Raw genomic sequence first — 115,343 nt, 5'->3', positions numbered from 1 at the left:
GGTCGTTGATGCTCAGCTGGATCTTGCCGGCGTTGTCGACGCCGTACAGTTTGCTCAGGTCGAACTGCGCACCGAGCTTGATGTTCTGCGAATAACGCGCCGAGCGATGCAGGCCGCCGTCGGCGTTGTAGGCGGTTTCGCCGGTGTAGTCGCCGGTGAACTTGATGCCATCTTCATCGAGCTGATGACGCAGGCCGCCCCAGTCGCCGGTCAGGGTGTTGCGGGTGAACACGTTCGAATCGGTATCGGCGAGGGCGGGCAGGGCAGCGCCGCAGGTGAGACCGAACAGCATGCCGGTGAATACGCCGGCGTGAGAAAAGCGAACAGCCAATGACATTGCGCAAATCCAGAGCGAAGGACATGAAACAACGCGGCACCCGAAGGTGCCGCGCACAAGTGAAGTGAAGGAGGGCGCTGCGGTTTACGGCAGGGCGTACGCCATCACGTAGTCGCCACGGTCGGTCGACTGGCGAGCACCACCGGCGGTGATGACCACGTATTGCTTGCCGGTTTTCGGCGATACATACGTCATCGGGCCGCCCTGGCTGCCGACTGGCAGACGCGCTTTCCAGATTTCTTCACCGTTGCCGCTGTTGAACGCGCGCAGGTAGAAGTCCTGGGTGCCGGCGATGAAGATCAGGCCGCCCTGGGTCGACAGGGTGCCGCCGAGGGTTGGCAGACCGATCTTGATCGGCAGGTGCATGCGGATGCCCAGCGGGCCGGTGTCTTCAACAGTGCCGACCGGAACTTGCCAGGCGACTTTCTGGGTTTTCATGTCGATGGCGGTCAGCGTACCGAACGGTGGGGCCTGGCACGGAATGCCGGCAACCGACAGGAAGCGGTTCTTGTTCACCGCGTAAGGCGTACCTTTCAGGGGCACTGCACCCATACCGGTGTTCAACGCTTCACCGCCGGAGGTTGCCTGGCCTTTGTTCTGCGACGGGATCATCTGAATCCACAGGCCCAGACGCATGTCGTTGACGAAGATGAAACCGTGCACCGGGTCAGTGGAAATGCTGCCCCAGTTCATGCCGCCCAGCGAACCCGGGAAACTCAGGGATTTGTCAGTGCCCGGCGCGGTGTACAAGCCGTCGTAACGCATCGACTTGAAATCGATCCGGCACAGCAACTGGTCGTACGGCGTGGCGCCCCACATGTCCGATTCGGTCAGGTGTTGAGCACCGATCTGCGGCATGCCGACCGATTTCGGCTGGGTTGGCGAGTAGGGTTCGTTCGGAATGTTGGCCGCCTTGACCGGTACTTCTTTAACGTCGGTCAACGGTTTGCCGGTGGCGCGGTCGAGCACGTAAATCTGCCCGGCCTTGGTGCCGATCACCACCGCCGGCACGGTTTTACCGTCCTTGGTGAAGTCGATCAGGCTTGGCTGCATCGGCAGGTCGAAGTCCCAGAGGTCGTTGTGTACGGTCTGGTAGACCCACTTTTCTTCGCCGCTGTTGGCGTCCAGCGCCAGGATCGAGGCGCCGTAGGTGTAATCCAGTTTGCTGCGCTCGACACCATAGATATCGGTGGACGAGCTGCCCATCGGCAGGAAGATCGTGTTGGTCGCCGGGTCATAGGACATCGGCGCCCAGCTGTTCGGCGTGCTGCGCACGTAGGTGCTGCCGTCTGCCGGTGCGTTTTTATCCTGCGGGTTGCCCGGGTCGAACGCCCAGCGCATGGCACCGGTCATCACGTCGAAACCACGGATCACGCCGCCCGGCATGTCGGTCTGCACGTTGTCGGCAACGCGACCGCCAACCACCACGGTGGTGCCGGCCATCAGCGGCGCGGAGGACAGTTGATAGTAGCTGTCCGGGACATCACCCAGACCGGCCTTCAGATCGACCTGGCCGTTGGTGCCGAAACCCTGGCAGAACTCGCCGGTGTCGGCATCGACCGCGATCAGGCGGGCGTCGATGGTGTTGGTCAGCAGACGGCGCGTGCAGTTGGCTGCGGGTGCGACCGGGGTTTCGCTCACTGGCGAGCTGGCCGGTTTGGCGACGGCGGCGCTGGCGTCGAAATAGGCCATGCCACGGCAACGCTGCCAGACTTTGGATTGAGCATTGATCGCGTTTTTCCAGATTTCTTTACCGGTGTCGGCATCGAGTGCGATCAGGTTGTTGTGCGGGGTGCAGATGAAGACTTTGTTGCCGATCTGCAGCGGAGTCAGCTGGTCTTCGGCGCCGTTGCCGTCGCTCTCGGCGATGTCGCCGGTGTGGTAGGTCCACGCGACTTTCAACTTGTCGACGTTGCTGCGGTTGATCTGGTCCAGCGCGGCGAAGCGGCTGCCACCTTCAGTATTACCGTAGTGTGCCCAGTCTTTCTGCGCTTTTTCCGGCTCGACCGGCGTCAGGCCCGGACCGGTGCCGGTAGGGGCGACGGTCGGGTGCGCGACGAACATGTTGCCGGCAGCCACGGCCAGTCCAACCGCCAGAACAGCGGCAACACCGTAGGCACCACGACCCGCAACGCCGCCATTGGCGCGCTTGAGCAGCGGATAGACCAGCGCAACTACCAGACCCACGGCGCTGAACATGAACAGACGCGAGAACACCGGCCAGAACACCAACCCTGCGTCGATGACTGCCCAGATCGCCGTCCCCAGCAGGAACGCTGCGAACAGCCAGGCGCCGGAAGGCTTGCGGCGTGCGATCAGCAGACCGGAAATGGCCATCGCCAGACCACCCACCAGGAAGTACCAGGAGCCTCCCAGGCTGACCAATTTCACACCGCCAGCGGCCAGTGCCAGGCCGAGCAGGGCGATGATCACGCCCAGCCCGACCAGAATGAATGTTGATATGCCCGAGAGGCGTTGACTCTGCTTCACGTTGAATGTCCCGTTGAAATGAGGAGGGCATTATATAGTTAGGTAACTACCTAGTTAAATCACTAATTCAGAATGAAAGGGGTTTTGGCGCTCAATGGTGCGACGGATCGACGCTGGCCTTGTCTTCGCGGCACCTCAGGTGCTATTGAAACGGTAGAAAAGTCCTCTATTTGCCAGCAGATATGGAATTTATGACAGGTTGATCACGGCCTGGTGGTTCCCGCCAGACAGGATCTGCGGGAACAGTATTGGCTGCGGCCGAGATGAAAGCTTAGCTAACCATCAGCTCATCCAGTGCCCGCTCGAGGGTGCTGACCGTCCGCTCGATGTTGTGCAGCTTTTCGAGTCCGAACAGACCGATACGAAAGGTCTGGAAGTCGGCCGGTTCATCGCATTGCAGCGGCACCCCAGCGGCGATCTGCAGGCCGTGGCTGGCAAATTTCTTACCGTTTTTGATATCGGCATCATCGGTGTAGCTCACCACGACGCTTGGCGCCTGAAAGCCGACTGCGGCCACGCTTTTGAAGCCTTTGCCGGTCAACATGGCGCGCACCCGATCGCCCAGAGCCTGCTGGTCGTCGCGGATCCTGTCGAAACCATAGGCTTGCGTCTCTTTCATCACGTCGTTGAACCGCGCGAGGGAATCACTGGGCATCGTCGCGTGGTAGGCATGTCCGCCCTGTTCGTAGGCCTGCATGATCTGCAGCCACTTTTTCAGGTCGCAGGCGAAGCTGCTGCTTTGAGTTTGCTCGATGCGTTCGAGGGCCAGAGCACTGAACATCACCAGAGCGCAGCAAGGGGAGGCGCTCCAGCCTTTTTGCGGTGCGCTGATCAGCAGGTCGACGGCGCATTTGTGCATATCAACCCAAAGCGTGCCGGAAGCGATGCAGTCCAGCACGAACAGCCCACCCACCGCATGCACGGCGTCGCCGACGGCCCGCAGATACTCGTCGGGCAGGATAATCCCTGATGAGGTTTCAACGTGGGGGGCGAAGACAATCTGCGGCCTCGAAGCCGCAATGGCTGCCAGCACTTCGTCCAGAGGTGGCGGGGCGTAGGCAGCCTGGCGCCCGGTTTCGACCGGTCGGGCTTTCAGCACCGTCGTGGCTGCCGGGATGTTGCCGGTGTCAAGGATCTGGCTCCAGCGATAACTGAACCAGCCGTTGCGTATCACCAGACATTGCTGGCCGGTGGCGAACTGGCGTGCCACCGCTTCCATGCCGAATGTGCCGCTGCCCGGAACCACCGCAACGGCCTCGGCGTTGTAGACCTGTTTCAGGGTCTGGGAAATGTTCTTCATCACGGCCTGAAACGACTGCGACATGTGGTTCAGCGAGCGGTCGGTGTAAACCACTGAGTACTCGATAAGCCCTTCAGGATCGATTCCGGGATATAGCTTTGACATGGGGTGGCTCCTTATGTGATTCCCTGGCAGTCAAAAGGTCTGGCGAACATCATTGGGAAGCAAGTCTAGGCAAAGGGCAGGGATGAGCTGATTCAATTTCAGTAAATGAGGATAGAGTGCTCATCAATGCCTCAATCGTTGTGTGAAAAATGAATCGTCCGCTGTTTATTTCTCTGGATGGGCCAAAAGGAACCGGCAAGACCACATTATTGGAAGCGGTTACGGCAGTACTGAGGGCCGACAACAAGAAAGTCATCCGGCTTTGCGAGAGAAAAAGCGATCCGTACCGGGGTGCCACGATGGCCCTCGTTAACGAACTTGCCAGAAATCCCTCCCGGGATCTGGAGTGGGCTGTGTGTCAGCGCTTTGCTGATAGCCGCAGCTGGATCTCCCGGCACGTGCTGACTAAGCAGCCGCTGGGCAGCATTGTCTTGATCGATCGCTGGTATCCGTCTGACGCCGCGTTTCGCCATACCGTCCCGTTTGCAGAGATTCTCCAGTTGAATATCGAGCAAAACGTGCAGGTGCCTGACCTGCATGTCGGCGTCGTCACCACGCCGGATATTTCATGGGCCAGGGCAACGGCACGATCCAGAGGACTGGGCGGTACTGTGATTCAAAAGCACGCAGAGCATGTCGCGTGTACGGAGATGTTCGAGCAAGCAGCTGCCGATCATGGTTGGGTTTTGTGCCGTAATGAAGGAACGGTCGAGGATGCGACGATGCAGGTGGTTTCTGAGATCTATGAATTGTTCAACTGATTGCCGAGGTGGATCAGATGGTTTTAGGCGGGAGTTCATAAAGTTCCGCCCAGACACATCATTTAACATAATATACATTACACGTAACAAAGTATTACGGAGTCAGTACGGTTGCGCACACCATTTCAATCTCTGGCATCTCTCTCAAAGGACCTGATCCTTGATGCCCGCAGATCTCTCTATTTGAAATGTGCCGCTCTCAATCCTCGTCACGCGTCAGCTTTTCAATCAGCGCTCGATGATGTGGATACTGCGCTGTGAGTTTCCGCCGATTCCCCATTTCCATATCCGCGAAATCAAACCCTGGTGAAACCGCTTCGCTGATCAAACCAAATCCGTTCTCGCCATTCAGCAACCTGGAGGCTTTCCAGATTCCGCCCGGTACGTGCAATTGCAGTTGTTGTCCGGCTAGAACATCGCTGCCCATCACCAACGTCTGCAGTGAACCGTCTTCAAGGATCAAGCTGTACTCAATGGCATCGCCCAGATGGAAATAATGCAGGATGTCCGAATGGTTGAAATGAAACTGGCCGACCGGTGAATCTTCGGTAAGCAGGTAGTAAATCGACGTCATCAGATAACGCGGCCCACCGGCGGTTTCGAGCATGTCCCGATGATCGGCCTGGTAGGTTCTGCGAAAGAAACCACCTTCGACGTGAGGCTCAAGGTCCAGTGACGCAATCAGGTTCGATGCAGTAATCGGGCGTGGATTCATGACCTGCTCCATCGTTTCAATACGATCTGTAATAACTCGACTAAACATCTATTTAGCGTAGTTAACTATATTTCGACGATTTTAATCACTTTTATACACCCTTTCCTGCCCGTATTCCTGTGGATTCACTCTTGCGTCAATTTCGGCTTGCCCCACTCGCCGACCCGAGCAATTGCAACGCCCCGGCCGTGACGGCAAAGCGGCGCATTCGATCAGGGTGGCGTCACCCAAGTCTGACCGCGCGAACCCGACGCGGGTGTCGAGCACACCCGGCAATGCCCGGAATGAAGCTTCCGCTCCCCAGAAACAGCCGGCACCGAATGTCGCCTGCTCTGACAGAACGTCGCCTGAAAATCACTCCTGCGCGGCCTCCTCACCCTTTAGATACTGCAGGTGCAAATGCAACTGGGCGATATGCTCCGGACCGATTCCACAGCATCCGCCGACAATGCTGGCCCCTGCGGCAACCCATGACTTCGACCAGTCCAGGTAGGACTCGGGGCCCAGGTCACGACGAATGTCCAGCAAATCGCTATTGGCCTCGGCTTTGGCACTGACAGGGGGGAAAGCATTGGCATAAACCCCCAGTTCGACAGGATGATCCAGGTTTTCAATCACAGCGCGTGCCTCAATCAAAGCCGCGGCCATCACTTCCGGCTGGCTGCAATTGAAGAGCACCGCCTTGGCCCCCAGCTCGGCCGCCACGCGAACCGCATCGGCAACGGCCTCGTTTGAGCGTAATCGCGGCTCCCGGCCCTCTTCGTCCAACAGCGTGAATGATACCCAAAGTGGCGCGGGATCCGTTCCGAGGGCTTCGGCCACCGCCCGCACTTCAGCAATGGAGCTTTGCGTTTCGGCCAGCCAAACATCGACGTGCGTTCGCAATCCGGCAATCAGTTCGCGGTGGATCGCTACTGAACGCTGATGATCGAACAGATCCGGCCGGTAGGACCCCAACGCCGGCGGCAACGAACCGGCCACGGTGACCGCATCGGTACTTTCGCCGGCGGCCTGCCGCGCCAGCCGTCCGGCGCGCTCAGCCAGCGCTCTTCCCTGCTCGGCAAATCGCTCGTCGCCAATATGAAAAGGCACCACCGCATAGCTGTTGGTGGTGATGATCCGCGCGCCCGCTTTCACGAACGCCTGATGCGCCTGCAGCACATACTCGGGCGCTTCGATCAGCGCGAGGGCCGACCATTCCGGTTGACGGAACGGCGCGCCGATTCGCTTCAACTCCCGCCCCATGCCGCCATCGAGCACACGTACGTTCGCTCTGGTCATTGGGCTGAACTCACTTGCTGCGCCTTCCCTGCAAACCACTGGTCAACAGTAGAAGGGTTGGCTTGAACCCAGGCCTTGGCGGCGACGTCTGCTGGCTGTTTTTCCTTTTCGATCTTCTGGATCAGTCCGTTCAACTGTGCCGGGTCGATGGCGAAATTGTGCAGAAACTCGGCAATTTTCGGTGCGCGCTTTTGCAGTGCTGTGGAAGCCAGGACGTACACCTTGGCATCCGGGAAGGCGCAGGTGATGTGGCTCTTGTTCAGCCAGTCGGGATCGACGGTCGGGCTGACGAATTTCCAGCAGCCATCCGCCTTGTAAAGTGGATCTTCTTTTCTGTTGTCCTGGGCGTAGCCATCGAACGCGGGCTCTTCCAGACGACGCAGATCATAGGCCGAGAAAATCCAGTCAGGGGTGTAGGCGTAGAACACCACGCCGCGTTGCGCTTTGTAAGCCGAGGCCAGTTTGGCGTAAGTCACCGAGGCTTCCGTCGAGACGGATTCGAATTTATCGGCGAAGCCGTAATCCTTGGCCTTGATCTGGCCGATATACGTCGACTCCCAGCCCGCCGGCCCCACCAGCAGTTCGGCCTTGCCGCCGCCCACTGGCTCGAAGAGTTTGGCCACTTCCGGTTTTTTCAGGTCGTAGATCGATTTGACGCCGTACTTGTCTTGCAGATAACCGGGAATGTAGAAGCCTTGTTCGCCGGCATAAGGGTGAGCATTGGGCACCAGTGAGCGGGTGCCGCCGGTGACGTACTTGGCCCACGCCGCCGACTGATTGGGCAGCCAGATGTCCGTCAGCACATCCACAGAACCGTCGCCCTTGGCCGCCGCACTGAAAAGCACCGGCACGTCCCCGGCCAGATACGACACATCACCGTCCAGACGGGTTTTGATCACCTCACCCAAAATGTGTTGAATGGCGATAGCCCCCGTCCAGTTCTGCTCGCCAATGACAATTTTGTCCTTGGCCATCACGCTGGCCGGCACGATCAGGGAGGCCAGCACTGCAGCCGCACTCAAGTTACGCAATAGATGTTTTGCCACGATAAGTCTCACTGTTCAGTTATGCAGATGGTCTTGCTTGCGCAAGCTCGATTGAATGATTCGATCGGGGATCAATGCACACAGCACGATCGCCACGCCGGCCAGCATGCCCTCGCCGCCCTTGATATTGCGCAACGCCGTCATGACGTCGTAACCCAGTCCTCCAGCGCCGATCAGGGCAGCAACCACCACCATCGACAAGCTCATGACAATGGTCTGATTGATCCCGAGTAACAGAGATCGTCGCGCCAGCGGCAGTTGCACCTTCACCAGGGTTTGCCAAGGGTTCGCTCCATGGGCGATTGCCGCTTCCACGGCATCCTTCGGGACTTCCTGAATGCCCAGGGACGTCAGACGAATCATCGGTGCGAGGGCAAAAATCACCGTCGCAATGACTGCCGGAGTCTTGCCCACCGAGAAGAACGCCACAGCGGGAATCAGGTAGACAAAGGTCGGCAGGGTCTGCATGACATCCAGCAAGGGCGTGAGCAGCCTGCGGGCAATCGGCCGCTTCGCCAGCAAAATGCCGGTGGGTACGCCGATGACCAGTGCGATCAGCACCGACGAACCAACCAGCGCCAGCGTGGCAATTGTCCGCTCCCAAAACCCGAACAGGCCGATATACAACAACGCTGCGCTGCTGGTGAGCGCCAGGGCCAGGCCCGCCGAGCGCCAGGCCAGCAATACCAGCGCCAGCGCGCAAACCGGCCAGGGCAGCCAACCAAGCAGGGATTCGATGCCTTCAATGACCGTGCGAACCGCAACGATCACGCCGACAAAAGCGCTCTCGAACGTCACCTGTGACCAACCGATAAAGTCATCCACGCTCTGGGCGGTCAGTAACAGCGCCTGGCGGCTGGCCGGGAACTGCAAAAGCGCCTGGGTGGTATCGGGCGTCAACACGCGCCAGATTACCAATGCCTGACTGACCAGCAGCACCGCCAGCGGCAACGCCCAACTCGAAACGGCGCGCCGCACCGGTTGACGGCTCAGCGAATACGCGGTGAAACGACTGGCCGCCAGCACGGCCAATCCCACCACGACCGATATCCAGGATGCGCTCGTAATGCCCTGCACCGCAGTCGCCAGAGCCGCGAGTTCTGCGGCGAACCCGAGCCAGAACAACCCGCCTCGGCCCCGCGCCGCCAGCGCTGCCGGCCCGAGCAACAAGGCTTGCCAGCCGCGCAAGCCCGGCTGAACCGGTTGCTCCTTCGGTGCCGTTTCGGGAATCTGACGTACCGCGCCACCGGCATCGTGCAATACCGGTGCGGCTGGAAGGCAATCGCGGAAAAAATCCGCGACCTCAGCATCGGCCGGCGTCTCGAGCAGCTGTCTCGGGGTGCCCGACTGCACCAGACGTCCCTGGCGCAATACCGCTATCCGATCAGCGAGACGGACCGCTTCGGCAGGATCGTGGGTGACCAGCAACGTGGTGATCCCGCGCTCGCGTACCAAGGCCAGAAAATGCCTTTGCAGGTCTCGCCGGATGGTCGGATCCAGTGCGCTGAAAGGCTCGTCCATCAGGAGAATATCCGGATCAGTCACCAATGCCCGCGCAAGACCGACCCTTTGCTGCATACCGCCGGACAACTCGTGGGGATAATGCTCGCCCCATCCCTCAAGGCCCATCGCCTGTAACTGTCGGGTGGCCGCTGCGTGCCGGACGGCCTCGGATTCGCCGCGCAACTCCAGAGGCAGCGCAACGTTGTCCAGCACCGTGCGATGGGGCAAAAGACCAAAATGCTGGAACACCATGCCGATTCGCCGCGAGCGCAAATCCCGCAACGCTTTGTGGCTCAGGCCGCTGATAGCCTGACCTTCAATCAAGACCTCACCGCTGGTGGGTTCGATCAAACGATTGATATGGCGAAGCAAGGTCGATTTGCCGCTGCCGGAGGTGCCCATCAGGCACAGCACTTCGCCGCGCCGGACCTTCAAGCTGACGTGGTTGACAGCCGGCAACGGCGATCCGCCCTTGCGCAGATAAGCTTTAGTGACGCCTCGCAGTTCGAGGACAACATCGCCCTCCTCGGCGCTATCGTCGATGGGTGGGGCCAATCGTTCAGGCAAGTCGATCTGTACCGTTGCCAAAGAGGTTTGAATAAGTGTCACGAGGGCTCCCGGCAACGAACCGCTGACGGCCAGATATATGGCCGTTCAGGGTAGAAAAAATGGACAGGAGCCTCAGGCAATAACCGCGGACAGGGTTGGCCTGAGGCAAAAAACGCCGCAAGCGAGGCGCTGCACGTTTTCTTTGCTAAAAGCTAAACGATCTTAAAAAGATTAAATAAATATCTTTTTGGAATGAGCTTAGGCTTTCCCGCCCGGTTTCCGGAGGTGCTTTTCAAAGCGATGTGGTTTGTTGCGTGCCGACCGCCGGACGTGCTGCACAGCGACAACGATCCTGTATCGCAGGTCCCGCGTGGTTCATCTGCGGTTCAATCGGGATACGAGGATTTTTCTCGCAAGCATTGGCCATTCGGATGGCCGGGCTTCGCAGATTGACTGACGGTTGGCTGCTTCAGGGAACTGCCGGTGCCAGGCATCGTCCGAGCTTAAGCGTTTAAGCAAACTGCTCGCCACGAGGTTTCCGTTTGAAAGCTGCCATCGTCAAAAAATACCGCCTGATCATCAAGACCCTGGGCTACGTGGGCTGGTCTCTGTTCTGGTTGCTGCTGTGGGACATCGCCGTCACCGTCGACTTCATGCTGTTCCTCAACGCCAAGCTGAACCTGCCGCTGATGCCGCTGACCTTGCTGGGTTCGGCGTTGATCGTATTGATCAGTTTTCGCAACAGCAGCGCCTACAACCGCTGGTGGGAAGCTCGGACGTTGTGGGGGGCGATGATCAACAACTCCCGCAGCTTCGCCCGGCAGGTGCTGACGCTGCTGGACGACGCCGGCGGCGAGGTGAATCCGGTCAAATCCACTCTGCTGCGTCGCCACGTCGCGTATGTGAACTGCCTCGCCGCGCATCTGCAAGGCCAGCCTTGTCCTGACGAGGTGCGGGCGTTTATTCCCGCCGAAGAGTTCGCCCGCAGTGGCACGACCAATAACTTTGCCAACGATATTCTCACCGGCTCCGCGACTTTGCTCGCCAAGGAATACAAGGCCGGGCATCTGGACAGTATTCGCCTGGCGCGGCTTGAGTCGACGCTGGTCGACCTGTCCAACAGTCAGGGCGGCATGGAGCGGATCGCCAATACCCCGCTGCCCTACCCTTACGTCTATTTTCCGCGGCTGTTTATTTCGCTGTTCTGCCTGATCGTGCCGGTGGGACTGGTCGAATCCCTGGGCTGGTTCACGCCGCTGGCGTCGACCGTGGTGGGATTCATGCTGCTGGCCATCGAACGCATCGGCACCGATCTGCAAAGCCCGTTTCGCCACAGCGAACACCAGATTCAAATGGAAGCACTGTGCGAAACCATTGAAAAGAACTTGCAGTCGATGCAACGTGATTCGTTGGGTGATGTGCGCAGGCTTGAAGAGCACGCGTGAGGCGCTGCTTTAGCAGCAGCGCGATAGCGGGTCTCCCCTTTTCTTTATCAGGTGCAGAACGACTATTGATGAGACGAGCGGATTAACTGACCAGTGTGCGCTCCAGGCCAGCCTTGGTGTTTCAGTTCGCGATCCTCGGCGCCTTCTCTTCATCGTCATAATGGCGGCGAAGAAATTCGCGGACCAGGACGGCAGTTCGTCCAGCGCTGGTCACCACAAAGAAATGTCCCTCGCCCTCCAGAAGGCGAAGTTCTGAATGTCGGATTGTGCGGCGCAGGATATGGCCGTTGTACGCCTGTATTAACGGATCGCGGTCGCCGGCAAGAATCAGCGTGCGTTGAAGCATCCGGGACAAGCGAAGCAGGCTTGTCCATCCGATCAAGGCTGCGAGCTGGAAATAGTAGGTTTGCGGATTAACAGAGAGCATGCCTTTCATCACACCGAACCGCAGCAGCGTCTGAACTGAATGGCCGGATCTTTCTTGCTTGTGCGGGATGGGAGGTAAGGGGTCAACCCAAAGCCGTGTCGAGAAACATCATGACCCCGAAACCGAGCATCAACCCCAAGGTTGCAGGTGTCTCATGACCGTTGCGATGGGTCTCGGGAATGACCTCATGGGACACCACAAAAATCATCGCGCCCGCCGCCAGACCGAGCGCTATGGGATATCCCAATGCGAAGCTGCTCGAAATCCCCAAGCCGACGATCGCGCCTATGGGCTCCATCAACCCTGAGCCCACCGCAATAAGCGCAGCGCGAAGCGCTGAAATCCCGGTCACGCGTAACGCAAGGGCCACAGCCAGGCCTTCGGGAATGTCTTGAATGGCGATGGCAGTGGTTAGCGGCAATCCCACCTTCATGTCGCCATTGGCAAAGCTCACTCCAATGGCCATCCCCTCCGGCAGGTTATGCAGCGTGATTGCCAGAACAAACAGCCATACGCGATTGATGCGCTGCACCTCGGGCCCACGGCGACCGCTTTTCTCATGTTCGTGAGGCACGAAGCGATCCAGACCGATCATCAGCGCTACCCCCAATCCCAATCCTGCAACGACGACACAGGCTGCGAGCAGCTGGTTACCGCAGAGCTCCTGGGCGGCTTCGATACCCGGAAGAATGAGCGAAAACGAACTGGCGGCCAGCATCATTCCGGCAGCGAAGCCCAGCATGATGTCCTGCGTTCTGGCGGCGATATCACGTAACGCGATCGCTGCCACCGCACCTATGGCCGTCGCAGCGAAGCCTGACATGCCGCCGAGAAATGCAAAGTGCAGATTTTGTTTGTTGGCGCCGACGAAGGCGCCGTACCCGCTGATCAGCAAGCAAAGCGTCACGCCAATCAGAATTGACCAGAAGGCTAGCCCGCCCCATCCGGATTTTGAGAGCCGAACAAACCGTGAGCGAAGTGTTGCGCCAGATGAGGTCAACGGCTCGGACATCGCACCCTCCTGTTGTCTTGAGATGAAAAAACCGCACGCCCTTTGGCGTGCGGTCACGTCGTTAAGGTTGTGGTTCGCCTTTCACACCCGCCCCCAGGTCCGCACCCGTGATCGGATTGCTGTCTGGGTCGGACATCGCCCTGGCTTCGTCGGCAATAGACATGAGCTGAATGACCTCAGTGATAATCCTCACCGGCGACCGCACGCAGATAGGCCGCATCTGCCTCCCTTCTCAGGTCACGCCATTCGGAATCGGTCAACCTACCCAACCGATGCATCTCATCAGACTGGCGCAATAGTTCCTCGTGATAGGCATCGGGACACTCCATGCGTAACGCTCGGTGCTCCAACGCACGATGCCAGGCATCCAGGGCTTTCAATTTGGATTCCTGCTCAAGCGTCAGTTGATTCTTGAAAGCATTCATTTCACCCACCCCGTACATTTCCCGGTTGAGCAACAGTTTTCGAATTAGGTTCAAAAGGTCTGACGAAGCACAGCCTTTCGGTAATCTCGATGGAACGTTGCGCCAGGCCCCGTCCTCTATCGCAACACCAGCGAATCTGAGGATTTCATCATGATCGACCCAGCAACCGGTATGAAGGCAGGCGAGCGCTACACCATAGACAGTCTCGAACGCACGCGACATTTCCCGGGTTTCTTCCTCGACGGAAAATATTATCTTGGCCCGGAATTGATGACGGCCATAGGTTGGCTGGAAGGAAAGCAGTTTTATTACGATGAACTTGATCCCACGGGTGAGCCGGTGTTTCCCGATCGACTCGCCGGGACTGTCGAGGACCTCACCCTGACTCTCGCGGACGGTGCGCGTTTGCCCTTGAACGAAATGCCGTACAGGGCAGATGTCGACTCCCCTGCCAGTCCAAGCAGTCTTAATCCATCGCCATCACGGAATCGACCTGCTCCGGCAAGCGATCAACTCGGAGTCGAGGGCGTCCGGATGTCAGGTAAACATCCGTATCCAATCCTCCTGGCGGCAGGCGCTGCGTTAATGCTGGGAATACTGCTTGGAGTCAAACAAGCCAATCGCCTTCCTGCCCGAAAACGTAGATAGCCGTCCTTGCTGAATTTTTGGAGAAGTGCTCTTTGAACGGTCGGAGACAGGAATGCATCCAGTGACACCAGACGGTCGCTACTTTGTTGTCAAAGGCCGGCTATGGCGATGTTCCAACCCGTCTTTGGATGAAGATGTGCGCCAGCGTCTTGTCGATGCGCTTATGGCCGCTCGACGAGAGGTCAAGAACGCTAAGAGTGCGCAGGACGGGTCGCAACTGAAGCGCGCTCGGGAAAAGGTACAAATGGCCAAAGTGGCCCTCGGGGAACGGGGGCCTGTCTGGTGGGCTGATGGAAGCGCTGACTTCAACCGGCGGCTGGTCGTCAACTCCCCTTATGCCGAATGGTTCAGCTCGCTCCAAGAGCCTGATTAACTCTCGGCGTAAGGTGCGATTCGGATGACGTTCCAGTGTTGCTCATAATCGACGAACCGAGGCAATGGATGCACCCAATACAACCGCTGGCCCTCTGGCATTTGTACGACGTAGCCAAGTTAACGCTGCGGTGGCTTGGCATAAGGTGCCCAGCCCTTGACTCAACGCATGCTTAGAGAATTCTCGTTATCAGCGACGTGCAGTCCTTCCGCGAGTTACAACTGACCAGCATCGCGCGCAGCAACGGCAACGGTGGTCGGTGAATCGGAAAGCTTGACGAAGCGCCGAGTTGCACCATCCAGCGCATCGATGCAGCCCGCCTCGATGTCATAGACCCAGCCATGCAAATTCAAGCGTCCTTGCTCAAGCGCAAGCGCCACCGATGGATGGGTGCGCAGGTTCGCCAGTTGTGCGATCACGTTTTCACGAACGAGGCCATCGAGCTTGTCGCGTGGCGTATCGAACTCATGCGCCGCGTTGATCGCTTTCGCGGCGTCCGAGTGCCGAAGCCAGTTGGCAACTGCCGGAAGATGATCCAGACACGTGCAGCGTGAAATCGCGCCCATCGCTCCGCAATCCGAGTGGCCGCAGATCACAATGTCCCGTACCCCGAGCACTGCAACCGCATATTCGACGGTAGCCGAAACACCACCCGGTTCAGGACCATATGACGGCACAATGTTGCCGGCGTTGCGGATCACGAACAGCTCACCCGGCTCACGCTGTGTGAGCAGTTCTGGCACTACACGACTGTCCGAGCATGTGACAAACAACGCCTTTGGGTTTTGCTCTGTCGCGAGCTGCCTGAAAAGCTCGACGCGTTGTGGATACACCTCGCGCTGAAACCGCAGAAAGCCATCAATAATGTCACGCATAAAGTCCTCCAAAGCCTGATTCCGGATGCCGAGACGAGCACTCGATGCCTTCGCGCCTCAGTGGGGCGTCATTATCGCAGACGTTGCAGGCGAGTGCGCGACCTCACACCGCTCAAGCTTCGTTTCAAACCTGTCAGGACCAAAACCCTCTGTGCGGTTCAGCGGCCTCCCCCTCCAACATCGGCCCCAGCACGCTGACCTTGCGTTGCCCCTTGGCGAACACTTCGCGGCACGGCAGCGAGAAAGTCGGGTTCTCAGGGTGGTCCCCCGTCAAACCCAGCAAGGCATGCTCCGACAAGGCATAGACCACCCGCCCGATCCCCGTCCAATACACGGCGCCGGCGCACATGCAGCAAGGTTCGGCGCTGGTGTAGAGCGTGCACAGTTCCAACTCCTGCGGCGACAGCAGTTTTGCCGCTGCCGCCGCTGCCACCAACTCGGCGTGCTGCGTCGGATCACCTTCCGGGGGCATAGAGTTGTTCCCCGCTTCGACAATCACCTTGCCGTTGCGGTCGGCCACCAATGCCGCGAACGGATGGCGACCGCGTTGCTTCGATGCCTCGGACAAGGCGATGGTCTGGCGCAGTAATTTCAGATCAAGCGCGCTGATGCCAGCCGGGATGAGTTCAGTCAATTGATTCATGGGTAACTCCAGGGCAGTGGAAAACAAAAGTCAGTCGGCCAGTTCAGCCGATGTAGCGCCGATGGTTTCGGTCGATTTTTTTTCATCGTTGAGCAGGACGTTGAGGACGATGGCGGTGATCGCTCCGAGGAAAATTCCACTGTCGAGCACCAGTTTCAGGGTCGGGCCGACGTGTTCGAACAGCGCCGGAAAGGACATCGGCAGCACCCCGACACTCACTGACACGGCGACGATAATGCCGTTGCGCGTACCCTCGAATTGCACCCGTGACAGTTCCTGAATCCCCGCCACCGTGGTCATGCCGAACATCACAATCGCGCAGCCACCGAGCACCGGCGTCGGCACCGCGGCGATCAACGCGCCGAGTTTCGGGAACAGGCCCATCAGCACCATGATTGCCCCGGCAGCGGCCACGACGAAGCGGCTTTTCACGTTGGAAAGCGCAATCAAACCGGTGTTCTGGGTGAAGGCGTTGTAAGGAAAGCTGTTGAACAAGCCACCGAGCATGGTCGACAAGCCGTCGGCGCGAAATGCGTTGCCGAGGGTTTGTTGCGTGATCGGTTTTCCGGTCAATTTGCCGATCGCCAGGCAGTTGCCGGTGGTCTCGGCCATGATGACCAGCATCGCCAGGGTCATGATCAGAATCGGCACCGGCGCGAATTCCGGCGCGCCGAACGCCATCGGCGCACTCAGCTCAAACCACGCCGCTTCGCTGACCCGATTGAAGTGAGTCATGCCGCAAGCCGCTGCGATCAGGCTGCCGACAAACAGGCCAATCAGCACGCTGAGGTTGCCGATGAAGCCTTTGAATTTGGCGTAGATCACCAGCGTCACACTGACCGTGGCCAAACCGAGTAACAGGTTGGCGGGATTGCCAAAATCTGCCGCATCGGGATTGCCGCCGCCCAGCCAGATCGCCGCCGCCGGCATCAGCGAGATGCCGATAATGGTGATCAGGCTGCCAATTACCACCGGCGGAAAAAACCGCAGCAAGCGGCTGAACACCGGTGCCAGCGCAATGGTGAGAAAACCCGCCGCGATCACCGCGCCGAAAATCTGACTGAGGCCAAACTCCTTCCCGATCATGATCATCGGCGCCAGGGCAATGAACGAACAGCCCTGAATCAGCGGCAGGCGGGCGCCGAACTTCCAGAAACCGAGGGTTTGAATCAGCGTCGCCACACCAGAGGTCAACAGGTTCGCGTTGATCAGCAACACCACCTGTGCCGAGGTCAGCCCCATCGCACTGCCAAGAATCAGCGGCACCGCCACCGCTCCCGCGTACATCACCAGAACATGCTGCAAGCCAAACGTGAACAACTGGCGCAGTGGCAAAACCTCGTCCACCGGATGAATGCGTTGTGTGGTCATTTCACACGCTCCTGAAAGTGCGGCATCTGTTGAGATAGCGGGCATGCTCGGGGCGTTTGAAAGGAGGATCCGCCCCGGAGATCGTTTTGACGCGGGGCCATATTTGAACGTTTATTGCGATGAAACAAATTAGCAACCATCGCTTTTTCCGATGGCACGAATCTGGCATCTGCTAGCCACTCCAAACCTTCATTTCGAACCGGGAGTTCAACGCTTGCGCTTCTCACTCGATCAACTGCAAATGTTCGTCCAAGTGGTCAAAAGCGGATCGTTTTCCGCCGCCGGGCGCAAACTGGGCAAGACCCAATCGACCATCAGCGCAGCGATTGCCAACCTCGAAACCGACCTTGGCGTCGACCTGTTCGATCGCAGCAACCGCAGCCCTGCTCTCACCGCCAGCGGCCACAAATTACTGGTGCAGGCCGAAGCCGTGCTCGAACGCTGCATGACCTTCGAAGCCCACGCCGACTGCCTCTCGGACAACGTAGAACCCAGCCTGACATTGGCCATTGAAACGCCGTACGGCCCGATCATGCCGGTGCTCAAAGCTTTCGAAGCAGCGTTCCCCTTTGTCGACCTGATCATTCGTCATCCGGTCCATGGCGACGTCAGTGAACTGGTCAGCAGCGGCGAAGCGGTGCTCGGTGTGGCGTTCTCACAGCCCGGCTACCCCAAGGAGCTGGCGTTCCAGCAACTGGGCAAACTGATCATGCTGCACGTCTGCCATCCTCGGCACCCATTGGCGCAACTTGAAAACGTCACGTTCGAGGACCTGCACGTCCATCGCCGCCTGGCCTTCAGCGCCCACGCGAGCAAACTGCCGAGCAGCGAATACCTGCGTTCGACCCAGTTGTGGCAGGCGGAAAGCTATCTGGCGTTATTGGAAATGGTCCGCGCCGGACTCGGCTGGGCCACCCTGCCCCGCCAGCTCATTCAGCGTGAACTGGCCAAGGGTGAGCTGGTGGAACTGCAGCTCTCGGCGTATCCGCACACGGACTGGCAGATTGGTGTGGATTTGCTCTGGGCGCGGCAGCGGCCGCTGGGTAAGGCGGAGCGGTGGCTGAAGGAGAAGTTGCGGGGCAACAAGGTGTATGAACTGGATCGCAACGGGCAGACCACCACGCTTTGAGGTTTGCACATGACGCCCAATACCTCGCCGATCGCGCCAGCATCAGTAACTGAAGTCATGCCCCAACTCACGCTGCATCCATTCCAGAAAACGCCTCACCCGGGGAAACCCCGCATGCGCCCTCGGGAAAACCAGGTGGTGCGCGGTAATCGGGGCACTCAGCCCGGGAATGACTTCAACCAACTCGCCGCGCGCCAGATAGTCCTGCGCCAGCAGCGTGCTTTCCAGTGCAAAACCAAGACCGTGACTGGCGGCCTCGAGGGTCATGTAGGAGCGGTCAAAGCTCAAGGTATAGGGGCTTTCAGGGCGCGACAGCCCGTGTTGAGCAAACAGTTGCGGCCACTTGATCAGCGTCGCTTCCGACAGGATCAGGTTGCAGTCCAGCAAGTCGGCGACGGCGCGGATGGGGCGTTTTTCCAGAAGCTTGGGTGATGCGAGGACTGCGATTTTTTCGTTGCGCAACGTGCGCACTTCGAAACTTGGCCAGTTCGGCATGCCGTGGCGGATGTCCACGTCGATCTTGTCCCGACTGAAGTGCAGCGATTCATAGGAGCATGAGAGATTGAGCTGAATGTCGGGATGGCTCTCGCGAAACTGTTCCAGGCGCGGCATCAGCCACAACAGGCCGAAGCTGGGTGACGAATGCAATCGCAGGCAGTCGAGGCTGACATCACTGGTCGCACGCTCTGTTGCCACCGCCAGGCTGTGCAGGATGCCGGATATCTCGGACAGGTATTGCTCGCCCACGGGCGTCAACGTCACTCCCCTCGCCGTTCTGAGGAACAGCTGTCGCCCGATCATCGCCTCGAGTTTGGCCAGTTGGTGACTGACTGCCGAGGGCGTCAGGTCCAGCACTTCGGCCGCACGCGCGACGTTGCCAAAGAGCGCAGTTTGCTCAAAGGCCTGAATGGCTTTCAGCGGTGGCAGGATCGGCGGTGCTTCGCCAGATGAACTCATGATGATGGTTATTCCGCTGCAAGTGGCTGAGGCCGGGCGTTCGGCTATTCAAACACCGCAATCGCATGTTGGCGAGTGCTGAATTTTTTTCAGCATCCAGTGAAGTTTGCGTTATTGCTCAGGGTCGTTACGGGAGACAAGCTGAGTCATCGGTTCTGCACGGACCGACTCAATAACAACAATCAGAGGATTTCTCCCATGCTTCTTCAAGGCAAAGTCGCGATCATCACAGGTGCTGCCTCCGCACGTGGTATCGGCCGCGCGACAGCTACGACCTTCGCTCAACATGGCGCCCGGGTGGTGATTCTGGATCTGGACGCATCCGCTGCCCGCGATGCCGCTGCCTCTTTGGGCGAGGGTCATCTCGGCCTGGCTGCCAACGTCGCCGACGAGTCCCAGGTACAGCAGGCTGTCGCCACCATCATCGAACACTTCGGCCGGATCGATATACTGGTCAACAATGCCGGCATCACCCAACCCCTCAAGACCCTCGATATCCGCCCCGGTGATTACGACAAGGTGCTGGACGTCAGCCTGCGCGGTACGTTGCTGATGTCCCAGGCGGTGATTCCGCTCATGCGCCAGCAAGCCAGCGGCAGCATCGTGTGCATGTCTTCGGTTTCCGCGCAGCGCGGCGGCGGCATTTTTGGCGGGCCTCATTACAGCGCCGCCAAGGCCGGTGTGCTGGGCCTGGCCAAGGCCATGGCGCGTGAGCTGGGGCCGGACAACGTACGCGTCAACTCCATTGCTCCCGGCCTGATTCACACTGACATTACGGGAGGCCTGATGCAGGACGAGCGCCGCCACGCGATCATCGACGGCATTCCGTTGGGTCGCCTGGGCGAGGCCCAGGATGTGGCCAATGCGGCGCTGTTCCTGGCCAGCGACTTGTCCTCCTATCTGACCGGCATCACCCTGGATGTGAACGGCGGCATGCTGATTCACTGACACACGTGGCGGGCCTCGCGGCCCGTGCGGTTCTGGATCGATGATACGGCCGGGCATTCTTGCCCGGCGGTCAATAAAAACAAGAGATCAGACCATCATGACTACCCTGTCGCTCGAAGCCGTTTCGGCGGTGCGTTCCAACGCCTACCGTAAAACCGCATGGCGCCTGATGCCGTTCCTGATGCTGTGCTACCTGTGCGCCTACCTCGATCGCGTCAACGTCGGCTTTGCCAAACTGCAAATGATGAACGATCTGGCGCTCAGCGAAACAGTCTACGGACTGGGCGCCGGCATGTTCTTCATCGGCTACTTTCTCTGCGAAGTGCCCAGCAACATCATCCTGCACAAGGTCGGCGCGCGAGTGTGGATCGCGCGCATCATGATCACCTGGGGCATTGTCTCCGCCCTCTTCGCCTTCGTCGAAACCGCCTGGCAGTTCTACGCCCTGCGCTTTCTGCTGGGCATTGCCGAAGCCGGCCTGGCGCCGGGTCTGCTGCTGTACCTCACCTACTGGTTTCCGTCCTACCGGCGTGCGCGCATGACGGTGTTGTGGTTCATCGCCATCCCGTTGTCGGGCATGGTCGGCGGTCCGCTCTCCGGATGGATCATGAACCACTTCGCCGGTATGCACGGCTGGGCCGGCTGGCAATGGATGTTTGTGCTGGAGGCTGTGCCTACGGTGGTTGTCGGACTGTTGGTGCTCAGCTACCTCAAGGATGGCGTGCATCAGGCCAGTTGGCTCAACGACGACGAAAAAGCCTTGATCGCTCGTGAGCTGGCGGAGGATGACCAGCAGAAAGTGACGCATGCGTCCGTGGGCGAATTCATTCGTGACCGTCGCCTCTGGCTGCTCGCGGGGATCTATTTCTGTGTGGTGATGGGGCAGTACGCAATCACCTTCTGGCTGCCGACCCTTGTGCGTAATGCCGGGGTCTCCGATCCGATGAAGATCGGCTTGCTGACCAGCCTGCCGTACCTCTGTGCCATCGCCGCCATGTTGCTGGTCGGACGCAGTGGCGACAAACATCGCGAACGCCGCTGGCACCTGATCGTGCCGATGATTGCCGGGGCCATCGGCCTGACCCTCGCGGCGCTGATGGGAGGCAATGTGATGCTGTCCATTCTCAGTCTGTGCCTGGCGGCTTCCGGCATCCTGTCCGCGACCTCGCTGTTCTGGATGCTCCCGACCACGCTGCTCGGCGGTGTCTCCGCTGCGGCCGGCATCGCCGCCGTCAACAGCTTCGCCAACCTTGCCGGCTTCTGCTCGCCCTACTTGATTGGCTGGATAACCACACTCACTGGCTCCAGCGCTATCGGCATGTATCTGATCACCGGCGTATTGCTGGTCGGCGCCTCGCTGGTTCTGCGCATTCCCGCTGCCTTGGTCAATCGTTGATTCACAGGAGAATTCACCATGACTGCCAACCTTTCATTCACAACAACCCAGACGCTGGCCGAGCGCGCCCACAACATTCGCCGCCATGCCTTGCGCATGGGCCAGGTGCAAGGCCAGGGCTACGTCGGCCAGGCCCTCGGTGCCGCCGACCTGCTCGCGGTCGCCTACTTCCATGCGCTGAGCTATCGCCCTGAAGACCCGGCGTGGGAGCCGCGTGATCGTTTCTATCTGTCGATCGGTCACTACGCGATTGCGCTGTACGCGGCGCTGATCGAAGCCGAGATCATTCCGCTCGATGAGCTTGAAACCTACGGCTCGGATGACAGCCGATTGCCGATGTCGGGCATGGCCGCCTACACGCCAGGCATGGAAATCACCGGTGGTTCGTTGGGTCAGGGGCTGGGCATCGCCGTCGGGGCCTGCCTGGGTCTCAAGCGCAAGGGCTCGACATCGTTCGTCTACAACCTGCTGTCGGACGGCGAGCTGAACGAAGGTTCGACCTGGGAGGCCGTGATGTCGGCCTCGCACTGGAAGCTCGATAACCTGATCGCCATCGTCGACGTCAACAACCAGCAAGCAGACGGCCACTCCAGCGAGATCCTGTCGTTCGAACCCATCGTGGATCGCTGGAAAGCGTTCGGATGGTTCACCCAGCGCGTCGACGGCAATGATCTGGACGCACTGGTCGAAGCCTTCGATGCCGCCCGCCACCACCCCGGCGCTCAGCCACGGGTGATCATCTGCGACACCACCATGGGCAAAGGTGTGCCCTTCCTCGAAAACCGCGAAAAGACCCATTTCATCCGTGTGGACGAACACGAATGGGATCTGGCACTGACCACGCTTGAAGAAGGAAAAAACCAATGAGCAACGCCGCCAACACACCGACCTCGACTGGCGAACCGATCAAGAAGCGCCTGACCACCTCGGCGATGATTGCCTCGATTGCCTCCGAAGGCCAAGCCACCCGCTCAGCACCTTTTGGCCATGCATTGACCGCACTGGCGGATCAGCGTCCGGACATCGTCGGCCTCTCCGCTGACCTGTCCAAGTACACCGACCTGCACATTTTCGCCAAGGCCCATCCCGAGCGCTTCTATCAGATGGGCATGGCCGAACAGTTGCTCATGAGTGCGGCCGCAGGCATGGCCCGCGAAGGTTTCGTACCGTTCGCCACCACGTATGCGGTGTTCGCCTCGCGCCGCGCCTATGACTTCATCTGCATGGCCATTGCCGAGGAAAACCTCAACGTCAAAATCGTTTGCGGATTGCCCGGCCTCACCACCGGTTACGGCCCCAGCCACCAGGCCACCGATGACCTGGCGATCTTCCGGGCGATGCCCAACCTGATGATCGTCGACCCTTGTGACGCATTGGAAATCGAACAGGCCGTGCCTGCCATTGCCGCGCATCAGGGGCCGGTCTACATGCGGCTGCTGCGCGGCAACGTGCCGCTGGTGCTGGATGAGTACGGGTATCAATTCGAGATCGGCAAGGCCAAGACCCTGCGCACCGGTAACGATGTCCTGATCATCTCGACCGGTTTGATGACCATGCGCGCATTGGAGGCCGCCAAGGCGCTGCAGACTGATGGCGTCGATGTCGCCGTGCTACATGTGCCGACGATCAAACCGCTGGATGAACAGACCATTCTCGCCGAGGCCCGCAAGTCTGGCCGGCTGGTGGTTACCGCAGAAAACAGCTCGATTATTGGCGGGCTGGGTGAAGCGGTTGCCGGGGTACTGCTGCGCAACGGAGTGACGCCGACGTTCAGGCAGATCGCGTTGCCCGACGCCTTCCTCGACGCCGGCGCACTGCCGACACTGCATGATCGCTATGGCATTTCCACCGACGCCGTCTGCGCGCAAATCAAGTCCTGGCTTTGACTGCTGCTGATCGGGGCGCTTACGGATGAGGGCCCCGATCAGATGGATTCTCCTGGCCGATTCGCCTGGCATCCCGTCGAACTGCCTGCGGCGGAACTCCAAACCCTCGCATGAATACTTCGCGCATGTGGCGACGGTCTCGAAACCCCGTTTCCTTCGCCACGCGATCCAGGCTGTGACGACTTCGCTCGATCATCACGCGAGCGGCCTCCAGACGCAGGCTTTCAACAGCCTTGGCCGGTGACTGGCCTGTCTCGGCAGTAAATACCCGGGTGAATTGTCTGGGACTCAAGTGCACGACGTCGGCAAGTTCCTCCACGCTGAGCGGGCGGTCCAGGTGCGTGCGCGCATACTCCAGCGCGCTTTGAATACGGTCCGACTTTGGAGCAAGCGCAAGCAGTTCCGAATGCTGGGACTGCCCACCCGAACGCCGTTGATGCATGACCAGTTTGTGCGCCACCGACCGGGCCATGTCCGTGCCCAGATCCTTTTCCACCATGCCCAACGCCATGTCCAGCGCGGCTGTCATGCCTGCCGACGTCCAGACGGGACCGTCGACGATAAGGCTTCCGGCATTGGCCGCGCTTTGGCCGAGGCATTTCACCAGCGCGGCAATCAGGTCATCATCGCGGGCCGTCGCCAGGCCCTGCTGGATGAGATTGCTCGGGCCAATCCGGGAATCGACACCGTCCAGCTGGACATCAATGACCCGCAGCAAATCAAGGCCGTCGCCCAGGAAGTCATAGAGGAGGACATCTGAAGGCGATGGACGACGAGCGCGCTGAGGACCAAATCAGCAGCAACGCGTCGTGCATTGCCGTCCGCCGTAACGGGCTTTTTGCCGCTCCTCGAAAAACTCTTTGTAGGTCATTACCGGCTCGCCTGGATGACTGGCGGTTCGGAGTGCCACATAGTTATCGTAATCAGGCATGCCCACCATCAAGCGTGCCATCTGGCGTACCCAATTGTTGAAGAGATTCAGCTTGAACTTCATTTGCGCGTTTCCTTCTGGACTGGCGTTGCAGATGTGCCGTCCCATTCTGCAAGGCATTTGTATCTGGCATGTGTCTGAGTGCCAGATCGACACCCCTCTATTCTCGTTCGTGGGTAACGTCCACCAAGGGAATGGGCTCAATCGCCCAAGCGCGAACATGACGACGTTCGGGGCTGGGAACTGCGCACGCCATACGCCCCGTAAACGTGCGCGCGAGACGTTCTTCATCGATTCGCCAGCCACGCAGTTCCAGTGCCTGCACGCCTCTGCGAAAGGCAATTTGCAGCGCATCGGATTTCAATGAAACCTCCTGCTGAAACGAGTCCGGCACGCGCTCGGGCCGAACGTTTTTCAGCACCGCGTGATCTTGCTCGAAAATACGGATATTGCTGGCAATGAACCTGCGATCAAGCAGTCGGGAACGCAGGAATGTTCTGCCCATCATCCACCAGGTTCGCGTGCGATTGGCGTCAATCGGGACATGCGCCGAGACGATGTAGATCCGCCATCCATTGGGTAATTCAAGCTCCAGCGTCGTGCACGGGCCAGAAAAATGAAAGCCCGGCACAGTGACCACACTGACAAATTCGGTGGATGATTTTCGCCGTAACAACCCTTTGCGCGCGGGCCTGCGCATGAGCATCTGTGCGCTGCCGCTCCACGCATCGCTTTCGACTTCAAACGATTCAATCTCGGGATGATCCGGATCGCCGAAGGTAGAGCCATGGACAAACGGTGCATGCGCAAAATCGAGGCCGTTTTCAATAATCCGGTCCCAACTGGCCTCCCAGTCAAAATGGCCTGATACCACCCGCACGGCAGGATCATCGATCCAGTCGAGTGCGGGTAGCGGCGGACGCTCAGGCTCAGGCAGGTCCCCTAGAAATGCCCAGATCCAGCCGTAACGCTCCAGCGTCGGATAGGCGTCGACGCGGGCCTTGGCAGGAATTCGCAGGTCCGGCTGCGCAGGTATATGTGTGCAAACTCCATCCGCACCAAATCGCCAGCCGTGATAGGGGCATTGCACACTGTTGCCCACCCTTCTGCCGCCCGACAACGATCCGCCGCGATGCACGCAAACATCCGAAAGCACGTGAGCGACGCCAGCGTCATCACGGAACGCAACAAAAGGCTGTCCGAGCAAACGAACCGGCATCAGTCCGTCAGTCAACTGCGACGATGGAAGAACGACGTACCAGAGGTTGGTGAGCATGAGTGCGTGCGACCTGTCAGGTTGGAAAGATAAAACAGAGACAATGTCCGCCCCTGAGATACAGCAGATTATCCCTTGCCGACTTCAAGAACGGCATATTTCGACTGAGCCCTTTTGTTAGCTTATTCAAACCACAGGGCACCGCATGTACCGGTGCCCTGGCGCCGCTCTTCCCTCCCTTCCCCTGCTGTTAACAGCCCCCATCAGTCCTTTAAGGAGCTAGTTGGATGACAACACAATCTTCGAATACCTACGCCGTGGATTCGCATACGTCTCAACAGTTTTATATCAATGGAGGCTGGTGTTCGCCGGCAACGCCTGGCAGTTTGCCCGTGGTCAATCCGGCGACTGAAAGCGTAGTTGCAGAGGTCGCCAGCGGGTCGGCCGCAGACGTTGATCGGGCCGTCGCTGCAGCGCGTGCGGCGTTTCCTCACTGGTCTGCGATTTCCGCCGAAGCGCGTGCGGGTTTTCTTGGCAAGATTTACGACCTGATCCTTGAGCGAAAAGAGCCGCTTGCGCAGGCCCTTTCTCTGGAAATGGGTGCTGCCATCGGTTTTGCCCGAGCGATGCAAGTGCCCTTGGCGGCCGAACACGTTCGGATTGCCCGTGACCTGCTGTCCACCTATCGCTTCCAGACGGTTGAAGGCGGCACCGCGATTGAACGCGAACCCATCGGTGTTTGCGGTCTCATCACCCCTTGGAATTGGCCGCTGTATCAAATCACCGCCAAGGTGGCTCCAGCGATTGCGGCCGGATGCACTGTGGTGCTGAAACCCAGCGAACTGTCACCGTTGAGCGCCCTTCTTTTCGCCCAACTCGTGCATGACGCCGGCCTGCCACCGGGTGTCTTCAATCTGGTCAATGGCACGGGCCCCGAGGTCGGCGGCGCCATGGCTGCGCACCCGGATATCGATATGATTTCGATCACCGGATCAAACCGCGCAGGCGCGCTGGTCGCACAGGCGGCCGCCCCTACAGTGAAACGCGTCACCCAGGAACTGGGCGGCAAGTCACCCAACGTGCTGCTGCCCGATGCCGACTTCGCCAACGTCGTGCCACTGGGCGTGATGACGGCGTTTCGCAACGTCGGGCAATCCTGCAGCGCCCCGACCAGAATGATCGTACCCAAGGACCGGCTCGCGGAAGTCGAGGCGCTGGCCGCTGCAACCGCCAACGCGATCATTGTGGGGGATCCGCAATCGGAAGAAACGGTACTCGGTCCGATAGCCAATGAGGCCCAGTTCAAGCGAGTGCAATCCATGATCGAATCGGGCCTGAATGAAGGGGCCAAACTCCTCTGCGGCGGACCAGGCCGCGTGCCTGGTCATGAAACAGGCTTCTATGCCCGACCGACTGTCTTTTCCGAGGTTGACTCGAGCATGCGCATTGCCCAGGAGGAAATCTTCGGGCCAGTGCTGTGCATCATTGCCTATGAAACGCTCGATGAGGCTGTCGCGATCGCCAACGACACGGTGTATGGACTGAGCGCTCACGTTCAATCCCGCGACCTTGATCATGCACGCGCCGTTGCCTCACGCATCCGCGCAGGACAAGTACTGCTGAACCACCCGGCCTGGAATCCCATGGCCCCGTTCGGTGGCTACAAACGGTCCGGCAATGGTCGTGAATTTGGTGTCTACGGCTTTGAGGAATATCTGGAAACCAAAGCCATTGTCGGCTTTGGTGGCTAGCACACAGTGGGGGACATTCAGCTGTCCCCTATTGGTTCGCACCTGATGGATGTAGGGAGCTTCAGTGCCGCAACAACTTGCGCAACGGCACGCCGTCCTTGAGCACCGGGGATTTGATGACGATGTAGCTGAAGTACTTGGAAATGCCGATGTTTTTATCCAGCAGGCTTTCAATCACTTCCTGATAGTGCTGAATACTGCGCGTCATGAAGCGCACCAGATAATCGTAGCCACCACTGATCAAATGGCACTCGAGCACTTCATCCACCAACCGAATGTTCGACTCGAACTTGGCGAAGTCTTCGCGCTTGTGGTCACTCAGGGTGATTTCGGTGAAGACCGTTACCGATTCGGTGATCTTCGCCAGGTTCAGGTGTGCCTTGTAGCTGGAAATGTACCCGGCCGATTCCAGCCGTTTGACCCTTTGCAGACAGGGGCTGGCCGACAATCCCACGGCATCGGCCAGGCTGACATTGGTCATGCGCCCGTCCCTCTGCAACTCAACCAGGATACTGATGTCGATGCGGTCCAGTTTGACTAAACCTTCCATTGCGAACCTCTTGACTGCCATTTGTAGGACAATCTACTAGCAAAATCAGCGCCGTAAAGACAGCTGATGCTGTGCGACCAGGTCAGCCATGCTGTTGATGCAATAATCCGCAGCACACGGGGTCGGCTGTTGGCCCCGTTCGCGCCCGATCAGACACACATCGGTCAGCGCCGAGCCACGGGCGGCGGGTCGGGTCACCCGCAGAATGTGCTCCGGCTTCAGCTCGTTGGCATTCAACCAGTCCTCGTCCCGCAGCGGATCGTTGGCCAGCGAAATAAAGTCATCGGCCACAATCCCCAGATGCTCGCACAACACGGCGCGATCCTCGGCATCCCGGTCGCCCACCACCAACAGGCGATAAAACTTGCGCAAGTACAGCATCGCTCCCGGCGCGTCTTCGAACAATGACCAGTTGGCAGCAGAGCGCGCGAAACTCATGCCCTCCTCCCAACTGGCTTTCAGGCTCCAGCGCTCGGCCAATTGGCGATGGGCGAAACACAGCAATCCACTGAAGCCCAGTTCGGCAAAGCGCGGATAGAGCCCCTGCACCACCTCGCGAAACTCGCCCAGCACCTGTTCCTTGTCCGGGCGCCCGCCCCGGCTGTCGAGCAACGGCTGCAGCGCTGCCCAGACACCCGAATCACGGTCAACCAGGACTTCGTCGCAATCGATGAGCAGTGCTCGATATTCAGTCAGCCCCATGGTGTACACAGCCTCCGATGATGCGTTTCATCAATCCGTGCGCCAAAAAGGTTCAGCGACGCTGGCCAGCGACCGCGCGGCTGAACCCGGCGGACATCAGTTCAATACCCGTGCCAATGCAGCCTGCAGAATCTGCAACGCTTCATCGATCTGCGCTTCGGTCGTCACCAGTGGCGCGAGGAAGCGCAGGACGTTGCGATAGACGCCGCACTTGATCACCAGTAAACCACCTTTGCGCGCTTCATCGATCACACGCTGGTTCAGATCTGCATCCGGGGAGCGCGCTTCATCATTCTTGACCAGCTCGATGGCCAGCATGAAACCGGTGCCGCGTACGTCACCGATCTGCGGGTGACGGCGCTGCAACTGCAGCAAACCTTCACGCAAGCGCTTGCCCAATGCATCGCCACGTTCGAGCAGTTTTTCTTCTTCGTAAGCGTCGATCACCGCCAGGGCCGCGGCGCAGGAAAGCGCATTGCCGCCGTAGGTGCCGCCGAGGCCTCCGGGCAACGGCGAATCCATGATTTCAGCTCTGCCGACCACGCCCGATAACGGCAGCCCCCCGGCCAGACTCTTGGCGACGGTGACCAGGTCAGGCTGGATGCCGGCGTGCTGGAAACCGAACCACTTGCCGGTGCGGCCGAATCCGGTCTGGATTTCATCGAGGATCAGCACGATGCCGTGCTTGTGGGTCAACTCGCGCAATGCCTGAAGGAACTGTGCCGGCGCCGCAAGGAAACCACCGTCGCCCTGCACCGGTTCAATGATGATCGCCGCAACCCGCTCCGGCGCAACCTGAGTGGCGAGCAACTCGTCCAGCGCCTTGAGGGCCATTTCGCTGGTAACGCCGCGATAGGCATTGGGATATGGGGTGTGAAACACCTCCGGCGCGAATGGCCCGAAGTTCTGTTTGTAGGGCTGGCTCATGCCGGTCAGCGTGGTGCCGAGCAAGGTGCGTCCATGGAAACCGCCGCGGAAGGAGATCACCGCAGAGCGGTTGGTGTGAGCGCGGGCGATTTTGACCGCGTTCTCCACGGCTTCGGCGCCGGAGGTGAAGAACGCCGCTTTGTAATGTTCCTCGCCACCTATCATTTCGCACAAGCGCTGGGCCAGATCCAGATAAGGCTTGTAGGCCACCACCTGAAAGCAGGCGTGCGAGACCTTATGCAATTGGGCCTGCACCGCTGCAACCACTTTGGGGTGGTTATGGCCAATGTTCAGCACGCCGATGCCGCCGACGAAGTCCAGGTAACGCTGGCCGTCCACGTCCCACAATTCAGCCCCTTGGGCGCGATCAATCACCAGTGGATGAGCGGTGACCAGTCCGCGTGGCACGAACTGATCACGCTGACGGAGTAAATGAGGCGTTTGGTCGACTTGGCTGTTCATGGCATTTCCCTTCGTGAGTCCGGCAGCCCGGAGTGAATGCAGGAGGTGGTTACACAGGGTCTTAAGATTAAGACTTGTGCGGAACGAACTACGCCGAACTTGGCCCCTGAGAAATCCGGATCGACTGTTTTCACCCTGCCAAACGGCAGATTCCTTCAGGCCGCCGAATCTGCCGGCCGCGTGCGTATATGACGTGGCGCGCAGTGTTCGCAGCGCTGCTTTCGACAGATCCTGCTCTGGCGTTGGGCGATGATGGGAGCACCTTCAACCTCCTCAGGAATTGACCATGGCCCTGCTCTACAAAGCTGACCCCGTGCGCGGCGAACGGTGGAAAGCACTGTTCGCCGAACATGCCCCGGACATCGAATGGCGCGCCTGGCCGGACATCGGCGATCCCGCAGACATCAAATACCTGGCGGCGTGGCAGGCGCCGGAGGATCTGCAGACGGTGCTGCCGAATCTGCAGGTGTTGTTTGCGTTGTCGGCCGGCGTCGATCAACTGGATTTGAGCCGTGTCCCGCCAAGTCTTCCGGTGGTGCGCCTGCTCGATCCCGGGATCACCCAAGGCATGTGCGAGTACGCCAGTTTTGCCGTGCTCGCTTTGCACCGGGACATGTTGCGCTATCGCCAGCAGCAGATGGCGCGGTGTTGGCAGGCGCACCTGTTGCAGCCGGCGCATCAACGTCGGGTGGGGGTGATGGGCCTCGGTACTCAGGCGCAGCAGATTCTCGCCACCTTGCAGCCACTGGGCTTTGCCCTCAAGGGCTGGGCGCGTAGCGCGCATCGGATTGCCGGCGTCGAGTGCTTTGCCGGTCGCGAGCAACTGCCGGCGTTTCTGAGCCAGTGCGACATTGTGATGTGCGTATTGCCGCTGACCGAGCAGACCCGTGGCATTCTCAATCGTGAGTTGTTTCGGCAATTACCGCGTGGCGCGGCCCTGATCAACATGGGGCGCGGTGGGCATCTGGTGGAAGAAGACTTGCTCCAAGCGCTGGACAGCGGGCAACTGAGCGGCGCGGTGCTGGATGTGGTGCAGAACGAACCGGCGCCGGCGGATCATCCCTTCTGGGGCCATCCGCAGATTCTGCTGACGCCGCATATCGCGGCGATGACCCAGCCGGAAAGCGCATTTGCTGTCCTGCTGGAAAACATCCGCCGCTTCGAGCGCGGCGAGTCCATGAGCGGTCAGATCGACCGCAGCAAAGGTTACTGATTCAGACCCTCTGCACGAGCGAGCAGGCTCACTCGTGCAGAGGATGACGATGCTTCAGAGGAACTCGGCGATGGCCCTGCCGACATCCTGGGTCGAGCCCTTCCCGCCCAGGTCCGGGGTGATCGGGCCCTCGGCGATCACCCGCTCGATCGCCTGCAGGATCCCGTCGTGTGCTGCGCGATAACGCTCGTCACCGTTGCCCAGGAAATCGAGCATCAGCGCCCCGGACCAAATCATCGCAATCGGGTTGGCGATGTTCTGCCCATAGATGTCCGGCGCCGAACCATGCACCGGCTCGAACAGCGACGGAAAACGTCGCTGCGGATCAAGGTTGGCCGACGGCGCAATGCCGATGGTTCCGGCACACGCCGGCCCGAGGTCGGAGAGGATGTCGCCGAACAGGTTCGACGCCACCACCACATCGAACCGATCCGGTTGCAGAACGAAGCGCGCGCACAAGATATCGATGTGCTGCTTGTCCCACGTCACCTGCGGGTACTGCGCGGCCATCAGTGCGGTGCGCTCATCCCAATAAGGCATGCTGATCGAAATGCCGTTGGACTTGGTCGCTGCGGTCAGGCGCTTGCGTGGCCGGGTCTGGGCCAGGTCGAAGGCGAACTTGAGAATCCGGTCGACACCCCGGCGGGTGAAGACCGATTCCTGCAGCACGAACTCATGCTCGGTGCCTTCGAACATCTTACCGCCGACCGATGAATATTCACCTTCGGTGTTCTCGCGAATCACCACGAAATCGATGTCCCCCGGTTCGCGTCCGGCCAACGGGCATGGCACCCCGGGGAACAAGCGCACCGGGCGGATATTCACGTACTGGTCGAAGTCGCGACGGAATTTCAGCAGCGACCCCCACAGGGAAATATGGTCCGGCACTTTCTCAGGCCAGCCCACGGCGCCGAAGTAAATCGCGTCGAAGCCCTTGAGCTGTTCGAACCAGTCCTCGGGCATCATCTGCCCGTGTTCCAGGTAATAATCGCAATGCGCCCAGTCGAGCACTTCAATGCTCAAGTCCAGCTGCCATTTTTTCGCGGCCTGCTCCAGCACCCGCAGCCCCTCGGGCAGCACTTCCTTGCCAATCCCGTCGCCGGCAATCGCGGCGATCTTGAAGACCTTGCTCATCAGTTGTGGCTCCCCGTTGTTGTGAAGTTACAAGCCGCCGATGTGGAAGGCTTTGACTTCAAGGTATTCGTCGAGACCGTATTTGCTGCCTTCACGGCCCAGCCCCGATTGCTTGATGCCGCCGAACGGCGCGACTTCCATGGAGATGATTCCGGTGTTGAGGCCGACCATGCCGAATTCCAGCGCTTCGCCGAAACGCCATGAGCGACGCAAATCTTGAGTGAAGTAATACGCGCCGAGGCCAAACGGCGTGGCGTTGGCCAGCGCCAAGGCTTCGGCTTCGTCGGTGAACCGCATCAGCGGCGCGACCGGGCCGAAGGTTTCTTCGTTGGCCAGGAGCATGCCGGCGTGGGCATCGCCAAGCACCGTCGGTTGCACAAATTGACTGTCACCCTCGGGAACGCCGCCGCAAAGCAGCTGCGCGCCCTGACTCAAGGCATCATCGATGTGGCGGGCCACCTTGCTCACGGCCGCCTTGTTGATCAGCGGGCCGATGGTCACGTTGTCTTGCAGGCCATTGCCGACCTTGAGCTTGCCGACTTCCTCGATCAGACGCTGGGCAAAACGCGGGTAAATGCCGTCCTGCACCAGAATCCGGTTGGCGCAGACGCAGGTCTGCCCGGCGTTGCGAAACTTGCTCAGCATGATCCCGGTAATCGCCTGCTCAAGATCAGCATCGTCAAACACAATGAACGGTGCGTTGCCGCCGAGTTCCAGGCTCAATCGCTTGATGTGTTCGGCACTCTGACGCATCAGCAAACGGCCCACCGCTGTGGAACCGGTGAAAGAAATCTTGCGCACCGTCGGGTTGCCGGTCAGCTCTTCGCCAATCCCGGCGGGCATGCCGGTCAGCACATTGAACACCCCGGCCGGAATGCCGACGCGCTCAGCCAACACCGCCAACGCCAGCGCCGACAGCGGCGTCAGATCCGACGGCTTGACGATAATCGGGCACCCCGCCGCCAGGGCCGGTGCACACTTGCGGGTAATCATCGCGTTGGGGAAATTCCACGGTGTGATCGCCGCGCAGACCCCCACCGGTTGCTTGAGGGTCAACAGTCGGCGGTCGCCGCTGGGGGCCGGCATGGTTTCGCCGTAAATCCGCCGCGCCTCTTCGGCAAACCATTTGACGAAACCCGCGCCGTAGCGGATTTCACCTTTGGCTTCGTTCAGCGGCTTGCCTTGTTCGCAGGTCATGATCAGCGCCAGATCGTCGAGGTTGTCGATCATCGCCTGATACCAACGTTCCAGCAGCGCCGCACGTTCGGCGGCCGGTCGTGCCCGCCAGGCAGGCCACGCCCGTTCGGCGGCATCGATGGCGCGTCGGGTTTCCACACCTTGCATGGCGGGCACGCGGCCGATCAATTCGCCGCTGGCCGGGTCGACGACATCCAGGGTCGCGCGGTCATCGGCGCCGATCCACTGGCCGTTCACATAAGCGAGTTCTGCGAGAAGACCGGGGTCTTTCAAACGATTCTTGAGCATGGTCGAGTCCTGATCCGAGACAGATTCCAGTCTAGGGAGACTCGACGGATGAGGATGCTGAAAGCGCGTAGCGGACAGTGTCGGCTGCTGAAATTGGCGGTGTAACAGCAGAACTGCTGTTTTCTATCGCTTCAGCGAACCGAGCACCCCCCCCAGAAAGCGCTCCCCCGCTTCCATCTGGCTGATCTCGATAAACTCGTCGGGCTTGTGCGCCTGCTCGATCGAACCTGGCCCGCAGACAACTACTGGCACATCCAGACGCTGCTTGAACAACCCGCCTTCCGTGCCGAACGAAACCTTGGACGTCGCGGTATCCGGCGCCGCGAAATTTTTCAGGAACCGTACCGCTTCGACGCTCGGGTGGGTGTCCAGTCCGGGGTAGACGTTGACCGTTTCAATCTCGATGGCCGCCACGCTCGAGAGCTTCTTCGCCTCGCGCACGATCACCTCGGCACGCTCCTGCATCTGCGCGAGAATCTGTTCCAGATCATCGGCCGGCAAATTGCGCACTTCAAAATCTACCGTGCACAGATTCGGCACGATATTCAGCGCCCGGCCACCGCCGATCTGGCCCACGTGCACGGTGGTGTAAGGCACGTCGTAATCGGCATCCCGGGCGCCCTGCTCCTGCAGTTGACGCTGGGATTCACGCAACGCTGCAATGAAATCGCAGGCCACGTGGATTGCGTTGACCGAGCGCGGCGCCAGCGAAGAATGCGCCTCCAGCCCCCGACAATAGGTACGGTACGAGCCCTTGCCCTTGTGCCCCAGCACAAACTGCATGTTGGTCGGTTCGCCGATCAGGCACAGAAACGGCCGCACCGGCGCCAGATGCAGCACATCGAGCAAACGCCGCACGCCAACGCAGCCGATTTCCTCGTCGTGTGACAGCGCCAGTTGCAGCGGACGGCTGAGGGAATGTTCAGCAGCGTCAAGCATCGCGTCGATGGCCAGCGCGATAAAGCCTTTCATGTCGCAACTGCCGCGCCCGTAAACCCGCCCGTTCTGCTCCGTCATCTGGAACGGTGGAACCGTCCACGCCTGCCCCGCTGCTGGCACCACGTCGGTGTGTCCGGACAGCAGAATGCCCGGTTGGTCTTTCGGACCGGTACTGGCAAACAGATTGGCCTTCTTGCCGCTTTCGTCCTTGACGATCAGCGACTCGATGCCCTTGCTCAGCAGCAACTCGCGAACGTACTCGATCAACGCCATGTTCGATTCCGACGACACGGTATCGAACGCAATCAATCGTTTGAGAATCTCCAGTACACGGGGTTTCATGAGGCTTTGCTCCGTTGTTCGGCCAAGGGGGCGAACCGGCGTATGGAAAAGGGTTCGATCAACGTGGAAGTGCTGCCGGTGCTGATCAGCTCAGCCATGACGTCACCGACGCCCGGCCCCAACTGGAAGCCATGGCCACAGAAGCCGAACGCGTAATACAGGCCATCGACCGTACCGCTTGGCCCCATGATCGGCAGCGAGTCCGGCAGATAGCTTTCGATGCCGCTCCAGACCCGGATGATGTTCAGATTGCCGACACCCGGCAGCAGTCGGCGCATTTGCCGGATCTGGTTGAGGATGCTGCGTGGCTCGACATAGGCGCGGCGATTGACCATGTCCGGTTTGCTGCGATAGCCGCCGCCAATGATGATGTTGCCGCGCGGAATCTGCCGGAAATAAATGACTTCCTCAGGTATTTTGGTGAACACCCCAATCACCGTCGGCAAGGCGTATGGCACCGGTTCCGTCACCGCCATCTGCGGGCCATGGGTGTCCAGCGGAACCGGTTCGCCGAACTGCGCGGACAGTTTCTCGCCCCAGGCGCCGGCAGTGATCAGCAGTTGTGCGGCGCGATATTGCCGGCCATCGGTGGTGGTGACGCTGAACTCGCTTCCGATTTTCTGCACTTCGGCCACTTCGGTCTGTTCTTCGATACGCGCACCGATCCGCCGCGCCGCCCGGGCAAATGCCGGCGCCGCCAGACGCGGGTTGGCGTGACCGTCGTGCGGCGCGTAGGAGCCCCCCTTCACGTCCGGCCCAAGAAACGGAAAGCGCCGATGCAGTTCAGCGCCGCGATAGACCTGCAGATCCAGTTGGGCCGCCTCCGGTGCAGCGGCATACGCCTCGAGCTCGGCAATTTCGTCTTCGCGGTAACACACGCGCATGTGGCCGCTGGCGATGAACTCCAGATCGTCGTCAATCAGCTCCGGCAAGCGCTTCCACAGCGCAAACGAACGGTTGGCCAACTCCAGTTGCCCCAGATAACGACCCTGACGCCGCACGTTGCCGAAGTTGACGCCGCTGGCGTATTGGCCAATCTGGTCGCGCTCGAGCAGCGTCACGGAGTGCCCGCGCTGACGCAGGAAAAACGCTGACGCCGCACCCATGATGCCGCCGCCGATAATCAATACATCACTTTTCTGCGGGTTCATGTCGGTTCCTCGATGATCACCATCGGCAACGGTTTGACGGGGGCCTGACCGCGTTGGCGGCCGACTTGCTGAACACTGACGCCGGCCGCGGCGGCAATCACTTCGGCGCCGGCCTGCGAGCAGTAGCGGCCCTGGCAACGGCCCATGCCGACCCGACTGAAGGCCTTGGCCCGATTGACTTCGCACGCGCCCTTTTCGCTGACCGTACGGCGCAGTTCGCCCGCGCTGATCATCTCGCAGCGACAGACGATCGCCGAATCCGGCAACGCCCCGGCCTGTTCGGCGGGCCATGGAAATGCCTGTGCCAGACCGAGGCGGAACTGATCCATCACCGCCAGTGCACGCCGTTGCTCTGCGCGCAACCCGGCATCCACCGGTTGTTGCTGATCCTCCAGCAGCGCCATCGCCACCAGACGTCCGGCATGTTCAGCCGCATCGGCACCGCGAATCTTGGCCCCGTCGCCGGCGGCATACACACCGCTGACCGAAGTACGGCCCTCTTCATCAAGCGCCAGCCACCATTGGCCGGACGCTTCATCAAAACGCATGCGACACCCGGCCAGATCGGCCAGCTGGGTTTCCGGACGCAAGTGATACCCCAGGGCCACGGCATCGCAATCGATGTCCAGGGTTTCGCCTTTGGCTGAGCGCACGCGTACGCCACTGACGCCGCTAGTGGCATCTCCCGATATGAGCTCCGGCTTGATCCCCAGATGCACCGGTATTTTCGCCTGATACAACTGCGCCAACAGTTTCATCCCGGTAAACAACACCCCGGGCCGCGCGAGCATCTTCGGCAGCGCGACAATGCGTTTGCTCATCGGCGATGTATCAAGCACCGCAGCGACGTTGGCGCCGGCCTTCACGTACTGGCTGGCCACCAGATACAGCAGCGGACCACTGCCCATGAACACCACGCGATGGCCGATGGAAACCGCCTGCGACTTGAGCGCGATCTGCGCCCCGCCGAGGCTGTAGGTGCCCGCCAGCTGCCAGCCTTCAATGGGCATCAAACGGTCCGTGGCGCCGGTGCACAGGATCAACGCGTCGAAGTCCAACGTCGTATGGTGACCCTGACTGACGCAGCACAACTGCCTGGGCACCAGATTCCACACCAGCGTGTCAGGGCGGTAATCGATGTGTGGGCGCAAGCGCTCGAAACTCTCGTGCAGGTCGCGCGCCTTGGCCGCTTCAGTGCCGTACAGCGCGCGGTAGTCGCGGGTAAAACCTTCGGGTTGGCGCCGATAGATCTGGCCGCCGTCGCGGCGATTTTCATCGATCAGGACCGGTTTGATGCCGGCCTTCACCAACGTCTCGGCGCAGCGAATCCCCGCAGGGCCGGCGCCGACGATAACTACCCGTGCAGTGGCCATGTCGCCTCCGGTTGTGTGGTGAGGAGATCCAGCCCTTCACGGACTTCACTGGAGCACGCACGCAGACGTTCGCCGCTGCGCGTCCAAACCCAGCAATCCTGGCAGGCACCCATCAGACAGAACCCGGCACGTCGACCGGCATCGAATTCCGACTGACGTAGCGCATTGCCCTGAGTGAGCAATGCGACCATCAATGTGTCGCCCTGCAACGCCTTGATGGGCACGCCATCCACGGTCAACCCGACGGTCACCCGGCCCTGCTCGGCCAGTCTCACAAAACGAGCGCTCATGCATAGGCTCCCTGATTGAAGGTGGTCACGTCCCGCTGGGTTTTCAGCAGTTCGACGCTGTCGTGATGGCAAAGAATTTCACTGCCACCGTCGATGATTCGGCGGTTGGGTGCCGTACGGTTGCACAGGCCATCGACGCGCACCGGGCAGCGATTGAGGAAGGTGCACAGCTCGGCGACATTGGCTTTGGGCCCGATGGGCGGCAGTTCGCCGCAAGTCGTCCCGCAGGTTTCCAGCCAGCCCTGGCGCAGCTCCGGCACCGAGTGAATCAACAGATCGGTGTAGGGATGGAACGGCGCCTGCGCAAACGACTGGCGGCTGCCGGCCTGAACTTTATGGCCGCTGTACATCACCACTACGTCATCACACAGCGCGCGCACGGTGGAGATGTCATGACTGATGAACAGGTAGGACACACCGAGCTGCTCACGCAAATCGCGGAGCAATTCAAGAATCGCGGCACCGACCACGGTGTCCAGCGCCGAGGTCACTTCATCGCAAAGGATCAGATCGGGTTTGGCCGCCAGTGCCCGCGCCAGGTTCACCCGCTGTTTCTGCCCGCCGGACAACTCGCTCGGACGACGCTCGGCCAAGGCTCGCGGCAGGCGCACCAGATCCAGCAATTCGCCGATACGCTCGCGCAACGCCGCGCCTTTGAGGTTGAAATACATCTTCAGCGGCCGACTCAGAATCGTGCTGATGCTGTGCATCGGATTGAGCGCCGTGTCGGCGTTCTGGAACACCATCTGGATTCGCCGGAATTGCTCGTCGCTGCGTTCGGCCAGACAACCGCCCAGCGGTTGCCCGTCAAAGGTCAGCCCGCCCAATGCCGGCGTGAGCAGGCCGGCCACCACGCGGGCCAGCGTTGACTTGCCCGAACCCGACTCGCCGATCACGCCAATCGCCTGGCCCCGGCGCACGGTCAGATCAATGTCTTCCAGTACACGAATGGCCGGCATGCCCTGGGTGTTCTTGTTGCCGTAACCAGCGGTCAGGCCGCGAATGGTCAGCAGCGGAGTTTCTTCGGCAATTCCGCAAGGTGGGCGGATCGTCGTGTCCGGCCGCGCGGCCGCCAGCAGACTGCGGGTGTATTCATGACTCGGGCCTTTGAGCAGCGCCGCCGTAGCGCTTTGTTCGTATATCTGACCGCCATTGAGCACGACGATCTGATCGGCCATTTGCGCCACCACGGCCAGGTCATGGGACACATACACCGCTGTCGCACCACGGTCACGCACCACGCGCTTGAACGCACGCAACACGTCGATCTGGGTCGTCACATCGAGCGCCGTGGTCGGCTCGTCGAGGATGACCAGCAACGGATCACTGATCAGCGCCATTGCCGCCATCACCCGCTGCAGTTGCCCGCCGGACACCTGGTGCGGGTAACGCTGGCCGATGTGATCCGGATCCGGCAGGGCCAGATCGCGGAACAGCTCAATGGCCTTGGCCTCAAGGGTGGCGCGGGTGCCGAGGCCGTGAATCAAGGCGCCCTCCACCACTTGGTCGATCAGCTTCTTCGCCGGGTTGAATGCCGCCGCAGCGCTCTGCGCGATATACGACACCCGATTACCGCGCAGCCCCTGCAATTGCTGCTCGCTGAGCGCAAGCATGTCGTGCTCGCCGACCTGTACCACGCCGCCGGACAACCGACAGCCCCGTCGGGCATACCCCAACAGAGCGAGGGCAATGGTGGTCTTGCCCGAGCCCGATTCGCCGATCAACGCCAGCACTTCACCTTGTTCCAGGGCAAAGCTCACGCCTTTGACAATTTCGGTTTCCCCGTGCTCGCCGCAAGCGACCACGCGCAGGTCTTCAACTCGAATCAATTGGGTCATTTCAATGGCCTCCCGTGCGGCGACTACGTCGCGACGACAATCTGTCGATAAACAGATTCACGCCGATGGTCAGGGTGCCGATGGCCAGCGCCGGGATGACGATGGCCGGGGCGCCCTGATTGAGGCCGCCGATGTTTTCCCGCACCAGCGAGCCGAGGTCGGCATCCGGCGGTTGCACGCCCAGCCCGAGAAAACTCATGCCGCTGAGCAGCAGCACGATGAAACCGAACCGCAAGCCCAGGTCAGTCAGCACCGGGTTGAGCATGTTCGGCAGGATCTCCACGCAAGCAATGTACAAACGCCGCTCGCCACGGGTTCGGGCGACCTGCACGTACTCCAGCGCTTCGATGTTCACCGCCATGCTGCGCGCGATACGGAACGCGCCCGGGGCGAAGCTCAACACTGCCGTGCTGATCAGCAGGGTCACTGAAGAGCCGAACGCCGAAACCATGATCAACGCGAGCATCTTGCTCGGGATCGAGATAAAGGCGTCCATCAAGCGGCTGATCACTTCGTCCAGCCATTTCGGCGACACCACCGACAGCAGCGCGCAACCGGTGCCCAGAGCACTGGCCAGCACCGCCGCAATCAACGCCAGGCCCACGGTGAAGCGTGCGCCGACGAGCACCCGGCTGAGCATGTCGCGGCCCAGATAATCAGTGCCGAACGGGTACACCGCGCTGATGTTGTCGAACACGTTGCCCGAGACCACCTCGCCGACCGGATGCGGCGCCAGCCACGGGCCGAATAATGCAACCAGCAACCAGATAACGCAGATGGCCGCGCCGATGAGTCCCAGCCATACGGGCCCGTGAGACACCTTGCCGGCTGACAGATCGGGGGCTGCGGGCGTCGATTTCACAATGAGATTGTTCATTGGTTTCTCAGCCTCGGATTGGACAGAATCGCGCACAGGTCGGCAATCAGCACCAGACCCAGATAAGCCGTACAGAACAACATGGTGCAGGCCTGCACCAGTGCCATGTCACGGTTGGTCACGGCATCGACCATCAGGCTGGCGATGCCGGGATAGTTGAAGATGGTTTCAACAATCACCACCCCGCCGAGCAGATACGACAGGCTCAGCGCAATCGCATTGGCAATCGGCCCGATGGCATTGGGCAAAGCGTGGCGCAGTACGATGCGCATCGGACTGACGCCTTTGAGCCGGGCCATTTCCACGTAGGGGCTGTCGAGCTGGTCGATCACTGCCGCGCGTGTCATCCGCGCCATTTGCGCAACGATCACGCAGCACAGCGTCATCACCGGCAAGGCGTAGGTGCGCATGAATTGCCACGGTGAAGTGATGTCACTGGCATAGGACAGCGCCGACAACCAGCCCAGGTTTACCGCAAAGATCAGCACCGCAAGGGTCGCCACCAGAAACTCCGGCACCGCGACCATGGCCAGGGTGGTGAAACTCAGGACACTGTCGATCCGCCCGCCCCGGCCCATCGCCGAGCCGATGCCGAGAACCAGCGCCACCGGCACCGACACCAGCGCCGTGGCGGCCGCCAGCATCAGGGTGTTGGGCACACGCCCGGCCATCAGCTCGACAACCGGCATCGCGTTCGATACCGACACGCCCATATCGCCACTGAGCAGGCTCATCAACCAGTGCAGGTAACGCACCACACCGGGTTGATCGAGTCCCAGTTTCAGGCGCAGCGCCGCCACCTGTTCCGGGGTGGCAAACTGGCCAAGGGATTGTTGTGCCGCGTCTCCAGGCAGTACCGCCGTGATCGCGAACACGACCATCGATACGATCAACAAAGTCACGATCGCGGCGCCCAGCCGTCGACCGATCAACCACAGTGTGTTGCTATTCATCGCCTACCCTCCTGCACCTGGCTTGCCGTTCATTTCGACGGCTCTGTTCAAGCGTCCAGCCAGACCTGCTCGGCGAACATGTAACCCATGAAGCCGCCGAGCGGGTTGCTGCCGTAGCCCTTGATCCGTTGATCGACGCCGTCGATGTTGCTGATGAACACCGGTATGCCGATGCCACAGTGGTCGTGCACCAGAGTCTGCATGTCCGCGTACATCTTGCCGCGCTTGGCATCGTCGGTTTCGCCGCGGGCGAGCATCAGCAACTGGTCGAACTGCTCGTTCTTCCATCCGGACTCGTTCCACGGCGCCTTCGACTGGAAGAACTGCGAGAACATCACGTCGGCGTTCGGACGTGGGTTGATGTTGCCGAAGCTGATCGGGTGCTTCATCCAGTGGTTGGACCAGTAGCCGTCGCTCGGCAGGCGCTTGACGTCGAGTTTGAGCCCGGCCTGTTTGGCCGACTGCTGCAACAGCACTGCGATATCGACGGAACCCGTTGCGGCAGGCGACGCAAACAGCTCCATGCTGATGTTTTCCATGCCCGCTTTTTTCAGCAGGAATTTGGCTTTTTCCGGGTCGTAGACCGTTTGCGGCAGGTCGCTGTTGTAGTAGCGCGAGCCGGGCGCGATCGGATGATCGTTGCCGACCACGGCAAAGCCGCGGAACACCGCCGACTTGATCTGTTCGCGATCGAGCAGGTACTTCATCGCCTGGGTGAAATCGGCGTTCTGACCCGGCAACTGATCCTGACGGATGATCAAATCAGTGTAGTTGCCCGACGGCGCATCAACGACCCGGTGTCTGGCGCTGGCCTTGATCCGGTCGGTGGAGCGTGGGTTGACCTCGTTGATCATGTGCACGTCGCCGGACAGCAGCGCGTTGACCCGCGACGGCTCGTCGCCAATGGCGATGAATTCGATTTCGTCGAGGTACGGCAGGCCAGGCTTCCAGTAGCCGGTGTTGCGTGCGGCAACCGAACGCACACCTGGTTTGAACTCCTTGACCTTGAACGGTCCGGTACCAATGCCCTGGTTGAAGTCGGTGCTGCCTTCGGGAACGATCAGCAGATGCGAGACGGCCAGAATCGACGGCAATTCGGCGTTCGGTGCAGTCAGGCGAATCTGTACTTCGTTGGCCCCCGTGGCCTTGATTTCGGCGAATTGCTCCATCAGTGGCATGACTTTGGAGCCGGTCAGCGGATCCTTGTGTCGTGACAGCGAGAACACCACATCGGCCGCGCTGAGGGTTTTGCCGTTGTGGAACGTCACGTCCTTGCGCAGGGTGATCGTCCACAGGGTCGCGTCGGTGTTGTCGATGCGTTCGGCCAGCTCCAGTTGCGGCACCAGGTGCGCGTCGAAACGGGTCAGGCCGTTGTAGAACATGTAGTGCCGCACATAGTCGGTGGACAGCGCACCTTTGGCCGGGTCGAGGGTGTCGGCGGTGGAGCTGGACATGCCAGCGACACGTATCCGCCCACCCTGCTTGCCTTTGCCCGGCGTCGCCGTGTCATCGGCCAACAGCTTGCCCGCGGCACCGAACAGGCTGCCGGCGCCGGCAGCCGCTACGCCGGCCACACCGAGCATTTGCAACGCGTGACGGCGTGACATGCCGCGATTGAGGCCTTCGAACACCCGCAGGCTTGCTTCGCCCGAGATCAGAGGTGAGTCGTTCTTGTGATCAGTCATTTCAGTGCTACCTGTCGAAATTAAGAAGGCTCAAGTGTTCCGGTTGGCCGGAACGTCCTGGAAACGCAAACGACGGTAAAGCCACAGCATCAGCTCAATGCAAATAGTCCTGAAAGCGGTAATAGGCGCCCACGAAAGGCAGGAACCACGGCTTGCCGAAATGCCCGGGGATCGCCGGCCAGTCGAGTTCACGCCAGGGGTTGGCCTCGGCATTGCCGGCCATCACATCGGCCATCACCTGCCCCATGTGCACCGACATCTGCACGCCGTGGCCGCTGTAACCCATCGAGTGGAACACGCCGCCGTGCTGGCCGGCTCGCGGCAAACGGTCGGAGGTCATGTCTACCAGGCCGCCCCAGCAGTAATCGATCCTGACGCCGGCCAGTTGCGGGAACATCTGGACCATCGCCGCCTGCAGCACCTTGCCGCTCTTGGCATCGTTGACACTGTCGGACATGGCAAACCGCGCGCGCCCGCCAAACAGCAAACGGTTATCCGGGGTCAGGCGGAAGTAGTTACCGATCATTCGACTGGTGACATAAGCGCGGCGCCCCGGCAGCAACTGATCGATCAACGCCCGCGGCAGGACCTCGGTGGCAATCACGAAACTGCCCACCGGTACGATTCGCCGCCGATACCAGCCCAGACCACCGTGCTGACAGGCACCGGTCGCCAGCAGAACCTGCCCGGCGTGCAGCGATCCCTTGCTGGTGTTGACCTGATAACCATCAGCCCGGGCTTTCCAGTCGAGCACCGAGGTGCCCTCATGGATCAGCGCGCCGTGACGCACCGCCGCTTCTGCCAGACCGATGCCGAAACGCCCGACGTGCATCTGCACGCCATTGCGCTGCAACAGGCCGCCATGGAACTGCGCAGAGTTGACTTCGGTGCGGGTCTGTTCGGCAGACAGCAATTCAACATCGGCATCGACTTCGTTGCGGATCAGCTCGCAGGTGCGGGCCAGGCCTTCGTAGTGCAACGGTTTTGCCGCCAGTTTCAGCTTGCCGTTGCGCAGCAGGTCACAGGCGATCTGCTCCTGCTCGACCAGCGACACAACGCTTTGCACGGCACTTTCGTAAGCCTGGTAATAGGCTTTCGCCCGGTCGGCACCGAGGCTGGCGCTGAGGCTGGCGTAATCCTGCGCCACCCCCGTGTTGCACTGCCCGCCATTGCGTCCCGAAGCCTCGCCGATCACCCGCCCGGCTTCCAGCACCACCACACTGGCGCCCTTGAGCGCCAGGGCCCGGGCCGCCGCCAGCCCGGTGAAACCGCCACCGACGATGGCCACATCGACTTGCCCGGGCAAACCGCCGAGCTGTGCGCCGGTGAAGGCCGGTGCGCTGTCGAGCCAGTAGGATTCACTGCCCATGTTCAATCCCGCCTTTGCCAATGAGGATGTCGTTACAGGCCGACCAGTGCGGCCAGACCGCCGATGTCCGGGATCTGGTGGTAGCTGTAGAAGGCGTTGCCCGGTACTTCGTGACCACGGGCGACGAAGGCCTTGTTCTTGATCTTCATGTCGTGGGCCGGCATCAGGTCGTAACGGAAGCTGGAGGACACATGCAAGATGTCTTCCGGGCCGCAGTTGAGGTTGTCGAGCATGTACTCGAACGCCGCCAGACGAGGTTTGTAGGCTTGTGCCTGTTCGGCCGTGAAGACTTTGTGAAAAGGTGCGCCGAGTTTTTCGACGTTGGACATGATCTGGCTGTTGCTGGCGTTGGAGAAAATCACCAAGGGAATCTTGTCGGCGATTTTCGACAGGCCGGCCGGTACGTCCGGGTGCGGGCCCCAGGTCGGAACAGCGTCGTAATACAGCTGGCCTTCGTCGCGGTATTCGATTCCCCAACGCTTGCAGGTACGCGCCAGAGCGGTCTTGAGAATCTCGTCATACGGCATCCAGTCGCCCATGACCTGGTCCAGGCGATAGGCCGAGAAATCCTTTACGAACTGATCCATCTGCTCAGCGGGAACGCGATCGGCGAAGAGTTCGCGGGTCATTGTGCCCATGTGGAAATTGGTCAGCGTTCCGTAGCAGTCGAAGGTAATGAATTTGGGGCGAAGAAAGCTCATTGAGTGCGTTCCTGAAGTTCGTTGAGGTCAATGGCGCTACAAGCATTTGCCTGGTTTGCGCAGTAGCGATGCAACGCTGCAGCACACCGTCATTACAACACCGTGAAATCAGCAGATGGCGTTAAAAGCGACCTCCGTTCGATACAAATCACCGTTTTGGTCATTCCACTCAGCAGACTTTGCGGTGCGCTCCAGCCTTGGGCAAAGCCCCTGTTTATGCGCACTTATGGGCCTTTATCTGGCGCTTTTGATTTCCGACAGCGACTTTGCCCGCAGAAACTGCGCCCCATCGCAGCCTTGGCATCAGTTGCTGCGGCGCCTGTCAGCCCGGTTCTGAATCGAGGCGATTGAACCTACATCCTGCGCCTGAGCGACGAGACTGGGTACAAGCCTTTTATAGGGTAAAAAGGCCCAAGCATTTGCTGCCGACACAAGGCCCGGATTAAGTAGTAAGTGTGGTCTTCGGGACCGTGCTTCGCGGAATCTGCCGAATATTCCCTGCCCCCTTGTCAGGCTTTCATCCAGATGGGATACAGGCTTCACCTCGGCGCAAAACCCGGCGCCAGCGCACACTCTTGATCGGAGAATCGCCATGTCCACCCCGCTCCCTTCCTACGTCTATCGGCCGATGACTGCCGACGACCTGCCCAAGGCTCATGCACTGTCCGTGCAATTGAAGTGGCCCCATCGACTTGACGACTGGGCCATGCTGCAACGGGTCAGCAAGGGCTTTGTCGTACTCGATGGCGAGCGTTTGATCGGCACCGCGTTTGCCTGCCCGCAAGGTGATTTCACGACCATTGGCCTGGTCATTGTCAGTGACGAATACCAGGGCCAGGGCATCGGGCGAAAGCTCATGGAACACGCGCTGCAGGCTTGCCAGTCAAGCACGGCGATATTGAATGCAACCGTGGCCGGCGCACCGCTGTACGCCAGTCAGGGTTTTGTCGAGTTTGGCCGGATTCAGCAGCACCAGGGCCAGGCGCAAGCCCCTTTGCCCGGGCCATTGGCAGACGGTGAAGAATGCCGCCCATTGCGCGAGTCGGATCATGCGCGGGCGCTGGAACTGGCCAATGCCGGGAGCGGACTGGATCGGCGAGCGGTGCTCAGCGATCTGTTCTCTGTCGTCGAGCATTCGGTGGGCATTGTGCGTGACGGTCAATTGCACGCCTTCGCCCTGCTGCGCCCATTCGGTCGCGGCCGTTGCATCGGCCCGCTGATCGCCGAAAACCTTGAGCAAGCCCAACACCTGATCGCGACATTGCTGGCCGGGATACCGGATGCCTTTGTGCGCATCGATATTCCAGCAGATTGTGGCCTGGCCGATTGGCTGGAAGCCGCCGGCCTGAAAAAGGTCGACACCGTGGCCCAAATGTCCCGCGGTGCAGCACCGCAAGCAAACAATGGCGTTCGGCAGTTTGCCCTGGTCACTCAAGCCATCGGCTGACTATCGCGCTGGCGCTGGTCGCCCCCCAAGAAATCCCCTCAAGACTTGGAGCTTCACCCGTATGTCCGAACCTTGCATCATGCTGTTGGCTCGTGCCGATGGCAGTCGCGTCGACACCGCTTTCAAACAGCAACCCTTGAACGCCGCAGACCCTTTCTCGACCGGACGTCAGGTCGCCTGGTCAGGGAGCGACGGCATATCTGCAGGCATCGTCGAAGCAGGCGCAAGCCTTGATATCGACGACTTCCCGCACACCGAGGTGATCGTGGTTCACGCGGGGCATGTGACGTTGAAAACCCGGGAGCGGACGCTGGAACTGGCCGTCGGCGCCAGCGCGGTTATCGGCCGGGGTACGGCCCTGCGGATCGAAGCAAAGACCGGCACCCGGTGGGCGTTTTGCGCGATGGCCACCGCAGCCGCGAAACCCGGCCTGACGCTGCTTGATCCGCTGGCACACCTGTCTCCCTCCGCCGCGCCGGAGCAACAGATTCTGATCGGTGCAACACCGCAATGCCGGTCAGGTAATGCCTTCGAAGATGCCACGACCGATCTGCGTGTCGGCGTGTGGGACTCGACGCCCTACGAACGTCACGGTCGCCCGCACAAGCTCAATGAGCTGATGTACCTGATCGAAGGCAGCGTAACGTTGCAGACGCCTGAGGGTTTGAGCGTGACCGTCAATACCGGCGACAGCGTGTTTGTTGCGCGCGGGGCACCGTGCGCCTGGAAAAGCACGCGCTATGTACGCAAAGTGTATGCGGTCAAATAGCGTCAGTCATAAAGCGCCTTGTCGAAGCGGAACGAAGCCCCATAGGCCGAGGCAGGCAGGTGATTGGAGTGATCTGCCCGTAACCGCGAGCGGAAAGTGCCACTCTGCGGTTGAGTACGATACAGCCCACGCTTTTGCAGTTCGGGAATAACCAGTTCGACAAAGTCCTCAAGGCTGCCCGGGCTGATCAACGGGTTGAGCATGTAGCCGCTGGTGCCGGAAATTCGCGCGTGTTCTTCAATGCGATCGGCGACTTGCTGCGGTGTACCGACGAGAATCAGGTCGCTGCCACGGGTAACGCTGGCGAAGCGCTTTTTCACATCACCCGCCGTCAGCGGCTTTCCACTGCCATCGGGGCGCATCACGTAAGAGGTCAGGCCTTCGGTGTGCGTCGATAGCGCATCGCTGTCGGCGTAGCGGCTGATGTCGATGCCGGTGTCGCCGGCGTAACTGACCAGTTGTGCCTGCAAGTGATAGTTGCTTTGCAACTCGTCGTATTTGCGCTGGGCTTCGATTTCGGTTTTGGCCGTGACGATGCGCAGTACAGTCAACGATTTCACGTCTTCACGTTGACGCCCAAGCGCCTCAGCCTGGGCCCAGATGTCTTCCAGGCCCTGACGGATTTCCTGCGGGTTGGATTTGGCGATGAAGATCAGTTCCGCGTGCTTGGCGGCGAACTCTCGACCGCGTCCCGACCAGCCCGCCTGAATCAGCAACGGGGTGCGCTGCGGAGACGGAGCGGTCAGGTGCGGCCCGGCCACGCGATAGTGCGCCCCCTCGTGATTGATCGGTCGCACCCGGTCGCCTCTGGCATACAGCTGGCGGGCCTTGTCGGCAACCACGGCGTCATCGGCCCAACTGCCTTCCCACAGTTTGTACACCACATCGAGAAACTCTTCGGCGCGCTCATAGCGATCGTCATGCTTGATCATTTGCTCCAGCCCGAAATTGCGGGCGGCGCTGGACAGGTAAGAGGTGACGATGTTCCAGCCCACTCGCCCATTGGTGAGGTGATCAAGCGTGCTGAAGCGCCGGGCGTGGGTAAACGGGTGCTCATAACTGGTGGTCACCGTGACACCAAACGCCAGGTTTTCCGTCACGGCCGCCAACGCCGGAATGATCATCAACGGATCGTTGGCCGGTGCTTCCACCGCCCATTTCACTGCCGCATCGGCATTGCCACCCAGCACATCGTAGAAGCCCAGCACATCACCAAAGAACAACATATCGAGGTGCGCCTGATCGGCAATCCGCGCCAGGTTTGACCAGTAGCCCAGCGAGTTGATCGCCAGGCGTTCGTCAGCCGGGTGCGTCCACAGACTCGGCGCACCGCCGCACCCGACGCTGGCTTGTTCATAGAGTGCAAACAGCAGAGGTTTAGGATCGGACATCTTGGTTCCTGCTAGAAATCATTCAACGGAATGGCTCAGCGCTGATGCTTGAAGCCTCTGCCGTAATGGCGTTCGAGGCGATGCTGGATCAGTTCGAGACCGATGGATAACAGCCAATAGATGGCGGCTGCGGTGGTCAGCATTTCGATGTAACGGTAGGACGAACGCCCGTACGACTGCGCCAGAAACATCACTTCCCAGACACCCATGACCGAAATCAGGGACGAGTCCTTGAGCATCGAAATGAACTGGCTGGTGGTCGGCGGAATGATCGTGCGCATGGCTTGCGGCAGGATGATATGGATGAATGTTGCGGCGGGTCTCAGGCCCAGTGCGGCGGCTGCTTCGCGCTGACCCGGGGCAACCGCGAGGATGCCGGCACGAAAAATCTCACTGAGATAAGCCCCGTAGTTGAGCGACAGCGCGATGATCCCGGCGCTGATTGCGCCTGGCACCACACCCAGCTGCGGCAGCCCCAGATAGATCAACAGGATCTGGATCAACAGCGGCGTGCCGCGAAAGAACGAGGCGTAGAAGCTGGCGATACCAAACGCCACGGCGCTGCTCGACAGCCTGGCCAACGCGGTGACAAAGCCCAGCAATAACGAAAACCAGATCGAGCAGAAACACAGGAATATCGTCAGCGCGGCGCCCTGCAAGAACCCGTTCGGCCCCAGATGCAGGCCGACCAGGTTCGGCCACTTTTCCAGAATGATCGAAAACTTCAGATCGAAGCGCATGAAAAACCACACGCCCAGACCCGACAGCGCCGCCCACGTCAGATACAGACGCGTGCGAAAACCGAACAGCTGACGTGTCAGTGGCGGCTGCTTTTGCGGGGTAACAGCCGCTTTGGCCGGATGCGGATTGATTGCTGTCATTGGCTGATATCAGAACCGATCCACTTGCGGGATATTTTGCTTAGCGTGCCGTCAGTCTTGAGTTGTGCGATGACTTCGGTGACTTTCGCATTCCATTGCGCATCGCCTTTTTCGACCGCCACGACGTTCGGTTCGGCATACAGTGGATCTCCGGCAATCTTGAAGCGCGGATCCTGAGCGATGCGTTCACGCGCGGTGATCAGGTTGGTGACCATAGCGTCCAGGCGCACGCCGGTACCGAGTGCGAGATCCTGGAAGGCAACGGTTTCATTGTCGTAAGGCGCGATCTGGACATTGTCGAACGGATAGCTCAACGGTTTGTCCTCGGCGCCTTCAATGACCAGATCCTTGTTCAGATAGGCCTCATAAGTCGACGCACTGATCACACCGACTTTTTTGCCGGACAAATCTTTGCCAGTGGCAATCTCCTTGTCCTTCGCATTGACCACGATCACCGCCGGTGACTGGTAATACTCCACGGGAAAGTCGAACACTTCGGCCCGCGCCTTGCTCGGTGTCATCGAGCACACGCAGATGTCGTATCGACCGTTCCAGTGCCCTGCGGCAATCACGTCCCAGGAAGGCGTTTCAAGTTTCAGCTTGACCCCAAGGCGCTCGGCCACAGCTTTAGCGACATCCACATCGAAGCCGTCGAGCTGATTCTGGTCATTGAGAAAAGAGAACGGCGGGTAGCTCTCCATCAGGACACCGGTGAGTTCACCTTTTTGCGTCACGCGATCAAGGGTGGGCCCCGCGAATGCTGCAGCGCAACTGACGGCGAGCGCCAGGCCAAGTGTCAAATGTGTCGAAATCTTCAAGAGCGAATGCTCCAATCAGGAAAAACCTGATTAGATTAAAACGCACTATAAAATTAACATGAACTTCGTTTGGGAATATAAGGCTGCGCTTGGGCTATATGGATTCCAGACTTCACCCTTAAGCAAAGCGCACTTCACTCCAAGATCTGTAGGGGCAAGCAAACGATTAACTTGTACGATGTCCTATCACAGGTTATTAGTACGCCTCCCAACAAAAATAAAACCACGGAGATCGCTACATGGACTCATCCCTGGCCGCCAAGCCTGAAAGCCTCGAACAGGTAAAGGGCAATACCCGCCGCAGCTTCCTGAAAAAATCCCTCGCCGTTTCTGCCACTCTCGCCACCGGCAGCACCTTGCTGCCCAGTCTCGCTGAAGCCGCCGAACCGTTGAGTCAACGCTACCCGGATCCACTGATTCACATCCTCGACGACAGCTTCCTCGACCTGCGCATTTTCAACGCCAGTGTGGAAAAACTTGCCACCGGCATGCGCTGGGCCGAAGGACCGGTCTGGATCGGCGATGGCCGCTATTTGCTGGTCAGCGACATCCCCAATAATCGCATCATGCGCTGGGATGAAATCACCGAGACCTTCACCGTCTACCGTGAGCACTCGAACTTCTCCAACGGGATGTGCCGGGATCGCCAAGGGCGGCTTATCGTCTGCGAAGGCTCTACCACCACTAGCGAAGGCCGCCGCGTCACGCGCACCGAATACAACGGCACGATCACCGTGCTGGCCGACAGCTTCGAGGGCAAGCCCTTCAACTCGCCCAACGACATCGTCTGCAAAAGTGACGGATCGATCTGGTTTACCGACCCGCCATTCCAGACCGGCAACAACTACGAAGGCCACAAAATCACCCCGAGCCAACCCCACGCCGTTTACCGCATCGACGGTGAGAGCAGAAAGGTCACTCGGGTCATCGACGACCTGAACGGCCCCAATGGTCTGTGCTTTTCTCCCGACGAGAAAACCCTGTATGTCGTCGAAGGTCGCGCCAAACCCAATCGCTTGATCTGGGCCATTGCCGTGAAGGAAGACGGCACACTGGGCGAGCGCCGCAAGCACATCGAGGGGCTGGACTACGCGGCAATCGACGGTATCAAGTGCGACGAAGCGGGCAACCTCTGGTGCGGCTGGGGCGGCAATGGCGATCCCAGGGCTGACCTGGAAAAACTCGACGGCGTGCGGGTTTTCAATCCACAGGGCAAGGCCATCGGCCATATTTCGCTGCCAGAGCGCTGCCCGAACCTGTGCTTCGGGGGGCGCGAAGGGAACAGGCTGTTCATGGCAAGCAGTCACTCGATCTACTCGCTTTTTGTGAATACTCGCGGGACTGCGTTTGCTGTGTAAAAACGCCGTTCATCTCGCGGTCGCTTCGTGAGTATCGAAACAATATCTCGCCGCGCAGCCAGGGATGCGCGGCATTCAATCCCGCTCGCCATCCCTGAATCAACGAGGCTGCCTGCGGTCTTTCAACCGATAAGTTCCTGAGCCGTTGCTGCCAGCTGACTACCGACGCGGTCTTTCAGGCTATCGATAAAGCGAGTGATTTTTGCATCGACGAACTGTCGTGACGTGTAGACGGCATAAACGTTGCGCTCGTACGTATGGTAGTCAGGCAGAACCCGCACCAGTTTTCCGCAGCGCAAATCATCGATGGCAGTAAATCCGGCCAACAAGCCGATTCCGGCCCCTTCCCGAATGGCAATAGCCATCGCGTCCATGTCATTCACGCTGAAGCTCGGTCCGGTGGGAACGAAGGTCGCGTCACCTGCTTTGCTCTTGAGCTGCCACTCATCCCGCACATAGTCCACCGTTCCGAGCAGCAAGCATTGATGACCGCTGAGTTCGTCAGGCGTGGTCGGGGTTCCGTGTCGATCCAGATATTCGGGCGACGCTGCCAGTACGCAATGACTGACGCCGATCTTCTGACTGACATACGCTGAATCCGGCAGCGTACGAGCAATCAGGATCGAGACATCCAGCTGGTCCTCGAGCAGGTTGGGCATGCGTTGCGAGAGCATCAAATCCACGGTGACGTCCGGAAATTCATCGCGGTACGCCAGCACTGCGCCGGTCACCAGGTGCCGAGCGAGTCCAGGTACGCAGTGCACGCGCAAGGTTCCTCTGGGCTTCAAGGCTGCATTGCTCGCTTCGGCTTCTGCACTTTCCAGGTCGGCCAGAATCTTGATGCATCGCTCGTAGAACCGACGACCCGCGTCGGTCACCGAAAGACGTCGGGTAGATCGTTGCAACAGACGCGCATCGAGCACATTTTCAAGTGCCGAGACGGCGCGTGAGACATTGCCGACAGTGGAGTCCAGATGGTTCGCAACGGCCGTGAAACTGCCCATCTCGACCACTTTTATGTACACCGACATATTTGAAAGTTTATCCATCCTGATCGTTCTTCAGACCTGCAATCCGCTCGAGACAAGTGCGGATGCTACACCCTCCCCCCCGGCCCCCGATATTACCTCTGGGGACAACAATGATTCCCTCGTGGCCGGCTAAATCAAGCGACTCACCTTCCATAGACTTGGTTTCACGGAGCGCTTGCCCGTCCCTGACAACCAACCAAAGGCCATACCATGAACAACTCCTACGATCAGCTTTATCTTTTCATCGGTGGTGAATGGATTGATGCGCAAGGTCGCTCTACGGCAGCCGTCGTCAACCCTGCGACCGGGCGTGAAATCGGACGTGTTCCCCTCGCCACTGCCGGCGACCTTGACCGCGCCCTGGAAGTGTCCCGAGTGGGCTTCGAACAATGGCGGCAGACGGTGCCGGACCAGCGCGCGAAAATCCTCAAGCGCGCCGCCGATCTGATCCTGGAACGAGCCCCGCACATTGCAGCGCAGATGACCCTGGAAGAAGGCAAGCCACTGAGCGAAAGCATGGATGAAGTGGTGCGAGCCGCAGAGTATTTCGAATGGTTCGCCGAAAGCGCTCGGCGCATCGACGGCCGTGTTGTACCTGCCAACCGCCCCGGTGTACTGCAACTGGTCAAACGCCAGGCCATTGGCCCGGTCGCAGCTTTCACGCCGTGGAATTTTCCGGCCATCACGCCTGCCCGCAAACTGTCGGCGGCCCTGGCGGCGGGTTGCAGCGTGATTCTCAAACCCGGAGAAGAAAGTCCCTCCACCGCGCTGGCCCTGGCACGGGCGCTGGACGACGCAGGCCTGCCCAAAGGCGTGCTGCAAGTGGTCTTCGGCGTACCGGATCAGGTGTCCAGCCAGCTCATTGCTTCTCCGATCATTCGAAAAGTGACATTCACAGGCTCCGTGCCCATTGGAAGGTTGCTCTCGGCCCGTGCCGCCGAGGGCGTGAAGCCCATTACCCTTGAGCTGGGAGGTCATGGCCCGGTGTTGGTATTCGCCGACGCTGATGTCGAGAAAGCCGCAGTAGAGGGGGTCGCAAACCGCTTTCGCGGTACCGGCCAGGTGTGCATCTCGTCGACCCGGTTCATCGTTCAGCGTGGCGCCTATCAAGCGTTTGTCGATCACTTTGTCGCGGCCACCAAAGCCCTGAAAATCGGCGACGGCTTCGATCCACAGACTCAGGTCGGACCGCTCGCCAACCCAAGGCAGTTGGTCAAGATGGAGCAATTGATAGCCGATGCCGTCGAGAAAGGCGCACGGGTATTGGTCGGTGGCGAGGCGCTTTCCGGAGACGGCTTTTTCTTCCAGCCCACCGTTTTGGCAGACGTGCCCATGAACGCCCGCATCATGCACGAAGAACCTTTCGGCCCCATCGCCGTGTTGATGCCTTTCGACGAACTGGCCGACGGCCTGCAAGAAGCGAATCGATTGCCGTATGGCCTTTCGGCCTATGCGTTCACCTCCAGCGCACGAACAGCCATCGACGTGGCCGACGGACTGGAAGCCGGAATGATCGGGATAAACCAGTACCGCATCGTCGCCACCGAGCTTCCGTTCGGCGGCTTGAAAGAAAGTGGTCACGGCTCCGAAGGCGGCGTTGAAGGCATCGAGCACTACCTCACCCACAAATTCATCAGCCAGGTTTAACGGAGCTCCCATGTCCACGATCAATTTCAGCAGTCCTCGCGAAGCGGCCCGGGCGTTCACACCCAAGCTGTCGGATTTCGTCGACGCAACGCTTTATCCGCAGATCTGGGCCGATCCTGGATTGTCACTCCGCGACCGCAGCCTGATTACCGTCGCTGCATTGATTGCCGGTGGTCATTCAGAAGAATTGCCCGCTCACTTGCGCCGGGCAATCACTAACGGCGTCAGCCTTGACGAAATTGCCGCAGCGATTACCCACCTGGCGTTTTATGTGGGTTTTCCCGGCGCCATCACTGCATCGGCCATCGCCAATGCCACGTTTTCCGACTCGGAGAAGAACCCGCTATGAAAGCGATCAACATCAGAGAATTCGGCGCCGCAGATGTCCTGGAACTCGTCGATGCGCCCAACCCCGAAGTCCGCCCAACCGACCTTCTGGTGCGGGTTTACGCCGCTGGCGTGAACCGTGCCGACCTGACCCATCGCACCGGTGGTTATGGGCATCCGAATTTCGGTGACTCGCTGATCATCGGACTGGAGATCGCTGGCGAGGTGATCCAGACAGGCTGCGAAGTGACCGGCTACGCCGCAGGAGACCGAGTGATGGGCGTCGTTGGCGGTGGCGCCTATGCCGAACTGGCGCGCATCGACTACCGCATGGCCATGCCGATCCCCGCGCAACTGGATTATGTACACGCAGCGGCTATCCCGGAGGTGTTCGTCACCGCCCATGAAGCGATGATGCACCTGGCTCGCCTCAAGTCCGGCGACTCGGTGTTGATTCATGCGGCGGCCGGCGGTGTCGGCTCCGCAGCCGTGCAACTGGCCTACGCCACCGGCGCCACGGTGTATGCCACCACAGAGGGCAGCAAGTTATCGCGTGTCGAACATCTGGGGGCTGACGTTGCGATTGACTACAAGACCCAGGACTTCGCCCAAGTCATTGCCGACAAGACCGAGGGTCGAGGGGTCGATGTGGTCATCGATTTCATCGGCGAACCCTACTTCGCACGCAACATTGCCTCGCTTGCTCACGGTGGCCGACTGGTGCAGGTCGGGATTCTGGGCGGTGGCGGCCAGGTAAGCGTGGAGCTCGAACACATCCTCTATCGGCATCTGCAAATCATCGGCACGGTGATGAAATCCCGCACCCAACCGGAAAAGCACGCCATGATCCAACGCTTCCGTGAGCATTGGCTCGATCGCTTCGACGGCGCAGGGAGCCTGGAACCGGTGGTGGACAGCACATTTGCGCTCGCGCGGGCTGCCGATGCTCACCGGCGAATGGAGTCTTCAGGGAATGTCGGAAAAATTATCCTGACCATGCGTCCGGAGGATTTGCCGTAACACACCCGAAGCGTTCAAGGATGAACATTCATTCATCAAAAACAGGATTCGATGCGTCTAGTCTGCGGGTTACGACATAGTGACTACAGGAGTAACCCACCATGTTCTCGCACGAAAGCATCCCGCTGATCATCCTTTTCACCATCCTGCTGCTCGGCGTACTCACCGCCGTCCTTCATCCCGTGCATGCGTTCTACAGTTGGCTCCAGAGGCGCAGGGAAAGATCCGCTGCCGAGGCTGCGAGCGAGGCGGATTCGCACTGATGAGCATGACTGGCCCGGAGGAATCCGGGCCTTTTTCCGCCTACTGGCAACAGCACCGCAAACCACAGTGAACACTATTCGCGCCCTCTCCCCGCTACCCAGGCAAGCCTTCAGCTTGTGATGTCGGTTCTGCGCATTTGCGCAAAAAAAATGCGGCTTGATTGTCAGGTGGCTTTTTTCCGCCTATCGTGAACAAAACCTATACAGAATTACCACCTTCGTACAATTATTTTGGGTGCTGATCCGCCATGCCGCGCAACACTGCCGCGGGAAAGCGAAATTAGACGGCCGCAACCCTGTACGCGCGCTTCATGGCGTACAAGAAAGCATCTCCAGCGCGGTCCCTCGACCCCCTCTGCCATCAGGGAGTAAAGCAATGACTCGATTAGTGCTGTTATTGACACTGCTACTCAGCATCGCAAGCTGCACCAGCGTGGATGTCAGCCGTTATGCCGATCAACAACCAGCCCTCGATCTGCAGCGTTTTTTCAGCCAGCCCGTCAAGGCCTGGGGAATGTTTCAGAAGCGCGGCGGCGAAGTGACCAAGCGCTTTGAAGTCAACATCGTCAGCCGTCGCGAAGGCAACAACCTGATTCTCGACGAGCGTTTTCTGTATAGCGACGGTACTCGCCAACACCGCGTATGGACATTGACGCCCGAGGGCCAGGGACGGTGGAGTGGTCGCGCCGGTGATGTCGTAGGGGTTGCCCAAGGCCAGGTGGCCGGCAACACATTTCACTGGCGTTATCGGCTGAACGTACCGGTCGACGACTCGACCTATGAAATGAGCATGGACGACTGGATGTACCTGATGGACGAGGACACGTTGATCAACCGCACCAGCATGTCCAAGTTCGGGGTGGAAGTCGGTCAGGTGACTTTGTTCTTCCGCCGCCAGGGCGCCGAAGCAAGCCAATGAACCGTAAAATGAACACTACCCGCCGCTTGTGCCTGGTACTGGGCGACCAGTTATCGTTCGACCTGGCTTCCTTACAGGGACTCGATGCCGAGCGCGACACGGTGTTGCTGGTTGAGGTCATGGAAGAAGCCAGCCACGTGCCCCACCACCCACAGAAGATTGCCCTGATCTTCAGCGCCATGCGCCATTTCGCCCAGGCGTTGCAAGATCAGGGTGTACGCGTTGAATACATCAGGCTGGATGATCCGGAAAACAGCGGTTCGGTGCCGGGTGAATTGCATCGCTGGCAAGCGCTGTTGCAGGCCGAAGAAGTGCACGTCACCGAGTGTGGCGACTGGCGGCTGGAGCAATCGATGAAGGAATGCGGTTTGCCAATTCACTGGCACGCCGATACGCGTTTTCTGTGCGGTCGCGAAGAGTTCGCCGCCTGGGCCAAGGGCAAGAAACAACTGCGAATGGAGTTTTTCTACCGGGAGATGCGTCGCAAGAGCCGGTTGTTGCTCAATGGCGACGGCTCGCCGGTGGGTGGCGCATGGAACTTCGATGCCGAGAATCGCAAGGCCCTGCCCAAAAGCGTGAAGGCACCCTACCCGGCGCGCTTCAGCAACGACGCAATCACCAGCGAAGTACTGGCACTGGTCAAGGCGCGTTTCAGCCAGCACTACGGTGCGCTCGATGACTTCAACTATCCCGTCACCCATGCCGATGCGCAGGCTCTTTGGGCGTACTTTCTCGATTACGGTCTGGCCGGGTTTGGCGATTACCAGGACGCCATGGCCAGTGATGAGCCGTTCCTGTTCCACGCACGCGTCAGCGCAGCACTCAACATCGGCCTGCTGGATCTGCGCCAATTGTGCAGCGACGTGGAGTCGGCGTACTGGTCCGGCAGCGTTGCGCTCAATGCCGCCGAAGGCTTCATTCGGCAACTGATTGGCTGGCGTGAATACGTGCGCGGCGTGTACTGGCTGAAGATGCCTGATTACGCGCAGGGCAACTCGTTAGGCAACACCCGGGCATTGCCCGAGTTCTACTGGACCGGCGACACGCAAATGAACTGCATGCGCCACGCCATCGGGCAAAGCTTGCAGCACGCCTACGCGCATCACATTCAGCGGCTGATGGTCACCGGCAACTTCGCCCTGCTCGCCGGCATCGCGCCGAGCCAGATCTGCGAGTGGTATCTGGCGATCTACATGGACGCCTTTGATTGGGTCGAGCTGCCCAACACGCTGGGCATGGTCATGCACGCCGATGGCGGTTATCTCGGTTCCAAACCCTATTGCGCCAGCGGCCAGTACATCAATCGCATGTCGGATTACTGCCGCGGTTGCGCGTACAAGGTCAGCGAAAGCACGGCGGACAATGCCTGCCCGTTCAACTCGCTGTATTGGCATTTCCTGATGCGCCACGGCGAACTGCTGCGCGGCAATCAGCGCATGGCCATGATGTACAGGAACCTCGACCGCATGCCGCAGGCCAAGCAAGAGGCACTGTGGCAACGCGGCCAGTCGTTGCTGGCCCGCCTGGATGACAGCGAATCGATTTGAAATCAGCATTCACCCAAAACGACCTTGCTCCATCAGTGAAACTTAACGACGAAGCAACCTGTCAACGGATCAGCAGCCACAACGCTTCCCGATATTGACGGCACCTGTCGGTCATGCCCGACACTCTGAATCGGCCCCTGAAAAATTCAACCAAGAAGGCGAGATGGACACCCTCAAACACCTTAGTCGCGAAGCGCTCGAGTCCGAGGTCAAGCGATTACGCGCCGCCTTGCAGAGCACTGAAGCCGACGATGAGCGCGACATCACGGCGCGACTGCAAGCCAGTCAGGCCGCGCTCGCTCGTAGTGAGGCGCGGCAGCGGGCGGTTTTCGAGAGTGCAGTGGATTTCGCGATGGTCGTCACTGACCTTGGCGGATACATCACGGAATGGAACTGCGGCGCGACCAACGTGCTGGGCTGGTCCGCCGAAGAGGTTCGCGGTCAGAGCGCATCCTGCTTTTTCACCCCTGAAGATCGCGCCGCCGGCCGCGTCGAACAGGAAATGCAGCGCGCCCTTGTCGAAGGCCGTGCCTACGATGAGCGATGGCATTTGCGTAAGGACGGCGAGCGATTCTGGGCCTCTGGCGAGCTGATGCCGCTCTACGATGAAGACCAGACTCATTTGGGCTTCGTGAAAATTCTCCGCGACCGTACTCAGGAACATCTATTCGGGCGCGCCATAATCGAAACCAAGGAACGCTATCGACTGGCCGTCATGGCCACCAGTGATGCGGTGTGGGACTGGGACCTGCAAACCAACCAGATCATCTGGAACCAGGCGTTGCAACAGGCGTACGGTTTCGCGCTGGAGAACGTTGATCCCAGTGGCGACTGGCGGTTCGCGCGGATCCATCCTCAAGATCAGACGCGGGTGCTGACATCGATCCGCGCCGCCATCGATGGCGACGGCACGACATGGAGCGCGGAGTATCGATTCTGCTGTCAGGATGGTTCCTATGCCGAGGTGCTCGATCGAGGTCACTTGATCCGCAATCAATCCGGCAAGGCCGAACGCATGATCGGCGCGATGCTTGACCTCACGCGCTCGCGCAGTGCCGAAACGGCGTTGCGCGAGAGTGAAGAGCGTTTCAGCACCATTCTGGAAACCATCGAATCGGCGTTTGCCATCGTCAAAGTCAAATTCGACGCCAACGACGAGCCTGTCGACTACTACTTCGTTGAAGCCAACCCGGCGTTCGAGCGCCAGTGCGGGGTCAACCTGCGCGGTAAATGGGTGACCGAATTCGCGCCCAATCTTGAGCGCTTCTGGTTCGAAACCTACGGCCATGTGGCCAAGACCGGGGAGCCGGCGAACTTCGAGAATTACGCCAATACCTTCGAACGCTGGTTCGATGTGCGTGCCGTGCGGGTCGGCGATCCGGCCGACCGGCAGATCGCGATCCTGTTCAACGACGTCACCGAACGGCGCGACGCCGAGGAGCGCTTGCGCGCCAGTGAGGCGATCGCCCGGGAGAACGTCGAGCGCGTGCAACTGGCGCTCGCGGCCGGCGCCATTATCGGCACCTGGCACTGGGATCTGCTGACCGACCGTTTTGCCATCGACGAAGGCTTCGCCCAGGTGTTCAACCTCGACCCGAGTCTGGGGCGCGAAGGCCTCAGCCTCGAACAGGTGATCACCAGCGTGCACCCCGACGATCGGGATGGACTGACCACGGCGATCGACCAAGCCATTGGCCGCGGTGGCGCCTATTCCCATCAGTACCGTGTGCGCCGCGCGGACGGCAGATACCAGTGGATCGAAGCCAACGGTCGCGTTGAGTGTGCCGATGACAACAAACCACTGCGCTTCCCCGGCGTACTGATCGACGTCGAGGAACGCCGCACCGTCGAGGCAGAGCGCGACCGGGCTATCGCCGCCTTGCGTGCGCTCAACGACACACTCGAACAACGGGTGTCAGCGCGCACCGCCGAGTTGATGCAAGCGGAGGAAAAACTGCGTCAGTCGCAAAAGATGGAAGCGGTCGGCCAACTGACCGGAGGCCTGGCTCATGACTTCAACAATTTGCTGGCCGGCGTTTCCGGTGCACTGGAATTGATGAGTACGCGGATCAGTCAGGGCCGGTTGAGCGAAGTCGACAAATACATGGTCACCGCACAGGGCGCGGTCAAGCGTGCCGCCGCCCTCACCCACCGCCTGCTGGCGTTCTCCAGACGCCAGACCCTCGATCCGCGACCCACCGACGTCAACATGCTGATGACCGGCATGACCGAACTGATCCAGCGCACCGTGGGCCCGAGCATTCTTCTGGAAACCATTGGCTCGCCGGTGCTCTGGCCGACACTGGTGGATGCCAGTCAGCTGGAAAACGCATTGCTCAACCTGTGCATCAATGCCCGCGATGCGATGCCCGACGGCGGACGCATTACCATCGAAACGGCCAATCGCATCATGGACGCCGAGACCGCCGGCGCGCTGGATATGCCCGAGGGTGAATATGTGTGCCTGTGCGTCAGCGATACCGGCACCGGCATGTCGGCGGATGTGATCGCCAAGGCCTTTGACCCGTTCTTTACCACCAAGCCGCTGGGCCAGGGCACGGGGCTGGGCTTGTCGATGATCTACGGGTTTGCCAAACAGTCCGGCGGTCAGGTGCGCGTGCACTCGCAGGTCGATCGGGGCACCACGATGTGCATCTACCTGCCTCGTCACCGTGGCGATCCCGTGCAGAATCACGATGACAAGCATATCGCGCCGGCGGTAGTACCCAAGGCCAGCGAGACTATTCTGGTGGTGGACGATGAACCGACCGTGCGCGCCTTGTTGACCGAAGTGCTTGGCGATCTCGGCTACAACTTGCTCGAAGCAGGCGACAGCGTTGCCGGGCTGAAGGTGCTGCAATCGAATGTGCATATCGACTTGCTGATCACCGACGTCGGCCTGCCGGGTGGCATGAACGGCCGACAACTGGCAGACGCCGGGAGAGAGATCCGGCCGAATCTGACGACACTTTTCATTACCGGATACGCAGAAAACGCAGTGATCGGCGCCGGCCAGTTGGGACCCGGCATGCAGGTGCTGACCAAGCCTTTCGCGGTCGACACGCTGGTGGCGCGGGTCAGTGAACTGATGTGCTCAAGATCCGAATGAACGACCGCTGCGGCGGAATAAACCAGGCAGACTGGCTGCGGCCAAGGAGTGATAAATGGTGAATTTCCTGATTTTTCTGATCGCCTGCGGTGCAGCGGCCACCACCGGCATGGTTTTCAAGCCCGGCCAATGGTACGCGCAGCTCAACAAACCGAAGTTCACCCCACCCAACTGGGTGTTTCCGGTGGCGTGGACGACGATCTATCTACTGCTGGCCTGGGTCGGTTACCGTTTGACGATGATTCCCGGCAGCGAAATGGTCCTGGCGTTGTGGGCGGCGCAGATTGCCCTGAACACGCTGTGGACGCCGGTGTTTTTCGGTGCGCAGCGGATCGTTGCCGCGATGATCATTCTCGTACTGCTGTGGCTGGTCGTCGCCGTGATGGTGGTCCTGGCCCTGCGCCTGGATGTGATCACCGGCTTGATCCTGTTTCCATATCTGGCCTGGCTGTGTGTCGCTGCGGCACTGAATTTTTCGATCATGCGCAACAACCGGGTGGGTCTCGGCTCATGACCGTACTACAGGCGCATGAAGCGCCGCTCAAATCCGATAGTACTGGCGATACCAACTCACAAACTGCGCCACACCCTCTGCAACTTCCACTCGTGGAGAAAACCCGATCCATTGTTCCAATGCCGAAACATCAGCCCAGGTCTTGATGACATCGCCTGCCTGCATCGGCAACAGATTGCGCTGGGCTTTTATGCCCAGTGCCTGTTCGAGGCAGTCGACGAAATCCAGTAACGCGACCGGTTTGCCGCGCCCCAGGTTGAAAATCCGGTTCACGCCACTTGCCTCCTTCTCCGGCGTTGGCGGTTTCGGACACAGGCGGACGATGCTTTCGACAACGTCATCGACGTAAGTAAAGTCCCGCGCCATCTGACCCTGGTTGTAGATGTCGATCGGTCGTCCCTGAAGAATGGCTTCGGTAAATTTGAACAGCGCCATATCCGGCCTGCCCCAGGGCCCGTAAACCGTGAAAAAGCGCAGGCCGCTGGCCTTCAAGCCGTAAAGATGGCAGTAGCTGTCGGCGAGAAGCTCATTGGCTCGCTTGGTGGCGGCATAAAGCGAGACAGGGTGCTCGACCGCATCATCGACGCTGTATGGCAACTTGCTGTTGGCCCCATATACCGAGCTGCTCGACGCGTAGACCAGATGCGCGGGCGGATAATGTCGGCAAGCTTCCAGCACATTCAGAAACCCCACCAGGTTCGATTGCGCATAGGCATCCGGGTTGTCGAGCGAATAGCGCACACCCGCCTGAGCGGCCAAATGCACCACCTCGGTGAAATCGTGCGCTTTGAATAACGCCATCAAGGCAGGCTTGTCGACAATATCCAGTGTTTCAAAACTGAAACTTTGCAGACCGCTCAACTGTTCAAGCCGCGCCTGTTTGAGATCCACACTGTAGTAATCGTTAAGGTTGTCGATACCGACAACTTCCTGGCCTTGCTGCACCAATCGTTTGACCGCGTGATACCCGATAAAGCCCGCAGCGCCTGTAACAAGAACGGTCATAATCCCTGCTCCACACAAGCCGACAGGCGATAAGTTATAGCGCTGGATGACTTATTCAGTCCAGGCTTTATAACAGCACCCAATAGTGGGGAAAGCTTTCGATCTAAACAATAGTCGCGACCATAACAGGCAGAAAAAGTTTCTACCGTTCAGCCAAAAGAATAAGTCATTAAAAAACAGTTGGTTATCCATCGGTAGAACCATTACTGGATGGATGGCGTGTTTTTTGACTGCTAACGTTTGACAGACCGTAAAGTCTGGCCGATAACTACCAAGGTTGATTTTTTACAGGGCGCGAGCAATCACTTACTCGCGCCCTGTCGCTTCAGGGACAACTACTTAGTTACCTAACCTTAAGCCTGCATGGACAGACCGTGCGGTAGCTTTGCCTTCTAAAAAGTTGAACCGATGATTCCTCCAGAGGTGCCGCATAACAGAGCGAAACTTCACTGCTCGATGCACACCAATGAAACACTTTGTGATTCAACATTGAAACACTTCACAAACCCATAATAAAAAAAATACTTTCGCTGACTGCCCTTACTTAGCCCTCAATAGAGCTTCTGCCTGCCATAAACTTTCGATCATCAAAGAGTTTACAAGCATGCCAGTCATCAGCTCGGACCAACCTAATTGGTACCTTTTACAATGCAAGCCACGTCAGGATGAGCGTGCCCACCTCAACCTGCTGCAACAGAATTACGTGGTCTTTCACCCCCAACTCGTCAGTGAACGCGTCATTCGCGGGAAACGACAGCGAGTCCAGGAATCCCTCTTTCCCGGATACTTGTTCATCCAACTCAGTCGTGACGACAACTGGGCACCCTTGCGCTCTACTCGGGGAGTCAGTCGTTTCGTCGAATTCAACCATGGTCCCGCAACAGTGGCCGAGCACGTCATCGAACACTTGCGTGCACGTTGCCTCGAATCAACGTTGTCGGAGCCGGATGAAGCGCTGAAACCCGGAGAGAATCTGCAGATCGTCAGCGGCCCGCTCGCGCCACTGGAGGGCGTGTTCCTCGGATTGCACGGAACCGACCGCGTGATGATCCTCCTGCAGTTTCTCAACCGTGAGCAGCCGGTCTGCCTGCCACTCAGCGTGATTGAACGACAACAAGCCGGTTTTCACCCCTACAACTAACGACTTGCCTTATATGCCCTTGCTCAGGAGCTATAACATGGCTTTGAAGTCACGATGCCCCGTCGCACTGATGATGGCCTGTCTCTATCCCGAAATGGCCTGGAGCATCAATCCGCAAGCCATTGATGTGTATGGATTCGACTTCACGCCATCGTTCCTGTTTTCGGAAAGTTATGACGACAACTTTCGCGAACTGGAAAACAGTAAACAGTCCTCCATGGTCACCAAGCTGGCGCCTTCTTTCGAGCTCAAGGCCGAGGATCGCAACAGCGCCACCCGGCTCATCTGGCAACCTACTCGCTACATTTATCACGACGAGTCGGATGCTTCGAACACGGCCCAACGCGTGCGTGCCGACAGCATCATGGAGTTCACTGACCGGCATCGTCTGAAGCTCGACGCTGAATACCGCAAATGGGAGCGCACGGAATCGACGGCAGTCGAAGGCATCAACGACAAGCTCAACAACAAACGGGTGGGCGGTCTCTACACGTTCGGGGCGAAAAGCGCTGACAACCAAATCGATCTCGGGGCCAGTTACGCACAACTGCGCTACGACAACGCCGATGGCATCAACGACGACAAGGAACGCAATACCACTGCCCTGACGAGCACCTGGTATCACCGCATCGGCAGCAACACCCGGGGTCTGGTGGAATATAACCACACCGACTTTGATTACCAGCAGGCCAACAGCCCGCGCAGCAGTAAATCCGACGCCGTCATGGCCGGTGCCGTATGGGATTTCACGGCACGCACGACGGGTAAAGTCCGCGTCGGTTACGAGAAAAAGAACTTCGACAACAGTGAATCCAAAGACCTCGACAACCCGACATGGCAAGTCGATCTGCAATGGAAACCGCGGACCTATTCGACATTCACCTTCGTCGCTCGCCAGGCCCTCGCCGAGGGTGACGACGGCGCGGATGCCGTGAAATCGACGTTTACCCAGGTCGGCTGGCGTCACGGCTGGACTGAACGGATTACTACCGTGGCCCAGGCCGGTTACGGGCGTTATGTCTACGAAGGCCAAAGCCGTACCGACAATCTTCAGGACTACAACCTGGCCGTGGTGTACGCCATGCGCCGTTGGCTGGATATCGAACTGGGCTATCGGTACCGCGACAACGATTCCGATGCCGACAATGAAAGCTTCACCCGCAACGTGTTCCAGATCAGCTTCAACGTCAGCCTTTAAGAGGGTCTCGACATGAACACTCGCACACTTGTCCTTTTGTTCGCGTTGTTTCTCTTGCCCCACACCTATGCGGCAGATCCCGATACGCAATACAAACTCGCTGCCGGCGACGTGTTGCGAATCATCGTTTTCGGTGAGCCGGAATTGAGCATGAAAAAGATCCGGCTCAGTGATGCCGGCACCTTTTCCTACCCGTTCCTCGGCGAAATATCCGCCAAGGGACTGACCCCCGGTCAGGTCGAGAAAATCATCGTCGACGGGCTCAAGCAGGGTTATCTGATAGACCCGAAAGTCAGTCTCAGCCAGATCGAATACCGCTCGTTCTACATCAATGGCGAAGTGAAAAAGCCCGGCAGCTATCCGTTCGTGCCCGGACTGACACTGGAAAAGGCCATCGCGCTGGGCGGTGGCCTGACCGAACGAGCCTCGATGAAGCGAGTGACCATCTTGCGCGGCGATGGTGGCTCCACCGTGACCGACAACATCACGCGAAGCACCACGATCGCCCCCGGCGATACCATTTCCATTGCACAAGGCTTTTTCTGATCATGGACAACAGCCCAAGCAACTACGTCGAACGTCCTCTTCAAGCGCATCTGCATCCGCAGCACGGCGAAGACAAGGACACCCTGGATCTGCTCAATCTGTGGAGGGTCATCTGGCGCGCCAAATGGAGCATCGGCTGGCTGGTTCTGCTGAGCTGCGCACTGGCGGCCGCCGTAGTTTCCAGCATCACGCCGCAATACATCGGCAGCACCACCCTGCTGTTCAACGACAAAACGCCTCCGCTGATGTCCTTCCAGCAAGTCAAAGATACAGGCAGCAGCGGCACTGACTACCTGCAGACCCAGCAGGCGCTCCTGCAATCGCGGGACCTTGCCGAACGCGCGGTGAAAAAACTCGGTCTCACCACCCACCCGGTCACCGACCCGCGCCAGCAGCCAAAGCCCTGGTTTGCTCCGCGCCAATGGCTGGCCGATCTGGACCTTGATCAATGGATCCCGGGGCTAGGTCGATATCTACCGCAAAAGAAAGAGCCACTCACTGAAGCAGACGTTTTCAACCAGGTCACGCAGAACCTCATGCTGCACACCAGCGTCAAGTTCGTTGGCAAAAGCCAGTTGCTCGAAATCGAAGTCGAGTTGCCAGACCCTGTTCTCGCAGCGGCGGCGGCCAACGCGCTGGCTCAGGGCTTTACCGACAGCCAGCTCGATACCAGCGAGAAATCGTCGCAAACCACCACGGCCTGGATGAACACACGTCTGATCAAGCTGCGCGACAACCTGCGGGCGGCCGAGAAAAAACTCCAGGGTTACCGCGAAGAACAAGGTCTGGTGGATGTTGGCGGCGTTGCCACCATCAGCGCCAACGAACTGGAAATGACCGGCAATCGCATGGTCGATGCCCGACGCAACCGCGCTGAAGCCGAGAGCGAGTACCGGCAGGCGAAGGCGCTGGGCAACGGCGATCTGAGCCGACTCTCCAGCGTACCGGCGGTCTTGAGCAACCCTCTGGTGCAGAAATTCCAGGCCGATCGCGCGGTGGCCCAAGCCAAGGTTGATGAACTGGCCGGGCGCTATGGTCCGAAGCACCCGAGCCTGATTTCCGCACAAACCGAGCTGCGTACCGCCACCACCAGTCTGCAATTGCAGGTGCAGCAAGTGGTGGCCGGTATCGAGCGGCAATACCAGCTCGCCACCGCGAGTGAAGCGTCGCTGCGTCAATCCTTCAACAGCAACAAGGCGCAGATCCAGGATATCGCGCGCAAAGAGTTTCAGTTGCGCGAATTCCAGCGTGAAGTCGACAGCACGCGCGCGCTGTATGAAACCTTTGTCACCCGCCTGAAAGAAACCACGGCCACCGCCGACATGGATTCGACGAAAGTGCGCATCGTCGACCCGGCCATCGTTCCTGTCGACGCGAGCAAACCGCGCAAGACTTTGATTGTCGCTATCGTCGGGCTGATCGCTGCGGTCATCGGCGTCGGGCTGGCACTGCTTTTCGACAGCCTGAGCAATACCTTCAAAACCGACGAATCGATCGAGAGCGTGTTGAATGTTCCACTGCTCAGCGTCGTGCCGTTGGTGATAAAGAAAAGTCGCCGGCAACTGGCGCGCCTGTTCGAGGACAACGACAACCCGCGCTTTTCCGAGACCATTCGCAACCTGCGTACCTGGCTGATGCTGCAAAGCAGCGAAAAGCCCTCGCAGGTGGTGCTCGTGACCTCCACGGTTGCCGGCGAGGGCAAAAGCACCATCGCCACCAACCTCGCAAGTTCGCTGACACCGCTGGAACGCGTGTTGCTGATCGATGCCGACATGCGTCAGCCAACCCTGTCGCTGAACTTCGATTTCCCACCGGACAGCCCCGGACTGGCGAATGTCATTGCCGGCACGGCCAGGCTTGAAGACTGCATTGTTTCAGTGGGCAATCTGGACATGCTGCCGGCCGGGAAGGTCTTGCCACCGTCGCTGGATATGTTCGTTGCGCCACGCCTGCCGTCCCCTGGCGATCCGCTCAACCCGGTTCAGCCGCCGCCACAGGATTTGCTCAGCTCGCCGCGCATGGCGCGCATGCTCGAGGCGCTCAGATCAAGGTATCGCCACATCATTATCGACTCACCCCCTGCGGAGATGATCAGTGACGCGCTGTTGCTGGCCAGACATTCCGATGCGGTGATCTATGTCGTCAAGGCTGACAGCACCTCGATCAGCCAGGTTCAGCGAGGGATTGCCATGTTGCAACAAAGCCATGTGCCGGTCTTTGGCACGGTGCTCAATCAGGTCGACCTGCGCAAGGCGCGCAAGTACGGCTACCACCATTCCCGGGCGTTCTATAACTACGATTTCGCGCCCAGGTAACCATCGGGCGCATACGCCCGCCGCTACGCCCTCTTCTGCCAACGCACTACTCGCTTCACCTCCGCCGAGCTACGGAAAAGCCATCGGGAGGCACGCCGTGCCTGCTCGATTCGCGCTGATGCATGAATGCTGCCTTGAGGTTAAGCCCATGACTTCGCTCTATACCGCTCACATGACACACCGCCGAGGCCTGACGTTCTGGGGCCAGTGGCTGTGCGCGCTGTCGCTGGTGACGGCGCTGTTGATGTTGCTCGTGCAGTGGCGCGTCGGCAGTCTGACCAGTGAATACCGCATCCTGATCATTCTGACGGTGCTCGGCTCGGTGCCGATCTACAGCGTGATGCAGGTCTACCACAAACGCCATGGCCTGCTGGTCGGGCTTGGCAGGTTGCTGGCCGGGTGGTTGACCCTGCTGGCCGTACTGGCGGCGATTGCGTTCTTCACCCAGACCAGCGCCATTTATTCACGCCAGGTGATCATGGTCTGGGCGGTGCTGGGTTTCATGGTTCAGGCCTTGAGCTTTCTGCCCCTGCATTACCTGGCCCGCCTGTACTCGCGCAAGGTCTGCAAGGGGCGCCGTTCGGTGATCATCGGTACCTGCCCGACGGCCCATGAACTGGCGAAAAAACTGTCCCGACCGAACCGCGCGCTGGTGCTGGGCTTCATTGCCGCCGAGGACAGCTGCGGCCCTGCCCCCAGCATTCTGCCGTTGCTCGGCCACGTTTCCGCCATCCGCGAGATCATCACGGGCCAGGAAGTGCGCCGCGTCTATATCGTGCTGCCGATGGCCCATGCCGCCACCATCGAAGCCCTCTACATCGACCTGCTGGACATGAACGTCGACGTGGTGTGGATCCCGGATTTCGGCAGCATGGTGTTGCTCAACCATTCGATCTCGGAAATCGAGCGGATGCCGGCCATCTACCTCAACGAGAGCCTGATCAGCTCGCACCCTGCCAGCCTGTTTTGCAAGGATCTGTTTGAGCGAAGCCTCGCCGCCCTGGCGATTATTCTGCTCAGCCCGGTGCTGTTGGTGGTGGCCTTAGCCGTCAAGCTGACCTCCGCCGGCCCGGTGCTGTTCAAGCAGAACCGTCACGGTTGCAACGGCGAAGTGATCAAGGTCTGGAAGTTTCGCTCGATGCACGTCCACGACGACCAGCAGGTACGACAGGCCACCCGCAACGATGATCGCCTCACGCCGATCGGCGGTTTTCTGCGCCGCAGTTCCATCGACGAATTGCCACAGCTGTTCAACGTGCTATCCGGCCGCATGGCCCTGGTCGGGCCCCGCCCGCATGCCGTCACCCACAACCTTTATTACACCGGCAAGGTGCGCGCCTACATGGCCCGGCATCGCCTCAAGCCGGGCATCACCGGACTGGCCCAGATCACCGGCCATCGTGGCGAAACCGAGACCGTGGAAAAAATGCAGCTGCGCGTCGCCCAGGACCTCAACTACATCAACCAGTGGTCGCTGTGGCTCGACATCAAAATCCTTATCAAGACCCCCTTCACGCTGTTCTCGAAAAACATCTACTGAGCCCCTTTCCCGCGTCTGCCGCTCCCCTGCCCGACCGTTGATAACCGTCACGACGACCTGAGGTTCGACCATGAATGTGAGCGTATTCGGAATTGGTTACGTAGGCCTTGTCCAGGGTGCTGCATTGGCCGAGGTCGGGCATAACGTGCTCTGCGTCGACGTCGACGCCGGCAGGGTCGAGGCATTGAAAGAGGGCACGCTGCCGCTGTACGAACCCGGCCTGAAAAGCCTGGTGCGCGACAACTACCAAAGCGGCCGGCTGCGATTCGGCACAGACCTGGTGGACGCCGTTCACCATGGCGATGTGCTGTTGATCGCCGTCGGCACACCGCCCGACGAAGACGGTTCGGCGGATCTCCAATACGTGCTGAGCGTGGCGCAGACCATCGCGCTGAACATGGATCGGCACCAGATCATCGTCGACAAATCCACCGTGCCCGTCGGTACGGGGGACCGAGTTCGAGCGTGTATCGAGCAGGTGCTGGCCGACAACGGTCGCGGCGATCTGACGTTCGACGTGGTTTCAAACCCGGAATTTCTCAAGGAAGGCTGTGCGGTCGAAGACTGCATGCGCCCGGACCGGATCATCATCGGCACCGACAGCCCGCGTGCCGAAGAAGTCATGCGCGAACTGTATGAGCCGTTCAATCGCAGCCGCGAAAAAATCATCGTCATGGATGTTCGCAGCGCCGAGCTGACCAAATACGCCGCCAACTGCATGCTGGCGACCAAGATCAGCTTCATGAACGAAATGGCCTGCCTCGCCGAAAAGCTCGGCGCCGACATCGAAAAGGTGCGCCACGGCATCGGCGCCGACCCGCGCATCGGTTACCAGTTTATCTACCCAGGTCTGGGCTACGGCGGCTCGTGTTTTCCCAAGGACGTGAAGGCGCTGATACAGGCGGCCGACGGTGTCGACATCGACGCCCGGGTGCTCAAGGCCGTGGAAGCGCGCAATCAGGAGCAGAAAGCCAGCCTCTATCGCAAAGTATTCGATCACTTCGACGGTCACCTTCGCGGCAAGACGTTTGCCCTGTGGGGGCTGAGTTTCAAACCCAATACCGACGACATGCGCGAGGCCCCCAGCCGGGTACTGATGGAGGCCTTGTGGCAAGCGGGCGCCAGCGTGCAGGCGTTTGATCCCAAAGCGATGGAAGAAGCCCAGCGCCTTTACGGCTCGCGCGATGACCTGACCCTGACAGGCACCAAAGAGGCGGCGCTGAAAAATGCCGACGCCCTGATCATCGTCACCGAGTGGCAATCGTTCCGGGCGCCGGATTTCGACCGGCTCAGCCAGTTGCTCAAACAGCCGTTGATCTTCGACGGACGCAATCTGTTCGATCCGCAGCGTTTGAGCAAACGTGGTTTCACCTACGTCTCCGTGGGTCGGCAGACCCCTTCAGTCCTCTGAAAGGAGCTGCGCCATGTTCAAACTGGAGATAGTCGGCCACTACTCGGCGAAATTGCTGGAGGCCAACCAGGCCTATTCCTTCATCAACTTTGCCTCGATCGGCAGTTTTTTCGAGCAAAACCCGAGCAGCGTTGCCTATTTTTGCGACGGCATGCTGATGTCAACCTTCATGTCTCGCGTCACCGGCAGACCGATTGGCCGGGTCAGCTTCGACTTCACCTCGATAGCCGACGTTGTGCTGCGCAGCGCCGAGCAACAGGGCAAACGGGTTTATTTCGTCGGCGCCCGACAAGCCGAACTCGACCTGTTCATCAGCAAGATCAAAAGCCTTTATCCGCAACTGAGCATCGCCGGCTGCCACGACGGCTATTTCGACGCTGCCCAGGCCGAAGGCATTCGGAACGACATCTGTCGCAGTGCAGCGGACATTCTGATCGTCGGCCTGGGCGCCGGACGGCAAGAGCAGTTCGAGCAGGATGCCCTGCGCGCCGGCTTTCGCGGGGTCGCCTTCAGCTGTGGCGGGTTCATCCGCCAGGAAGCTTTGGCCACGCGGCAGTACTACCCGGCGCTGATCAATCGCCTGCACTTGCGCGCGTTCTATCGCATGTACCGCGAGCCCCACACGATCAAACGCTACCTCATCGATTACCCGAGCAACTTCTTGCACCTGCTGAACATGATCGTTCGACACAAAGTCGCCATCAGCGTTGGGGAATGACCATGCACATCCTGTTTACCCTCAAGGATTTCAAGCCCGGCGGTGGCGTCGAGCGCGTTCAGCAACGGTTGTCCGAGCAGTTTCTCAAGGACGGCCGGCGCGTGAGCTTTTTCGTCATGAACGCGGACATGCCCGACACCCGGGACATTCAATGCTTCAGCGGTGGCGGCAGCGGCCTCGTCGGCCTGTTCAAGTCCATCGTTTTGCTGCGCCGGCTCATACGGCGTGAAGGTGTCACCCACCTCATTTCCGCCAAGGAGCAGGCCAACCTCTGCACGTGGTTCGCCACCCTGGGCAGTGCCTGCAAGGTCATCTACAGCCGCCATGCGACCCTCGACTGCAGCGAACAGAAAACCGGCCCCTCAAGCCTGCGTCTGCTCTACGCCTTGTACCTGTGTGGCAGTGGCAAGGTGGTGACGGTTTCGTCGGCTTTGCGCCAGACCCTCGCCGATGCCGTGCCTTGGGGGCGGCAGCGCATCAGCTATTGCCCCAACGCCGTCGTCACCGATCAACTGTTTCAAGCCGCCCGGGCGCCCCGGCCCGCCGACTTGCCCCGCAACTACTGGCTGAGTCTGGGGCGTCTGGTCGAACCCAAAGGGTTTCATCTGCTGCTCGATGCCTACGCGTTGGCGCTGCGCAGCGCGGCGCTGCCGGATCTGGTGATCGTCGGCGATGGCCCATTGCGCGAAGCCTTGGTCACCCAGGCCAGGCAATTGGGTATCGCACAACGGGTGCACTTCAGTGGTTTTCTGAGCAATCCCTATCCCGTGCTCAGGCAGGCCCGACTGTTCATTCTGAGCTCCCTGCAAGAAGGCATGCCGACCGTGCTGATCGAGGCCTTGGCGCTGGGCACGCCGGTGCTGGCCTGCGATTGCGAGACCGGGCCCAGAGAACTGCTGGACCATGGCCGACTCGGTCAACTGGTGATCGTCAACGACGTACAGGCACTGGCCGACGGCATGCTGCGCAACCTGACCTCAGGTCACATCGCTCCCGGCGAAAAGACGCTCACTGCCACCCTGCGCCCGTACACCAGTCAGTACGCGGCGCAGGCGTATTACCAGGTCTGGAATCAATGAAAAAGTTACTGATCATCCTCCATGACCTCAGCGCCGGCGGTGCTGAAAAAATGATGGCGCGTCTCGCCAAGGCACTGGTGGATGCGGGCAATGACGTGACATTGCTGATGCTCACCGGCGGCGGAATTCACGCAGCGCATCTCGACCCGCGCGTGAAAAAGGTTGAATTGCACAGCCCGCGCAGCGTCCGTGCGGTGCCGGCACTCACGCGATTCTTGCGTGACAATCGCTTTGACGCCCAGTTGGCGGCCCTGACCCACGTCAACGTGGTGGCGATCATCGCGGCGGCACTGTCCGGCACGCTGGCCCGACTGCACGTCAGCGAGCGCAATGCCTTTTCCCATGACCGGCACGTGAACCCCGATTTCATGGTGCGCATGGCATATCGGGTGGCACCGCTGCTGTATCGGCTGATTCCCAATCCGGTGATCTGCGTTTCGCGCGGCGTCGCTCAGGATCTGGTCGATACCACCCTCGCCCGACGCCGGGACGTGACCATTGCCGACAACCCGGTGCTCGACAACGACTTTCGCGAGAGGCCACCGGGACTGCCCCGCCACCGCTGGCTGCTGGAAAAGTCCGGCACGGTGATCGTCGCCGTGGGGCGCCTGGCACCGCAAAAAGGTTTCGACACGCTGATCACAGCATTCGCCGCACTGCCGGATCGCGATGCCCGCCTGATCATTTTTGGCGAAGGCGCCCTCCGGGCCGAACTGCTTGAACAGGCGAAACAGCTGGGGGTGGCGGAGCGCTTCGATCTGCCGGGCTATGCCGATGATCCCCTGACAGAAGTGGCAGCAGCCGACTGCTTCGTACTCTCGTCGCGTTTCGAGGGCAGCCCCAACGCGCTGGTCGAGGCGTTATCCACGGGTACGCCGGTGGTGGCGACCCGCTGCCCCCATGGCCCTCAGGAGATTCTCGGCGGCGTGGTGGCGCCGCTTGTCGCTGTCGATGATCCGATCGCCCTGGCCCAGGCCATCGCCGAGCAACTGTCCATACCGCGCGATCTGCAGCGTCAGTCACGCCTTGATGCGGCCGCACGATTCATGAGTGCCAGTGCGGTGCAGACCTACCTCAAAGCGTTGATCGGGAGCCCGTCATCATGAGCACATTGACGATCAGGTATTCGACGTTACGCGACGCCTTCACCGTGTTCGGGATCCTGTTTTACATTCAGGTGATCACTTTTGTGCTCGGTCTGGGCAGTGCCGCGAGCTTTGGCGACATCAATAAAGACCTCGAAGGCAACGTCGCCAATCAGGTCTGCGGCCTTATCACGCTGCTGGTGCCGCTGTTCTTTTTCATCCGCAACAAGGTATTCCTCAGCAAAACCTTTTATCGCAGCAACTTCTTCCTGCTGGTTTTTCTGCTCTGCGTCATCGCGTCGATCGGCTGGTCCCACGACCCGATGCTCAGCCTCAAGCGGTTCATCGCCCTGCTCGGCGTGGTGTTTTTCGCCGGTTTTCTTGCCTATAACTACTCCCTTGAAAAAATCACCTTCATGCTCGGTTGCGCCATCGGCATAGCGGCGCTGATCGGGTTGTTGCTCGCTGTGGTCATGCCTGAAGTGGCGTTTCTCTCCGGGGGGATTCGCGACGGCGCATTCAAAGGCGTTTTCGCTGAAAAGAATGCCGGCGCCCGGCTCAACGCGATCGCCATCGTGCTGTTGCTGCCGATGATCCGGCAGCGCAATCGCTGGGCGCTCTTCTGTTCGTTCTTTTCGCTGGTCGCGATCCTGCTTGCCCAGTCAGCCACCGGCGTGGCGCTGATCATTTCCGGCACGATCAGCTACTGGTACTTCCTCACAATGATCCGCCTGGGCATCAATCGCTCACAGCTGCTGTTCCTCGGATGCACCCTGCTCTACCTGCTGGTCTGTCTGTTTCTGTACAGCAACTTTGCGGTGCTGCTGGAAATGGCCGGTCGCGACCCGTCACTGACCGATCGGACGTTGATCTGGGAACTGCTCGCGCCCTTCATCGACAGCCAGTTTCTCAAGGGTTACGGCTTCGGCGCCTTCTGGGCAAGTCCCGATGCCGATGCGTTCATCACCCGCTGGGGTTACATCGGCAACGCCCACAGCGGCTACATGGAGACCCTGCTCAACGGTGGCCTCATCCAGCTGACGGCGCTGGCGCTGATGTTGGGTGAAGCACTGTTCAAGCAATACCGCGCCGTGACGGCGAATCAGGCAGCCCGGTTTCGTGCCAGTGCGCTGGTCATCATCGGCCTGTTCGTCGTCACCAATTATGTGGCGTACGTGATTCCCAACTACCGCTCCGCCGAGTTTCTGGTGTTCTGCACGCTGGCCCTGACCTTCCGGCACCACCACGCGACCTACCCCGAATCCTCACCGGCAGCGCTGCGTCAGCGTTCGTCGGGCAGCGCACTGCCGCGCGATTCCGCCCGCGCGTAACCCAAGGAGAATCACCGTGCCAAACCAAGCTCCCCGTTCAGCAGATTCAGTGTGCGTCATCATTCCGATGTACAACGGCGCCGAAAGCATCGAGCAGACACTGACCTCCCTGGCCCGGCAAACCCGACTGCCCGATCACGTCATCGTCATCGACGACGGGTCCACCGATGACGGACCACAGCGGGTCAGAGACTTTGTCGCGCCGTTTCGCTTGACGCTGTTACAGCAACCCAACGAAGGCCAGGCCAGCGCCCGTAATCATGGGATGCGGCACTCCGAAGAAACGTTTGTGGCAATGCTCGATGCCGATGACCAATGGCATCCGCGAAAGCTGGAGTTACAGCTGGCACTGTATGACGAACTCACCCGCCAGGGCCGGCCGGTGGGGCTGATCGACTGCTATGCACAAGTCAATTACAGCGATGGCAGGCGCCAGCTGGACGACCGGTTGAAGAACGGCAGGCACTTCTACGATTTCATCCATGCCAACGTCGTCAATGGCGTCTCTACCGCGCTGGTCAAACGTGACGTGATCATGCAACTGGGCGGCTTCGATGCCAGCCTGCGTTATTCCGAAGACCGTTTCATGTGGACCCGGATCGCCGAGCATTGGGAGATCCACACGGTGCCGGAGGTGTTGCTGGAGCGCACGGTCAATGGCGGCAACATGACCGCGAATCCGAAAAAGTACTACCAGAACAAAATCCGCTTCATCGAGGTGTACCTCGCCCGCTACGGCGCGCAGTTGACCCGGCAGCAGCGGATCGATTTCGTGCTGGGCAACCACACCGATTTTCTCGAGGCGTTTTCCCGACGCGGCGAGCATGACCAGGTCCTCGGCGTGTACCGGCGAATGCTGGATTGCTCCTGGCAGGCCCTGATCTTCGCCAGCGGCAAACCGACCTTGCGCTACCTCTATGCCCGCGCCAGAACCTTGCGCAAGGCAACGGCGTCAACCACGGCTCATTGATACGGTATCCGCCATGGCCAACCACCGTCTGACGACATTGACCTGGATCTTCACCGAGAAATTCGGCCTGATCCTGCTGTCGATGATTACCTTTGTCGCCTACGCCAGGCTGCTGTCGCCTGCCGAGCTGGGTGTGGGCACGGTCATCATTGCCATCGTCGAACTGATCGGCCTGGTGTACTCGTCGGTGCTGGAAGACCCGCTGGTACGGCTTGAGCGGCTGGAAGACAAGCACATCTGCACCGCCTACTGGGCGGCGGTGCTGGTCAGTCTGGCGAGCATTGGCGTCATTTCGGGCGCGGTCATGCTGTACACCCCCGACCCGGTGCTGCAATGGATGACGGCGATAGCCTCGATAAAGATCCTGTTCACCATGATGGCGCGGGTCTATGTGGCGCAGATGCGCCGCAGCGGTAACTTCAAGATGCTGGCGTCGCGCACATTGCTGGGCAAAGTGGCGGGTGGCGTCGGTGGCATTGCCGTTGCGCTTTGGGGGCTGGGTGCGTGGGCGGTCATTGCCCAGGCGCTGATCATGGAATTGATGTCGATCATTGTGTTGATGCGCGCCGACCCGCGACGTATCCCTTTTTACATCGACGGTCCGATCCTGCGTGAATTGTTGAGGTCAGGCGCACCGGTGGCCATCAACGCACTGAGCTCGCAAACCCTGCAGCGTGGGGTCAACGTGGTGCTGGGCATCACCGCCGGGGCGAACGCTGTCGGCATGTTCAACATGGCGATGCGCATCATCGAACTGCCACGCACCGCAATCTACAACGGCTTGCTGAGCTACGCGCTGCCGGCGTTCTCCCGGCGCAGCGCAGAGCCCAGACGATTGATCGGGATCGTTGGCGATTCTACCGCCGTCAGCGGGTTTGTGTTGACGCCCCTGTTCATCGGACTCGCACTCACGGCAAACGACCTGATCCTGTTGATCTTCGGCGCCAAATGGGCAGAGGCCATCCCGCTGCTGCAAGTACTGGCTTGCACGGCCGCCATCGGCAACAGCGCCATGTACGCCACCACCGCACTGGTGGCGGTCAACCGCAGCCACCTCACGATCAAGGCCGAAGTGCTGACCACCGCGCTGGCCCTGGCGCTGGTCTACACCCTCGGCAACCTGTACGGCGGCATGGCCGCAGCCGTCGCTCTGCTGGCGCGCATGCTGGTCATCACGCCGTTGCAAATCCGCGGCCTGAACACGGCGATCGGCTACAGCTGGCGCGGCTATTTCGAAGCCAGTTACCGCAGCGTGATCGCTTCCCTGGTCATGGCTGCAACCGTGCTGCTGGTGCTACCGCAGCTGGGTCTCCAGGGCTACGTGCATTTGACCGGCAGCGTCGTGCTCGGCGCACTGAGTTATGCCGTGGGTTACAGCGCCCTGCACCCACACTGGCCACAGGAATTCAAATCGGTTTTCACCTCCCGCTGAGTTCAGCCCTGAAACAGGAAGGCCTCAACATGCGCAAAACCACGTTGATTACTGGCGGTGCCGGCTACATCGGCTCGCATACTGTGCTAGCCCTGATTAACGCCGGCCACAAAGTGCTGGTGCTCGACAACCTGTGCAACAGCTGTCGAGAGTGCATCCGGCGCCTTGAGCAACTGACCCTGACCCGCGTCGACTTCATCAAGGGCGATATTCGCGACTCGGTCCTGCTCGACGATATCTTCAGCCGGCACGACATCGAGGCCGTGGTGCACTTTGCCAGTCTCAAATCCGTCGAAGAAAGCGTGCGCAAGCCGCTGGATTACTACGTCAACAACGTTGCCGGCACGCTTGGCCTGTGTCAGGCGATGGCCCGCAATAACGTATTCCGGCTGGTGTTCAGCTCGTCAGCCACGGTGTACGGGGAGCCGACGCGCACGCCGATTGCCGAAGATTTTGGCACCGGCAAACCGGTCAATCCCTATGGCCGCACCAAGCTGATGATCGAAGAGTTGCTGACGGATCTGTGCAACTCCGATCCGCGCTGGAGCATTGGATTGTTGCGTTACTTCAACCCGATCGGCGCCCACGAAAGCGGAATGATCGGCGAAGACCCGCGGGGCCGCCCCAACAACCTGTTGCCGTGCCTGACCCAGGTTGCCATAGGCCGGATACCCGAACTCACGGTGTACGGCAGCGACTATCCCACGGTGGACGGGACCTGCGTGCGCGACTACATCCACGTGGTCGACCTGGCCATCGGTCACCTCAAGGCCCTGCAGGTGCTGCAGCACGCCAACGGCATTCACTACTGGAACCTCGGAACGGGCGTTGGCTACAGCGTGTTGCAAATCATCCACAGCTTCGAAGACATCACCGGCATCAGCATTCCCTACCGTTTCGTCCCTCGACGCGCGGGTGACATCGCCAAGTGCTGGGCCGATCCCGCCAAGGCAGGACGCGAACTGGGCTGGAGCGCGCTGCGTGGCCTGGAACAAATGATCACCGATACCTGGCGCTGGCAGTCGTGCAATCCGCAGGGGTATCAATCTTCATTCAAGATTCCGGCACCCGTTGCGGTGAAGTGATGCCGATGTTCAAAGAATGTCTGTTGGCCGTGCTGTTTTCAGTTTCGCTGATCAGCAACGCCGCGCAGGCACCTCCTGCGGTGCCGACCACCGGGCTCATGTTGTGGCTGGACGCGGCGGATGCGTCAACAGTGACTCTGGATGCGCAGAACCGTCTCCAGCGCTGGAGCGACAAGTCAGGCAAGGCCAATGACGCGACGGTCGCTGACGCCACCTCACCGCCACAGTGGATGGAGAACGGCTTCAACGGTCATCCGGTGGTGCGCTTCGACGGCAATTCGGGATTACTCGGCCGGGCCCTGCGCACGGCTAAAGGATCTGTGACCGTACTGATCGTGTCCCGGCGGTTGCCGGAACAGGCCGGAGTCGATCCCTGGCAACGCTTGTTCAGTTCACGACCGCAGGCCGCCAGCAACGATAACGTGCTGCCGAATTTCGCCGTGAGCCTTCCGCAAACCGGTGCTTATGAGCCGACGGTTTCTGTCCTTGAGCTGCAGGACGTCCCGCTGGGACCGTATGGCGTGGGGCGCAATGCCGTCGGCAATGCCGAAAACTTTCGCGGCGACATCGCCGAAGTCCTGGTGTATGACCGGCCGCTTGCCTCGCTCGCGGAGCGCCAGCGCGTATTTCGGTACCTGGCGGACAAGTGGTCCGTGGCCATACCGGTTCAGGCCGATACCTGGACACGTGTCGGCCCGCTGGACGCTCTGCCGTCCCACATCCATGCCGATCTGCCGTTGTCCGATCAGGCCAATGCCGGCCGGTGGTTGCTCAACACCACGCTGTCCGACGAGTTCGATGGCACCACCCTCGACCGCACGCGCTGGCACGTCAACAATGCTATCGGGAACGAATCGCTGGGACGCAAGCCGGCGTTGTTCACCGAGCGCAATGCCAGCGTCAGCAACGGCTATCTGAAGATTGTCTTTCGCAAGGAAACCCTGCCGCCGAAATACGTGCAGCTAGGTTTCAAGGATTACACCTCGGCGATGGTTCGTACCCTCGAACGCGGCTTCTACGGCTATTACGAAACACGGGCCAAACCCATGAACTCTGCGGCTTCCAGCGCGTTCTGGCTGGCGTGGACAGGCATGGCCGACAACGCCACCGAAATCGATATCTTTGAAATCGGCGGCAAGACCAAAGAGGCGGCCTCGGACCGCGCCTACAACATGAACGCCCACCTCTGGGCCACGCCACAGAGCACCGAACATATCGCCGACGGCAGCACCTGGACCAGCCCCTGGCGGCTGGCCGGCGACTTTCATGTCTACGGCTTCGACTGGCAGCCCGACACCCTGCGCTGGTACGTCGATGGCGTACTGGTCAGGGAGTCGAAGAACAACCACTTTTTCTACCCCATGCAGATCGTCTTTGACAGTGAGGCCATGTGGAAATGGTTCGGCGTGGTCGACGATGCTGACCTGCCCTCCACGTTCGAAGTCGATTACATCCGCATGTGGCTACGCAGTCCTTGAGCACCCTACGCCGCTTTGGCCTTGAGTCGGATGTCACACGACACAGTCCTCAGTGATCGATCCGCGCTGACGAGTCTGGAGCGCCTGTACATGAACAAGCGACGACTGAACGAACTGGACTTGCTGCGCTTCCTCGCCGCGATCGCCGTGGTGTTTTTTCACTATGCGTTTCGCGGCTATGCGAGGGGCGATATGTCGGTAATGCCCTATCCGCTATTGGCTGACGTTGCCAAATACGGTTACCTGGGCGTCGAACTGTTTTTCATGATCAGCGGATTCGTGATCCTGATGACGGCTTCGAACAACGATCTCAAAGCGTTTTTCATTTCCCGCGTCATCCGCCTCTGCCCGGCTTTCTGGGTTTGCTGCACGATCACTTTTCTCGTCACGCTGGCCATTGGTCAGCCAAGATTTTCGGCTGATTTTTATCAATACATGATCAACATGACATTCCTCGGCGACCTGATCGGTGTCCCACCCATCGACGGGGTCTACTGGTCACTGTTCGTCGAAATAAAGTTCTACCTGATGATCGCCGTCCTGTTGGCCTTCAAGAAGATAGAGAAAATAGAAAACTTCCTTGTGCTCTGGCTGCTGATCTCGGCCGCAGCGGAAGTCTTTGCTTTCGAAAAACTGCGCTCGGTCCTGATCACCGACTACGCGGCCTATTTCATCGCTGGCGCGACGTTCTACATCATCTGGGACAAGGGTTTTACCAAATCCCGTATTTCCCTGCTGGCAGCCGCGCAGGCATTGGCCAGCTTCAACGCGATCAAGTGGGCCGAGTCGATTGAACTGAAATATTCGACCGAATACGATTCCTTGATTATCTGCGGTGTCATTGCCCTGTTTTTCATGACGTTTCTTTTTATCTCGACGCATAAAACGTCAGCCATCGGGAGGTTCGACTGGACAGCGTTGGGCGCCCTGACTTACCCGCTTTACCTGCTGCATCAAATGATCGGCTTCATGATCTTCAATATGGCTTATCCGGCTGTGAATCCTCACGTGCTGCTGTGGGGCACCCTCGCTTTGATGATAGGTGCCTCCCATGTCATCCATAAAGAAATAGAAACCCCGATGGCCAGACTGATGAAAAGATCCCTTTCATCCTCCTTCAAGCGTCTCAGAGTTGGTTAGTCGGTAGCGCAACAGGCTTGGCAACATCGGCCTATCGATAAATGAAAAAGACGGGAGAGATTTCGGCGAATACCGAAACCTCTCCCGTCTTTTTTTGTGGTGCAGAGTGCCCGTCACATCGACGATGAGCGCTTCAACGTCTCGCTCGGCAACTCCTTGAACAACGCTCGGTAACTGCTTGAAAAACGCCCCAAATGCCAGAACGACCAGTTCATCGCGACCTCCGCCACCGTCGTGTCTGCCGGGGAGCGTTTGAGCAATTCCCGCCGCGCACTGTTGAGCCGGCGCAAACGCAGCCAATGGCTCGGCGACATCCCGGTGTACGCCTTGAACGTCTGCTGCAACTGGCGAAGAGAAACCCCGGCCACCCGCGACAGCTCCAGCAGATTGAGGGTTTGTTCCGGTGAATCCGCCGCCCACTCTCCTACGCGTTTGAGGGTGATTCGCTCTTCGGCGCGGCGCTGCAAACCACCGCCGTCCAGGCACACGCTCGCGTTGTCGAGTATGAACAGGCAGTCCTCGAGCAATTGCTGGGTCAGCGCTTCTTTGCTTGGCTGATCAAGGGTTTGCGACAACTTCGTGAGAGTCGAGCTTAGCCAGCGACTGAACAATCCATTCTGCGCGCCATTGAGCGGAGCCATGAACAGACCTTCCAGCCTGGCCACGTCCAGGCCGTTGCGCTGGACGAACTCCGGGCCGAACACCACGGCGATTTCCTGATAGTTCTCCGGGGTGATCCAGATGTTGCGGCTCTCTTCATTGAGCAGATAGAGCGCGTTGTCGCTGCGATCGAAACAGAACGCCAGCGAGCCTTCCGGCGCGCTGAAATTCTGCTCGACCCGGGTGTTCATCTGTTCTTCGTAAACCTCCACACCCTGCAAATCCAGATAACGGATCTGCCCGGCGAAATGCCCCGGCGACATCTGCTGGTAATGCTGAACCCAACCCGGCGTGGCGCGGATTTGCTCGGTGACATCGGCGGTGTTGAACGCTTGAACCTGAAGCGGATTGCACGTCGTCATGGGGAACCTTGCGCACTCTTTTGGTGCGCTTTGGTGCTGCTGAAAGTGGATAGATGGAACGGCAAGGCCCGCCCAAGATAGTCGTCAACGCGCCACAGGGGAAGCCTGCGAAAGATGAAATCGCTTTTCCCCCGCGTCAACAAAACCAACGACGAGGTCTTTATGAATGCCCCTTTCGATCAGCTGTTCACGTGGCTGAAAGATCACAAGATTACCGAAGTGGAATGCGTGGTCAGCGACCTGACCGGCATCGCCCGCGGCAAGATCGCACCGACCAACAAGTTCCTGCATGAGCGAGGCATGCGCCTGCCGGAAAGTGTGCTGCTGCAAACGGTAACCGGGGATTTTGTCGACGACGACATCTACTATGACCTGCTCGACCCGGCCGACATCGACATGGTCTGCAAGCCGGTGAGCGACGCGGTGTACGTGATTCCATGGGCCATCGAGCCGACTGCCATCGTCATCCACGACACCTTTGACAAGTTCGGTAACCCGATCGAACTGTCACCGCGCAACGTACTGAAGAAAGTCCTGCAGCTGTACACCGACAAAGGCTGGAAGCCGATCGTGGCGCCGGAAATGGAGTTTTACCTGACCCAGCGCTGCGAAGACCCGGACTTGCCATTGAAGGCCCCGCTGGGCCGTTCCGGTCGCGCCGAAAGCGGTCGTCAGTCGTTCTCCATCGACGCCGCCAACGAATTCGATCCGCTGTTCGAAGACGTCTACGACTGGTGCGAACTGCAAGGCCTGGACCTGGACACGCTGATCCACGAAGACGGCCCGGCGCAGATGGAAATCAACTTCCGCCACGGCGATGCACTGGATCTGGCCGACCAGATCACCGTGTTCAAACGCACCCTGCGTGAAGCTGCGCTCAAGCACAACGTGACCGCGACCTTCATGGCCAAGCCGATCGGCGATGAGCCCGGCAGCGCCATGCACCTGCACCAGAGCGTGGTCGAGATTGCCAGTGGCCAACCGATTTTCGCCAATGCCGACGGCAGCATGAGCGATCTGTTCCGCCATCACATCGGCGGCCTGCAGAAATACATCCCGAAAGTGCTGCCGATGTTCGCGCCGAACGTGAACTCGTTCCGCCGCTTCCTGCCGGACACCTCGGCACCGGTCAACGTCGAATGGGGCGAAGAAAACCGCACCGTCGGCCTGCGGGTGCCGACCTCCGGGCCTGAGGCGATGCGGGTTGAAAACCGTCTGCCGGGCGCCGACGCCAACCCGTACCTGGCCATCGCCGCGAGCCTGCTGTGCGGTTACATCGGCATGGTCGAAGGCATCGAACCGAGCGCTGCCGTCGAAGGCCGGGCCTACGAGCGCCGCAACCTGCGCCTGCCGATCACCATCGAAGAAGCCCTGACCCAGATGGAAGAGTGCGACACCGTCGCGCGCTACCTGGGCAGCAAGTTCGTGCGCGGCTACGTCGCGGTGAAACGCGCCGAGCATGAAAACTTCAAGCGCGTGATCAGTTCCTGGGAGCGGGAGTTCCTGTTGCTGAGCGTCTGATTAAAACAACAAAAACCAACCCACGATCGTTCCCACGCGGAGCGTGGGAACGATCAGCAAGAGTCGCCTGAAAAATCCAATAATTCGAAGAGGTGTCGATATGCGTCTGTTGAAATCCATGATCCCCGCCGCGCTGGCCCTGGCGTGCAGTGCCGGTGCCCTCGCCCAACCCCAGGTCAGCGTCTACAACTGGACCGATTACATTGGCGAAACCACCCTCGGCGACTTCCAGTCCTCCAGCGGGATCAAGGTGATCTACGACGTCTTCGACTCCAACGAAACCCTAGAAGGCAAACTGCTCGCCGGTCGCACCGGTTACGACGTGGTGGTGCCGTCCAACCACTTCCTCGCCCGTCAGGTAAAGGCCGGTGCGTTCCTCAAACTGGACCGCTCGCAACTGCCGAACTGGAAAAACCTCGACCCGAAACTGCTGGCCCTGCTTGAGAAAAACGATCCGGGCAACGAGCACTCGGTGCCGTACCTGTGGGGCACCAACGGCATCGGCTACAACGTCGAAAAGGTCAAGCAAGTGCTGGGCATCGATCACATCGACTCCTGGGCCGTGCTGTTCGAACCGGAGAACCTGAAGAAACTCACCCAGTGCGGTGTGTCGATGATGGACTCCGCCGATGAAGTGTTCCCGGCGATCCTCAACTACATGGGCATGGACCCGCGCAGCGAGAAACCCGAAGACTACAAGAAGGCCGAAGAGAAACTGCTGAGCATCCGGCCATACATCACCTATTTCCATTCTTCGAAATACGTGTCCGACCTGGCCAACGGGGACATCTGCGTGGCCTTCGGTTACTCCGGCGACGTGTTCCAGGCCGCCAATCGCGCCAAGGAAGCCAAGAACGGCGTGAACATCGCCTATTCGATTCCCAAGGAAGGCGCGAACCTCTGGTTCGACCTGCTGGCGATTCCCGCCGATGCCGGCAACACCAAGGAAGCCCACGCCTTCATCAATTACCTGCTCGATCCGCAAGTGATCGCCAAGGTCAGCGCCTCGGTGGGTTACGCCAACCCGAACCCGGCGGCCAAGCAATACATGGATCCGGAGCTGGTCAACAATCCCGAGGTCTATCCGTCCCAGGAAGTCCTCGACAAGCTCTACATCTCCTCTACCCCGCCCCAGTCGATCATGCGTCTGATGACCCGGTCCTGGAGCAAAGTGAAGTCGAACAAATGAATCAGTACACCCAGGAACACGCCCACTCCTATTACGCCGCGTCGGCCCGGGCCAGCACACCTTATCCGGAACTGGCGGGTGACCTGATCGCCGATGTCTGCGTAATCGGCGGTGGTTTCACCGGCGTCAACACGGCCATTGAACTGGCGCAGCGCGGGCTTTCGGTAATTCTGCTCGAAGCCCGGCGCATCGGCTGGGGCGCCAGCGGGCGCAATGGCGGACAACTGATTCGCGGGATCGGTCATGACGTCGAAGGTTTCTCGCGGCATGTTGGCGCCGAAGGCGTGCGCTACCTGCACCGGGCCGGGATCGACTCGGTGGAGCTGGTGCGCCAGCGCATCAGCGACAACGCCATCGAGTGCGACCTGCGCTGGGGTTTCTGCGAGCTGGCCAACACGCCGGCGCAGTTCGACGCCTTCAAGGCCGAGCAAGACAGCCTGGCGCAGCTGGGTTACCGCCATGAAACGCGGCTGGTTGCCCCTGAGCTGATTCGTCAGCAAGTGGTGAACGCGGGTGTCTACAAGGGCGGCCTGATCGACATGGGTTCGGGCCACTTGCACCCGCTCGACCTGGTGCAGGGTGAAGCGCGGCTGGCGGCGTCCCTCGGGGTGCGGATTTTCGAACAGAGCCCGGTGCTGGAAATTCTCCACGGTTCGACCGTTCAAGTCCGCACCCAGAGCGGCACGGTGCGCGCCGGCAGTCTTGTGCTCGGCTGCAACGCGCATCTGGATGAACTTGAACAGCAACTCAGCGGCAAAGTGCTGCCCGCTGGCAGTTACATCATCGCCACTGAACCGCTGTCGGCGGAACGCGCCGCCGAGCTGATTCCGCAGAACCTGGCGCTGTGCGATCAGAAAGTCGGCCTCGACTACTACCGGCTCTCGGCGGACCGACGCTTGCTGTTCGGCGGCGCCTGCCATTATTCGGGACGGGATCCGGCGGACATCGCCGCGTACATGCGACCAAAGATGCTCAAGGTGTTCCCGCAACTGGCGGATGTGCGCATCGACTATCAGTGGGGCGGCAAAATCGGCATCACCGCCAACCGCTTCCCGCAGGTCGGCCGTTTGAAGCAGCACCCGAACGTGTTCTACGCCCAGGGCTATTCCGGCCACGGCCTGAACGTCACTCACTGGTGCGCCAAGCTGCTGGGCGAGGCGATTCATGCCGGCCACAGTCAGGGCATGGATGTGTTCAGCGGCGTGCCGCACATGACCTTCCCCGGCGGCCCGGCGCTGCGCTCGCCGCTGCTGGCACTGGGGATGTTCTGGTATCGCCTGCGGGAACTGCTGGGATGAGGCCTGCCGGTTAAAGCGCCCTGCACATTTGCTCTATCGCGAAGCACTTCTATATTGATGAAGTGCTTTTGCGTTCCTGACGCTCAGTGCCCAACACACCCTGGAGGTCATGGATGGAGTCGTCAGCCGCCGATCAACCGCGAGCGCCCGGCCAGGCGCCGGTCAAGACCCGGCGTTTCAGCATCTCGCTGGTGTGGATCGTGCCGATCATCGCGGTGCTGGTGGGCATCTCGCTGGTGGTGCACAACCTGATGCAGGAAGGCCCCAGCATCATTGTCACCTTCAAGACCGGCAGCGGCCTGACCGCCAACAAGACCGAAGTCAAATACCGCAACGTGGTCATCGGCCAGGTCACGGACGTCGAGCTGAGCGACGATCAGAAAAGCGTCAACGCCACGATCAAACTGGCCAAGCAGGCCGAAACCTTTACCCGCGAAGACTCGCAGTTCTGGGTCGTGCGCCCGCGCATCGGTGCGGGCGGTGTTTCGGGCATCGACACGTTGCTGTCCGGCGACTACATCGGCGCCGATATCGGTCAGTCGAACTCGCGCGCAAAACACTTCAAAGGCCTGGAAAACCCGCCGCCGATCACCTACGGCGAACCGGGCAAACGCTTCAACCTGCACGCCTCGGACCTCGGCTCGCTGGATATCGGCTCGCCGGTCTATTACCGCAAGATCCCGGTGGGCCAGGTGGTGGCCTACGCGCTGGACGCTGATGGCAAAGGGGTGAACATCGAGGTGTTCATCCACGCACCGAACGACGCCTACGTCACGGAAAACACCCGGTTCTGGAACGCCAGCGGGATTGACGTCAACGTCGGCGCCAACGGCTTTGCGGTGAAAACCGAATCGTTGTCGACCTTGCTGGTGGGCGGCATCGCCTTCCGCGCGCCGGAGTACAGCCCCAACGACGTTGCCGCCGCCGAAGAAAGAACCTACGACCTGTTTGAAGACCAGCAAACCGCCCTCGCCCCGCCCAACGGCAAGGCGCAATACCTGACCCTGCGTTTCGATCAGGCCCTGCGCGGGTTGAAAGTCGGCGCACCGGTGGAGTTTCTCGGCATCGAAATCGGCCGGGTAGTGAGCGTCAACCTGGACTTCGATCCGAAAAAACGCAGCTTCCCGCTCAACGTCGGCATCGTGATCTACCCGCAACGCCTCGGTCAGGCTCACGTCAAGATGCTTAAGGTACTCGAGCACAATCCGGACGACGAAGCCGCCGCCGTGCGCCTGATCGGCACCTTTATCGACAACGGCCTGCGCGCCCAGGCCCGCAGCGGCAACCTGCTGACCGGGCAGCTGTATATCGCGCTGGATTTCTTTCCCAAAGCCGAAAAAGTCGCGTTTGACCCCACCGCTCGCCCGATCAGCGTTCCGACCGTCCCCGGCAGCCTCGAACAGTTGCAGGAAAAACTCGAAGCGATGATCGACAAGCTCAACAAACTGCCGGTGGAACGGATTGCCGGCAACCTCGACAGCAACCTCGTGGAATTGCGCAAAGGCCTGACCCAGTTCAATGCCAGGACCCTGCCCGGCGTGCAGAACACCCTCGCCGACCTGAGCAAGACCCTGCAGTCGGCCAGCTCGACCCTGGCCGAAGATTCGCCGCAACGCGAACAACTGACCGAGACTCTCGACGAGCTTGGGCGCATGTCGCGTTCGTTGCGTGAACTGTCCGATTATCTGGGCCGTCATCCGGAATCGTTGATTCGCGGCCGCCCCGACAACGCCGCGCCACTGGACCTAAAAGGGCCGCCGCGCAATTGAGCACAGGAGCTGTCCCATGGCTTTACCGCTGAAGTTCACCGTGCTCGCGATCGGCCTGCTGCTGGGCGCCTGTAAAAGCGCCCCGATCAGCTTTCACACCCTGACACCGACGCAACCGATGACCGGCCGCGCCGGTTCGGAAATCGCCATCGAAGGCATCAGCGTGCCGCCGCAGGTCGACCGGCCGCAAATCGTGATCCGCCAGGGCAACAGCGGCCTGGCGATCCTTGAGACCGAATGGTGGGGCGCCAGCCTCAGCGATGAGTTACGCAGCGCGCTGGTGGATCAGCTCAGTAATGCCGGCGGCCCGCGCAAGACCTCGGTGCGCATTGATGTGCAACGCTTCGATTCGATACCCGGCCAATACGGGCTGATCGACGTCAAATGGCGCCTGCGCCAGGCCAACGCCGGGGACGACGCCCTGCTCGCCTGCCGCTCGCTGCTGCGAACCCCGTCCGGGCCGACCATCGATGATCTGGTGGTGGCCCAGCAGAACAACGTCAAGCGCCTGGCTGCGTTGATCAGTCAGGCTTCCACCGGCTCACGCGGCTGCCCGCCCGCCTCCTGATCGAAACGCAATGCCTACAAGTCGAAGCGATCCACCGCGCGGCGTCGCTCGTTGTCGTCGCGCACGTCGTAGTTGGCAGTCGTCTGGATATTGCTGTGATGGGCCAGTTTCTGGGCAATCGACAGGTCGTGCTCCTCAATCACCCGAGTGATGAACGAACGCCGGAAATCATGGGGCATGATCTTCACCCCGACCTGGGTCCCGCGCTGGCGGGCGATGTAATAGATCGCGTGCTTGGTGATGCGCTCGCGGGTGATGTGGCTGCCACGGCGAATACGGTTGAACAGAAACGCGTCGTCGCTCTCGCCTTCCTTGAGTTCCGAACGACGGAACTCCAGCCAGGCATTGAGTTTGGCAAACGCCCAGGCCGGTGCGTACTTGATCAGTTGTTTATTGCCCTTGGCGGTGACACACAAACTGCGCTCGTTGAAATCGACCTGATTGAGGTCCAGATCCACCGACTCCGACTTGCGCATGCCAGTGCCGTACAACAACGCAATCACCGCTGCATCGCGCAAACCCTGTGGCCGTGGATCAGCGGCGCAGACTTCCATCAATTCATGAATCAGCGTGCGCTTCAGATTGCGCCCCTGAGACAGTCGCGTGCCGGCAATGCCTTTGACCGAGCGCATCTTCAATAGATGTTCCTGGCTGATAAGACTCATGCGCCAGGCTTCATTCATTACACCGCGAATGGCGTTTACATACAGCGAAGAAGTATTCGGTGCGTAATTGTCGGCGCGCAATGCAGCGACTAACGCAACGACATCTTCCGGTTGCAGCGCGTGCCACGGAATGTCTTCGACGTTCATGTCTTCGAAACCGAGTCGGTCGGCGGCATCTTGCAAAACGTAACGCATGGTGAGTTGGCTGGAGGGAGCCAGACGCGCCAGATACACGGTCATCGGGTTGGTTTTCAGGGTGTCGGGGGATGCAACGGGTAAGTCAATCAAACGTCGGGCCTTGAGTAAAAGCAGTTCAACACAGCAACTAACAACTGCAACATTCTTAATATAAGGGGAACACTTCCTTAGGACTTTTCTACTAAAAACCGCGATAAACGGTAGAAGTCTGAACAGTGGCTGTATGGGTTTCAGATAAACGATTCGCCGACCGGTTTTTCATGTTCCTTTCACAAAAACGGGCATAACCTTAATTCCACTGAGTCCTGTGCCGGCGCTGCCCAAGCTGCCGGGCAATGCCTGAAAAGTCAACCGAACCCGACGTTATGTCGTCTTGGCAACTTATTGATGCAAAGGATTTTTTCGCGTCTACGCTTTGATTGGATCCAATTATTCAATGGATCTATTTCTTTTTTCTTTGCAATGAGGTGTGCATGAGTCAGGCGTTTCTCCCCTTCTCCCGCCCCAGTATCGGTGATGAAGAAATTGCCGCCGTGGAGCAAGTCCTGCGCTCCGGCTGGATCACCACCGGGCCGAAAAACCAGGCCCTCGAAGAACAGTTTGCCCAGTACATCGGATGCCGGCACGCCGTGGCCTTGTCCTCGGCCACCGGTGGCATGCACATCACCCTGCTGGCGCTGGGCATCGGCCCCGGCGATGAAGTCATCACCCCATCGCAGACCTGGGTCTCGACCGCCAACATGATTTCCCTGCTCGGCGCCACGCCGGTGTTCGTCGATGTCGACCGCGACACCCTGATGACCGACGCCGCGCGCATCGAAGCCGCCATCACCCCGCGCACCAAAGCGATCATTCCCGTGCATTACGCCGGCGCTGCTTTCGATCTCGATCCGCTTTACGCCCTGGCCGACAAGCACGGCATCACCGTGATCGAAGACGCCGCCCACGCCGCTGGCACCCGCTACAAGGGCCGTCACGTGGGTTCGCAAGGCACCGCGGTCTTCTCGTTCCACGCGATCAAGAATATGACCTGCGCCGAAGGCGCGATGTTCGTCACCGATGATGAAGCTTTGGCCAACCGCGTGCGCATGCTCAAGTTTCATGGTCTGGGCGTCGATGCGTACGACCGCCTGACCCACGGCCGCAAACCCCAGGCCCAGGTGATCGAGCCCGGTTTCAAATACAACCTGGCCGATATCAACGCCGCGATTGCCCTGGTGCAGCTGGAGCGTCTGGACGCGATCAACGCCCGTCGCACCGAACTGGCCACGCAATACCTGCAAAAACTCGAAGGCCTGCCGGTGCAACCGCTGGCGGTGCCTGCCTACGCGCAAACCCACGCCTGGCACCTGTTCATCCTGCGCATCGACAGCGAGCGCTGCGGGATCGATCGCGAAGCCTTCATGAAGGGTTTGCAGGAGCAAGGCATCGGCACCGGCATCCACTTCATCGCCACCCACCTGCACACCTGGTATCGCCAGCGTGATCCGCACCTGTCCCTGCCCGACACCGAGTGGAACTCGGCGCGGCTGTGCTCGATTCCGTTGTTTCCCGACATGACCGATCAGGATCTGGACCGGGTCGTCGGGGCCATTGAACACCTGATGGGGAAACGCCCGTGAGACCTTATCCGATTCATTGCGTGTCGATCGTCATCCCGGTCTACAACGAAGAAGACAGCCTGCCGGAGCTGCTGCGCCGCACCCAAGCCGCCTGCCAGCAATTGCGGCATGACTACGAAATCGTGCTGGTCGACGACGGCAGCCGCGACGCCTCCGCGCAACTGCTCGAGGACGCTGCCTCGGTCGATGACAGCCCGTTTGTGGCCGTCATCCTCAACCGCAACTACGGTCAGCACGCGGCGATCATGGCCGGTTTCGAACAGTGCAAGGGCGACGTGGTGATCACTCTCGACGCCGACCTGCAAAATCCGCCGGAAGAAATCCCGCGACTGGTGGCCGAGGCCGAAAAAGGTTTTGACGTGGTCGGCACCGTGCGCGGCAATCGCCAGGATTCGGCGCTGCGTCGCTACCCCTCGAAACTGATCAACCTCGCCGTGCAGCGCTCCACCGGCGTTGCCATGAGCGATTACGGCTGCATGCTGCGCGCTTACCGCCGCACGATCATCGACGCGATGCTCGCCTGCCGCGAACGCAGCACGTTCATTCCGATCCTCGCCAACAGCTTCGCCCGCCACACCACGGAAATCACCGTGGCCCACGCCGAGCGCGAACACGGCGATTCGAAATACAGCCCGATGCGCCTGATCAACCTGATGTTCGACTTGATCACCTGCATGACCACCACGCCCCTGCGCCTGCTGAGCATCGTCGGCTTCGCCATGGCCGGCCTGGGCGTGCTGTTCGCGGCGGCGTTGATCGTCATGCGCCTGGCCTTTGGCGCCGGATGGGCCGGCGATGGCCTGTTCGTGCTGTTCGCCGTGCTGTTCGTGTTCACCGGCGGCCAGTTCATCGGCATGGGCCTGCTGGGCGAATACCTGGGGCGCATGTACAGCGATGTGCGCGCCCGCCCGCGATTCTTCATCGAAAAGGTCCTGCGCGGGCACCCCGCCACGCCGGCCCCCGCCATCACCGTTGACGGCCTTACTTCCAACTCCTCGTCTGATCAGGTTCTCTCATGAGCGCAAAAACCGTTGTCTTCGCCTACCACGATATTGGCTGCGCCGGCATTCAAGCCCTGCTCGACAGCGGCTACGACATTGCGGCGGTGTTCACCCATGCCGATGACCCGCAGGAAAACGCGTTCTACGCCTCGGTGGCGCAACTGTGCGCCAACAAAGGCATCGCGGTTCATGCACCGGAAGACGCCAACCACCCGTTGTGGATCGAGCGGATTGCCAAGCTCGATCCGGATTACATCTTCTCGTTTTACTATCGCAACCTGCTGAGCGAGCCCTTGCTGGCCACCGCAAAAAAAGGCGCGTTCAACCTGCACGGTTCCCTGCTGCCGCGCTACCGTGGCCGCGCTCCGGCCAACTGGGTGCTGGTCAACGGCGAAACCGAAACCGGCGTCACCCTGCACCGCATGGTCAAACGTGCCGACGCCGGTGCCATCCTCGCCCAGCAACGCGTGGCCATCGAACGCAGCGACACCGCGCTGAGCCTGCACGGCAAACTGCGCACGGCCGCCAGCGACCTGCTGCGCGACGCGCTGCCAGCGATGCTTCAGGGCAAAATCACCGAAACCCCGCAAGACGAATCCAAAGCCACCGTGTTCGGTCGCCGTACCCCGGCGGACGGCAAACTGGTCTGGGCGCAACCGGCCGAGCAACTGTTCAACCTGGTGCGGGCCGTGACTCAGCCCTACCCCGGCGCCTTCTGCGCCGTGGGTGAGCACAAGCTGATCGTCTGGAGTGCCGAAGTCGTCAAGGGCAACGAAGGTCAGGCGCCGGGCCGCGTCATCAGTGTCGATCCGCTGCGCATCGCCTGCGGTGAAGACTCGCTGGTGATCAACGCCGGCCAGCGCAACGACAACGGCCTGTACCTGAGCGGCCCGCAACTGGCCAATGAACTCGGTCTGGTGGACGGCTCGCTGCTGCGCGGCGCCGAATCCGGTCGTGGCCCGCGCCGTACACGGGTGCTGATCCTCGGCGTCAACGGTTTCATCGGCAACCACTTGTCCGAGCGCCTGCTGCGTGATGAGCGCTACGAAGTTTATGGCCTGGACATCGGCTCCGACGCCATCGACCGCCTGCGCAGCCACCCGCGTTTTCACTTCGTCGAAGGCGACATCAGCATTCACTCGGAGTGGATCGAGTACCACATCAAGAAATGCGACGTGGTGCTGCCGCTGGTGGCCATCGCCACGCCGATCGAATACACGCGCAACCCGCTGCGGGTGTTCGAGCTCGACTTCGAAGAAAACCTGAAACTGGTGCGCTACTGCGTCAAATACAACAAGCGCGTGATCTTCCCGTCTACCTCGGAAGTCTATGGCATGTGCCAGGACAAGCACTTCGACGAAGACCGCTCGAACCTGATCGTCGGCCCGATCAACAAGCAGCGCTGGATCTACTCGGTGTCCAAGCAACTGCTGGACCGGGTGATCTGGGCCTACGGCGCCAAGGGCCTGAACTTCACCCTGTTCCGCCCCTTCAACTGGATGGGCCCACGGCTTGATCGCCTCGACTCGGCGCGCATCGGCAGCTCCCGGGCCATCACCCAATTGATCCTCAATCTGGTGGAAGGCACGCCGATCCGCCTGTTCGACGGCGGCGAACAGAAACGCTGCTTCACCGACATCGCCGACGGCGTCGAGGCGCTGGCGCGGATCATCGATAACGACAACGACGTCTGCAACGGCCAGATCATCAACATCGGCAACCCGGACAACGAAGCGAGCATTCGTCAGTTGGGCGAAGAACTGTTGCGCCAGTTCGAGGCTCATCCGCTGCGTTCCAACTTCCCGCCGTTCGCCGGTTTCCGCGACGTGGAAAGCAAGGCGTTCTACGGCGCCGGTTACCAGGACGTCGAGCACCGCAAACCGAGCATCGCCAACGCCAAGCGCCTGCTGGACTGGACGCCGACCGTGGAAATGCGCGAGACCATCGGCAACACGCTGGATTTCTTCCTGCGTGAGGCCATGGCCGAAATCGAGAGCAAGCGCTGATGCAGGCCGGTTTGCGCATCGACGTCGACACCTTTCGCGGCACCCGCGAAGGCGTGCCGCGCTTGCTGGAAATTCTCGATGAAGCGCAGATCAAGGCGACGTTTTTCTTCAGTGTCGGCCCGGACAACATGGGCCGGCACCTGTGGCGCCTGATCCGTCCGCAGTTTCTCTGGAAAATGCTGCGCTCCAACGCCGCTGACCTGTACGGCTGGGACATCCTGCTGGCCGGCACGGCCTGGCCGGGCAAACCGATCGGTCGCGACCTCGGGCACCTGATGCGTCAGGCCCGGGCCGCCGGCCACGAAGTCGGCCTGCACGCCTGGGATCACCACGGCTGGCAGGCCAATGCCGGGCGCTGGAGCGATGCGCAACTGGTCGAGCAGATCCGTCAGGGCGTCGACACCTTGAGCGACATCCTCGGCGAAAAAGTCATGTGTTCGGCCGCCGCCGGTTGGCGTGCGGACGAGCGTGTGATCGAAGCCAAACAGGCCTTCGGCTTTCGCTATAACAGCGATTGCCGAGGGCAGCGGCTGTTCCGACCGTTGCTGTCTGACGGTTCGGTCGGTGCGCCGCAGATTCCGGTGGACTTGCCGACCTTCGATGAAGTGGTCGGGCCGAGTGTGGCGGCGAAGGATTTCAACGCCTTCATCCTCGACCGGTTCCGCCCGGACAACCTCAACGTCTACACCATTCACGCCGAAGTAGAAGGGATTCTGATGGCCGAAGATTTTCGTCGACTGCTGGCCGACGCACGCCAGCGAAACATCAACTTTCAACCGCTGGGCGACTTGCTGCCCGAGTTTCTCAACACCCTGCCCGTCGGCCGTGTGCAACGCGGTGCCCTCGAAGGCCGCGAAGGCTGGCTGGGAGTGCAAGGCGCATGAGCAAACGCTGGGCATTGCCGCTGTTGCTGGGGATTTTCCTGCTCGCCTATCTGCTGCCGCTGGGCAGTCATGGTTTGTGGATTCCCGATGAAACCCGTTATGCGCAGATCAGCCAGGAAATGCTGCTGAGCGGCAACTGGGTGTCGCCGCATTTCATGAGCCTGCGTTACTTCGAAAAACCGGCGGCCGGTTACTGGATGATCGCCCTCGGGCAGGCCGTGTTCGGCCAGAACCTGTTCGGCGTGCGGTTTGCCTCGGCCCTGAGCACCGGGCTGAGCGTGCTGCTGTGCTTCCTCATCGCCCGCCGTTTGTGGAATGACCCGCGCAAAAGCTTCGTCTGCGCCCTGCTCTACATGAGTTTCGTCATCGTCGCCGGCCAGGCCGGTTACGCCAACCTCGATCCGCAATTCACCTTTTGGGTCAACCTGAGTCTGGTGGCGCTGTGGTTTGCCCTCGACAGCCGCTCCAACGGTCAGCGGCTGGCCGGTTGGGCAGTGCTGGGACTGGCCTGCGGCATGGGCTTCATGACCAAAGGCTTTCTCGCCTGGCTGCTGCCGGTGCTGATCGCCTTGCCGTGGATGCTCTGGCAAAAGCGCTGGAAAGAATTGCTGCTGTACGGCCCGGTGGCCATCGCGGTAGCGATCATCGTCAGCCTGCCGTGGGTGCTGGCGGTGCACGGTCAGGAACCGGATTACTGGCGGTTCTTCTTCTGGCACGAACACATCCGCCGGTTTGCCGGGGACGATGCCCAGCATGACGCGCCGTGGTGGTTTTACCTGCCGTTGCTGGTGGCGTTCAGTCTGCCGTGGGTCGGGATGCTACCGGTGGCGTTGAAGCAGGCCTGGCAGACCCGCCGCGAAACCGGCATCGCGTTTCTCGGCCTGTGGCTGTTGATGCCGCTGCTGTTCTTCAGCCTGAGCAACGGCAAGTTGCCGACCTACATCCTGCCGTGCCTGCTGCCGCTGGCGTTGCTGCTGGGCCACGCGCTGGCCGATCGCTTGCGTCTGGAGCAAGGCCGGGCGCTGGGCCTCAATGGCCTGCTGAACCTGTTGCTGGGCATCGTCACGCTGATCGGGCTGGTTTACGTGCAGCTCAAGCGTCCGCTGTACGACCACGAACTGCACAGTCTGGTGCTGGTGTTCATCGCCCTGACCGGCTGGATCATCAGCAACCTGCTGCAAGCCTTCCGCCCGTTGCAATGCTGGGCGGCACCGGCGGTGGGCAGCCTGCTGCTGATCGCGCTGCTGCCGGCGGCACTACCCAAATCGGTGGTGGCGAACAAGATGCCTGACCAGTTCGTGCTCGCCCACCAAACAGAACTGGCGGCCACCACGCACCTGTTGAGCAACGACCTGGGCGCCGCGTCGGCCCTGTCCTGGCGAGTCAAACGCCCGCAGGTGGCGATGTACAACACGATAGGCGAATTGAAATATGGCCTTGCCTATCCTGATGGCATTCAACAGCGGGTTGATACCGATCAGGTGCAACAGTGGATGCGCGAAGCCCGCAAGACCGGTTCGGTCGGCGTGGTGATGCGGGTCAAGGGGCAAGACGAACTGGACGAACTCGACAGACTGCCCAAGGACGGCGTTCGTTATGAGCAAGGCAATCTGGTGATCGTGATTCTTCCGCAGGAGGCGTCATGAGCCTGTGGCTGCTGTTGCTCGCCTGCCTGCTGACCTGCCTGGGCCAGGTCGCGCAGAAATTCGCCGTCGAGAGCTGGCGCGGCGCGAGCTTGCCGTGGTCGCGCAAACTGCGCTCGCCGTGGTTGTGGCTGGCCCTGTTTGCCCTTGGCACCGGTCTGCTGGTGTGGCTGCTGGTGTTGCAGCGCCTGCCCGTCGGCATCGCCTACCCGATGCTCAGCCTCAATTTCGTGATCATCACCCTGATCGCCCGCTTCGTGTTCAAGGAGCCCGTCGACGTTCAACACTGGTTCGGCGTATTTCTGGTAATCGGTGGCGTGGCGCTTTTGGGGCAACAGTCATGAACCAGGGTCGTGGAATCTTCTTCGCCCTGGCCAGCGTGCTGCTGGTCAGCGTGGCGCAACTGAGCATGCGCTGGAGCATGACGCGTCTGCCCCGGCCGGATCAGTGGCTGTCCGTACAAAGCGTCGATTCAGTTGCGCTGGCCGTGGTGCTCGCGGCGATCTTCGCCTATGCGCTGTCGATGCTCTGCTGGCTCGCCGCCCTGCGCGATCTGCCGCTGGGCCGGGCCTATTCGCTGCTGAGCATCAGCTACGCGCTGGTGTACCTGCTGGCGGCCAGCCTTCCGCTGTTCAACGAATCCTTCAGTTTCTCCAAATCACTGGGCGTGGCGCTGGTCATGCTCGGGGTCATCACCATCAACACTCGTCCGGCCCGTGCGCCCGAATTGAGGAGTTCGCCATGAAAATCACAGTGTTTGGTAGCGGTTATGTCGGCCTGGTGCAGGCCGCTGTGCTGGCCGAAGTCGGCCATGACGTGGTGTGCATGGACATCGACGAGAAGAAAGTCGAGCTGCTGCGCCAGGGCCACGTCAGCATCTTCGAGCCGGGGCTGGCCAGCCTGGTCCGCGAGGGCCTGGACGCCGGGCGCCTGCAATTCACCTGCGATGAAAAACTCGCTGTGCAGCACGGCAAGGTCGCGTTCATTGCAGTCGGCACCCCGTCGAAAGAAGACGGCTCGGCAGACCTGCGTTACGTGCTGTCGGTAGGCGACGCCGTGGCCCGGCATCGTGAACAACCGCTGATTCTGGTGGAGAAATCCACCGTACCCGTCGGCACCGGCGACACCTTGCGCACCCACCTGGACAAGGCGCTGATCAAGGCCGGGCGCCTGTTGCAGTTCGATATCGTGTCCAACCCGGAATTTCTCAAGGAAGGTTCGGCGGTCGCCGATTGCCGCCGGCCGGACCGGATCGTCATCGGCTGCGAGCGCGAAGAAGTGCGCGACGTGATGCGCGATCTGTATTCGCCGTTCAACCGCAACCACGACCGCATCATGTTCATGGACCTGCGCAGCGCCGAGCTGACCAAGTACGCCGCCAACTGCATGCTGGCGACCAAGATCAGCTTCATCAATCAGATCGCCGAGCTGGCCGAACACCTGGGCGCGGACATCGAATCGGTGCGCCAGGGCATCGGCGCCGACAGCCGCATCGGCTACCACTTCATCTACCCCGGTTGCGGTTACGGCGGTTCATGCTTCCCCAAAGACATGCGCGCGCTGATCCACAGTGCCGAAGAGGCGCACTGCTCCAGCGATTTGCTGCAAGCGGTGGAAGCGATCAACCAGCGGCAGAAGCACAAGCTGTTTGAACGCATCAACGCGTTCTACAAGGGCGAACTGCGCGGCAAGACTTTCGCCCTGTGGGGGCTGGCCTTCAAGCCGAACACCGACGACATGCGCGATGCGCCGAGCCGGGTTCTGCTGGAATCGCTGTGGGCCGCTGGCGCCAGTGTGCGGGCGTTCGACCCGGAAGCGATGCAGGAAACCCAGCATCTGTACCCGGACGAATCGAAACTGATGCTGATGGGCACCCCGGAATCGGTACTCGCCGGTTCCGACGCGCTGATCATCTGCACCGAATGGCAGCAGTTCAAGGCGCCGGATTTCGACCTGATCCAGCAACGCCTCAAGGCCCCGGTGATCTTCGACGGCCGCAACCTGTACGACGCCGAACGCCTGGCCCGCAACGGCTTCCATTACTTCCCGATGGGTCGTGGCGAATCGCGCTCCCTGCCGATTCCTTTGCAACAATGGCCACACGCCTCGGACGTGGCTTGATCGGTTTAACCCCTGCCCTGCGCCGGCAGTCCCTGATCGCAGGGCTGCTGGCGTTTTTGCTGTTCACCGCCGGCGTGTACGGGCAGGCGCCCATCGGTTTCGACTCGCGCTTCGTGTTGTTCGCCCAGGAAATGCTCCGGCACGGGCCCAGTATTTTTCCCACCACTTATGGTGAGCCTTACGCCGATTATTCGTCGCTCTCGACCTTGTTCATCTGGCTGTTGTCGTTGCCGTTCGGGACGGTCAACAGCCTGACGGCGTGGCTGCCGAGCGCTGTCGCCGGCGCGGTGATCGTGGCGTTGATGTATCGCTTGCTCGCGCCCGCATCCGTGCGCTGGGCGGTGGTCAGCATCGCGCTGCTGATGCTCACCAGCACCTTCATCAGCGAAACCCGCGCGGTGTCGCAGGACCTGATGCTCGCCGCCGTGGCGTTTTCGGTGTTCTACCTCGGCTATGCCCACGACCATTTCGCTGCCGCTCGACGCTGGCCGCTAGTGTTCATTCTGTTGCTGCTGGGGTTCGGCATTCGCGGGCCGATCGGGCTGGTGGTGCCGACCGGCATGCTGTGCAGTTACTACCTGCTGGATCGCCAATGGTCGCGCCTGTTGACCTTCGGTGTGCTGGCTTCGCTGTTGCTGGCGGCCTGCGTCGGGCTGTTGTTGTGGCTGGCGGAAGTCAGCGGCGGGCCGGCGTTTCGTCAGGACGTGATCCGCATGCAGTTCATGGGGCGCATGGACGGCAGCGAAGGCGTCAGCGGTTCGCTGTATTACTTCACCAGCTCACTGGGCAACTACGCGCTGGCGTATCCGCTGGCGTTGCTGGCACTCGCGGCCACTTGGCTGAGCAAGCCCCGGCAACGCGGCCCGGCCTTGCGCCTGGTGCAATATTGCGCCGCGGCGGGGTTGATCGTCATGGTCGGGCTGTCAATTCCCCAGGCGAAAAAGGCCCGTTATCTGCTGCCGATGCTGCCCATGGCGGCGATTATTGCGGCGTATCCGTTTCAGGTGTTGCATGGTCGGGTGTTTGCCTGGCTGCGCATCGGCATGCAGGGATTGTGGTTGTTGATTCCCGCATTGCTGATCGTCTTGTTGTGGGTGGCGAAGCGACGGTTTCCCCAGACGTTGACCGACCTGATGCCGGTAATGATCGTGCTCGGATTGCTGCAACTGGCCGCGTTGTCGCGGTTGTGGCTGCCGCGCTGGCGAACCGAAGTCCTCGCGTTCAGCGCCGTGTTGGCGGTCTGGTCGGCGTATGCACTGGTATTCGAGCCGGTGGAGCGCCAGCTGTATGACACGCGAACCTTCAGCCAGGCGGCACTGGCGCGGATCCACGAGCAACCCGCGCCGCTGGTGCTGCACGGCATGGGCAAGGACGCCAAGGCGATCAAGTTCATGGTCAACGTCGAGCAGGATCTGCAACCGCTGTTCACTGAAACCACGCAAGCGCTCGAAGCGCTCAAGGGGCCGGCGTGGCTGATGATGGATCGCAGCGACTTCCAGGCGTTGCAAGGCACACCGCTCGGTGCGCTGCAGCCGGTCTTGAGTGGGCGTTTCGACAAAAACGATTATGTGTTGCTGTGGCTGACGCCTTAACCTGCGCGACGTGATTTCGACAGGGACCGCTGACTGATGACCTTTACTGTGCGACAGGCCCTGGCAGCCGATGCCACCGCCCTCCCCGCCATCGAGCGCTCGGCCGCCGCGCTGTTTCGCCTCGACCCTTCATTGGCCTGGCTGGCGGATGCCGCCGTGCCGCAGGCCTCGGCGCATTTACCGGCCATTGAACGGGGTGAAATGTGGATGGCGGAAAACAACGACGGGCAACTTGCAGGTTTTTTAAGGGCGGTGACTGTCGACCAACAGTTGCACATTGAGGAACTGTCCGTCAGCCAACACTTTCAGGGCCGGGGCGTCGGTCGCAAGTTGCTGTTGGCGGCGATTGAACAGGCGCGTCTGTGGCAACTTCGGGCGGTGACGCTGACGACATTTCGCGATTTGCCGTGGAATGCGCCGTTCTATCAACGCATGGGTTTTGCGCTATTGAACACCGAAGACACGGACGCACGTCTGCGCGATGTATTGCGCGATGAAATCACTCACGGATTGCCCGGTGAGCGACGTTGCGCCATGCGCCTGATACTCACGCCGTCGGCTTGAGATCAACCCCCAGTGCCTGGGCGAACGCCTTGACCAACGGACTGCGCACGGTGTTGTGCCGCAGGATCAGATTGAACGGCGTGTCGAAGTGGATCAGCTCCGGGCACACCGCGCGAAACTGCCCGGCGGCCACCAGCGTGGCGGCGTAGTGCCGGGGCAGAAAGCCCACGAAACGCCCGGTCTTGATCAGCAACGCCACCGCTTCGACCTGGGTCGCCGAGGCGGAAAAACTGTCGTAGCGGGCAAAGTTGAGCTTGTCGCGATGGATCGCATAGCGGTGGTTGATGCACTCGTAATCCTGCAGCACGTTGCCACCCATCTGCTCCGCCGGCATCTCGAACAACGGATGGCCGACGGCGCAGTAAGCCTGCGAGCGTTCCTCATAGAGCGGGTAATAATCGAACTCTTCACGCTTTTGATAAACCGGGACTATTCCGGCAACCAAGCGCCCTTCAACTACGCTTCTTTCCACTTCATCCAGCTGGGTGGCTTGAAGTTGAAATCTTACTTTCGGCGAATGTTCATTTATCTTTCTGAGCGCAGCAACTAACGGCGAATTATCGTCACTGATCGTATTGTCGATCACCCCTACTCCGAGATCGCCGATAAGTTCGTTCTGCGCCGAACTAAGCCGGTCACGAAAGTTGTCGACCGAGGCAAACAGATCAATCGAAGCCTGATACACCAGACGCCCTTCTTCGGTCAGGTGAAACCCTTCGCGCCCCCGGGTACACAGGCGCATGCCGATGCGGATTTCCAGGTCGGAGATCTGCTTGCTGATCGCGGCCAGGCCCACGTTCAGCTCGTTTTGCGCCGCGCTGAAGCCGCCGGCCTCGACCACCGCCTTGAACACCTTGAGCAGTTTGAAATCCAGTCCGCTGAGGGCCAAAGGTGCCCGGTGAGCGGTTTTGACCGGTGGGTTTCCGGAATTGGAAAGTGGGGTTTCCATAATGCTGATTTACCTCTGGCGCAATGTTCAACAATCTGTGTCCAACAACAAAAACATCGCCGGCTAATAATAATGATCACAGAAAACCAGCCTTGGCAACCGCCAGAAAATCCCGAACATCAGTGCCAACTCACTGATCGCCAAATATTAAAAGCTGACACTTCGATCAGCTCTTGTCTCTTTGCAACTGCCCTCTTGAAAACTGCTTTGGCCTGATTCCGTCTGCTGATTGTTCGGCACGATTTTTCAGGGCCATGCACACCGATTTCAGTTCGCGTTACCGACGAGGAAAACAACAAATGTCTCAAACCACCGACCGTCTCTGGGGTGCCCGTTTCAAAAGCGGCCCGTCCGCAGCCCTGGCGGCCCTGTCCCGTTGCCCCGAGCGCTATTTCCGCCTGACGCCGTACGATCTGGCCGGCTCCAAGGCCCACGCCGGGGAACTGCAACGTGCCGGCCTGCTCGACGAGCAGGAAACCCGCACGATGATCGAAGCCCTGGACGGCATCGGTGCCGATTTCGCTGCCGGGCGCATCGCCCCGACCCTGGACGATGAAGACGTTCACACCTTCATCGAGCGCCTACTGACCGAACGCCTCGGCGCGCTGGGCGGCAAGCTGCGCGCCGGCCGCTCGCGCAATGACCAGACTGCCAACGACCTGCGCCTGTTCCTGCGTGACCACGTGCGCACCCTGGCCGTGGAAGTGCTGGCCCTGCAAACAGCGCTGGTGGATCAGGCCGAGCAGCACGTCGAAAGCATCTGCCCGGGCTTCACCCATTTGCAGCAGGCGCAGCCGATCGTGTTCGCCCATCACCTGCTGGCCCACGCGCAATCGATGTTGCGTGACGTGCAACGGCTGGTGGACTGGGACGCGCGCACTTCGCTGTCGCCCCTCGGTGCTGCGGCCATGGCCGGTTCCGCGATCGCTCGTCAGCCGCAGCAGTCAGCCAAGGAAATGGGTTACGCCGGGGTCTGCGAAAACTCCATCGACGCCGTGGCCAGCCGCGATCACGTCGCCGAATTCCTGTTCATCGCCAGCATGCTCGGGATCAACATCTCGCGTCTGGCCGAAGAGTTCTGCCTGTGGTCGTCGCGCCAGTTCCGCTGGGTCGATCTGGATGACGCCTACGCCACCGGCAGCTCGATCATGCCGCAGAAGAAAAACCCCGACATCGCCGAACTGGCCCGGGGCAAGGCTGGCCGTCTGATCGGCAACCTGACCGGTCTGCTGTCGACGCTCAAATCCCTGCCGCTGTCGTACAACCGCGACCTGAGCGAAGACAAGAACGGCGTGCTCGACAGCGTCGACACCCTGCTGCTGGTGCTGCCGGCGATGGCCGGGATGGTCGCGACCATGACCGTCAACGTCGAGGAACTGCGGCGTCAGGCACCGCTGGGTTTCACCCTCGCCACCGAAGTCGCCGACTGGCTGGCGGTGCGCGGCGTGCCGTTCAAGGAAGCTCACGAAATCACCGGCGCGCTGGTGCAGGCCTGCGAAAAACACGACCTCGAATTGTGGGAAGCCTCGCCGGCGCTGCTGGCCGAGATCGACCCGCGCCTCACGGCAGACGTGCGAGACAGCCTGACCCTGGAAGCCGCCATCGCCGCCCGCAGCGGCTGGGGCGGTACCGCACCGCAACAGGTGCGCGAGCAGATCGGCCGCCTGAAAACCGCCCTCGCCGCGCAGCAACAGTGGACCGAAAACTACCAGGGCTTCCGCCTCTAAGCCGAGTCCCCCTCCCACCGGGAGGGGGTTGATCGAAAAGTACAGTGTACGGAGAAACACCATGAGCCAGACTCAGGCAGAACGACTCCAGGCGGAGCGCAAACTGGCGGAAAACCAGTTCGACATTACCCAGTACCAGCATGTGCCACGGCGTTATTACGGGCGGATCTTCTTCGCCACGTTGATTGTGATCGCCATCATCGGCCTGGTGCGGGCCTTCGCCGAAGGCAAGATCGAATGGTCGTACATCGGCCAGTTCCTCACCTCCGAAGCGATCATGTGGGGCCTGTTCAACACGATCATCATGGCCGTGCTGGCCATGGCGCTGGGCATCGTGTTCGGGGTGATCACCGCGATCATGCGCATGTCGGCCAACCCGATCCTGCGTTACGTGGCCGTGACCTACACCTGGCTGTTTCGCGGTACGCCGCTGATCCTGCAACTGCTGTTGTGGTTCAACCTGGCGCTGATCTTCCCCACCATCGGCATTCCCGGTCTGTTCGAACTCGACACCGTGAGCCTGATGACCCCGTTCGTGGCCGCCCTGCTCGGCTTGAGCATCAACCAGGGCGCCTACACCGCTGAAGTGGTGCGCGCCGGCCTGCTGTCGGTGGACACCGGCCAGTACGAAGCCGCCAAGTCGATCGGCATGCCGCGCCTGCAGGCGCTGCGCCGGATCATCCTGCCGCAGGCCATGCGGATCATCATTCCGCCGGTCGGCAACGAATTCATCGGCATGGTGAAAATGACCTCGCTGGCGAGCGTCATCCAGTACTCGGAACTGCTCTACAACGCCCAGAACATTTACTACGCCAACGCCCGGGTCATGGAGCTGCTGATCGTCGCCGGTATCTGGTACCTGGCCACCGTCACCGTCCTGTCCTTTGGTCAAAGCCGTCTGGAGCGTCGTTTCGCTCGCGGCGCCGGCAAGCGTTCTTGAGGAGTCGAACATGAGAAACATCGTCAAGGCCGTGAGCCTGAACAAATATTACGACCAGTACCACGCGCTCAAGGACATCAACATCGAGGTCGAGCAAGGCGAAGTGCTGTGCATCATCGGCCCGTCCGGCTCGGGCAAGAGCACCCTGCTGCGCTGCGTCAACCAGCTGGAAAAGATCGACAAGGGCGGCCTCTGGGTCGACGGCGAACTGGTCGGCTACCGCGTGGTCGGGCACAAGCTGCACGAACTCAACGAGTCGCAGATCGCCCGCCAGCGCCTGGCCACCGGCATGGTGTTCCAGCGCTTCAACCTGTTCCCGCACATGACCGTGCTGCAAAACATCATCGAAGGCCCGTGCCAGGTGCTCAAGCGTTCGCCCAAGGAGGCGCACGAAGAAGCCCTGGAACTGCTGGCCCGGGTCGGCCTGGCCGACAAACGCAACAGCTACCCGATCGAACTGTCGGGCGGTCAGCAACAACGGGTGGCGATTGCCCGCGCGCTGGCCATGCGACCCAAGCTGATGCTGTTCGATGAACCCACTTCGGCACTCGACCCGGAACTGGTCGGTGAGGTGCTGTCGGTGATGCGCGATCTGGCGCAGACCGGCATGACCATGATCGTCGTCACCCATGAACTGGGCTTCGCCCGGGAGGTTTCCAACCGCATGGTGTTCATGGACGGCGGGCAGATCGTGGAGGCTGGAAGCCCCGAAGAAATACTAATAAGTCCGCAAAACCCGCGCACCCAAAGCTTCATTTCTGCCGTTCGAACCTGAGGCCCCTTTGGCCTTCACAACACTCATAAGAGAACGTCCATGAAGAACTTCGTCATTCCAGCAGTACTCACCTCCCTCATGTCTTGCGGTTTCGCCGTGGCCGCCGAGTTGCCGGCCAGCATCAAGGAGAAAGGCGAGATCGTCGTCGCGATCATGCCCAACTATCCGCCGATGGATTTCAAGGACCCGGCCACCAACAAGCTCACCGGCCTTGACTACGACCTGGGCAACGCCCTGGCCGAACGCCTCGGGGTGAAGATCAAGTGGCAGGAAACCGGCTTCGAGCAAATGATCAACGCCCTGACCACCGACCGCGTGGACATGGTCCTGTCGGGCATGACCGACACCGCCGAGCGCCAGGCCAGCGTGACCTTCGTCGACTACTTCACCAGCGGCCCGCAGTTCTACACCTTGCAGAAGAACGCGGCGACCAACGAGATCATCGACCTGTGCGGCAAGAAAGTCGGTACCAGCCGCCGCACCACCTTCCCGGCGGAAATCGCCGCGTGGAGCAAGGAAAACTGTGAAGCGGCCGGCAAACCTGCAATCAACGTGATCGGCACCGAAGGCTCGGCCGACGCCCGTGCGCAACTGCGCCAGAGCCGCATTGATGCGGCGATGCAGGGCAGCGAAACCCTGTCGTACCTCAAGACCCAGGAAAAGGACATGTACAAGACGGTCGGCCAGCCGATCTCCGTGCAGTTCACCGGCCTGGGAGTGAGCAAGAAGAAGCCTGAGCTGAGTGAGGCGGTGAAGGTGGCGTTGCAGAGCATGGTGGATGACGGCAGCTATAACGCGATTCTGAAGAAGTGGGATCTGGAGTTGGGTGCGATCAAGGATGTGACCATTAACGCGGGCAAGTAACGCTTCGCCACTGATGCCCGGCTGCGATCTTTTGATTGCTCGTTCCCACGCTCTGCGTGGGAATGCAGCCTGGGACGCTCCGCGTCCCGAACAAAGATCGCAGCCTTCGGCAGTTCCTACAGATGAGTATCGGAGCGCTGTGATGTCCTCCTCACCCCAACCCACCTGGCCCGACCAGCACAAAGCCTGCCTCGCCCTGGCCTTCGACCTCGACGGCCCGACCGGCGATGCCATGCTCAACGACTCGATCTGGCACAAACCCGAATACTTCGGCTTCGGCGGCTACGGCCCCTACCGCGCCCTGCCGCGCCTGCTGGATCTGCTCGACGCCTTCAAGATCCCGACCACCTTTTTCGTCCCCGCGTGGGTCGTGGAAAACTGGCCGAAGCAATGCCAGGCCATCGTCGAGCGCGGTCATGAAGTCGCCTACCACGGCTACAAACACGAATCCTTCTACGCCCTGACGCTGGACCAGCAGCAGGCCGTGATGAACAAATCCCGCGACGTCTTCTGGCAATACCTGCACATCCGCGCCGAGGGGTTTCGCACCCCGTCCGGCGACTGGCGCGCGGAAACCCCGGCGATGCTGGCCGACAACGGCGTCATCTATTCCAGCAGCATGCGCGGCGACGACCGCCCGTATCTGGTCAACGTCCCCGGCCACGACACGTCGCTGGTGGAAATCCCCGGCCGCTGGGAAATGGACGACTACGCCTCCCTCGCCTACACCCGCGCACCGAACTTCCCGTCCGGGCTCGACCGCACCGCCAGCTACGAGCTGACCCTCGACAACTGGCAACGCGAGTACGACGGCGCAATGGACGAAGGCCTGTGCCTGACCACCCTGTTCCACCCGAAAATCACCGGCAAACCGGGGCGCATCCTGTTGCTGGAGAAACTCTTCGAACACATGCGCCAGCGCGATGACGTGTGGTTCGCCACCTGCCGCGACGTCGCCCGCTGGTGGCTGAAGGAGCATCACCATGGCTGACGCTGACAACCTCTGGCCCGCCGGCAAACGCTGCGCGGTGGTGCTGACCGTCGATTACAACGACATCCACGGCATTCTCACCCAGGCCCCGGAAGTCGCCGGGCGCGACAAGACGCTCTCGGTATGGCGCTATGGCACGCAACGCGGCGTCGAGCGTTTGCTCGGCCTGTTCAGGGAACTCGGGGTGCGCAGCAGCTGGTTCGTGCCCGGCATCGTTGCCGAGGAAAATCCGCAGCACATAGCGGCCATCCAGGCTGACGGCCATGAAATCGCCTGCGCCGGTTACCGCCATCAGGATTACGACACGCTGGATCTGGCGGCGCAAAGCGCGGAAGTCGCCAAGGGCTGTGCAGCGCTGGAAGCATTGACCGGCGTGCATCCAACCGGTTTCCGGATTCCAGCGGGCAACGGTGCGCCGGGATTCATCGAAGCCTTGAAAGCTCACGGCATTCTCTGGTCGTCATCTTGGCGTGGCGATGACCTGCCGTTCTTGCATCCAACTGCGCCTGAAGTGGTCGAGTTGCCGCTGCATTACGAACTGGAAGACGAGCCTTACTTCGCCTTCAATCTGAGCCCGGCCGTGCCGCCGGCGCAATCGCGGATCGCCTCCTACAGCCATACCCTGGGCAACCTGCAAATGGACTTCGCCGGGTTCCACCGTTTCGGCCTGTGCTACGTGCTGCGCCTGCACCCGGAAATCATCGCCACGCCGGGGCGCATCGGTGTGCTGCGGGAACTGCTGCAAGGCATTCAGCAGCATGACGACGTGTGGATCGCCACCGGCGCCGAAGTCGCGCAGTGGTGGGCGCAAACGGCGGCGCCGGTCGCGCAGGATCATCCGGCGTCGGTGTATGAGCGCCATTATCGGGACTACCTCGTATGACCGAACGCATGCAGCGGCTGGCGCAGTTTTGCGTCGATACACGGTTTGAAGATCTGCCGCCAGCGTTGGTGGAACAGGCCAAGCGACACATTCTCGACACCTTCGGCGCAGCACTGGCCGGGGCCGACAGCGCGGTGGCGCTTCAGGCGCGGCAGGTGTTCGGCGCCGAACCCGGCACTGCGTTGGTCTGGGGTTCATCGTTGCGGGTCGGCGCGGGGCATGCGGCATTGCTCAATGGCATCGCCGCCCATGCGCTGGAGCTGGACGACACCGGCGGTTGCGATCATTCCGGCGCGGTGGTGTTGCCGGCGGTGATGGCGGCGCTGTCGCTGGTGGATAGGCCGGTGGACGGTCGCGAATTCATCACCGCCGTGGTCATCGGCTACGAAATAGGCCGGCGGGTGCTGGAAGCCTGCGGCAGTTATTCGGCGCACAACGGCGCCGGTTGGCATTCGACCGCCACTTGCGGCGTGTTCGGCGCGGCGGCGGCCTGTGCACGGATCTTTGCGCTGGATGTCGGGCAAACCGTGTCGGCACTGGGCATCGCCGGCAGTTTCAGCGGCGGGTTGTGGGCGTTCATCCATGACGGTTCGCAAAGCAAGAAACTGCACAGCGGTCGTGCGGCCGAGGGTGGTTTGCTCGCGGCGCGTTTTGCCCGTGAAGGCGTCAGCGGGCCGTCGGTGTTGTTCGAGGATGTCTGGGGCGGGTTTCTCAAAACCCTGGCGCCGGGCAGCGCGCAGCCGGATGCGCTGGATGCCGAATTGGGACAGGTCTGGAAACTCGCGCGCTGCTCGATCAAACCCTACGCCGCCTGCCGTGGCACCCATTCGGCCATCGATGCGCTTGGGTTGTTGCTGGAGCAATTGCAGATCGGCGCGGATCAGGTGGAAGACGTTCAGGTGAACCTGTGCGGGTTTCTGCTCGATATGTGCGGCGGTCGCGACACCCGCAGTCTGGCCGCTGCGCAGATGAGCCTGCCCTACGCCCTCGCCGCGCGACTGGTGCATGGTCATTGCCGATTGGAGGCTTACGACGAACAGCCACGCAACGATCCGCGCATCGCTTACTGGCTGACGCGCATTCGCCTTGAAGTGGATGAGCGACTGTCGGAGGATGGCGAGCCAGTGGTCGTTGTACGAACCCGCGACGGGCGTGAGGCGAGTATGTGTGTCGATGTGCCGCTGGGGGCGCCGGGCAATCCGCTGAGCGAGGCGGCGCTGGAGGAGAAGTTTTTCAGTCTGGCGTTGCGGGTCATTTCACCGGTCAAGGCTGAGCCTTTACTGGCGCAGCTGCGGCAACTGCAAACGCTGGATTCCGTGCGCGATCTCGAGCACCTGTTAACCGAATAAGGACATTTGATTTTCCGTGGCCACCTACTCGCTCGTTATCCGCCGCCTGATGATCGTCTCGCTGACCATCGTCGTCAGCCGCGCCATCACCAGTCCGTTGCTCACCCTGTTTTTGAGCAACAAGCTCGGCCTCAACCAACAGGATGTCGGGTTATTGCTGGGCATCGCGGTGTTCATCGCCACCCTGCTTGCGCTGTACGGCGGCTACATCATCGACCGGCTCGAGAAGCGCCGGTTGCTGATTCTGGCGATGCTCTCCAGCGCCATCGGCTTCGTGCTGCTGACATTCGCCAAAGACCTGTACCTGACGACCGCCACCCTGGTCATCACCGAAACCGCCTCGGCGCTGTTCCTGATCGGCTCCAAGGCGATCCTCAGTGAAAACCTGCCCATGGGCCAACGGGCCAAGGCATTTTCCCTGCGCTATACCCTGACCAACATCGGCTACGCCACGGGCCCGATGCTCGGTGTGGTGATCGCCGGGGTGTACCCGATTGCGCCGTTCCTGATTGCTGCGGGCATCGCTTTCGGCAGCATCTTCCTGATGATCGGCATCCCGAAGGACGCCAGCCCGGTCGCCGCCATCGGCCAGCCGCAAAGCTTCCTGAAAACGCTGATCACCCTGAAAAATGACCGCACATTGATCATGTTCACTTGCGGCTGTCTGCTCAGCACCGTGGTTCACGGGCGTTTCACGTTGTACCTGTCGCAATACCTGCTGGTGGTCGAAGACTCGCAGCGCGCGTTGCAAACCATGGCCGCCCTGCTCGCCTGCAACGCCATCGCGGTGATCCTGCTGCAATACCAGATCGGTCGTTTCCTCAACCGGGAAAAACTGCGCTACTGGATCGCCGCCGGCACCAGCCTGTTCATCCTCGGCCTGATCGGTTTCAGCCTCGCCGACAGCCTGGTGACGTGGTGCATCGCGATGTTCATCTTCACCCTCGGCGAGATGATCATTTACCCGTCGGAGTTCCTGTTCGTCGACACCCTGGCCCCGGAAGAACTGCGCGGCAGCTATTACGGCGCGCAGAATCTGGCGGCGCTGGGTGGCGCGCTGAGCCCGGTAATTTGCGGCTTCCTGCTGATGCACACGCCGGCGCCGACCATGTTCTATGCGCTCAGCGCATTGACGGCTATGGGCGGTTTCCTTTGTTTCATGAGCGGGCGACGCGTGGCTTTACTGCATAAATAATGCACTGAAACTGCATTTATATGAATTTGTCAGCATCGTGAATGCTTGGCACACTGGGCGCGTTCCTCCCCCAATAGTTGGAACACTTCGAAGGACTTTCCGCGTTTACGGACAAGTCCTTTTTTTTGCCCTGAATTTCGCAAAGGAACGATTCTGCATGCTCGCTCGCTGGTTGCCCGCCGCCATCAACACCCGCCCCACCGAATGGAGCCGCGCCGCGATCGGCATGGCCTTGGGCACGTTGTTCAGCGTGTGGGCGTGCAGTCAGGTGTTCGGCATTGAAGTGGCCTACCACCTGATCGGCCCACTGGGCGCTTCGGCGGTTTTGCTATTCGCGGTGTCGTCCGGCGCCCTCGCCCAGCCGTGGTCGATCATCGGCGGCTACCTGTGCGCAGGCGTCGTTGCGTTGCTGGTGGCCCACGTCCTCGGCCGAACCCTCGGCAGTGCGTGCCTCGCCGCCGGCATGGCGCTGATCCTGATGTGCTGGCTGCGCTGCCTGCACCCACCGGCCGGCGCCGTCGCGTTGACCATGGTGCTGGCCGACCCGATGACCATCGCCATGGACTGGAAAGCCCTGGAACCGGTGATGCTCAGCGCCGCGTGCCTGCTGCTGGCCGCACTGGCCTACAACAACCTCACCCGCATCCGCTACCCGAAACGCCCTGCCGAACCCGCGCCGGCTGTGGCCCCGGTGGATATTCAGTCCATCACGGCTGAAGACCTGAAACGGGCGCTGGCGGACATGGAAGCGTTCATCGACGTCACGCCGGAGGATCTGGAACAGTTGATTCATGCCAGTGAACTGCACGCCAAGCGGCGCAGCATTGGCCAGGTGTTCCGCTGAGTCCGGAGCCAGTCCCTGTCAGCGTTGTCGATTGAAAAGAAGCCCCGATCCCGTGCATTTGGCCTAAGGTAAAAATGCAGACAGCCCGTGCACATATCCCCGTTGTACACGGCAAATTTGCACTGTTACGATCCGGTAACGCTCGCGCGCGAGCTTCTCGAATAAAGACAATAAAAGCAGGGAGTTAGTGATGACTGCTCAGGCTTCATCCCCGCGGACTTCGTCCATGGATGCCACGCCGCACGAAGTGCTGGCCGAGGTTCGCAATCACATCGGTCATCTGACCCTCAACCGCCCCGCCGGCCTCAATGCCCTGACCCTCGACATGGTGCGCCAGCTCCAGCAACACCTGGACGCCTGGGCCGCCGATGCCGATATCCACGCCGTCGTGCTGCGCGGTGCCGGCGAGAAAGCCTTCTGTGCCGGTGGCGACATTCGATCCCTGTACGACAGCCATAAAAGCGGCGACACGCTGCACGAAGATTTCTTCGTCGAGGAATACGCCCTCGACCTGACGATCCACCACTACCGCAAACCGGTGCTGGCGCTGATGGACGGTTTCGTCCTCGGCGGCGGCATGGGTCTGGTGCAAGGCGCCGATCTGCGGGTGGTCACCGAGAAGAGCCGTCTGGCGATGCCGGAAGTGGCGATCGGCTATTTCCCGGATGTCGGCGGCAGTTATTTCCTGCCGCGCATTCCCGGCGAGCTGGGGATTTATCTGGGCGTCAGCGGCGTGCAGATCCGTGCAGCGGATGCGCTGTATTGCGGCCTCGCCGACTGGTATCTGGACAGCAGCAAACTCGGCACTCTCGACGAACAGCTCGATCACCTGGAGTGGCACGACACGCCGCTCAAAGACCTGCAAAACCTGCTGGCCCGCCACGCCGTGCAAACCCTGCCGGATGCGCCGCTTGAGGCCTTGCGCCCGGCCATCGACCATTTCTTCGCCTTGCCTGACGTGCCGAGCATCGTCGAGCAACTGCGCGCCGTCACCGTCGCCGACAGCCACGAATGGGCGACCACCACCGCCGACCTGCTGGAAACCCGCTCGCCGCTGGCCATGGGCGTGACCCTGGAAATGCTGCGTCGCGGCCGGCACCTGAGCCTGGAACACTGCTTCGCCCTCGAACTGCATCTGGATCGCCAGTGGTTCGAACGCGGCGACCTGATCGAAGGCGTGCGCGCCTTGCTGATCGACAAAGACAAATCACCACGCTGGAATCCGCCGACCCTGGCTGCACTGCACGCCGAACAGGTCGCGAGTTTCTTCCACGGTTTCGAAGAGAGCGGGAGCTGAGCCATGCACGATCTCGAATTGACTGAAGACCAGGTAATGATCCGCGATATGGCCCGGGACTTTGCCCGCGGCGAAATCGCCCCCCACGCGCAAGCCTGGGAAAAGGCCGGCTGGATCGATGACGGTCTGGTGGCAAAGATGGGCGAACTCGGACTGCTGGGCATGGTGGTGCCTGAGGAATGGGGCGGTACTTACGTCGACTACGTGGCCTATGCGCTGGCAGTGGAAGAGATTTCCGCCGGTGACGGCGCCACCGGCGCGTTCATGAGCATCCACAACTCTGTGGGCTGCGGGCCGGTGCTCAACTACGGCAGCGAAGAACAGAAGCAGACCTGGCTGGCGGACCTGGCCAGCGGAGCGGTGATCGGCTGCTTCTGCCTGACCGAACCCCAGGCCGGCTCCGAAGCACACAACCTGCGCACCCGCGCCGAACTGCGCGACGGGCAATGGGTGATCAACGGCGCCAAGCAATTTGTCAGCAATGGCAAACGGGCAAAACTGGCGATCGTGTTTGCGGTGACCGATCCGGATCTCGGCAAGCGCGGGATCTCGGCGTTTCTGGTGCCGACCGATACGCCGGGGTTCATCGTTGACCGGACCGAACACAAGATGGGCATCCGCGCCTCCGACACCTGCGCGGTGACGCTGAACAATTGCAGCATTCCTGAAGCGAATCTGCTGGGTGAGCGCGGCAAAGGTCTGGCGATTGCCCTTTCCAACCTGGAAGGCGGACGCATCGGTATTGCCGCGCAAGCATTGGGCATCGCCCGAGCGGCGTTTGAAGCTGCGCTGGGTTACGCCCGTGATCGGGTGCAGTTCGGCAAGGCGATTGTCGAGCACCAGAGCATCGCCAACCTGCTGGCGGACATGCAGATGCAGATCAACGCAGCACGCTTGATGATTTTGCATGCGGCGCGGCTGCGTACGGCGGGCAAACCGTGTCTGTCGGAGGCTTCGCAGGCCAAGCTGTTTGCATCGGAAATGGCCGAGAAGGTGTGCTCGTCAGCGATTCAGATCCATGGCGGGTATGGGTATCTGGAGGATTACCCGGTTGAGAAGTACTACCGGGATGCGCGGATTACCCAAATTTATGAGGGATCTAGCGAGATACAGCGGATGGTGATTGCTCGGGAGTTGAAGAACTATCAGTTGTGACCGTGTCGGCCCCTTTCCCTCACTGTAGAGACCGGTACATCCTTTACACATTAGACCGGGGACATCGTTTACACCTTTTACAGGCTTGATACGCGGTTGGCACCGCGCTCAAGCCTGCCTAAACAGAAGTTGCAAAGGTACAGCTCCCACACGTCATCAGCCACTTCCTTCAGCGCGATGTCCTCGCCGATCAGCGCCTCGCCCAAAAACATTCGTTGCCCCTTCCACTTGAACTCGCCGTTCGAACGAACCTTGCGTACCTCAACCTCAGGGCCATATTCGACCGCGGGCAAGTAGCCCGGATACGGGCGCAACGAAGGTCTGTATACGGAAGCCGGCGGTTTCATGCCCAGTGCGGTGTGTGGTCGATCATGGTTGAAGTCCTGAACGAACTCTTCAAAGGCCAGCTGCTGGCGTACGAGATTTTCCGCAGGTGTTCGCAGTACCGCTGCTTTGAGGGTGCGGTGCATCCGTTCGTGTCGACCGTTCTGGTCAGGACGCCCTGGTGTGATTGTCTCGATATGGATGCCATGCCTGATGAACCAGACGGACAGCTTCGACAGCCGCGCCAAACCGGTCGATGCGAAAGGCGCCCCGTTATCTGTGCGGATTACGTCCGGCAATCCAAACTCCCGGAAAGCCCATTCGAATCCCTGTCGCGTCGGCTCGCTGTGCGTGCCGGGCA

General features: G+C 60.3%; 103 protein-coding genes and 3 pseudogenes (1 of these 106 running past the window's edge). 64 read left to right on the top strand and 42 right to left on the bottom strand.

From position 1 onward, the window contains the following. The 3 genes from L6D82_RS07345 to L6D82_RS07335 all read right to left on the bottom strand — a co-directional run. Positions 1-337, bottom strand: the 5' portion of a protein-coding gene (locus L6D82_RS07345; RefSeq protein ID WP_236188538.1) for a carbohydrate porin. Its footprint begins 962 nt before the window's first position; only the first 337 of its 1,299 coding nucleotides appear in the window; the start codon lies at positions 335-337; its stop codon lies beyond the left edge, outside the window. Between the two features lie 84 nt (positions 338-421). After that, positions 422-2,827 (bottom strand): glucose/quinate/shikimate family membrane-bound PQQ-dependent dehydrogenase, encoded by a 2,406-nt coding sequence (locus tag L6D82_RS07340; RefSeq protein ID WP_236188537.1) that lies wholly within the window; start codon positions 2,825-2,827, stop codon positions 422-424. 271 nt (positions 2,828-3,098) lie between these two features. Beyond that, complete coding sequence (locus L6D82_RS07335) at positions 3,099-4,232, bottom strand: aminotransferase class V-fold PLP-dependent enzyme (RefSeq protein ID WP_236188536.1); 1,134 nt, start codon at positions 4,230-4,232, stop codon at positions 3,099-3,101. Between the two features lie 149 nt (positions 4,233-4,381). Between L6D82_RS07335 and L6D82_RS07330 the strand changes: the two genes are divergently transcribed. Next, a complete protein-coding gene (locus L6D82_RS07330; RefSeq protein ID WP_102686161.1) occupies positions 4,382-4,993 on the top strand; it encodes a dTMP kinase in 612 nt (203 codons plus the stop codon). A 199-nt stretch (positions 4,994-5,192) separates the two neighbouring features. Here the strand turns inward: L6D82_RS07330 and L6D82_RS07325 are convergent, their stop codons facing one another. From L6D82_RS07325 to L6D82_RS07305, 5 genes and pseudogenes are all read right to left on the bottom strand, one after another. Further along, entirely contained in the window at positions 5,193-5,708 is a 516-nt protein-coding gene (locus L6D82_RS07325) for a cupin domain-containing protein (protein WP_236188535.1), read from the bottom strand. A gap of 213 nt (positions 5,709-5,921) precedes the next feature. Continuing rightward, a pseudogene (locus tag L6D82_RS07320) lies at positions 5,922-6,047 on the bottom strand (peptide-methionine (S)-S-oxide reductase); the annotation flags it as partial. Between the two features lie 15 nt (positions 6,048-6,062). After that, positions 6,063-6,989 (bottom strand): homocysteine S-methyltransferase family protein, encoded by a 927-nt coding sequence (locus L6D82_RS07315; RefSeq protein WP_236188534.1) that lies wholly within the window; start codon positions 6,987-6,989, stop codon positions 6,063-6,065. Beyond that, entirely contained in the window at positions 6,986-7,963 is a 978-nt protein-coding gene (locus L6D82_RS07310; protein ID WP_236188746.1) for an ABC transporter substrate-binding protein, read from the bottom strand. The genes L6D82_RS07315 and L6D82_RS07310 overlap by 4 nt, the downstream gene beginning before the upstream one ends. 87 nt (positions 7,964-8,050) lie before the next feature. After that, a complete protein-coding gene (locus L6D82_RS07305; RefSeq protein ID WP_236188744.1) occupies positions 8,051-10,111 on the bottom strand; it encodes an ATP-binding cassette domain-containing protein in 2,061 nt (686 codons plus the stop codon). Positions 10,112-10,629: 518 nt separating this feature from the next. Between L6D82_RS07305 and L6D82_RS07300 the strand changes: the two genes are divergently transcribed. Then, a complete protein-coding gene (locus tag L6D82_RS07300) occupies positions 10,630-11,532 on the top strand; it encodes a bestrophin family protein (protein ID WP_039768508.1) in 903 nt (300 codons plus the stop codon). A 121-nt stretch (positions 11,533-11,653) separates the two neighbouring features. Here L6D82_RS07300 and L6D82_RS07295 read toward each other — a convergent pair whose 3' ends face one another. The 3 genes from L6D82_RS07295 to L6D82_RS07285 all read right to left on the bottom strand — a co-directional run bounded on the left by L6D82_RS07295 (position 11,654) and on the right by L6D82_RS07285 (position 13,396). After that, complete coding sequence (locus L6D82_RS07295; protein WP_236188531.1) at positions 11,654-11,968, bottom strand: alpha/beta fold hydrolase; 315 nt, start codon at positions 11,966-11,968, stop codon at positions 11,654-11,656. A gap of 73 nt (positions 11,969-12,041) precedes the next feature. Beyond that, the gene (locus tag L6D82_RS07290) at positions 12,042-12,971 is read right to left on the bottom strand and encodes a ZIP family metal transporter (RefSeq protein ID WP_236188530.1); all 930 of its coding nucleotides are present in this window, start codon (positions 12,969-12,971) and stop codon (positions 12,042-12,044) included. A gap of 176 nt (positions 12,972-13,147) precedes the next feature. Continuing rightward, positions 13,148-13,396, bottom strand: a complete 249-nt coding sequence (locus L6D82_RS07285) for a hypothetical protein (RefSeq protein WP_236188529.1) — start codon at positions 13,394-13,396, stop codon at positions 13,148-13,150. Between the two features lie 150 nt (positions 13,397-13,546). Between L6D82_RS07285 and L6D82_RS28665 the strand changes: the two genes are divergently transcribed. Then, complete coding sequence (locus L6D82_RS28665) at positions 13,547-14,044, top strand: short chain dehydrogenase (RefSeq protein ID WP_373870898.1); 498 nt, start codon at positions 13,547-13,549, stop codon at positions 14,042-14,044. 52 nt (positions 14,045-14,096) lie between these two features. Beyond that, entirely contained in the window at positions 14,097-14,417 is a 321-nt protein-coding gene (locus L6D82_RS07275) for a hypothetical protein (RefSeq protein ID WP_085745658.1), read from the top strand. 215 nt (positions 14,418-14,632) lie between these two features. Here the strand turns inward: L6D82_RS07275 and L6D82_RS07270 are convergent, their stop codons facing one another. The 3 genes from L6D82_RS07270 to L6D82_RS07260 form a co-directional block, all read right to left on the bottom strand. After that, positions 14,633-15,292: a carbonic anhydrase gene (locus tag L6D82_RS07270; RefSeq protein ID WP_085745657.1), complete on the bottom strand. Its 660-nt coding sequence runs from the start codon at positions 15,290-15,292 to the stop codon at positions 14,633-14,635. A gap of 133 nt (positions 15,293-15,425) precedes the next feature. Beyond that, positions 15,426-15,935, bottom strand: a complete 510-nt coding sequence (locus tag L6D82_RS07265) for a nucleoside deaminase (protein WP_102716819.1) — start codon at positions 15,933-15,935, stop codon at positions 15,426-15,428. A gap of 30 nt (positions 15,936-15,965) precedes the next feature. Further along, positions 15,966-17,306: a nucleobase:cation symporter-2 family protein gene (locus L6D82_RS07260; protein WP_236188528.1), complete on the bottom strand. Its 1,341-nt coding sequence runs from the start codon at positions 17,304-17,306 to the stop codon at positions 15,966-15,968. 214 nt (positions 17,307-17,520) lie between these two features. Here L6D82_RS07260 and L6D82_RS07255 point away from each other — a divergent pair, with 214 nt between their 5' ends. After that, complete coding sequence (locus tag L6D82_RS07255; RefSeq protein WP_102716818.1) at positions 17,521-18,435, top strand: LysR family transcriptional regulator; 915 nt, start codon at positions 17,521-17,523, stop codon at positions 18,433-18,435. Positions 18,436-18,477: 42 nt separating this feature from the next. On the opposite strand, the gene L6D82_RS07250 is transcribed toward L6D82_RS07255, so the two are convergent. Further along, positions 18,478-19,392: a LysR substrate-binding domain-containing protein gene (locus L6D82_RS07250; protein WP_236188527.1), complete on the bottom strand. Its 915-nt coding sequence runs from the start codon at positions 19,390-19,392 to the stop codon at positions 18,478-18,480. 198 nt (positions 19,393-19,590) lie between these two features. Between L6D82_RS07250 and L6D82_RS07245 the strand changes: the two genes are divergently transcribed. From L6D82_RS07245 to L6D82_RS07230, 4 genes are all read left to right on the top strand, one after another. Then, positions 19,591-20,340 (top strand): SDR family NAD(P)-dependent oxidoreductase, encoded by a 750-nt coding sequence (locus L6D82_RS07245; RefSeq protein ID WP_085745652.1) that lies wholly within the window; start codon positions 19,591-19,593, stop codon positions 20,338-20,340. A 97-nt stretch (positions 20,341-20,437) separates the two neighbouring features. Next, complete coding sequence (locus L6D82_RS07240) at positions 20,438-21,736, top strand: MFS transporter (protein WP_236188526.1); 1,299 nt, start codon at positions 20,438-20,440, stop codon at positions 21,734-21,736. An 18-nt stretch (positions 21,737-21,754) separates the two neighbouring features. Next, a complete protein-coding gene (locus L6D82_RS07235) occupies positions 21,755-22,603 on the top strand; it encodes a transketolase (RefSeq protein WP_236188525.1) in 849 nt (282 codons plus the stop codon). Continuing rightward, entirely contained in the window at positions 22,600-23,622 is a 1,023-nt protein-coding gene (locus tag L6D82_RS07230; protein WP_134020064.1) for a transketolase family protein, read from the top strand. Before L6D82_RS07235 ends, L6D82_RS07230 begins: the two co-directional genes overlap by 4 nt. 19 nt (positions 23,623-23,641) lie before the next feature. Here the strand turns inward: L6D82_RS07230 and L6D82_RS07225 are convergent. Further along, positions 23,642-24,184 (bottom strand): annotated as a pseudogene (locus L6D82_RS07225) (GlxA family transcriptional regulator); the annotation flags it as partial. A gap of 12 nt (positions 24,185-24,196) precedes the next feature. On the opposite strand from L6D82_RS07225, the pseudogene L6D82_RS07220 reads away from it, so the two are divergent. Next, positions 24,197-24,367: pseudogene (locus tag L6D82_RS07220) on the top strand (SDR family oxidoreductase); the annotation flags it as partial. Between the two features lie 48 nt (positions 24,368-24,415). Here L6D82_RS07220 and L6D82_RS07215 read toward each other — a convergent pair. Both L6D82_RS07215 and L6D82_RS07210 read right to left on the bottom strand, forming a co-directional pair. Continuing rightward, on the bottom strand, positions 24,416-24,616 hold the full coding sequence (locus L6D82_RS07215; protein WP_085745650.1) for a YbdD/YjiX family protein: 201 nt from the start codon (positions 24,614-24,616) through the stop codon (positions 24,416-24,418). A gap of 97 nt (positions 24,617-24,713) precedes the next feature. Then, a complete protein-coding gene (locus L6D82_RS07210) occupies positions 24,714-25,829 on the bottom strand; it encodes an aromatic ring-hydroxylating dioxygenase subunit alpha (RefSeq protein ID WP_236188523.1) in 1,116 nt (371 codons plus the stop codon). Between the two features lie 227 nt (positions 25,830-26,056). Between L6D82_RS07210 and L6D82_RS07205 the strand changes: the two genes are divergently transcribed. Further along, positions 26,057-27,520, top strand: coding sequence for an aldehyde dehydrogenase family protein (locus tag L6D82_RS07205; protein ID WP_236188522.1), 1,464 nt, complete (start codon positions 26,057-26,059; stop codon positions 27,518-27,520). Between the two features lie 61 nt (positions 27,521-27,581). Here the strand turns inward: L6D82_RS07205 and L6D82_RS07200 are convergent, their stop codons facing one another. The 3 genes from L6D82_RS07200 to gabT all read right to left on the bottom strand — a co-directional run bounded on the left by L6D82_RS07200 (position 27,582) and on the right by gabT (position 30,161). Beyond that, positions 27,582-28,070 carry an Lrp/AsnC family transcriptional regulator gene (locus tag L6D82_RS07200; protein ID WP_039768527.1) on the bottom strand — a complete coding sequence of 163 codons (489 nt, stop codon included), beginning with the start codon at positions 28,068-28,070 and terminating at the stop codon, positions 27,582-27,584. A gap of 45 nt (positions 28,071-28,115) precedes the next feature. After that, positions 28,116-28,772: an HAD family hydrolase gene (locus L6D82_RS07195; RefSeq protein WP_236188520.1), complete on the bottom strand. Its 657-nt coding sequence runs from the start codon at positions 28,770-28,772 to the stop codon at positions 28,116-28,118. A gap of 96 nt (positions 28,773-28,868) precedes the next feature. Further along, positions 28,869-30,161, bottom strand: a complete 1,293-nt coding sequence (gabT, locus tag L6D82_RS07190) for a 4-aminobutyrate--2-oxoglutarate transaminase (RefSeq protein ID WP_236188518.1) — start codon at positions 30,159-30,161, stop codon at positions 28,869-28,871. 286 nt (positions 30,162-30,447) lie between these two features. On the opposite strand from gabT, the gene L6D82_RS07185 reads away from it, so the two are divergent. Beyond that, positions 30,448-31,374 carry a 2-hydroxyacid dehydrogenase gene (locus L6D82_RS07185; protein WP_236188517.1) on the top strand — a complete coding sequence of 309 codons (927 nt, stop codon included), beginning with the start codon at positions 30,448-30,450 and terminating at the stop codon, positions 31,372-31,374. A 54-nt stretch (positions 31,375-31,428) separates the two neighbouring features. On the opposite strand, the gene L6D82_RS07180 is transcribed toward L6D82_RS07185, so the two are convergent. The 12 genes from L6D82_RS07180 to L6D82_RS07125 form a co-directional block, all read right to left on the bottom strand. Next, positions 31,429-32,508, bottom strand: coding sequence for a tartrate dehydrogenase (locus tag L6D82_RS07180; protein ID WP_085745644.1), 1,080 nt, complete (start codon positions 32,506-32,508; stop codon positions 31,429-31,431). 27 nt (positions 32,509-32,535) lie between these two features. Then, positions 32,536-33,993 carry an NAD-dependent succinate-semialdehyde dehydrogenase gene (locus L6D82_RS07175; RefSeq protein WP_236188516.1) on the bottom strand — a complete coding sequence of 486 codons (1,458 nt, stop codon included), beginning with the start codon at positions 33,991-33,993 and terminating at the stop codon, positions 32,536-32,538. Between the two features lie 123 nt (positions 33,994-34,116). Beyond that, positions 34,117-35,274, bottom strand: coding sequence for an acetylornithine deacetylase (argE, locus tag L6D82_RS07170; protein WP_236188515.1), 1,158 nt, complete (start codon positions 35,272-35,274; stop codon positions 34,117-34,119). Continuing rightward, the gene (locus L6D82_RS07165) at positions 35,271-36,425 is read right to left on the bottom strand and encodes an NAD(P)/FAD-dependent oxidoreductase (protein ID WP_236188514.1); all 1,155 of its coding nucleotides are present in this window, start codon (positions 36,423-36,425) and stop codon (positions 35,271-35,273) included. Before L6D82_RS07165 ends, argE begins: the two co-directional genes overlap by 4 nt. Then, complete coding sequence (locus tag L6D82_RS07160; RefSeq protein WP_236188513.1) at positions 36,422-37,798, bottom strand: FAD/NAD(P)-dependent oxidoreductase; 1,377 nt, start codon at positions 37,796-37,798, stop codon at positions 36,422-36,424. Before L6D82_RS07160 ends, L6D82_RS07165 begins: the two co-directional genes overlap by 4 nt. Further along, positions 37,780-38,088: a (2Fe-2S)-binding protein gene (locus L6D82_RS07155; protein ID WP_236188511.1), complete on the bottom strand. Its 309-nt coding sequence runs from the start codon at positions 38,086-38,088 to the stop codon at positions 37,780-37,782. Before L6D82_RS07155 ends, L6D82_RS07160 begins: the two co-directional genes overlap by 19 nt. Beyond that, positions 38,085-39,926: an ABC transporter ATP-binding protein gene (locus L6D82_RS07150; RefSeq protein WP_102716807.1), complete on the bottom strand. Its 1,842-nt coding sequence runs from the start codon at positions 39,924-39,926 to the stop codon at positions 38,085-38,087. Before L6D82_RS07150 ends, L6D82_RS07155 begins: the two co-directional genes overlap by 4 nt. 1 nt (position 39,927) lies before the next feature. Then, a complete protein-coding gene (locus L6D82_RS07145; RefSeq protein WP_085603597.1) occupies positions 39,928-40,803 on the bottom strand; it encodes an ABC transporter permease in 876 nt (291 codons plus the stop codon). Continuing rightward, the gene (locus L6D82_RS07140) at positions 40,800-41,756 is read right to left on the bottom strand and encodes an ABC transporter permease (RefSeq protein ID WP_085603594.1); all 957 of its coding nucleotides are present in this window, start codon (positions 41,754-41,756) and stop codon (positions 40,800-40,802) included. Before L6D82_RS07140 ends, L6D82_RS07145 begins: the two co-directional genes overlap by 4 nt. A gap of 47 nt (positions 41,757-41,803) precedes the next feature. Next, a complete protein-coding gene (locus L6D82_RS07135; protein WP_236188510.1) occupies positions 41,804-43,441 on the bottom strand; it encodes an ABC transporter substrate-binding protein in 1,638 nt (545 codons plus the stop codon). Positions 43,442-43,535: 94 nt separating this feature from the next. Continuing rightward, entirely contained in the window at positions 43,536-44,810 is a 1,275-nt protein-coding gene (locus L6D82_RS07130) for an NAD(P)/FAD-dependent oxidoreductase (protein ID WP_236188509.1), read from the bottom strand. A 32-nt stretch (positions 44,811-44,842) separates the two neighbouring features. Then, a complete protein-coding gene (locus L6D82_RS07125; protein ID WP_102686138.1) occupies positions 44,843-45,511 on the bottom strand; it encodes a haloacid dehalogenase type II in 669 nt (222 codons plus the stop codon). Between the two features lie 592 nt (positions 45,512-46,103). Between L6D82_RS07125 and L6D82_RS07120 the strand changes: the two genes are divergently transcribed. Next, positions 46,104-46,958: a GNAT family N-acetyltransferase gene (locus L6D82_RS07120; RefSeq protein ID WP_236188508.1), complete on the top strand. Its 855-nt coding sequence runs from the start codon at positions 46,104-46,106 to the stop codon at positions 46,956-46,958. A 61-nt stretch (positions 46,959-47,019) separates the two neighbouring features. Then, positions 47,020-47,727: a cupin domain-containing protein gene (locus L6D82_RS07115; RefSeq protein WP_236188503.1), complete on the top strand. Its 708-nt coding sequence runs from the start codon at positions 47,020-47,022 to the stop codon at positions 47,725-47,727. Positions 47,728-47,729: 2 nt separating this feature from the next. On the opposite strand, the gene L6D82_RS07110 is transcribed toward L6D82_RS07115, so the two are convergent. Genes L6D82_RS07110 through L6D82_RS07100 form a run of 3 tightly spaced genes read right to left on the bottom strand, consistent with a single transcriptional unit; the run spans position 47,730 to position 50,817 of the window. Further along, the gene (locus L6D82_RS07110) at positions 47,730-49,118 is read right to left on the bottom strand and encodes an LLM class flavin-dependent oxidoreductase (RefSeq protein WP_236188497.1); all 1,389 of its coding nucleotides are present in this window, start codon (positions 49,116-49,118) and stop codon (positions 47,730-47,732) included. Positions 49,119-49,153: 35 nt separating this feature from the next. Beyond that, positions 49,154-49,999 (bottom strand): amino acid ABC transporter permease, encoded by an 846-nt coding sequence (locus L6D82_RS07105; protein ID WP_011334213.1) that lies wholly within the window; start codon positions 49,997-49,999, stop codon positions 49,154-49,156. Beyond that, the gene (locus L6D82_RS07100) at positions 49,996-50,817 is read right to left on the bottom strand and encodes an ABC transporter substrate-binding protein (protein WP_236188741.1); all 822 of its coding nucleotides are present in this window, start codon (positions 50,815-50,817) and stop codon (positions 49,996-49,998) included. Before L6D82_RS07100 ends, L6D82_RS07105 begins: the two co-directional genes overlap by 4 nt. Positions 50,818-51,056: 239 nt before the next feature. Between L6D82_RS07100 and L6D82_RS07095 the strand changes: the two genes are divergently transcribed. Beyond that, positions 51,057-52,175, top strand: a complete 1,119-nt coding sequence (locus tag L6D82_RS07095; RefSeq protein ID WP_236188495.1) for an SMP-30/gluconolactonase/LRE family protein — start codon at positions 51,057-51,059, stop codon at positions 52,173-52,175. A 122-nt stretch (positions 52,176-52,297) separates the two neighbouring features. Here the strand turns inward: L6D82_RS07095 and L6D82_RS07090 are convergent, their stop codons facing one another. Next, complete coding sequence (locus L6D82_RS07090) at positions 52,298-53,224, bottom strand: LysR family transcriptional regulator (protein WP_236188493.1); 927 nt, start codon at positions 53,222-53,224, stop codon at positions 52,298-52,300. A 192-nt stretch (positions 53,225-53,416) separates the two neighbouring features. Here L6D82_RS07090 and L6D82_RS07085 point away from each other — a divergent pair, with 192 nt between their 5' ends. The 8 genes from L6D82_RS07085 to tspO all read left to right on the top strand — a co-directional run bounded on the left by L6D82_RS07085 (position 53,417) and on the right by tspO (position 62,552). Beyond that, entirely contained in the window at positions 53,417-54,853 is a 1,437-nt protein-coding gene (locus tag L6D82_RS07085; RefSeq protein WP_236188492.1) for an NAD-dependent succinate-semialdehyde dehydrogenase, read from the top strand. Between the two features lie 10 nt (positions 54,854-54,863). Continuing rightward, positions 54,864-55,202, top strand: a complete 339-nt coding sequence (locus L6D82_RS07080) for a carboxymuconolactone decarboxylase family protein (protein WP_197867780.1) — start codon at positions 54,864-54,866, stop codon at positions 55,200-55,202. Next, positions 55,199-56,200 carry an NAD(P)H-quinone oxidoreductase gene (locus L6D82_RS07075; protein ID WP_236188491.1) on the top strand — a complete coding sequence of 334 codons (1,002 nt, stop codon included), beginning with the start codon at positions 55,199-55,201 and terminating at the stop codon, positions 56,198-56,200. Before L6D82_RS07080 ends, L6D82_RS07075 begins: the two co-directional genes overlap by 4 nt. A 101-nt stretch (positions 56,201-56,301) precedes the next feature. Continuing rightward, on the top strand, positions 56,302-56,463 hold the full coding sequence (locus L6D82_RS07070; RefSeq protein ID WP_165369533.1) for a hypothetical protein: 162 nt from the start codon (positions 56,302-56,304) through the stop codon (positions 56,461-56,463). 376 nt (positions 56,464-56,839) lie between these two features. Next, complete coding sequence (locus L6D82_RS07065; RefSeq protein ID WP_102686128.1) at positions 56,840-57,382, top strand: DUF3833 domain-containing protein; 543 nt, start codon at positions 56,840-56,842, stop codon at positions 57,380-57,382. Positions 57,383-57,390: 8 nt separating this feature from the next. Continuing rightward, entirely contained in the window at positions 57,391-58,929 is a 1,539-nt protein-coding gene (locus tag L6D82_RS07060) for a cryptochrome/photolyase family protein (protein WP_236188489.1), read from the top strand. A gap of 163 nt (positions 58,930-59,092) precedes the next feature. Continuing rightward, a complete protein-coding gene (locus L6D82_RS07055) occupies positions 59,093-62,038 on the top strand; it encodes a PAS domain-containing hybrid sensor histidine kinase/response regulator (RefSeq protein WP_236188488.1) in 2,946 nt (981 codons plus the stop codon). 58 nt (positions 62,039-62,096) lie between these two features. Continuing rightward, positions 62,097-62,552: a tryptophan-rich sensory protein TspO gene (gene tspO, locus L6D82_RS07050; protein ID WP_085745856.1), complete on the top strand. Its 456-nt coding sequence runs from the start codon at positions 62,097-62,099 to the stop codon at positions 62,550-62,552. Positions 62,553-62,579: 27 nt separating this feature from the next. Here tspO and L6D82_RS07045 read toward each other — a convergent pair whose 3' ends face one another. After that, complete coding sequence (locus tag L6D82_RS07045) at positions 62,580-63,557, bottom strand: NAD-dependent epimerase (RefSeq protein ID WP_236188486.1); 978 nt, start codon at positions 63,555-63,557, stop codon at positions 62,580-62,582. A 604-nt stretch (positions 63,558-64,161) separates the two neighbouring features. Here L6D82_RS07045 and rfaH point away from each other — a divergent pair. The 15 genes from rfaH to L6D82_RS06970 all read left to right on the top strand — a co-directional run bounded on the left by rfaH (position 64,162) and on the right by L6D82_RS06970 (position 82,026). Next, the gene (gene rfaH / locus L6D82_RS07040) at positions 64,162-64,698 is read left to right on the top strand and encodes a transcription/translation regulatory transformer protein RfaH (RefSeq protein ID WP_085745622.1); all 537 of its coding nucleotides are present in this window, start codon (positions 64,162-64,164) and stop codon (positions 64,696-64,698) included. Between the two features lie 37 nt (positions 64,699-64,735). Further along, positions 64,736-65,896: an outer membrane beta-barrel protein gene (locus tag L6D82_RS07035; protein WP_039768571.1), complete on the top strand. Its 1,161-nt coding sequence runs from the start codon at positions 64,736-64,738 to the stop codon at positions 65,894-65,896. Positions 65,897-65,908: 12 nt separating this feature from the next. Beyond that, entirely contained in the window at positions 65,909-66,442 is a 534-nt protein-coding gene (locus tag L6D82_RS07030; RefSeq protein ID WP_236188485.1) for a polysaccharide biosynthesis/export family protein, read from the top strand. A gap of 2 nt (positions 66,443-66,444) precedes the next feature. Then, positions 66,445-68,757, top strand: a complete 2,313-nt coding sequence (locus L6D82_RS07025; RefSeq protein WP_236188484.1) for a GumC family protein — start codon at positions 66,445-66,447, stop codon at positions 68,755-68,757. Positions 68,758-68,905: 148 nt separating this feature from the next. Continuing rightward, the gene (locus tag L6D82_RS07020) at positions 68,906-70,297 is read left to right on the top strand and encodes an undecaprenyl-phosphate glucose phosphotransferase (protein WP_236188482.1); all 1,392 of its coding nucleotides are present in this window, start codon (positions 68,906-68,908) and stop codon (positions 70,295-70,297) included. Between the two features lie 70 nt (positions 70,298-70,367). Further along, the gene (locus tag L6D82_RS07015; RefSeq protein ID WP_236188471.1) at positions 70,368-71,708 is read left to right on the top strand and encodes a UDP-glucose dehydrogenase family protein; all 1,341 of its coding nucleotides are present in this window, start codon (positions 70,368-70,370) and stop codon (positions 71,706-71,708) included. Between the two features lie 13 nt (positions 71,709-71,721). Next, positions 71,722-72,426, top strand: coding sequence for a WecB/TagA/CpsF family glycosyltransferase (locus L6D82_RS07010; RefSeq protein ID WP_102716790.1), 705 nt, complete (start codon positions 71,722-71,724; stop codon positions 72,424-72,426). 2 nt (positions 72,427-72,428) lie between these two features. Continuing rightward, positions 72,429-73,505, top strand: a complete 1,077-nt coding sequence (locus L6D82_RS07005) for a glycosyltransferase (RefSeq protein ID WP_236188469.1) — start codon at positions 72,429-72,431, stop codon at positions 73,503-73,505. Further along, complete coding sequence (locus tag L6D82_RS07000; protein WP_236188467.1) at positions 73,502-74,611, top strand: glycosyltransferase; 1,110 nt, start codon at positions 73,502-73,504, stop codon at positions 74,609-74,611. The genes L6D82_RS07005 and L6D82_RS07000 overlap by 4 nt, the downstream gene beginning before the upstream one ends. Continuing rightward, the gene (locus tag L6D82_RS06995) at positions 74,608-75,921 is read left to right on the top strand and encodes an O-antigen ligase family protein (protein ID WP_236188465.1); all 1,314 of its coding nucleotides are present in this window, start codon (positions 74,608-74,610) and stop codon (positions 75,919-75,921) included. The genes L6D82_RS07000 and L6D82_RS06995 overlap by 4 nt, the downstream gene beginning before the upstream one ends. Positions 75,922-75,937: 16 nt before the next feature. Then, on the top strand, positions 75,938-76,891 hold the full coding sequence (locus tag L6D82_RS06990; RefSeq protein WP_085745614.1) for a glycosyltransferase family 2 protein: 954 nt from the start codon (positions 75,938-75,940) through the stop codon (positions 76,889-76,891). A 13-nt stretch (positions 76,892-76,904) separates the two neighbouring features. Next, entirely contained in the window at positions 76,905-78,323 is a 1,419-nt protein-coding gene (locus L6D82_RS06985) for an oligosaccharide flippase family protein (protein WP_236188463.1), read from the top strand. A 29-nt stretch (positions 78,324-78,352) separates the two neighbouring features. Beyond that, complete coding sequence (gene galE, locus L6D82_RS06980) at positions 78,353-79,408, top strand: UDP-glucose 4-epimerase GalE (protein ID WP_102716785.1); 1,056 nt, start codon at positions 78,353-78,355, stop codon at positions 79,406-79,408. Beyond that, positions 79,408-80,886 (top strand): family 16 glycosylhydrolase, encoded by a 1,479-nt coding sequence (locus L6D82_RS06975; protein WP_236188462.1) that lies wholly within the window; start codon positions 79,408-79,410, stop codon positions 80,884-80,886. The genes galE and L6D82_RS06975 overlap by 1 nt, the downstream gene beginning before the upstream one ends. 90 nt (positions 80,887-80,976) lie before the next feature. Continuing rightward, positions 80,977-82,026 (top strand): acyltransferase family protein, encoded by a 1,050-nt coding sequence (locus L6D82_RS06970; RefSeq protein ID WP_102686115.1) that lies wholly within the window; start codon positions 80,977-80,979, stop codon positions 82,024-82,026. A gap of 113 nt (positions 82,027-82,139) precedes the next feature. On the opposite strand, the gene L6D82_RS06965 is transcribed toward L6D82_RS06970, so the two are convergent. Beyond that, the gene (locus tag L6D82_RS06965) at positions 82,140-83,048 is read right to left on the bottom strand and encodes a helix-turn-helix domain-containing protein (protein ID WP_102716782.1); all 909 of its coding nucleotides are present in this window, start codon (positions 83,046-83,048) and stop codon (positions 82,140-82,142) included. A 162-nt stretch (positions 83,049-83,210) separates the two neighbouring features. Here L6D82_RS06965 and L6D82_RS06960 point away from each other — a divergent pair, with 162 nt between their 5' ends. From L6D82_RS06960 to L6D82_RS06940, 5 genes are all read left to right on the top strand, one after another. Next, positions 83,211-84,569 (top strand): glutamine synthetase family protein, encoded by a 1,359-nt coding sequence (locus tag L6D82_RS06960; protein WP_064384094.1) that lies wholly within the window; start codon positions 83,211-83,213, stop codon positions 84,567-84,569. 100 nt (positions 84,570-84,669) lie between these two features. After that, positions 84,670-85,758: a polyamine ABC transporter substrate-binding protein gene (locus tag L6D82_RS06955; protein ID WP_102686114.1), complete on the top strand. Its 1,089-nt coding sequence runs from the start codon at positions 84,670-84,672 to the stop codon at positions 85,756-85,758. Further along, the gene (locus L6D82_RS06950) at positions 85,755-87,056 is read left to right on the top strand and encodes an NAD(P)/FAD-dependent oxidoreductase (protein ID WP_102716781.1); all 1,302 of its coding nucleotides are present in this window, start codon (positions 85,755-85,757) and stop codon (positions 87,054-87,056) included. Before L6D82_RS06955 ends, L6D82_RS06950 begins: the two co-directional genes overlap by 4 nt. A 113-nt stretch (positions 87,057-87,169) precedes the next feature. After that, positions 87,170-88,825 (top strand): PqiB family protein, encoded by a 1,656-nt coding sequence (locus tag L6D82_RS06945; RefSeq protein ID WP_102716780.1) that lies wholly within the window; start codon positions 87,170-87,172, stop codon positions 88,823-88,825. A gap of 16 nt (positions 88,826-88,841) precedes the next feature. Then, the gene (locus tag L6D82_RS06940) at positions 88,842-89,393 is read left to right on the top strand and encodes a PqiC family protein (RefSeq protein WP_236188460.1); all 552 of its coding nucleotides are present in this window, start codon (positions 88,842-88,844) and stop codon (positions 89,391-89,393) included. Between the two features lie 14 nt (positions 89,394-89,407). Here the strand turns inward: L6D82_RS06940 and L6D82_RS06935 are convergent, their stop codons facing one another. Continuing rightward, positions 89,408-90,298 (bottom strand): site-specific integrase, encoded by an 891-nt coding sequence (locus L6D82_RS06935; RefSeq protein WP_102686110.1) that lies wholly within the window; start codon positions 90,296-90,298, stop codon positions 89,408-89,410. 431 nt (positions 90,299-90,729) lie between these two features. Here L6D82_RS06935 and arnB point away from each other — a divergent pair, with 431 nt between their 5' ends. Genes arnB through L6D82_RS06885 form a run of 10 tightly spaced genes read left to right on the top strand, consistent with a single transcriptional unit; the run spans position 90,730 to position 101,689 of the window. Then, the gene (arnB, locus tag L6D82_RS06930; RefSeq protein ID WP_102716778.1) at positions 90,730-91,878 is read left to right on the top strand and encodes a UDP-4-amino-4-deoxy-L-arabinose aminotransferase; all 1,149 of its coding nucleotides are present in this window, start codon (positions 90,730-90,732) and stop codon (positions 91,876-91,878) included. Then, the gene (gene arnC / locus L6D82_RS06925; RefSeq protein ID WP_085745601.1) at positions 91,875-92,897 is read left to right on the top strand and encodes an undecaprenyl-phosphate 4-deoxy-4-formamido-L-arabinose transferase; all 1,023 of its coding nucleotides are present in this window, start codon (positions 91,875-91,877) and stop codon (positions 92,895-92,897) included. Before arnB ends, arnC begins: the two co-directional genes overlap by 4 nt. Continuing rightward, the gene (gene arnA / locus L6D82_RS06920; protein WP_102716777.1) at positions 92,894-94,885 is read left to right on the top strand and encodes a bifunctional UDP-4-amino-4-deoxy-L-arabinose formyltransferase/UDP-glucuronic acid oxidase ArnA; all 1,992 of its coding nucleotides are present in this window, start codon (positions 92,894-92,896) and stop codon (positions 94,883-94,885) included. Before arnC ends, arnA begins: the two co-directional genes overlap by 4 nt. Then, positions 94,885-95,769 (top strand): 4-deoxy-4-formamido-L-arabinose-phosphoundecaprenol deformylase, encoded by an 885-nt coding sequence (gene arnD / locus L6D82_RS06915; RefSeq protein ID WP_236188458.1) that lies wholly within the window; start codon positions 94,885-94,887, stop codon positions 95,767-95,769. The genes arnA and arnD overlap by 1 nt, the downstream gene beginning before the upstream one ends. Further along, positions 95,766-97,415, top strand: a complete 1,650-nt coding sequence (arnT, locus tag L6D82_RS06910; RefSeq protein ID WP_236188457.1) for a lipid IV(A) 4-amino-4-deoxy-L-arabinosyltransferase — start codon at positions 95,766-95,768, stop codon at positions 97,413-97,415. Before arnD ends, arnT begins: the two co-directional genes overlap by 4 nt. Beyond that, complete coding sequence (gene arnE, locus L6D82_RS06905; RefSeq protein WP_085745597.1) at positions 97,412-97,756, top strand: 4-amino-4-deoxy-L-arabinose-phosphoundecaprenol flippase subunit ArnE; 345 nt, start codon at positions 97,412-97,414, stop codon at positions 97,754-97,756. The genes arnT and arnE overlap by 4 nt, the downstream gene beginning before the upstream one ends. After that, complete coding sequence (arnF, locus tag L6D82_RS06900) at positions 97,753-98,157, top strand: 4-amino-4-deoxy-L-arabinose-phosphoundecaprenol flippase subunit ArnF (RefSeq protein WP_085745596.1); 405 nt, start codon at positions 97,753-97,755, stop codon at positions 98,155-98,157. Before arnE ends, arnF begins: the two co-directional genes overlap by 4 nt. Further along, the gene (locus tag L6D82_RS06895; RefSeq protein WP_085745595.1) at positions 98,154-99,533 is read left to right on the top strand and encodes a UDP-glucose dehydrogenase family protein; all 1,380 of its coding nucleotides are present in this window, start codon (positions 98,154-98,156) and stop codon (positions 99,531-99,533) included. Before arnF ends, L6D82_RS06895 begins: the two co-directional genes overlap by 4 nt. Beyond that, entirely contained in the window at positions 99,506-101,125 is a 1,620-nt protein-coding gene (locus tag L6D82_RS06890) for an ArnT family glycosyltransferase (RefSeq protein ID WP_236188456.1), read from the top strand. The genes L6D82_RS06895 and L6D82_RS06890 overlap by 28 nt, the downstream gene beginning before the upstream one ends. 36 nt (positions 101,126-101,161) lie before the next feature. Then, on the top strand, positions 101,162-101,689 hold the full coding sequence (locus tag L6D82_RS06885) for a GNAT family N-acetyltransferase (RefSeq protein WP_085745594.1): 528 nt from the start codon (positions 101,162-101,164) through the stop codon (positions 101,687-101,689). On the opposite strand, the gene L6D82_RS06880 is transcribed toward L6D82_RS06885, so the two are convergent. After that, positions 101,673-102,638 (bottom strand): LysR family transcriptional regulator, encoded by a 966-nt coding sequence (locus tag L6D82_RS06880; protein WP_236188455.1) that lies wholly within the window; start codon positions 102,636-102,638, stop codon positions 101,673-101,675. The two genes, L6D82_RS06885 and L6D82_RS06880, sit on opposite strands and share 17 nt — an antisense overlap. 299 nt (positions 102,639-102,937) lie before the next feature. On the opposite strand from L6D82_RS06880, the gene argH reads away from it, so the two are divergent. From argH to L6D82_RS06825, 11 genes are all read left to right on the top strand, one after another. Beyond that, positions 102,938-104,365: an argininosuccinate lyase gene (argH, locus tag L6D82_RS06875; protein ID WP_085745592.1), complete on the top strand. Its 1,428-nt coding sequence runs from the start codon at positions 102,938-102,940 to the stop codon at positions 104,363-104,365. Positions 104,366-104,426: 61 nt separating this feature from the next. Beyond that, entirely contained in the window at positions 104,427-105,305 is an 879-nt protein-coding gene (locus tag L6D82_RS06870; protein ID WP_085610364.1) for an amino acid ABC transporter permease, read from the top strand. Between the two features lie 10 nt (positions 105,306-105,315). Continuing rightward, positions 105,316-106,080, top strand: coding sequence for an amino acid ABC transporter ATP-binding protein (locus tag L6D82_RS06865; RefSeq protein WP_039768627.1), 765 nt, complete (start codon positions 105,316-105,318; stop codon positions 106,078-106,080). Positions 106,081-106,119: 39 nt separating this feature from the next. After that, entirely contained in the window at positions 106,120-106,944 is an 825-nt protein-coding gene (locus tag L6D82_RS06860) for an ABC transporter substrate-binding protein (protein ID WP_085603455.1), read from the top strand. Between the two features lie 142 nt (positions 106,945-107,086). Then, positions 107,087-107,935, top strand: a complete 849-nt coding sequence (locus L6D82_RS06855) for a polysaccharide deacetylase family protein (RefSeq protein ID WP_236188454.1) — start codon at positions 107,087-107,089, stop codon at positions 107,933-107,935. Beyond that, entirely contained in the window at positions 107,928-108,818 is an 891-nt protein-coding gene (locus L6D82_RS06850; RefSeq protein WP_102686099.1) for a polysaccharide deacetylase family protein, read from the top strand. The genes L6D82_RS06855 and L6D82_RS06850 overlap by 8 nt, the downstream gene beginning before the upstream one ends. After that, positions 108,815-110,167, top strand: coding sequence for an MmgE/PrpD family protein (locus L6D82_RS06845; protein ID WP_102686098.1), 1,353 nt, complete (start codon positions 108,815-108,817; stop codon positions 110,165-110,167). The genes L6D82_RS06850 and L6D82_RS06845 overlap by 4 nt, the downstream gene beginning before the upstream one ends. Before the next feature lie 16 nt (positions 110,168-110,183). After that, complete coding sequence (locus tag L6D82_RS06840) at positions 110,184-111,362, top strand: MFS transporter (protein WP_064596823.1); 1,179 nt, start codon at positions 110,184-110,186, stop codon at positions 111,360-111,362. Between the two features lie 157 nt (positions 111,363-111,519). Beyond that, positions 111,520-112,206: an HPP family protein gene (locus L6D82_RS06835; protein WP_236188453.1), complete on the top strand. Its 687-nt coding sequence runs from the start codon at positions 111,520-111,522 to the stop codon at positions 112,204-112,206. 190 nt (positions 112,207-112,396) lie between these two features. Then, the gene (locus L6D82_RS06830) at positions 112,397-113,503 is read left to right on the top strand and encodes an enoyl-CoA hydratase/isomerase family protein (protein ID WP_236188452.1); all 1,107 of its coding nucleotides are present in this window, start codon (positions 112,397-112,399) and stop codon (positions 113,501-113,503) included. Positions 113,504-113,506: 3 nt separating this feature from the next. Next, positions 113,507-114,658, top strand: a complete 1,152-nt coding sequence (locus L6D82_RS06825; protein ID WP_039768643.1) for an acyl-CoA dehydrogenase family protein — start codon at positions 113,507-113,509, stop codon at positions 114,656-114,658. Between the two features lie 77 nt (positions 114,659-114,735). On the opposite strand, the gene L6D82_RS06820 is transcribed toward L6D82_RS06825, so the two are convergent. Then, positions 114,736-115,343, bottom strand: a 608-nt coding sequence (locus L6D82_RS06820) for an integrase core domain-containing protein (protein ID WP_236188450.1), incomplete at its 5' end; no start/stop codon positions are given.

Source organism: Pseudomonas paraglycinae (assembly GCF_021601625.1).
Classification (GTDB): domain Bacteria; phylum Pseudomonadota; class Gammaproteobacteria; order Pseudomonadales; family Pseudomonadaceae; genus Aquipseudomonas; species Aquipseudomonas paraglycinae.
This window is presented reverse-complemented; position numbering and strand designations above follow the sequence as displayed.

Excerpts from the sequence above, each read along its gene's own strand:
- L6D82_RS07335 (WP_236188536.1), bottom strand. The coding sequence starts at position 4,232 with ATGTCAAAGCTATATCCCGGAATCGATCCTGAAGGGCTTATCGAGTAC.
- L6D82_RS07330 (WP_102686161.1), top strand. The coding sequence starts at position 4,382 with ATGAATCGTCCGCTGTTTATTTCTCTGGATGGGCCAAAAGGAACCGGC.
- L6D82_RS07325 (WP_236188535.1), bottom strand. The coding sequence starts at position 5,708 with ATGAATCCACGCCCGATTACTGCATCGAACCTGATTGCGTCACTGGAC.
- L6D82_RS07315 (WP_236188534.1), bottom strand. The coding sequence starts at position 6,989 with ATGACCAGAGCGAACGTACGTGTGCTCGATGGCGGCATGGGGCGGGAG.
- L6D82_RS07310 (WP_236188746.1), bottom strand. The coding sequence starts at position 7,963 with ATGGCCAAGGACAAAATTGTCATTGGCGAGCAGAACTGGACGGGGGCT.
- L6D82_RS07295 (WP_236188531.1), bottom strand. The coding sequence starts at position 11,968 with ATGAAAGGCATGCTCTCTGTTAATCCGCAAACCTACTATTTCCAGCTC.
- L6D82_RS07290 (WP_236188530.1), bottom strand. The coding sequence starts at position 12,971 with ATGTCCGAGCCGTTGACCTCATCTGGCGCAACACTTCGCTCACGGTTT.
- L6D82_RS07285 (WP_236188529.1), bottom strand. The coding sequence starts at position 13,396 with ATGAATGCTTTCAAGAATCAACTGACGCTTGAGCAGGAATCCAAATTG.
- L6D82_RS28665 (WP_373870898.1), top strand. The coding sequence starts at position 13,547 with ATGATCGACCCAGCAACCGGTATGAAGGCAGGCGAGCGCTACACCATA.
- L6D82_RS07275 (WP_085745658.1), top strand. The coding sequence starts at position 14,097 with ATGCATCCAGTGACACCAGACGGTCGCTACTTTGTTGTCAAAGGCCGG.
- L6D82_RS07270 (WP_085745657.1), bottom strand. The coding sequence starts at position 15,292 with ATGCGTGACATTATTGATGGCTTTCTGCGGTTTCAGCGCGAGGTGTAT.
- L6D82_RS07265 (WP_102716819.1), bottom strand. The coding sequence starts at position 15,935 with ATGAATCAATTGACTGAACTCATCCCGGCTGGCATCAGCGCGCTTGAT.
- L6D82_RS07260 (WP_236188528.1), bottom strand. The coding sequence starts at position 17,306 with ATGACCACACAACGCATTCATCCGGTGGACGAGGTTTTGCCACTGCGC.
- L6D82_RS07250 (WP_236188527.1), bottom strand. The coding sequence starts at position 19,392 with ATGAGTTCATCTGGCGAAGCACCGCCGATCCTGCCACCGCTGAAAGCC.
- L6D82_RS07245 (WP_085745652.1), top strand. The coding sequence starts at position 19,591 with ATGCTTCTTCAAGGCAAAGTCGCGATCATCACAGGTGCTGCCTCCGCA.
- L6D82_RS07240 (WP_236188526.1), top strand. The coding sequence starts at position 20,438 with ATGACTACCCTGTCGCTCGAAGCCGTTTCGGCGGTGCGTTCCAACGCC.
- L6D82_RS07235 (WP_236188525.1), top strand. The coding sequence starts at position 21,755 with ATGACTGCCAACCTTTCATTCACAACAACCCAGACGCTGGCCGAGCGC.
- L6D82_RS07230 (WP_134020064.1), top strand. The coding sequence starts at position 22,600 with ATGAGCAACGCCGCCAACACACCGACCTCGACTGGCGAACCGATCAAG.
- L6D82_RS07215 (WP_085745650.1), bottom strand. The coding sequence starts at position 24,616 with ATGAAGTTCAAGCTGAATCTCTTCAACAATTGGGTACGCCAGATGGCA.
- L6D82_RS07210 (WP_236188523.1), bottom strand. The coding sequence starts at position 25,829 with ATGCTCACCAACCTCTGGTACGTCGTTCTTCCATCGTCGCAGTTGACT.
- L6D82_RS07205 (WP_236188522.1), top strand. The coding sequence starts at position 26,057 with ATGACAACACAATCTTCGAATACCTACGCCGTGGATTCGCATACGTCT.
- L6D82_RS07200 (WP_039768527.1), bottom strand. The coding sequence starts at position 28,070 with ATGGAAGGTTTAGTCAAACTGGACCGCATCGACATCAGTATCCTGGTT.
- L6D82_RS07195 (WP_236188520.1), bottom strand. The coding sequence starts at position 28,772 with ATGGGGCTGACTGAATATCGAGCACTGCTCATCGATTGCGACGAAGTC.
- gabT (WP_236188518.1), bottom strand. The coding sequence starts at position 30,161 with ATGAACAGCCAAGTCGACCAAACGCCTCATTTACTCCGTCAGCGTGAT.
- L6D82_RS07185 (WP_236188517.1), top strand. The coding sequence starts at position 30,448 with ATGGCCCTGCTCTACAAAGCTGACCCCGTGCGCGGCGAACGGTGGAAA.
- L6D82_RS07180 (WP_085745644.1), bottom strand. The coding sequence starts at position 32,508 with ATGAGCAAGGTCTTCAAGATCGCCGCGATTGCCGGCGACGGGATTGGC.
- L6D82_RS07175 (WP_236188516.1), bottom strand. The coding sequence starts at position 33,993 with ATGCTCAAGAATCGTTTGAAAGACCCCGGTCTTCTCGCAGAACTCGCT.
- argE (WP_236188515.1), bottom strand. The coding sequence starts at position 35,274 with ATGAAACCCCGTGTACTGGAGATTCTCAAACGATTGATTGCGTTCGAT.
- L6D82_RS07165 (WP_236188514.1), bottom strand. The coding sequence starts at position 36,425 with ATGAACCCGCAGAAAAGTGATGTATTGATTATCGGCGGCGGCATCATG.
- L6D82_RS07160 (WP_236188513.1), bottom strand. The coding sequence starts at position 37,798 with ATGGCCACTGCACGGGTAGTTATCGTCGGCGCCGGCCCTGCGGGGATT.
- L6D82_RS07155 (WP_236188511.1), bottom strand. The coding sequence starts at position 38,088 with ATGAGCGCTCGTTTTGTGAGACTGGCCGAGCAGGGCCGGGTGACCGTC.
- L6D82_RS07150 (WP_102716807.1), bottom strand. The coding sequence starts at position 39,926 with ATGACCCAATTGATTCGAGTTGAAGACCTGCGCGTGGTCGCTTGCGGC.
- L6D82_RS07145 (WP_085603597.1), bottom strand. The coding sequence starts at position 40,803 with ATGAACAATCTCATTGTGAAATCGACGCCCGCAGCCCCCGATCTGTCA.
- L6D82_RS07140 (WP_085603594.1), bottom strand. The coding sequence starts at position 41,756 with ATGAATAGCAACACACTGTGGTTGATCGGTCGACGGCTGGGCGCCGCG.
- L6D82_RS07135 (WP_236188510.1), bottom strand. The coding sequence starts at position 43,441 with ATGACTGATCACAAGAACGACTCACCTCTGATCTCGGGCGAAGCAAGC.
- L6D82_RS07130 (WP_236188509.1), bottom strand. The coding sequence starts at position 44,810 with ATGGGCAGTGAATCCTACTGGCTCGACAGCGCACCGGCCTTCACCGGC.
- L6D82_RS07125 (WP_102686138.1), bottom strand. The coding sequence starts at position 45,511 with ATGAGCTTTCTTCGCCCCAAATTCATTACCTTCGACTGCTACGGAACG.
- L6D82_RS07120 (WP_236188508.1), top strand. The coding sequence starts at position 46,104 with ATGTCCACCCCGCTCCCTTCCTACGTCTATCGGCCGATGACTGCCGAC.
- L6D82_RS07115 (WP_236188503.1), top strand. The coding sequence starts at position 47,020 with ATGTCCGAACCTTGCATCATGCTGTTGGCTCGTGCCGATGGCAGTCGC.
- L6D82_RS07110 (WP_236188497.1), bottom strand. The coding sequence starts at position 49,118 with ATGTCCGATCCTAAACCTCTGCTGTTTGCACTCTATGAACAAGCCAGC.
- L6D82_RS07105 (WP_011334213.1), bottom strand. The coding sequence starts at position 49,999 with ATGACAGCAATCAATCCGCATCCGGCCAAAGCGGCTGTTACCCCGCAA.
- L6D82_RS07095 (WP_236188495.1), top strand. The coding sequence starts at position 51,057 with ATGGACTCATCCCTGGCCGCCAAGCCTGAAAGCCTCGAACAGGTAAAG.
- L6D82_RS07090 (WP_236188493.1), bottom strand. The coding sequence starts at position 53,224 with ATGGATAAACTTTCAAATATGTCGGTGTACATAAAAGTGGTCGAGATG.
- L6D82_RS07085 (WP_236188492.1), top strand. The coding sequence starts at position 53,417 with ATGAACAACTCCTACGATCAGCTTTATCTTTTCATCGGTGGTGAATGG.
- L6D82_RS07080 (WP_197867780.1), top strand. The coding sequence starts at position 54,864 with ATGTCCACGATCAATTTCAGCAGTCCTCGCGAAGCGGCCCGGGCGTTC.
- L6D82_RS07075 (WP_236188491.1), top strand. The coding sequence starts at position 55,199 with ATGAAAGCGATCAACATCAGAGAATTCGGCGCCGCAGATGTCCTGGAA.
- L6D82_RS07070 (WP_165369533.1), top strand. The coding sequence starts at position 56,302 with ATGTTCTCGCACGAAAGCATCCCGCTGATCATCCTTTTCACCATCCTG.
- L6D82_RS07065 (WP_102686128.1), top strand. The coding sequence starts at position 56,840 with ATGACTCGATTAGTGCTGTTATTGACACTGCTACTCAGCATCGCAAGC.
- L6D82_RS07060 (WP_236188489.1), top strand. The coding sequence starts at position 57,391 with ATGAACACTACCCGCCGCTTGTGCCTGGTACTGGGCGACCAGTTATCG.
- L6D82_RS07055 (WP_236188488.1), top strand. The coding sequence starts at position 59,093 with ATGGACACCCTCAAACACCTTAGTCGCGAAGCGCTCGAGTCCGAGGTC.
- L6D82_RS07045 (WP_236188486.1), bottom strand. The coding sequence starts at position 63,557 with ATGACCGTTCTTGTTACAGGCGCTGCGGGCTTTATCGGGTATCACGCG.
- rfaH (WP_085745622.1), top strand. The coding sequence starts at position 64,162 with ATGCCAGTCATCAGCTCGGACCAACCTAATTGGTACCTTTTACAATGC.
- L6D82_RS07035 (WP_039768571.1), top strand. The coding sequence starts at position 64,736 with ATGGCTTTGAAGTCACGATGCCCCGTCGCACTGATGATGGCCTGTCTC.
- L6D82_RS07030 (WP_236188485.1), top strand. The coding sequence starts at position 65,909 with ATGAACACTCGCACACTTGTCCTTTTGTTCGCGTTGTTTCTCTTGCCC.
- L6D82_RS07025 (WP_236188484.1), top strand. The coding sequence starts at position 66,445 with ATGGACAACAGCCCAAGCAACTACGTCGAACGTCCTCTTCAAGCGCAT.
- L6D82_RS07020 (WP_236188482.1), top strand. The coding sequence starts at position 68,906 with ATGACTTCGCTCTATACCGCTCACATGACACACCGCCGAGGCCTGACG.
- L6D82_RS07015 (WP_236188471.1), top strand. The coding sequence starts at position 70,368 with ATGAATGTGAGCGTATTCGGAATTGGTTACGTAGGCCTTGTCCAGGGT.
- L6D82_RS07010 (WP_102716790.1), top strand. The coding sequence starts at position 71,722 with ATGTTCAAACTGGAGATAGTCGGCCACTACTCGGCGAAATTGCTGGAG.
- L6D82_RS07005 (WP_236188469.1), top strand. The coding sequence starts at position 72,429 with ATGCACATCCTGTTTACCCTCAAGGATTTCAAGCCCGGCGGTGGCGTC.
- L6D82_RS07000 (WP_236188467.1), top strand. The coding sequence starts at position 73,502 with ATGAAAAAGTTACTGATCATCCTCCATGACCTCAGCGCCGGCGGTGCT.
- L6D82_RS06995 (WP_236188465.1), top strand. The coding sequence starts at position 74,608 with ATGAGCACATTGACGATCAGGTATTCGACGTTACGCGACGCCTTCACC.
- L6D82_RS06985 (WP_236188463.1), top strand. The coding sequence starts at position 76,905 with ATGGCCAACCACCGTCTGACGACATTGACCTGGATCTTCACCGAGAAA.
- galE (WP_102716785.1), top strand. The coding sequence starts at position 78,353 with ATGCGCAAAACCACGTTGATTACTGGCGGTGCCGGCTACATCGGCTCG.
- L6D82_RS06975 (WP_236188462.1), top strand. The coding sequence starts at position 79,408 with ATGCCGATGTTCAAAGAATGTCTGTTGGCCGTGCTGTTTTCAGTTTCG.
- L6D82_RS06970 (WP_102686115.1), top strand. The coding sequence starts at position 80,977 with ATGAACAAGCGACGACTGAACGAACTGGACTTGCTGCGCTTCCTCGCC.
- L6D82_RS06965 (WP_102716782.1), bottom strand. The coding sequence starts at position 83,048 with ATGACGACGTGCAATCCGCTTCAGGTTCAAGCGTTCAACACCGCCGAT.
- L6D82_RS06960 (WP_064384094.1), top strand. The coding sequence starts at position 83,211 with ATGAATGCCCCTTTCGATCAGCTGTTCACGTGGCTGAAAGATCACAAG.
- L6D82_RS06955 (WP_102686114.1), top strand. The coding sequence starts at position 84,670 with ATGCGTCTGTTGAAATCCATGATCCCCGCCGCGCTGGCCCTGGCGTGC.
- L6D82_RS06950 (WP_102716781.1), top strand. The coding sequence starts at position 85,755 with ATGAATCAGTACACCCAGGAACACGCCCACTCCTATTACGCCGCGTCG.
- L6D82_RS06945 (WP_102716780.1), top strand. The coding sequence starts at position 87,170 with ATGGAGTCGTCAGCCGCCGATCAACCGCGAGCGCCCGGCCAGGCGCCG.
- L6D82_RS06940 (WP_236188460.1), top strand. The coding sequence starts at position 88,842 with ATGGCTTTACCGCTGAAGTTCACCGTGCTCGCGATCGGCCTGCTGCTG.
- L6D82_RS06935 (WP_102686110.1), bottom strand. The coding sequence starts at position 90,298 with ATGACCGTGTATCTGGCGCGTCTGGCTCCCTCCAGCCAACTCACCATG.
- arnB (WP_102716778.1), top strand. The coding sequence starts at position 90,730 with ATGAGTCAGGCGTTTCTCCCCTTCTCCCGCCCCAGTATCGGTGATGAA.
- arnA (WP_102716777.1), top strand. The coding sequence starts at position 92,894 with ATGAGCGCAAAAACCGTTGTCTTCGCCTACCACGATATTGGCTGCGCC.
- arnD (WP_236188458.1), top strand. The coding sequence starts at position 94,885 with ATGCAGGCCGGTTTGCGCATCGACGTCGACACCTTTCGCGGCACCCGC.
- arnT (WP_236188457.1), top strand. The coding sequence starts at position 95,766 with ATGAGCAAACGCTGGGCATTGCCGCTGTTGCTGGGGATTTTCCTGCTC.
- arnE (WP_085745597.1), top strand. The coding sequence starts at position 97,412 with ATGAGCCTGTGGCTGCTGTTGCTCGCCTGCCTGCTGACCTGCCTGGGC.
- arnF (WP_085745596.1), top strand. The coding sequence starts at position 97,753 with ATGAACCAGGGTCGTGGAATCTTCTTCGCCCTGGCCAGCGTGCTGCTG.
- L6D82_RS06895 (WP_085745595.1), top strand. The coding sequence starts at position 98,154 with ATGAAAATCACAGTGTTTGGTAGCGGTTATGTCGGCCTGGTGCAGGCC.
- L6D82_RS06890 (WP_236188456.1), top strand. The coding sequence starts at position 99,506 with ATGGCCACACGCCTCGGACGTGGCTTGATCGGTTTAACCCCTGCCCTG.
- L6D82_RS06885 (WP_085745594.1), top strand. The coding sequence starts at position 101,162 with ATGACCTTTACTGTGCGACAGGCCCTGGCAGCCGATGCCACCGCCCTC.
- L6D82_RS06880 (WP_236188455.1), bottom strand. The coding sequence starts at position 102,638 with ATGGAAACCCCACTTTCCAATTCCGGAAACCCACCGGTCAAAACCGCT.
- argH (WP_085745592.1), top strand. The coding sequence starts at position 102,938 with ATGTCTCAAACCACCGACCGTCTCTGGGGTGCCCGTTTCAAAAGCGGC.
- L6D82_RS06870 (WP_085610364.1), top strand. The coding sequence starts at position 104,427 with ATGAGCCAGACTCAGGCAGAACGACTCCAGGCGGAGCGCAAACTGGCG.
- L6D82_RS06865 (WP_039768627.1), top strand. The coding sequence starts at position 105,316 with ATGAGAAACATCGTCAAGGCCGTGAGCCTGAACAAATATTACGACCAG.
- L6D82_RS06860 (WP_085603455.1), top strand. The coding sequence starts at position 106,120 with ATGAAGAACTTCGTCATTCCAGCAGTACTCACCTCCCTCATGTCTTGC.
- L6D82_RS06855 (WP_236188454.1), top strand. The coding sequence starts at position 107,087 with ATGTCCTCCTCACCCCAACCCACCTGGCCCGACCAGCACAAAGCCTGC.
- L6D82_RS06850 (WP_102686099.1), top strand. The coding sequence starts at position 107,928 with ATGGCTGACGCTGACAACCTCTGGCCCGCCGGCAAACGCTGCGCGGTG.
- L6D82_RS06845 (WP_102686098.1), top strand. The coding sequence starts at position 108,815 with ATGACCGAACGCATGCAGCGGCTGGCGCAGTTTTGCGTCGATACACGG.
- L6D82_RS06835 (WP_236188453.1), top strand. The coding sequence starts at position 111,520 with ATGCTCGCTCGCTGGTTGCCCGCCGCCATCAACACCCGCCCCACCGAA.
- L6D82_RS06830 (WP_236188452.1), top strand. The coding sequence starts at position 112,397 with ATGACTGCTCAGGCTTCATCCCCGCGGACTTCGTCCATGGATGCCACG.
- L6D82_RS06825 (WP_039768643.1), top strand. The coding sequence starts at position 113,507 with ATGCACGATCTCGAATTGACTGAAGACCAGGTAATGATCCGCGATATG.